The sequence below is a fragment of the Kitasatospora sp. NPDC005751 genome (genome assembly GCF_040630835.1).
Taxonomy (GTDB): domain Bacteria; phylum Actinomycetota; class Actinomycetes; order Streptomycetales; family Streptomycetaceae; genus Kitasatospora.
This window is the reverse complement of record NZ_JBEXYC010000005.1, coordinates 1-115343: the sequence shown is the minus strand read 5'-3', so window position 1 is coordinate 115343 and position 115343 is coordinate 1. Positions and strand designations below refer to the sequence as shown.

General features: G+C 74.9%; 87 protein-coding genes (1 of these 87 running past the window's edge). 43 read left to right on the top strand and 44 right to left on the bottom strand.

Annotation, left to right across the window (positions count from 1 at the left end):
• Nucleotides 1–776: the end of a molybdopterin-dependent oxidoreductase gene (locus ABZ497_RS07855; protein WP_359803942.1), read on the top strand. It extends 1405 nt beyond the left edge of the window; 776 of the gene's 2181 nt are visible here — the last part of the coding sequence; its start codon lies off the left edge, out of view; the stop codon is at nt 774–776.
• Between the two features lie 39 nt (nt 777–815).
• Here ABZ497_RS07855 and ABZ497_RS07850 read toward each other — a convergent pair whose 3' ends face one another.
• Nucleotides 816–1763 carry a helix-turn-helix domain-containing protein gene (locus ABZ497_RS07850; protein ID WP_359803941.1) on the bottom strand — a complete coding sequence of 316 codons (948 nt, stop codon included), beginning with the start codon at nt 1761–1763 and terminating at the stop codon, nt 816–818.
• Nucleotides 1764–1863: 100 nt separating this feature from the next.
• Here ABZ497_RS07850 and ABZ497_RS07845 point away from each other — a divergent pair, with 100 nt between their 5' ends.
• Nucleotides 1864–2895, top strand: coding sequence for a saccharopine dehydrogenase NADP-binding domain-containing protein (locus tag ABZ497_RS07845; RefSeq protein WP_359803940.1), 1032 nt, complete (start codon nt 1864–1866; stop codon nt 2893–2895).
• A gap of 27 nt (nt 2896–2922) precedes the next feature.
• Here the strand turns inward: ABZ497_RS07845 and ABZ497_RS07840 are convergent, their stop codons facing one another.
• The 3 genes from ABZ497_RS07840 to ABZ497_RS07830 all read right to left on the bottom strand — a co-directional run bounded on the left by ABZ497_RS07840 (nt 2923) and on the right by ABZ497_RS07830 (nt 5629).
• Nucleotides 2923–3330, bottom strand: a complete 408-nt coding sequence (locus tag ABZ497_RS07840) for a nuclear transport factor 2 family protein (RefSeq protein WP_359803939.1) — start codon at nt 3328–3330, stop codon at nt 2923–2925.
• A gap of 314 nt (nt 3331–3644) precedes the next feature.
• Nucleotides 3645–4109, bottom strand: coding sequence for a rhodanese-like domain-containing protein (locus tag ABZ497_RS07835; protein ID WP_359803938.1), 465 nt, complete (start codon nt 4107–4109; stop codon nt 3645–3647).
• Nucleotides 4110–4213: 104 nt separating this feature from the next.
• A complete protein-coding gene (locus ABZ497_RS07830) occupies nt 4214–5629 on the bottom strand; it encodes a helix-turn-helix transcriptional regulator (RefSeq protein ID WP_359803937.1) in 1416 nt (471 codons plus the stop codon).
• A gap of 308 nt (nt 5630–5937) precedes the next feature.
• On the opposite strand from ABZ497_RS07830, the gene ABZ497_RS07825 reads away from it, so the two are divergent.
• On the top strand, nt 5938–9132 hold the full coding sequence (locus tag ABZ497_RS07825; protein ID WP_359803936.1) for a M28 family peptidase: 3195 nt from the start codon (nt 5938–5940) through the stop codon (nt 9130–9132).
• Between the two features lie 314 nt (nt 9133–9446).
• Entirely contained in the window at nt 9447–10763 is a 1317-nt protein-coding gene (locus ABZ497_RS07820) for a cytochrome P450 (RefSeq protein ID WP_359803935.1), read from the top strand.
• 125 nt (nt 10764–10888) lie between these two features.
• Here ABZ497_RS07820 and ABZ497_RS07815 read toward each other — a convergent pair whose 3' ends face one another.
• Nucleotides 10889–13456, bottom strand: a complete 2568-nt coding sequence (locus ABZ497_RS07815) for a discoidin domain-containing protein (RefSeq protein WP_359803934.1) — start codon at nt 13454–13456, stop codon at nt 10889–10891.
• A 329-nt stretch (nt 13457–13785) separates the two neighbouring features.
• Nucleotides 13786–15042 carry an ROK family transcriptional regulator gene (locus ABZ497_RS07810; RefSeq protein ID WP_359803933.1) on the bottom strand — a complete coding sequence of 419 codons (1257 nt, stop codon included), beginning with the start codon at nt 15040–15042 and terminating at the stop codon, nt 13786–13788.
• 145 nt (nt 15043–15187) lie between these two features.
• Here ABZ497_RS07810 and ABZ497_RS07805 point away from each other — a divergent pair, with 145 nt between their 5' ends.
• From ABZ497_RS07805 to ABZ497_RS07790, 4 genes are read left to right on the top strand one after another with little or no spacing between them, the layout of a single operon-like run.
• Nucleotides 15188–16501, top strand: coding sequence for an extracellular solute-binding protein (locus ABZ497_RS07805; RefSeq protein ID WP_329486377.1), 1314 nt, complete (start codon nt 15188–15190; stop codon nt 16499–16501).
• 1 nt (nt 16502) lies between these two features.
• A complete protein-coding gene (locus tag ABZ497_RS07800) occupies nt 16503–17423 on the top strand; it encodes a sugar ABC transporter permease (protein WP_329486378.1) in 921 nt (306 codons plus the stop codon).
• Entirely contained in the window at nt 17420–18262 is an 843-nt protein-coding gene (locus tag ABZ497_RS07795; RefSeq protein ID WP_359803932.1) for a carbohydrate ABC transporter permease, read from the top strand. Before ABZ497_RS07800 ends, ABZ497_RS07795 begins: the two co-directional genes overlap by 4 nt.
• Before the next feature lie 35 nt (nt 18263–18297).
• The gene (locus ABZ497_RS07790) at nt 18298–19638 is read left to right on the top strand and encodes a GH1 family beta-glucosidase (protein ID WP_359804032.1); all 1341 of its coding nucleotides are present in this window, start codon (nt 18298–18300) and stop codon (nt 19636–19638) included.
• 82 nt (nt 19639–19720) lie between these two features.
• Here the strand turns inward: ABZ497_RS07790 and ABZ497_RS07785 are convergent, their stop codons facing one another.
• Nucleotides 19721–19981, bottom strand: a complete 261-nt coding sequence (locus ABZ497_RS07785) for a GlsB/YeaQ/YmgE family stress response membrane protein (RefSeq protein WP_329486380.1) — start codon at nt 19979–19981, stop codon at nt 19721–19723.
• 118 nt (nt 19982–20099) lie between these two features.
• Nucleotides 20100–21668: an APC family permease gene (locus tag ABZ497_RS07780; protein ID WP_329486381.1), complete on the bottom strand. Its 1569-nt coding sequence runs from the start codon at nt 21666–21668 to the stop codon at nt 20100–20102.
• 306 nt (nt 21669–21974) lie between these two features.
• Between ABZ497_RS07780 and ABZ497_RS07775 the strand changes: the two genes are divergently transcribed.
• Together ABZ497_RS07775 and ABZ497_RS07770 are read left to right on the top strand one after the other, a co-directional pair.
• Nucleotides 21975–22277 (top strand): muconolactone Delta-isomerase family protein, encoded by a 303-nt coding sequence (locus ABZ497_RS07775; protein WP_329486382.1) that lies wholly within the window; start codon nt 21975–21977, stop codon nt 22275–22277.
• The gene (locus tag ABZ497_RS07770; protein WP_359803931.1) at nt 22274–22633 is read left to right on the top strand and encodes an SgcJ/EcaC family oxidoreductase; all 360 of its coding nucleotides are present in this window, start codon (nt 22274–22276) and stop codon (nt 22631–22633) included. Before ABZ497_RS07775 ends, ABZ497_RS07770 begins: the two co-directional genes overlap by 4 nt.
• Nucleotides 22634–22646: 13 nt before the next feature.
• On the opposite strand, the gene ABZ497_RS07765 is transcribed toward ABZ497_RS07770, so the two are convergent.
• The 4 genes from ABZ497_RS07765 to ABZ497_RS07750 form a co-directional block, all read right to left on the bottom strand.
• The gene (locus tag ABZ497_RS07765) at nt 22647–23375 is read right to left on the bottom strand and encodes a hypothetical protein (protein WP_359803930.1); all 729 of its coding nucleotides are present in this window, start codon (nt 23373–23375) and stop codon (nt 22647–22649) included.
• Complete coding sequence (locus ABZ497_RS07760; RefSeq protein ID WP_359803929.1) at nt 23372–27592, bottom strand: NEW3 domain-containing protein; 4221 nt, start codon at nt 27590–27592, stop codon at nt 23372–23374. Before ABZ497_RS07760 ends, ABZ497_RS07765 begins: the two co-directional genes overlap by 4 nt.
• 103 nt (nt 27593–27695) lie before the next feature.
• Entirely contained in the window at nt 27696–30143 is a 2448-nt protein-coding gene (locus tag ABZ497_RS07755) for a discoidin domain-containing protein (RefSeq protein ID WP_359803928.1), read from the bottom strand.
• Nucleotides 30144–30519: 376 nt separating this feature from the next.
• Nucleotides 30520–31596, bottom strand: a complete 1077-nt coding sequence (locus ABZ497_RS07750; protein ID WP_359803927.1) for a LacI family DNA-binding transcriptional regulator — start codon at nt 31594–31596, stop codon at nt 30520–30522.
• A gap of 132 nt (nt 31597–31728) precedes the next feature.
• Here ABZ497_RS07750 and ABZ497_RS07745 point away from each other — a divergent pair, with 132 nt between their 5' ends.
• From ABZ497_RS07745 to manA, 7 genes are all read left to right on the top strand, one after another.
• The gene (locus tag ABZ497_RS07745; RefSeq protein ID WP_352295524.1) at nt 31729–33015 is read left to right on the top strand and encodes a sugar ABC transporter substrate-binding protein; all 1287 of its coding nucleotides are present in this window, start codon (nt 31729–31731) and stop codon (nt 33013–33015) included.
• Nucleotides 33016–33254: 239 nt separating this feature from the next.
• The gene (locus ABZ497_RS07740; RefSeq protein ID WP_359803926.1) at nt 33255–34127 is read left to right on the top strand and encodes a sugar ABC transporter permease; all 873 of its coding nucleotides are present in this window, start codon (nt 33255–33257) and stop codon (nt 34125–34127) included.
• A gap of 4 nt (nt 34128–34131) precedes the next feature.
• Nucleotides 34132–35073, top strand: a complete 942-nt coding sequence (locus tag ABZ497_RS07735) for a carbohydrate ABC transporter permease (protein ID WP_329486390.1) — start codon at nt 34132–34134, stop codon at nt 35071–35073.
• 67 nt (nt 35074–35140) lie between these two features.
• Complete coding sequence (locus ABZ497_RS07730; protein WP_359803925.1) at nt 35141–36454, top strand: glycosyl hydrolase; 1314 nt, start codon at nt 35141–35143, stop codon at nt 36452–36454.
• Nucleotides 36455–36535: 81 nt separating this feature from the next.
• Nucleotides 36536–39586, top strand: coding sequence for a glycoside hydrolase family 38 C-terminal domain-containing protein (locus ABZ497_RS07725; RefSeq protein ID WP_359803924.1), 3051 nt, complete (start codon nt 36536–36538; stop codon nt 39584–39586).
• A gap of 141 nt (nt 39587–39727) precedes the next feature.
• A complete protein-coding gene (locus ABZ497_RS07720) occupies nt 39728–40717 on the top strand; it encodes an ROK family protein (RefSeq protein ID WP_359803923.1) in 990 nt (329 codons plus the stop codon).
• 33 nt (nt 40718–40750) lie between these two features.
• On the top strand, nt 40751–42007 hold the full coding sequence (manA, locus tag ABZ497_RS07715; protein ID WP_359803922.1) for a mannose-6-phosphate isomerase, class I: 1257 nt from the start codon (nt 40751–40753) through the stop codon (nt 42005–42007).
• Between the two features lie 434 nt (nt 42008–42441).
• On the opposite strand, the gene ABZ497_RS07710 is transcribed toward manA, so the two are convergent.
• The 5 genes from ABZ497_RS07710 to ABZ497_RS07690 all read right to left on the bottom strand — a co-directional run bounded on the left by ABZ497_RS07710 (nt 42442) and on the right by ABZ497_RS07690 (nt 46948).
• Nucleotides 42442–42981: a thioesterase family protein gene (locus tag ABZ497_RS07710; protein WP_359803921.1), complete on the bottom strand. Its 540-nt coding sequence runs from the start codon at nt 42979–42981 to the stop codon at nt 42442–42444.
• A complete protein-coding gene (locus ABZ497_RS07705; RefSeq protein WP_329486396.1) occupies nt 42978–43301 on the bottom strand; it encodes a hypothetical protein in 324 nt (107 codons plus the stop codon). Before ABZ497_RS07705 ends, ABZ497_RS07710 begins: the two co-directional genes overlap by 4 nt.
• A gap of 231 nt (nt 43302–43532) precedes the next feature.
• On the bottom strand, nt 43533–44489 hold the full coding sequence (locus ABZ497_RS07700; RefSeq protein ID WP_359803920.1) for a DUF6528 family protein: 957 nt from the start codon (nt 44487–44489) through the stop codon (nt 43533–43535).
• 132 nt (nt 44490–44621) lie between these two features.
• The gene (locus ABZ497_RS07695) at nt 44622–46034 is read right to left on the bottom strand and encodes an FAD-binding oxidoreductase (RefSeq protein WP_359803919.1); all 1413 of its coding nucleotides are present in this window, start codon (nt 46032–46034) and stop codon (nt 44622–44624) included.
• Nucleotides 46035–46444: 410 nt separating this feature from the next.
• Nucleotides 46445–46948 carry a cysteine/serine endopeptidase inhibitor gene (locus ABZ497_RS07690; protein WP_359803918.1) on the bottom strand — a complete coding sequence of 168 codons (504 nt, stop codon included), beginning with the start codon at nt 46946–46948 and terminating at the stop codon, nt 46445–46447.
• 292 nt (nt 46949–47240) lie between these two features.
• On the opposite strand from ABZ497_RS07690, the gene ABZ497_RS07685 reads away from it, so the two are divergent.
• Nucleotides 47241–47498 carry a hypothetical protein gene (locus tag ABZ497_RS07685; RefSeq protein ID WP_359803917.1) on the top strand — a complete coding sequence of 86 codons (258 nt, stop codon included), beginning with the start codon at nt 47241–47243 and terminating at the stop codon, nt 47496–47498.
• 74 nt (nt 47499–47572) lie between these two features.
• Here the strand turns inward: ABZ497_RS07685 and ABZ497_RS07680 are convergent, their stop codons facing one another.
• On the bottom strand, nt 47573–48403 hold the full coding sequence (locus tag ABZ497_RS07680) for an SMP-30/gluconolactonase/LRE family protein (protein WP_359803916.1): 831 nt from the start codon (nt 48401–48403) through the stop codon (nt 47573–47575).
• Nucleotides 48404–48684: 281 nt separating this feature from the next.
• Here ABZ497_RS07680 and ABZ497_RS07675 point away from each other — a divergent pair, with 281 nt between their 5' ends.
• Entirely contained in the window at nt 48685–49590 is a 906-nt protein-coding gene (locus ABZ497_RS07675; RefSeq protein ID WP_359803915.1) for a hypothetical protein, read from the top strand.
• Between the two features lie 364 nt (nt 49591–49954).
• On the opposite strand, the gene ABZ497_RS07670 is transcribed toward ABZ497_RS07675, so the two are convergent.
• From ABZ497_RS07670 to ABZ497_RS07655, 4 genes are all read right to left on the bottom strand, one after another.
• Complete coding sequence (locus ABZ497_RS07670; protein WP_359803914.1) at nt 49955–50083, bottom strand: hypothetical protein; 129 nt, start codon at nt 50081–50083, stop codon at nt 49955–49957.
• Nucleotides 50084–50122: 39 nt separating this feature from the next.
• On the bottom strand, nt 50123–50983 hold the full coding sequence (locus ABZ497_RS07665) for a metallophosphoesterase (protein WP_359803913.1): 861 nt from the start codon (nt 50981–50983) through the stop codon (nt 50123–50125).
• 196 nt (nt 50984–51179) lie between these two features.
• Nucleotides 51180–52106, bottom strand: a complete 927-nt coding sequence (gene bla / locus ABZ497_RS07660) for a class A beta-lactamase (RefSeq protein ID WP_359803912.1) — start codon at nt 52104–52106, stop codon at nt 51180–51182.
• Between the two features lie 132 nt (nt 52107–52238).
• The gene (locus ABZ497_RS07655; RefSeq protein ID WP_359803911.1) at nt 52239–52805 is read right to left on the bottom strand and encodes a Uma2 family endonuclease; all 567 of its coding nucleotides are present in this window, start codon (nt 52803–52805) and stop codon (nt 52239–52241) included.
• 302 nt (nt 52806–53107) lie between these two features.
• Between ABZ497_RS07655 and ABZ497_RS07650 the strand changes: the two genes are divergently transcribed.
• The gene (locus tag ABZ497_RS07650) at nt 53108–53773 is read left to right on the top strand and encodes a 4'-phosphopantetheinyl transferase superfamily protein (protein WP_329492031.1); all 666 of its coding nucleotides are present in this window, start codon (nt 53108–53110) and stop codon (nt 53771–53773) included.
• A gap of 115 nt (nt 53774–53888) precedes the next feature.
• Here the strand turns inward: ABZ497_RS07650 and ABZ497_RS07645 are convergent, their stop codons facing one another.
• Together ABZ497_RS07645 and ABZ497_RS07640 are read right to left on the bottom strand one after the other, a co-directional pair.
• Nucleotides 53889–54116 (bottom strand): hypothetical protein, encoded by a 228-nt coding sequence (locus tag ABZ497_RS07645; protein ID WP_329486410.1) that lies wholly within the window; start codon nt 54114–54116, stop codon nt 53889–53891.
• 393 nt (nt 54117–54509) lie between these two features.
• Complete coding sequence (locus tag ABZ497_RS07640; protein ID WP_359803910.1) at nt 54510–55445, bottom strand: polysaccharide deacetylase family protein; 936 nt, start codon at nt 55443–55445, stop codon at nt 54510–54512.
• Nucleotides 55446–55706: 261 nt separating this feature from the next.
• Between ABZ497_RS07640 and ABZ497_RS07635 the strand changes: the two genes are divergently transcribed.
• Nucleotides 55707–56654: an SMP-30/gluconolactonase/LRE family protein gene (locus ABZ497_RS07635; protein WP_359803909.1), complete on the top strand. Its 948-nt coding sequence runs from the start codon at nt 55707–55709 to the stop codon at nt 56652–56654.
• A 96-nt stretch (nt 56655–56750) separates the two neighbouring features.
• Here ABZ497_RS07635 and hemC read toward each other — a convergent pair whose 3' ends face one another.
• Nucleotides 56751–57686: a hydroxymethylbilane synthase gene (hemC, locus tag ABZ497_RS07630; RefSeq protein ID WP_329486414.1), complete on the bottom strand. Its 936-nt coding sequence runs from the start codon at nt 57684–57686 to the stop codon at nt 56751–56753.
• A 312-nt stretch (nt 57687–57998) separates the two neighbouring features.
• Here hemC and ABZ497_RS07625 point away from each other — a divergent pair, with 312 nt between their 5' ends.
• Together ABZ497_RS07625 and ABZ497_RS07620 are read left to right on the top strand one after the other, a co-directional pair.
• The gene (locus ABZ497_RS07625) at nt 57999–59657 is read left to right on the top strand and encodes a CehA/McbA family metallohydrolase (protein ID WP_359803908.1); all 1659 of its coding nucleotides are present in this window, start codon (nt 57999–58001) and stop codon (nt 59655–59657) included.
• Between the two features lie 284 nt (nt 59658–59941).
• Entirely contained in the window at nt 59942–60445 is a 504-nt protein-coding gene (locus tag ABZ497_RS07620) for a hypothetical protein (RefSeq protein WP_329486417.1), read from the top strand.
• A 142-nt stretch (nt 60446–60587) separates the two neighbouring features.
• On the opposite strand, the gene ABZ497_RS07615 is transcribed toward ABZ497_RS07620, so the two are convergent.
• Nucleotides 60588–62153, bottom strand: coding sequence for a hypothetical protein (locus ABZ497_RS07615; RefSeq protein WP_359803907.1), 1566 nt, complete (start codon nt 62151–62153; stop codon nt 60588–60590).
• A gap of 615 nt (nt 62154–62768) precedes the next feature.
• Between ABZ497_RS07615 and ABZ497_RS07610 the strand changes: the two genes are divergently transcribed.
• Nucleotides 62769–63038, top strand: coding sequence for a hypothetical protein (locus ABZ497_RS07610; protein ID WP_359803906.1), 270 nt, complete (start codon nt 62769–62771; stop codon nt 63036–63038).
• Nucleotides 63039–63054: 16 nt separating this feature from the next.
• On the opposite strand, the gene ABZ497_RS07605 is transcribed toward ABZ497_RS07610, so the two are convergent.
• From ABZ497_RS07605 to ABZ497_RS07595, 3 genes are all read right to left on the bottom strand, one after another.
• Nucleotides 63055–63669 carry a sigma-70 family RNA polymerase sigma factor gene (locus ABZ497_RS07605; RefSeq protein WP_359803905.1) on the bottom strand — a complete coding sequence of 205 codons (615 nt, stop codon included), beginning with the start codon at nt 63667–63669 and terminating at the stop codon, nt 63055–63057.
• 395 nt (nt 63670–64064) lie between these two features.
• On the bottom strand, nt 64065–66455 hold the full coding sequence (locus ABZ497_RS07600; protein ID WP_359803904.1) for a helix-turn-helix domain-containing protein: 2391 nt from the start codon (nt 66453–66455) through the stop codon (nt 64065–64067).
• 619 nt (nt 66456–67074) lie between these two features.
• Nucleotides 67075–69903 (bottom strand): BTAD domain-containing putative transcriptional regulator, encoded by a 2829-nt coding sequence (locus ABZ497_RS07595; RefSeq protein WP_359803903.1) that lies wholly within the window; start codon nt 69901–69903, stop codon nt 67075–67077.
• Nucleotides 69904–70141: 238 nt separating this feature from the next.
• Between ABZ497_RS07595 and ABZ497_RS07590 the strand changes: the two genes are divergently transcribed.
• Nucleotides 70142–73060, top strand: coding sequence for a BTAD domain-containing putative transcriptional regulator (locus tag ABZ497_RS07590; protein WP_359803902.1), 2919 nt, complete (start codon nt 70142–70144; stop codon nt 73058–73060).
• A gap of 91 nt (nt 73061–73151) precedes the next feature.
• Here ABZ497_RS07590 and ABZ497_RS07585 read toward each other — a convergent pair whose 3' ends face one another.
• Entirely contained in the window at nt 73152–74615 is a 1464-nt protein-coding gene (locus ABZ497_RS07585) for a hypothetical protein (protein WP_359803901.1), read from the bottom strand.
• A 783-nt stretch (nt 74616–75398) separates the two neighbouring features.
• Between ABZ497_RS07585 and ABZ497_RS07580 the strand changes: the two genes are divergently transcribed.
• The 3 genes from ABZ497_RS07580 (at nt 75399) to ABZ497_RS07570 (ending at nt 81607) form a co-directional block, all read left to right on the top strand.
• A complete protein-coding gene (locus tag ABZ497_RS07580; protein ID WP_359803900.1) occupies nt 75399–78458 on the top strand; it encodes a hypothetical protein in 3060 nt (1019 codons plus the stop codon).
• Between the two features lie 89 nt (nt 78459–78547).
• A complete protein-coding gene (locus ABZ497_RS07575) occupies nt 78548–79525 on the top strand; it encodes a chitosanase (protein ID WP_359803899.1) in 978 nt (325 codons plus the stop codon).
• A gap of 111 nt (nt 79526–79636) precedes the next feature.
• On the top strand, nt 79637–81607 hold the full coding sequence (locus ABZ497_RS07570) for an acyl-CoA dehydrogenase (protein WP_359803898.1): 1971 nt from the start codon (nt 79637–79639) through the stop codon (nt 81605–81607).
• Between the two features lie 114 nt (nt 81608–81721).
• Here ABZ497_RS07570 and ABZ497_RS07565 read toward each other — a convergent pair whose 3' ends face one another.
• Both ABZ497_RS07565 and ABZ497_RS07560 read right to left on the bottom strand, forming a co-directional pair.
• The gene (locus ABZ497_RS07565; RefSeq protein WP_359803897.1) at nt 81722–83107 is read right to left on the bottom strand and encodes a hypothetical protein; all 1386 of its coding nucleotides are present in this window, start codon (nt 83105–83107) and stop codon (nt 81722–81724) included.
• 214 nt (nt 83108–83321) lie between these two features.
• On the bottom strand, nt 83322–84116 hold the full coding sequence (locus ABZ497_RS07560) for a hypothetical protein (RefSeq protein WP_359803896.1): 795 nt from the start codon (nt 84114–84116) through the stop codon (nt 83322–83324).
• Between the two features lie 216 nt (nt 84117–84332).
• Here ABZ497_RS07560 and ABZ497_RS07555 point away from each other — a divergent pair, with 216 nt between their 5' ends.
• Together ABZ497_RS07555 and ABZ497_RS07550 are read left to right on the top strand one after the other, a co-directional pair.
• Nucleotides 84333–85460 (top strand): MinD/ParA family protein, encoded by a 1128-nt coding sequence (locus ABZ497_RS07555; RefSeq protein ID WP_359803895.1) that lies wholly within the window; start codon nt 84333–84335, stop codon nt 85458–85460.
• Nucleotides 85461–86258: 798 nt separating this feature from the next.
• Nucleotides 86259–89273, top strand: coding sequence for an AfsR/SARP family transcriptional regulator (locus tag ABZ497_RS07550; RefSeq protein WP_359803894.1), 3015 nt, complete (start codon nt 86259–86261; stop codon nt 89271–89273).
• On the opposite strand, the gene ABZ497_RS07545 is transcribed toward ABZ497_RS07550, so the two are convergent.
• Together ABZ497_RS07545 and ABZ497_RS07540 are read right to left on the bottom strand one after the other, a co-directional pair.
• The gene (locus tag ABZ497_RS07545; RefSeq protein WP_359803893.1) at nt 89270–89668 is read right to left on the bottom strand and encodes a hypothetical protein; all 399 of its coding nucleotides are present in this window, start codon (nt 89666–89668) and stop codon (nt 89270–89272) included. The two genes, ABZ497_RS07550 and ABZ497_RS07545, sit on opposite strands and share 4 nt — an antisense overlap.
• Before the next feature lie 228 nt (nt 89669–89896).
• Nucleotides 89897–90355: a DinB family protein gene (locus ABZ497_RS07540; protein WP_329492032.1), complete on the bottom strand. Its 459-nt coding sequence runs from the start codon at nt 90353–90355 to the stop codon at nt 89897–89899.
• A 348-nt stretch (nt 90356–90703) separates the two neighbouring features.
• On the opposite strand from ABZ497_RS07540, the gene ABZ497_RS07535 reads away from it, so the two are divergent.
• A complete protein-coding gene (locus tag ABZ497_RS07535) occupies nt 90704–91513 on the top strand; it encodes a class I SAM-dependent methyltransferase (protein ID WP_359803892.1) in 810 nt (269 codons plus the stop codon).
• 176 nt (nt 91514–91689) lie between these two features.
• Nucleotides 91690–93141: a condensation domain-containing protein gene (locus ABZ497_RS07530; RefSeq protein WP_359803891.1), complete on the top strand. Its 1452-nt coding sequence runs from the start codon at nt 91690–91692 to the stop codon at nt 93139–93141.
• 66 nt (nt 93142–93207) lie between these two features.
• Here the strand turns inward: ABZ497_RS07530 and ABZ497_RS07525 are convergent, their stop codons facing one another.
• The 5 genes from ABZ497_RS07525 to ABZ497_RS07505 form a co-directional block, all read right to left on the bottom strand.
• Nucleotides 93208–94743, bottom strand: coding sequence for a M1 family metallopeptidase (locus tag ABZ497_RS07525; protein WP_359803890.1), 1536 nt, complete (start codon nt 94741–94743; stop codon nt 93208–93210).
• A gap of 163 nt (nt 94744–94906) precedes the next feature.
• Nucleotides 94907–95779 carry a sulfurtransferase gene (locus tag ABZ497_RS07520; RefSeq protein ID WP_359803889.1) on the bottom strand — a complete coding sequence of 291 codons (873 nt, stop codon included), beginning with the start codon at nt 95777–95779 and terminating at the stop codon, nt 94907–94909.
• A 76-nt stretch (nt 95780–95855) separates the two neighbouring features.
• Nucleotides 95856–96935 (bottom strand): class I SAM-dependent methyltransferase, encoded by a 1080-nt coding sequence (locus tag ABZ497_RS07515; protein WP_359803888.1) that lies wholly within the window; start codon nt 96933–96935, stop codon nt 95856–95858.
• 156 nt (nt 96936–97091) lie between these two features.
• Complete coding sequence (locus ABZ497_RS07510; RefSeq protein ID WP_359803887.1) at nt 97092–97418, bottom strand: hypothetical protein; 327 nt, start codon at nt 97416–97418, stop codon at nt 97092–97094.
• Nucleotides 97419–97580: 162 nt separating this feature from the next.
• Nucleotides 97581–98519, bottom strand: a complete 939-nt coding sequence (locus ABZ497_RS07505; protein ID WP_359803886.1) for a polysaccharide deacetylase family protein — start codon at nt 98517–98519, stop codon at nt 97581–97583.
• Between the two features lie 174 nt (nt 98520–98693).
• On the opposite strand from ABZ497_RS07505, the gene ABZ497_RS07500 reads away from it, so the two are divergent.
• Entirely contained in the window at nt 98694–99548 is an 855-nt protein-coding gene (locus ABZ497_RS07500; RefSeq protein WP_359803885.1) for an SAM-dependent methyltransferase, read from the top strand.
• A gap of 47 nt (nt 99549–99595) precedes the next feature.
• On the opposite strand, the gene ABZ497_RS07495 is transcribed toward ABZ497_RS07500, so the two are convergent.
• Nucleotides 99596–100465: a DNA-formamidopyrimidine glycosylase family protein gene (locus ABZ497_RS07495; RefSeq protein ID WP_359803884.1), complete on the bottom strand. Its 870-nt coding sequence runs from the start codon at nt 100463–100465 to the stop codon at nt 99596–99598.
• 218 nt (nt 100466–100683) lie between these two features.
• Here ABZ497_RS07495 and ABZ497_RS07490 point away from each other — a divergent pair, with 218 nt between their 5' ends.
• From ABZ497_RS07490 to ABZ497_RS07475, 4 genes are all read left to right on the top strand, one after another.
• Entirely contained in the window at nt 100684–101154 is a 471-nt protein-coding gene (locus ABZ497_RS07490; protein WP_359803883.1) for an SRPBCC family protein, read from the top strand.
• A gap of 98 nt (nt 101155–101252) precedes the next feature.
• Entirely contained in the window at nt 101253–101912 is a 660-nt protein-coding gene (locus ABZ497_RS07485; protein WP_359803882.1) for a hypothetical protein, read from the top strand.
• Nucleotides 101913–102007: 95 nt separating this feature from the next.
• Nucleotides 102008–102838 (top strand): thioredoxin domain-containing protein, encoded by an 831-nt coding sequence (locus ABZ497_RS07480; protein ID WP_359803881.1) that lies wholly within the window; start codon nt 102008–102010, stop codon nt 102836–102838.
• A complete protein-coding gene (locus tag ABZ497_RS07475; RefSeq protein ID WP_359803880.1) occupies nt 102835–103461 on the top strand; it encodes a vitamin K epoxide reductase family protein in 627 nt (208 codons plus the stop codon). The genes ABZ497_RS07480 and ABZ497_RS07475 overlap by 4 nt, the downstream gene beginning before the upstream one ends.
• 73 nt (nt 103462–103534) lie before the next feature.
• On the opposite strand, the gene ABZ497_RS07470 is transcribed toward ABZ497_RS07475, so the two are convergent.
• A complete protein-coding gene (locus ABZ497_RS07470; protein ID WP_359803879.1) occupies nt 103535–104533 on the bottom strand; it encodes an adenosine deaminase in 999 nt (332 codons plus the stop codon).
• A gap of 241 nt (nt 104534–104774) precedes the next feature.
• On the opposite strand from ABZ497_RS07470, the gene ABZ497_RS07465 reads away from it, so the two are divergent.
• Together ABZ497_RS07465 and ABZ497_RS07460 are read left to right on the top strand one after the other, a co-directional pair.
• The gene (locus ABZ497_RS07465; protein ID WP_352288819.1) at nt 104775–105059 is read left to right on the top strand and encodes a DUF6158 family protein; all 285 of its coding nucleotides are present in this window, start codon (nt 104775–104777) and stop codon (nt 105057–105059) included.
• Nucleotides 105060–105183: 124 nt separating this feature from the next.
• Complete coding sequence (locus ABZ497_RS07460; protein WP_359803878.1) at nt 105184–106572, top strand: NADP-dependent succinic semialdehyde dehydrogenase; 1389 nt, start codon at nt 105184–105186, stop codon at nt 106570–106572.
• 44 nt (nt 106573–106616) lie between these two features.
• Here ABZ497_RS07460 and ABZ497_RS07455 read toward each other — a convergent pair whose 3' ends face one another.
• On the bottom strand, nt 106617–106898 hold the full coding sequence (locus tag ABZ497_RS07455) for a hypothetical protein (RefSeq protein WP_329486470.1): 282 nt from the start codon (nt 106896–106898) through the stop codon (nt 106617–106619).
• A gap of 52 nt (nt 106899–106950) precedes the next feature.
• A complete protein-coding gene (locus tag ABZ497_RS07450) occupies nt 106951–108021 on the bottom strand; it encodes a Ku protein (RefSeq protein WP_359803877.1) in 1071 nt (356 codons plus the stop codon).
• A gap of 155 nt (nt 108022–108176) precedes the next feature.
• Here ABZ497_RS07450 and ABZ497_RS07445 point away from each other — a divergent pair, with 155 nt between their 5' ends.
• Together ABZ497_RS07445 and ABZ497_RS07440 are read left to right on the top strand one after the other, a co-directional pair.
• Nucleotides 108177–108386, top strand: a complete 210-nt coding sequence (locus tag ABZ497_RS07445; RefSeq protein WP_359803876.1) for a hypothetical protein — start codon at nt 108177–108179, stop codon at nt 108384–108386.
• Nucleotides 108387–108566: 180 nt separating this feature from the next.
• On the top strand, nt 108567–110816 hold the full coding sequence (locus ABZ497_RS07440) for an MMPL family transporter (RefSeq protein WP_359803875.1): 2250 nt from the start codon (nt 108567–108569) through the stop codon (nt 110814–110816).
• Nucleotides 110817–110859: 43 nt separating this feature from the next.
• Here the strand turns inward: ABZ497_RS07440 and ABZ497_RS07435 are convergent, their stop codons facing one another.
• Nucleotides 110860–112101, bottom strand: a complete 1242-nt coding sequence (locus ABZ497_RS07435; protein WP_359804031.1) for a metallophosphoesterase — start codon at nt 112099–112101, stop codon at nt 110860–110862.
• A 273-nt stretch (nt 112102–112374) separates the two neighbouring features.
• Between ABZ497_RS07435 and ABZ497_RS07430 the strand changes: the two genes are divergently transcribed.
• Nucleotides 112375–113832, top strand: a complete 1458-nt coding sequence (locus ABZ497_RS07430; protein WP_359803874.1) for an amino acid permease — start codon at nt 112375–112377, stop codon at nt 113830–113832.
• A 207-nt stretch (nt 113833–114039) separates the two neighbouring features.
• A complete protein-coding gene (locus ABZ497_RS07425) occupies nt 114040–114981 on the top strand; it encodes an EI24 domain-containing protein (RefSeq protein ID WP_359803873.1) in 942 nt (313 codons plus the stop codon).
• Nucleotides 114982–115343 lie beyond the last annotated feature (362 nt).

Genomic DNA, 115343 nt, shown 5'->3' with positions numbered 1-115343 from the left:
ACTACGTCGCGGCCCGCCGGGCCTTCGCCAAGGTCGGCGACACCCGCTCCGACGAGTGGATCCTCACCGAACTGGCCCACCGGCTGGGCCTGTCCGCCGACTTCTGGCCGGACGCCGCGGACTCCCTGGACACCCGGCTGGAGCCGATCGGCATGGACTGGCGGCAGCTCGCCGAACTCCACTACCGGGCGACCCCCCTGGAGTACCACAAGTACCGCAGCCGCGGCTTCGGCACCCGCAGCGGCAAGGTCGGGCTGCGCTGCGACGCCCTGCGCGCCTTCGGCTACCCGCCGCTGCCCACTCCCGGTCCGCCGGTCGGCGGGCCGGAGGACGGCCCCTACCTGCTCACCTCGGCGCACTCGGCGTTCTACTTCAACTCCGAGTTCCGCGACCTGCCCTCGCTGCGCTCCAAGGAGCCCGAGCCCCGGCTGGAGATGCACCCCGAGGCCGCCGCCCGCGAGGGCCTCGCCGACGGCGAGTGGGCGGAACTCGCCACCCGCACCGGCCGCATCCGGCTGCGCGTCCTGCTCACCGACCGGATCGCCCCCGAGGTGGTGATGGCCCCCGCCGCCTGGTGGTACCCGGAGCGCGGCGCCGACGGCGGCTGGCGGGAGGCCAACGTCAACCTGCTGACCACCAACGAGGACGAGAACGCCGAGATGGGCTCCTCCACCTTCCGCGGCCTGCGCTGCACCGTCACCCGCGCGGCGGACCAGTCCCCGGCCCCGGGCGGACCGGCCGCCGCCGCGGCGGATCCGCGGGCCCCGGGGCGGTGAGCCCGGCCGTCCGCCGGGCCGGTGGCGGGCGCCGACCGGTCAGTCGGCCCTCGCGCTGCGGAACGCCTCCCGGTAGCTGTTGGGCGGGACGCCGACGATCCGCTTGAACTGGCGCCGCAGCGTGGTGGCCGTCCCCATCCCGGTGGCGACGGCCACCGCCTCGACGCTCTCGTCGGTGGCCTCCAGCAACTCCTGGGCCCGGCGGACCCGCTGGTTCAGCAGCCACTGGAGCGGTGTCTGCCCGAGCACCGACCGGAACTGCCGGCCGAGGTTGCGCGGGCTGGTGTTCGCCCGCCGCGCCAGGTCGGTCACGGTCAGCGGCCGGTCCAGCCGCTGCTGCGCCCAGGCGAGCACCTGGGTCAGCGGGTGGTCGCCCGTCGCCTGCACCGGCGTGGCCACGAACTGGGCCTGACCGCCCGTGCGGTGCGGCGGCATGACCAGGCGACGGGCGACCGAGTTGGCGATCCCGGCGCCGTGGTCGAGGTGGATCAGGTGCAGGCAGAGGTCCACGGCCGCCGCCTTGCCCGCGGAGGTGAGCACGCTGCCGTTGTCCGTGTAGAGCACGTCCGGGTCGACCACGGCCAGCGGGTGGCGGGCGCTCAACTCAGCGGTGTGGGCCCAGTGAGTGGTGGCCCGCCGGCCGTCCAGCAGGCCCGCCGCGCCGAGCACGAACGCGCCGGTGCAGAGCGAGGCCACCCGGGCGCCGGCCCGGTGCGCGGCGCGCACCGCCTCGACCAGCTCCGGGGGCGGCGGCTCGTCGACGTCGGCCCAGGCGGGCACGATCACCGTGTCGGCGTCCACCAGGCGGTCCAGCCCGTGGTCCGGCTCGACGACGAACGGGCCGACCCGTACCGGCCCGGGCCCGCAGAGCACCACGTCGTACCAGCCGTCCACGGCCTCGCGCGGAGGATTGCCGAAGATCTCGTAGGCCACCCCCAGTTCGAAGTGCAGCAGGTTTCCGGCGGTCGGCAGCGCGACAGTGGGCATGTCCGAAAGTGTACGGGTGTTGTCGTTCCGGACCATCACACCCGGGCCCCGCCGGCGACCAGACTGAGGGTCGACAGGACGACGAGAACGGGGAACAGCGATGAGTACGACGGCTGCAGTGGTGGTCTACGGCGCGACGGGGCACACCGGTCGCTTCATGGTGGCCGAGTTGCGACGGCGTGGCTTCGCCCCCGTGCTCTCCGGCCGCAACGCGGCCCAGTTGGAGGCACTCGCGGCCGAGTGGCCCGGTACCGAGGTCCGGCCGGCCACCGTGGACGACCCGGCCTCGCTGGACCGCGCCCTCGCCGGGGCGGCGGCGGTCGTCAACTGCGCCGGACCGTTCGCGGTGACCGGCGGCCCGGTCGTCGAGGCCGCGATCCGCGCGGGGATCCCCTACGTCGACGTCGCGGCGGAGATCGAGGCGAACGCCGCGACCTTCGCCGACCACGCGGACGCCGCCCGGGAGGCCGGCACCCCGGTCGTCCCGGCGATGGCCTTCTACGGCGGCCTGGGCGACCTGCTGGTCACCGCCGCGATGGGCGAGTGGACCTCGGCGGACCTCGTGCACGTCGCGTACGGGCTGGACAGCTGGCACCCCACGCCGGGCACCCGGGAGGCCGGCCGGGTGTCCCACGAGCGCCGCGCGGGCCGCCGGGTGAGGTTCGCGGACGGCGCGCTGCGGTACCACGACGACGCGCCGTCCGAGCAGCAGTGGACGTTCCCCGCGCCGCTGGGTACCCGCGCGGTGCTCGGGGAGTTCACCATGGCCGACGTCGTCACGGTACCCAGCCACCTGGCCGTGCCGGAGGTCCGCACCTACATGACCGTCGAGGCCGCGGGTGACCTCGCCGGCCCGGACACCCCGGCCCCGGAGGCGGTCGACGACCTGGGCCGGTCGGACCAGAGCTTCGTCGTCGACGTCCTGATCGAGTCCGGCGGGGTCGGGCGCCGGGCCACCGCCCGCGGCCGGGACATCTACGCGATCACCGCCCCGCTGGCGGTGGAGGCCGTCGAGCGCCTGCTGACCGGCCGGAGCCGCACCACCGGGGTCGCCTCGGCCGGCGCGATGTTCGACGCGGCGGACTTCCTGCGGGCGCTGGGCCCGCACCTCTCGGTCGAGCTCCCGCACTGACGCCGCTCGGCCGTCCCCCGCTACCCGCTACGCCTCACCGGCGCGCAGCGGGTAGCGGGGGACGGAGCGGCGGTGGGCGATCCGCCAGCCGTCCCCGGTGCGGACGTAGACGTCGAACCAGTCCCCGTTGTGGACCGTCCCGTCGAACTGGATCGCCAGGTAGCGGCTGTGGCCCCGGACGGTGCCGTCCGGCTCGACGGTGAGCACGCTGTCCAGGGTGTGCTGGTCGGGGGACCGGCTGCCGAGGTCGCGGCTGAACACCCGGATCTTCTCCAGTCCGCTGAACACCGCTCCGGTGCGGGCGAGTTCGAGCACTCCGTCGGCGGTGAAGACCTCACCCAGCGCCCTGGTGTCGGCGTTGTCGAAGGCGTGCGGGAAGCGGGCGAGCAGCTGGCGGATCTGCTCGGCGTCGGTCGGGGACAGGTCGGCGGCCATGCGGTCTCCTCGGCAGGGAAGTCGGGGCGGGGGTCCGGCACCCGAACCTCGACCGCACCGGTGACCTGACGTCGCGTCAGCTGAGTGCACCCCGGTGACGGGGCTGCCGGCCGGGGCCCGCGGCCGACGTTCTCCGCCGCCCGATTCTAGGAACGCCGGGACGATCTCTCAACGGCCGGACCGGGGATTCGGCGGCCTCGGGGCATTCCGAAAACCGCACGTCACAGGAGCGAAACACAGCCGCCACATTGACCCGTGGAACGCCACTGCGACCCGCCTGCCGGCCGACCCGCCCGGCGCCGGGCGCACCGGCCTCAGCAGGCGCAGGAGATCCCGGAGCGCGGGGCGGTCAGGTCGTCCACCGGCCGCTGCTCGCTGCCGTGGTCGGTGTCGTAGGCGAAGCCCTCGCGGGCCCAGTACTCGAAGCCGCCGAGCATCTCCTTGACCGGGTGGCCGAGTCGGGCGAAGGCGAGGGCCGCCCGGGTGGCGCCGTTGCAGCCCGGACCCCAGCAGTAGGTGACGACCGTGGCCGAGGGGTCGATCAGCAGCGGCGCGAGTTCGGCGATCCGGGCGGTGGGGATGTGCACCGCGCCGGGGATCCGGCCCTGTGCCCAGGCCACCTCGCCGCGGGAGTCGACCACCACCACACCGGGCACGCCGGCGGTCAGGTCGGCGTGCACGTCCGAGACGTCGGCCTCGAAGGAGAGCCGGCCGAGGAAGTGCGCGGCGGCGACGCCCGGGTCGGCGGCGGGGACGGTGAGAACGGCGCTGGCGGTCATCGGGGTGCTCCTCGCACTCGTACCGGGGCCCGCCCTGTTCGGCGGTGGTCCGATCCTCGCCCGGCGGGGCCGGCGCCCACGAGCGGCGTGATCGCCCGCCTTCGTCAAGATACCGCCAGCCCGTGGGCGCCCAGCCGGATGCGCAGCCCGCGCAGTTCGTGGCGGGCGAGGGCGGGCAGCGCGGTCGCCTCGTCCAGGACCGGGGCGAGCAGCTCCACGGCAGTCCGCGGGTCATGGGCACACAGGTGGCAGTCGGCCATCCGGATGGTGAACAGCAGCCGGGTGGACGGCAGTTGGTCCGGGGCGAGCAGCCGCAGCGCGGTGTCGGCGGCGTCCACGGCGCGCAGCGCCAGCCGGTGGTCCCCGACGGCCGCGGAGGCGTCGCGCAGTGCGGCGGCGGCGGCCGACTCGACCCGCAGCCGCATCGAGGCGATGGAGAGCCAGGGCGCGTCGGTCTCGTCGTGCTCGCCGATGTGGTCGAGGTGCAGCCGGGCGCGGCCGATGTGCCGGACGGTCGCGCGGACGTCCCCCGCCAGGGCGTGCGCCCGGGCCTGGCCGATCTGGGACATCGCGCCGGCCCAGTGCCGGCCGGGCGCGGCCCGGGCGATCTCGCGGGCGTAGCCGAGCGCGGCGGCCGGGTCGCCGTCGAGCCGGGCGAGGGTGCTCATGTCGCTCAGCGCGGCGACCTGGGTGGCCGGGTCGTCGGCCAGTTCGGACCAGGTGAGCGCGCGGTCGAAGCAGGCCATCGCGGTGGCGTTGCGGCCGTGCTGCATCCGCAGTCCACCGGCCGCGTGCGCGTACTCGGCGGCGAGCCGGGCGAGCGCCCGGCGGGCCCGGGCGTCGGTGGTGCCGCCGAGCCGGCGCAGGATCGCCCGCAGGGTCTCCTCGACGGCGGCCGTGCCGGGCCCGGCGGGCGCCTCGCCGGCGCGCAGGTGGGCGGCGAGCAGGCCGGTGAGGGCGTGTGCGGTGTCGGCGTCCAGCGGCGGCGCGGTGTCCGGGGCGGCGGCGCAGAACGCGGCGTGCAGGGCGGCGAGTTCGGCGGCCTCGGGGACGGCGCAGCCGGCCGCGCCGTGCAGCGGGCAGAGCAGCCCGTAGTCGGGGAGCCGGCGGGGCGGGCCGCCGGCCGCGAGCGGCGGCAGCGGCGCGGGCGGGGCGGCGGGGCTGCCGGGCAGTGGCGGGCGGGCCCAGCCGGCCGGTCCGGGCGGGGCCGGCGGGGCGGCCGGGGCGGGCCGGTCCCACTCCCCCGCGTCCCCCTCCTCGGCCCGCAGGCAGGCGGTGCGCAGTTCGCCGCCGGCGCCGAGCAGACCGTCCAGCCGCTCGGCGATCCGCGGGGTGGTCCGGCGGGCGCCGTGTTCGAGCTTGCTGACGGCGGTGTGGTCGTAGCCGATCTCGGCGCCGAGCTGGGCCTGGGTGAGGCCGGCCCGGCGGCGCCAGTGCCGCAGCCGGGCGCCGAAGGCGCGCCAGAGCGGGTCGGCCGGCGGCGGACCGACGGACGGTACGTCGGTGTGGCTCCGGTGCACGGGGCTGCCCTCCCGAGTCGGTTCCGGTCCTTCCGATGGACAGGACGGTACTGGACCGGGCGGGCTCCGTACATGAGGTGGTCTCAACCTCTTGGTCTCAACCTCTTCACAAAACCCGCAGCTTGACAGAACTTGCCAACTGCACGGAAGCCATGCCGCAGCCGTTGACCGGGGCATGACGGCATGTGAGTGTTCCGGCACCCGAGCGCGGACGCCCGCAACGGCCGTCCCCCGATGCGGCCCCGCGGTGAGCGCCAGACAGGCACGTCGTCCGCGGTCGAGCACCCCCACGTTCGAGGAGCCTCGGAATGAAACGCAGATTACTGACGGCGGGAACCACCCTGACCGTCCTGGCCGGCATGCTGACCGCCACCGCGGTCGGACAGGCCGCCGCCCAGCCCGGGCCGGCCGTCAGCGCGCCGCCGAGCGCCCTGGCCGCCGCCGTCTCCGCCGCCGACCAGGCGGCCGCGGCGGGCCTGGACGCCCTGGCCAAGGGCCCGGGCGAGACCTACGAGCGCCAGTCCGTCACCCCGTGGCTCGGCGGCCTCTACTCCGTGGCCTACGAGCGCACCTACCAGGGCCTGCCGGTGGTCGGCGGCGACGCCGTCGTCATAGCCGACGGCCAGGGCAGGGTCCGCGGCCTCCAGTCCGCCGCCACCGGTCCGGTCGGCGGCCCGACCAAGGCCGCGATCAGCGCCGCCCAGGCGGAGAAGACCGCACGCACCCGGCTGGCCGCCGTCGACGGCGTCGACACCCGCCGCCTGGTGGTCAAGGTGCAGGACGGCACCGGGCGGCTCGCCTGGGAGACCGTGCTCACCGGCCGGACCGGCGCGGCCCCGAGCCGGCTGCACGTCTTCGTCGACGCCCGCACCGGCGAGGTGATCGACAGCTACGACGACGTCAAGGCCGGTACCGCCAACAGCAAGTGGAACGGCCCGGCCCCGGTCACCATCAACACCACCGCCTCGGGCAGCACCTACTCGCTGCGCGACCCGAGCCGGTCCGGGCTGAGCTGTGCGGACTACAGCTCCGGCCAGGTGTTCTCCAAGTCCAGCGACTCCTGGGGCACCGGCAACCCGACCAGCAAGGAGACCGGCTGCGCCGACGTGATGTTCGCGGCGCAGAAGGAGTGGGACATGCTCCGCGACTGGCTGGGCCGCAACGGCCACAACGGCAACGGCGGCAGCTGGCCGGTCAAGGTGGGCCTGAACGACGTCAACGCCTACTGGGACGGCTCCTCCGTCTCGATCGGCCACAACAACGCCAACGAGTGGATCGCCTCCATCGACGTGGTCGGCCACGAGTTCGGCCACGGCATCGACCAGTACACGCCGGGCGGCGCCAACAACGAGAACGGCCTCGGCGAGGGCACCGGCGACATCTTCGGCGCGCTGACCGAGGCGTACGCCAACGAGCCGTCCCCGTACGACAACCCGGACTACACCGTCGGCGAGATGATCAACCTGGTCGGCAGCGGGCCGATCCGCAACATGTACAACCCCTCGCTGGTGGGCAACAACCCCAACTGCTACTCGTCCTCGATCCCGAGCACCGAGGTGCACGCGGCGGCCGGCCCGCTGAACCACTGGTTCTACCTGCTCTCCGAGGGCTCCAACCCGGGCGGCGGCAAGCCCACCAGCCCGACCTGCAACAACTCCTCGGTGACCGGCGTCGGCATCAAGGACGCCGGGCGGATCTTCTACGGCGGCATGCTGCTCAAGACCAGCGGCATGACCTACAAGAAGTACCGGGTCACCACGCTGACCGCGGCCAAGAGCCTCGACCCCGGCTGCGGCCTGTTCACCCGCACCAAGGCGGCCTGGGACGCGATCAGCGTCCCCGCCCAGAGCGGTGAGCCCACCTGCACGCCGTCCGGCACCAACGACTACTCGCTGCTGGTCAACCCGACCGCCGGCTCCGTGCAGCCCGGCGCCGCCACCAGCGCCACGGTGAGCACCGCGGTCACCTCGGGCACCGCCCAGGCCGTCAACCTGGCCGTCTCCGGCGCCCCGGCCGGCGTCACCGCCTCGGTCAGCCCGTCCTCCGTGCAGGCCGGCTCCTCCGCGACGCTGAACGTCTCGGCCTCCTCCTCGGCCACCCCCGGCACCTACGTGCTCACGGTGACCGGCACCGGTTCCGCCACCCACAGCGCGCAGTACACGCTGACGGTCGGCAACGGGAACCCCAACCCCGGCGTGCCCGACATCAGCGTCGCCAACGTCCAGGCGCACCTCGCCCAGCTGAACACCATCGCCTCGCAGAACGGCGGCAACCGCCGGGCCGGCTCGGCCGGCCACAGCCAGTCGCTCGCCTACATCAAGGGCAAGCTGCAGGCCGCCGGCTACACCGTCAGCGAGCAGACCTGCACCTCCTGCACCTACAGCTCCAACAACCTGATCGCGGACTGGCCGGGCGGCCCGGCCGACCAGGTGACCATGTTCGGCGCCCACCTCGACAGCGTCGCCGCCGGCCCGGGCATCAACGACAACGGCTCCGGCTCCGCCGTCCTGCTGGAGAACGCGCTGACCCTCGCCCAGCAGAACCCCACCCTGACCCGGCACGTCCGGTTCGCCTGGTGGACGGGTGAGGAGCAGGGCCTGCAGGGCTCGCAGCACTACGTCAACCAGCTGGGCTCCACCCAGCGCAGCGCCATCAAGGGCTACTACAACTTCGACATGGTCGGCTCGCCCAACGCCGGCTACTTCATCAACAACATCGGCTCCGCCACCTCCGCCCCGATGAAGGCCTACTGGGACTCCCTGGGCATCCAGCCCGAGGAGAACGTCGAGGGCCAGGGCCGCTCCGACGACTACTCCTTCCAGCAGGGCGGCATCCCCACCTCCGGCTACGCGGCCGGCGCCAGCGCCGTCAAGACCGCGGCCCAGGCGACCAAGTGGGGCGGCACCGCCAACCGGGCGTACGACTCCTGCTACCACCAGGCGTGCGACACCACCAGCAACATCAACGCCACCGCCCTGGACCGCAGCGCCGACGGCGTCGCGTACACCCTGTGGAAGACCTCGGTCGGCACCGGGCCCATCCCGACCAACGACTTCTCGGTCGCGGTGAACCCGACCACCGGCAACGCCCTCCCGGGCGGGAACACCAGCGCCACGGTCTCCACCGCCACCACCTCCGGCTCCGCCCAGACGGTGAACCTCACCGCCTCGGGCGCGCCCAGCGGGGTCACCGTGTCGGTCAGCCCGTCCTCGGTGCAGTCCGGCTCCTCCGCGACGCTGAACGTCTCGGTCGGCTCCGGCGTCCAGGCCGGCACCTACACCATCACGGTGACCGGTACCGGCTCGGCCACCCACAGCACCACGTACTCGCTGGTGGTCGGCACCGACCCGGGCAACCCGGGCGGCACCTGGACGCCGGGCACCACCTACAGCGCGGGTGACGTGGTCACCTGGAACGGTGTCAGCTACCGCTGCATCCAGGGCCACACCGCCCAGGTCGGCTGGGAGCCCAACATCGTCCCGGCCCTCTGGCAGCAGATCTGACCTGATCCGGAGGCCGTCGGGCCGGGCCGGGCCGCGGTTCGTCGAGGGGGACGAACCGCGGCCCGGCCGTCTGTTCGGCGGGGGTCACCGGGCGCACGACGGGGTGCGGCCCCGGTCGGCACCCGATCCGGTCGGCACTGCCGTCCGGGCGGATCGGAACCCCGCCGTCGTTGCGGGCCCCGGCGGTGCGGCCGGGGCCCGCAACACCTACGCCCGGCGGCAGGGCGGCGCGCGGTGACCGTGCGCTGACGTACAGTCAGGCCGGGGCCCGTGCCCCGCCCAGCAGTCGACCGTGCCGGCAGAGGAGAAGCGCCGTGGCCACCGAAGCCCACCCCGTCCCCGTCCCGCCGCCCGCCGACGGGGCCGCCCGGCCCGTTCCCGAACTGCCGGCCGAGGCCGTCACCCGGTGGCGGGCCGAGGGGTCCGAGCTGGTCGAGCTGCTCGCGCTCGCCCACCGGGAGCTGGGCGGCGTCGCGGCGTTCCGGCTCGGACCGGCCCCCACCGTGCTGGTCACCGATCCGGAGGCGGTGCAGCACGTGCTCGGGCGGCACCCGGACCGCTACGTCAAGCGCTCCCACCGGGCCCGGATGCTGGCCGGCGAGGGCGTCCTGTCCGCCACCGGAGAGGCCTGGAAGCGCCAACGGCGGATGCTACAGTCCCAGTTCACCGGACCGGGGATGCGCCGCTACGAGCGGCGGATCGCCGAGGCCGCCCGCCGCGCCGCCGACCGCTGGGCCGGGTACGCCCGCACCGGCGAGCGCTTCGACCTCGGCGAGGAGATGCGGCACTTCGCCCTCGACACCATCTGGCGCGCCCTCACCGGCCGCCCGCTGGACGACCGGACCGACCGCGAACTCGCGTCGGTGGCGCGGGTGGTGGCCGCGCTGCCGACGCTGCCCGCGGACGGCGCCGACGCCCGGGACGCGGTCGCCGAGGACCTGGCCAGGATCGACGCCGTCGCGCACGCCGCGATCGACGCCGCCCGGCGCGACCCGGCGGGCGACGGCCTGCTCCGGGTGCTGGTCGAGGCCGCCGACGAACACCCCGAGTACACCGACCGGTTGATCCGCGACGAGCTGGTGACCCTGCTGGTCGCCGGGCACGAGACCACCGCCACCACACTGACCTGGCTCTTCCTGTTGCTCGACGGGAACCCCGGGGCCCGCGCGTGGGCGCTGGCGGCCGGCCCCGAGGGCTCGGCCGGGCGGCGCGAGGCGGTGCAGGCGCTGGTCAGCGAGACCCTGCGGCTCTACCCCTCCGCCTGGATCCTGCCCCGGCACGCGGCGGAGGCCGACACCCTGGCGGGCCACCGGATCGAGGCCGGTACGGACCTGCTGGTCTGCCCCTATCTGACCCACCGGGACGCGGAGTTGTGGCCCGACCCGGAGCGCTTCGACCCGGCCCGGTTCACCTCCCCCGGCCGCAAGCCCGCCCACCTGGGCGCCTACTACCCCTTCGGGCTCGGCGCGCGCGCCTGCCTGGGCACCCAGTTCGCCGTGCGGGAGACCACCGCCCTGGTCGAACTCCTGCTGGAGCACAGCCCGCGGCTGCTCGCCGTCCCCACCGGCTCCGCGTACGGGATCACCGTCCGGCCCGACGGGCCCGCCCCGGCCACGCTCGCGGGAGCGTGACCGGGGCGGGCCGGCCTGCGGGGCGACCGTCGGGGACGGCCGGTCGGAGACGGTCAGTGCAGGGCCGGTCAGTTCAGGGGCCGTCAGGGCGTTCAGGGCCGGGTCAGGGTCGGGTCAGGGACCGGTCAGGGGAAGGCGACCACGGTGGACGGGACGGTGGCGGTGCCGGAGGTCGCGCCACCGGTGCCGTTGACCACGTGCTCGTACTGGCCGTTGCCGCCGAGCGAGACCACCGACAGGTCGTGCAGGCGCACCCCGGGCCGGACCGGGACCTCGAAGCCGTGGTCCATCCGGATGGTCGGGTCCACGTTGAAGTAGCAGTAGCTGCCGAGGCCCCAGCCCTCGTGGGTGGTCACGCCATCGTCGACCTTGTAGGCCGCGAAGCCCTTGGTCGCGCCGTTCTGCACGGCCGCCTGGTTCGGCGCGTCGTACGCCTTCTCGTTCTGGAAGAAGACCGTCCGGCCGCGCTCGCCGGACCACTCGACGTCGTACTTCTTGAAGTGCTCCACGAACAGGCCGGTGGCGAGCACGTCGTCCCCGCGCACCAGCAGGCCGTAGTCGGAGGGGTTGGTGGTCCAGCCGACCCCGGCGCCGTGGTCGGCCCGCCAGATCCAGCTGTGGTCGACGATCACGTCGTCACTGTTGACCACGATCCCGGCGGTGGCGGAGCCGGGGCCGGCGCCGCCGACCCGGATGAACACGTCCTGGAGGGTGGTCGGGTCGGCCGCGTGGTCGGCGGCGGCGTTGTCCGGCCCGATCTGCACCAGGGAGGGCGAGTTGACCGCTCCGGCGTCGACCAGCAGACCGGCGAGCCGGACGCCGTCGACGTCGGCCACCTTGATCGCCGTCACCCCGTTGTCCGGGACGACGGTGGCCAGGCCGAGGCCGAGCACCACGGTGTCGGGCCGGTTCACCTCGATCGGCCGGTCGACGTGGTACACGCCGGGGGTGAAGAGCAGGTCGAGCCCCTGGGCCAGCGCCGCGTTGATGGTCGCCGCGGTGGCACCCGGCTTGACCACGTAGAACTGGCTGAGCGGCCGCGAACCGCCCTGCGGGGTACCGTCCCAGGAGACGCCGCGGGCGTCGGTCCGCTTGGCCGGGACGAACACCTTGTAGTCGTTGCCGTCCAGGTAGAGGAACGGCTTCTCGCGGGAGACCGGTGTGCTGTCGAGCGTGGTGTAGGGCGGGTTGGGGAAGCCCTGCGCCGGGGCGCCCTGCACGCCGGAGAACACCTGGTTCCAGACCCCGTTGGAGAAGCCGCCGACCGCGCTGTCCCGGGTGTACCACTGCTGCTGGGAGTAGTTGCCGACGGTGCCGTCGATCCGGCTGTCGGCGATGTAGCCGCCGCTGGCCCAGCCGTAGCCGTCGGGCGACAGGTTGAGGCCGCCCTTGACGTGCATCCGGCGCATCGGCGCCGCCTGGGCGACCGCCCAGCGGTCGGTGCCGTTGACCGGGTTGAGCGCGAGGTTCTCGGCGGAGCGCCAGAAGTTCTGCGTCGCGTTGCCGTTGAACCAGCCGGCGTCCACCGTGACATCGCCGTTGATGGTGGTGTCGTCCGGCTTCAGGCCGAGGCCGGCGATCGAGGTGTAGAAGCCGAGCTGCGCGTTGAGGTTGTTGTAGGTGCCCGGCTTGAACAGCAGCGCGTAGCGCTCGCTGCCGAACTGGTTGGCCTCCTGCTGGTGGAAGACCGCGTCGACCTTGGCCTGGATCCCGGGGGTGGCGGGGTCGAAGACCAGCACGTTGGGGCCGAGGTCGCCGCCGCCCTGGACCGGCGGCACGGTCGGCCCGTCGGTGGTGTTGACCCGGAAGTCCCAGAGCGAGTATCCCCAGGCGGTGCCGCGGGCCTGCCCGTTCATCCGGACGTAGCGGCCGCTGCCGGAGACGGCGAGCGTCTCGGTGCCGCCGGTACCGGTCGCGGTGGCGTACAGCGTCCGCCAGCTCGATCCGTCGTCCGAGGTCTGGAGCTGGTAGGAACGCCCGTACGCCGCCTCCCAGTTCAGGACGACCCGGCAGAGCGGGCGGACCGAGCCGAGGTCGACCTGGAGCCACTGCTGGTCGCTCGCCGCGGAGGACCAGCGGGTGCCCGGGTCGCCGTCGACGGCGTTGCCGGCCGCCGTGCCGGCGTTCTCCGCGGACGAGGCGGTGGCGGGCCGGCCCTGGGCGGCGTCGGTGCTGCCGCAGTCGGCGCCGCCGGGGGTGAAGGCGCCGTAGACCTGGAACTCCCAGAGCGAGTAGCCGTATCCGGTGCCCCGGGCCAGGCCGTTCATCCGGACGTAGCGGCCGCTGCCGGAGACGGCGAGCGTCTCGGTGCCGCCGGTACCGGTGGTGGTGCTGTAGAGCGTCCGCCAGCTCGATCCGTCGTCCGAGACCTGGATCTGGTACGCACGGCCGTACGCCGCCTCCCAGGTGAGCACCACCTTGGTGAGCGCGGCACTGGCGCCGAGGTCGACCTGGAGCCACTGCTGGTCGCTCGCCGCGGACGACCAGCGGGTGCCGGTGGATCCGTCGACGGCGTAGGCGGCCGGGGTGGCGCCGTTCTCGGTGGACGAGGCGGTGACCGCCCGGCCCTGGGAGATCAGGGCGTCGGCGGCGTGGGCGGCCGGCGCGGGCAGCGCCAGGACGGCGCCCGAGAGCAGGGCGAGGCCGGCCAGTGCGGCCGGGGCCCTGCGGGGGCGTGCTGAAGCGAGCCTCATGGGCTTCTCCTGCGGTGGGGGTGGGTGGGGTGTGGGGGCGCGCCCCGCACCCGGTGCGGCGCAGGTACCGGGCGTGGGGGAACGGCGGGGCGGCCGGGCGGTCAGCGGTCGACGGCCGGCCGGCCGGGCTCGGCAGGTGGTGGCCGGCCGGGCACGGGTGGACGGCCGCCGGAGGTCCGACGGAGCGCCACCGGCCCGTCGTCCGGGCTCGGGGAGCGCCCCCGACCGGGAGTCTCGGGGCTGCCGATCGGGGGTGTCAACCCTTCGCGCCGACTTTCCTCACACCGTGAACTTGCTGGTGTGCCAACGGATCAGCGGAAGAAGCCAGGTCAGGCGGGAGTGGCCCGCACCTCCCGGGCCCGCGGTTCGGCGCGACGCGGGAACTCCCCGCCGGAGTCCAGGAAGTCGGTCAGCGGCAGGGTCGCCGCGCCGACGGTGACCGCCTCCGGCCCGAGCATGCCGAGCACGATCGAGGTCTGCTCCCGGGGGAACCGCAGCGCGTACTCGGTGGCGGCGGCGCGGATCGCGGGCAGCAGCCGGGGGCCCAGCAGCAGCCCCGCCCAGCCGCCGATCACGATCCGCTCGGGGTTGAACAGGTTGACCAGGTCCGCGATCGCCGCGCCCAGGTACTCCGCCGCCTCGGCCAGCAGCCCGGTGGCCGCCGGCTCGCCCGCCTCGGCGGCCGCCAGCAGCGCGGCCAGCCCGGCCTTCTCGCCGCCGCCGGGCGGCGCCGCGCCCCACCGCTCGACCAGCGCCTCGGCGCCGACGTACGCCTCCAGGCAGCCGCGCGCGCCGCACCGGCAGCGCCGGCCGCCGACATGCACCTTGGTGTGGCCCCACTCGCCGGCGCTGCTGGTGGCGCCGCGGAAGCGCACGCCGTCGGCGATCACGCAGGCGCCGACCCCGGAGCCGAACAGCGCGATCACCGCGTGCCGGACCCCGCGCCCGGCGCCGAACCACATCTCGGCCTGGCCGAGCGTCTTGGCGCCGTTGTCGACGAACAGCGGCAGGTCGGTACCGGCTCTCAGCAGCCGGCCGAGCGGGACGCCCTCCCAGCCGACGGTCTGGCTGTGCACGACGATCCCGAGGCCGTCCGGAGCCGGGTCGCCCTGGTCGACGATGCCCGGGACGCCGATGCCGACGCCGAGCACGGTCGCCGGATCGGTGCCGGTGCGCTCCAGCACCTCGGCCAGTCCGGACAGGATCAGCTCCACCACGTGGTCCACGTCGTGGCCGCAGTCGGAGAGCGGCCGGTCGCTGGCGGCCAGTTCGGTCCGGGCCAGGTCGAACAGGGCGACCCTGACCTGCGTCTCCCCGACGTCCACGCCGACCAGCCGGGCCCGCCCGGCGGCGACCCGGAGCAGGATCCGGGGGCGGCCGCCGTCCGACTCCACCGAGCCGCACTCCTCGATCAGCCCGTCGGCGAGCAGCTCGCCGGTCACGTTGCTGATCGAACCGGCGCTGAGCCCGGTGATCACGCCGAGCTCCTGCCGGCTGAGCGGCCCGTCGAAGTACAGCCGCCGCAGCAGCGCCGACCGGCTGCCCCTGCGCAGGTCACGCACCGTCTTCTTGCCTCGCTCGGTCATGGCATCTCCCTCCTGATCCGAATCTATCGCTGTCCGAACCCTTGACGGAAGCTTTTCTCACACGTTAAATCACGGCCTGAAGTAAGCATTCCATCAAGGTACTTCACCCGAACCCGCCCACCCCGCCCGAGAGGGGCAATCGGTCATGCCCATCAGTCGAGTCGCCGCGGCCACCGCCCTGGTCGCCACCCTGGTCCTCACCGCCACCGCCTGCGGCGGCGGTTCCACGTCCGGCGGCGGAGACAACAGCAGCCCCGGCACGCTCACCTACTGGGCCTCCAACCAGGGCACCAGTCTGGAGAACGACCGGCAGGTCCTGGAGCCGGAACTCAGGAAGTTCGAGCAGCAGACCGGCATCAAGGTCAAGCTGGAGGTCATCCCCTGGGCCGACCTGCTCAACCGGATCCTCGCCGCCACCAGCTCCGGCCAGGGCCCCGACGTGCTGAACATCGGCAACACCTGGTCCGCCTCGCTCCAGGCCACCGGCGCGCTGCTCCCCTTCGACGCGGCCGCTCTCAGCAGGATCGGCGGCAAGGAGCGCTTCCTGCCCGCCGCGCTCGCCTCGGCCGGCGCCCCCGGCCAGGACCCGGCCGCCGTCCCGCTGTACTCGATGGCCTACGGCCTGTACTACAACAAGAAGCTCTTCGCCGAGGCCGGCCTCGACAAGCCCCCGGCCACCTGGGAGGAGCTGGTCGCCGACGGGAAGAAACTCACCACCGGCGACCGTCACGGCATCGCCCTGGAGGGCGGCAACGTCTCCGAGAACGTCCACCACGCCTTCGTCCTCGCCAAGCAGCAGGGCACCGACTTCTTCGACGCGGCCGGCAAGCCCGCCTTCGACAGCCCGGGCGCCGTCGCCGCCGTCAAACAGTACGTCGGCCTGCTCGGCACCGAGAAGATCGCCGCGCCCGGCAACGCCGAGTACGCCAACAACCAGTCCGTCACCGACTTCGCCACCGGCAAGGCCGCCATGCTGATGTGGCAGGCCGCCGGCGCCAACCTCAAGTCCCACGGCATGAACCCCGAGGACTACGGCGTCGCCCCCGTCCCCGTCCCGGCCGGCGCCACCGGCGGACGCGCCACCACCTCGATGGTCGCCGGCATCAACCTGGCCGTGTTCAAGAACACCAGGAACACCGACGGCGCGCTCTCCTTCGTCAAGTTCATGACCGGCACCGAGGAGCAGACCCAGCTCAACCGGACGTACGGCTCCATCCCGCCGGTCAAGGACGCCCAGGCCGATCCGGCCTTCGCCACCCCCGAGCTCAAGGCCCTCACCGACGTCCTCTCGACGAGCGCCCAACCGCTCCCGCAGGTCGCGGACGAGAGCCAGTTCGAGACCCTGGTCGGCACCGCCGTGAAGAACCTGCTCGCCGCGGCCGCCGGCGGCAAGGCCGTCACCGACGAGTCCGTGAAGGCCGAACTCACCAAGGCCCAGCAGCAGATGCCGGCCAAGTGAAGTGATCCGCAAGCGCCTCCTCCCCCGTCGCAGCGCGCTGCCGTACCTGCTGCTGCTCCCCGCCCTCGTGCTCGAACTGCTCATCCACCTGGTGCCGATGGTGGTCGGCATCGTGATGAGCTTCAAACAGCTCACCCAGTTCTTCCTCCGGGACTGGACCGCCGCCCCCTGGGCGGGTCTCGCCAACTACCGGATGGCGGTGGACTTCCACGCCCCCGTCGGCCGGGCCCTGCTGCACTCCTTCTGGGTCACCTGCGCCTTCACCGCCCTGGCCGTCGGCCTCTCCTGGCTGCTCGGCACCGCCGCCGCGATCATGATGCAGGACACCTTCCGCGGCCGCGGCCTGCTGCGCGCCCTGTTCCTGCTCCCGTACGCGCTGCCGGTCTACGCCGCCGTCATCACCTGGTCGTTCATGTTCCAACGGGACACCGGCCTGATCAACCATGTGCTGCACGACCAGCTCCACCTGGTCGACGACAAGCCGTTCTGGCTGCTCGGCGACAACAGCTTCACCGCCCTGGTCACCGTCTCGGTCTGGCGCAGCTGGCCGTTCGCCTTCCTCACCCTCACCGCGGGCCTGCAGAACATCCCGCGCGAGCTCTACGAGGCCGCCGCCCTGGACGGCGCCGGTGTCCGGCAGCAGATCCGCCGGATCACCCTGCCCTCGCTGCGCCCGGTCAACCTGGTGCTCGTCCTGGTGCTGTTCCTCTGGACGTTCAACGACTTCAACACGCCGTACGTGCTGTTCGGCCGGTCGGCGCCGGAGGCGGCGGACCTGATCTCGGTCCACATCTACCAGTCCTCCTTCGTCACCTGGAACTTCGGCGCGGGCTCCGCGATGTCGGTCCTGCTGCTGCTCTTCCTGCTGCTGGTGACCTCCGGCTACCTGCTGCTCACCTCGCGCCGAAGGGATGCGCAATGATCGGCCCGCCCGCGTCCTTCCGCTGGATCCGCCGGATCCTGCTGACCGCGCTAGCCCTCTTCGCGGCCGCGCCCGTCCTGGTGATGCTCAGCAGCTCGCTGAAGCCGCTGCAGGACGTCCAGGGACCGTTCCGGTGGATCCCGAGCACCGTCACCCTCCGGCCCTACCTGGACATCTGGCGCACCATCCCGCTCGGCCGGTACCTGGTGAACTCGCTGATCGTGGCGGGCGGCGCCACCGTGCTCTCGGTGCTGGTCGCGATCCTCGCCGCCTACGCGGTGAGCCGCTACCGCTTCCGCGGCCGCCGGCTGTTCACCGTCACCGTGCTCTCCACCCAGATGTTCCCGGGCATCCTCTTCCTGCTGCCGCTCTTCCTGATCTTCGTCAACGTCGGCAACGCGACCGGGGTGGCGCTCTACGGCAGCCGGGGCGGCCTGATCCTGACCTACCTCACCTTCTCGCTGCCGTTCTCGATCTGGATGCTGGTCGGCTACTTCGACTCCATCCCGCGCGACCTCGACGAGGCCGCCCTGGTCGACGGCTGCGGGCCGGTCCAGGCGCTGCTGCGGATCATCGTCCCGGCGGCCGTGCCCGGCATCGTGGCGGTCGCGGTGTACGCCTTCATGACCGCCTGGGGCGAGGTGCTGTTCGCCTCCGTGCTCACCGACGACGAGACCCGCACCCTCGCCGTCGGCCTGCGCGGCTACGCGACCCTCAGCGACGTGTACTGGAACCAGGTGATGGCCGCCTCCCTGGTGGTGAGCGTGCCCGTGGTCGCCGGCTTCCTGCTGCTCCAGCGCTACCTGGTCGCCGGGCTCACCGCCGGAGCCGTCAAGTGACCCTCCCCGACCTCCCCTTGAGCGAAAGGCTCGCCGTGAACGACCTCAGCGCCCTCCCCGACGACTTCCTCTGGGGCGCGGCCACCGCCGCCTACCAGATCGAGGGGGCGGTGGACGCCGACGGCCGCGCACCGTCCATCTGGGACACCTTCTCGCACACCCCCGGCAAGGTCGCCGGGGGCGACACCGGCGACACCGCCTGCGACCACTACCGGCGCTGGCCCGAGGACGTCGCGCTGATGAAGCGGCTCGGCCTCGACGCCTACCGGTTCTCGATCGCCTGGCCCCGGGTGGTGCCGCTCGCCGACGACGAGGTCAACACCGCCGGTCTGGACTTCTACGACCGCCTCGTGGACGCCCTGCTGGCCGCCGGCATCACGCCCTTCCCGACGCTCTACCACTGGGACCTCCCGCAGGCCCAGCAGGACCGCGGCGGCTGGCCCGTCCGGGAGACCGCCGAGCGCTTCGCCGAGTACACCGCCGCGGTGGCGGCCCGGCTCGGCGACCGGGTGACCGACTGGGCGACCCTCAACGAACCGCTCTGCTCCGCCTGGATCGGCCACCTGGACGGGGCGATGGCCCCCGGCCTGACCGACCTCACCGCGGCCGTCCGGGCCTCCTACCACCTGCACCTCGCCCACGGCCTGGCCGTCCAGGTGCTGCGCGAGAACGTCGCCGGGGCCCGGATCGGCATCGTCAACAACCTCAGCCCGGTGACCGCCGCCACCGACTCCGAGGCCGACCGGGCCGCCGCCGTCCGCGCCGACGGCCACATCAACCGCTGGTGGCTGGACCCGGTCCTCGGCCGCGGCTACCCCGAGGACATGGTGCGGGCCTACGGCGTCGACCTGCCGGTGCGCGACGGCGACCTCGACCTCATCGGGGCCCCGCTGGACTGGATCGGCCTGAACTACTACTTCCGCCAGATCGTCGCCGACGACCCGACCGGCCCCGCCCCGCACTTCCGCCAGCTGCCCGGCCCCGGCCCCGAGCGGACCGCGATGCCGTGGGAGGTGCACGCCCCCGGGCTGGAGGAGCTGCTGCTGCGCCTCACCCGCGAGTACGGCGCGCGGCGGATCTACGTCACCGAGAACGGTTCCGCCTACCGCGACACCGTCGGCCCCGACGGCAGCGTCCACGACCCGGAGCGCACCGCCTACCTGGAGCAGCACCTGGCCGCCTGCGCCCGGGCCACCGCCCAGGGTGCCCCGCTGGCCGGGTACTTCGCCTGGTCGCTGCTGGACAACTTCGAGTGGGCGTACGGCTACGACAAGCGCTTCGGCCTCGTCCACGTCGACTACGCGACCCAGCGGCGGACGGTCAAGACCAGCGGCCGGCGCTACGCCGACCTGATCACCGCCCACCGGGGGCGCTGACGCCGACACCCGAGGGGCGCGGGCCGAATCGGTCCGCGCCCCTCGGGTGCACCCCTGCCCCCGCACCGCCCCGTCGGCCGCGTCAGTGGCGCCGTCCCAGGTAGGCCGGGGTGACGGCGGAGATCAGCACGGCGGCCGCGGCCACCTGGAGCAGGTGGCGTATCCAGTCGACCCCGTCCGTGTGCCGCACGCCGACCGCCGAGGCGAGCAGATTGCCGAGCAGTGCGCCCACCAGCCCCAGCAGTACCGTCAGCCAGAGCGGAACGGGCTGACGGCCCGGCAGTACCAGCTTGGCGAGCAGACCGACGACGAGTCCGACGACGAGCGCCCAGATCAGCGTCATGGGGAACAACCTCCCTGTGGGCCGGGCTCCCGGCCGGTCGACCGGGGCGCCCTCCGCCTGCCCCGCCGGCCCCGCTTCATTCCTGGGTCGCCCGCGAGCCGGCCGCGCCCCGGGGAGGCTACGGCGCGTCGACCGGGTCGGCGGCGCTCACCGGCACGTCCGGGTGGCGGAACCAGGAGCCCTGCACGGCCCACTGGACCAGCATCAGCACACCGCCCAGCAGCAGGGCGCCGATGCCGATCACGGTCACCCCGCCGGTCTCGCCGATGAGCGGCAGATCGATCGAGGTCGCCCCGTAGTCGGCGGCCGCGTAGACGTCGAACGCGGCGTAGCAGAAGAAGTACAGCAGCACCACGCCGCCCAGCAGCGGGACGAGCCCCTTGAAGACGAAGTCCTTGACGCTCCTGGTCAGCACCCGCCGGTAGTACCAGACGCAGGCGAAGCCGGTCAGGCCGTAGTAGAAGGCGATGCCGAGCCCCACCGAGGCGATCGAGTCGGCCAGGACGTTGCCGCTGATCGCGGTCAGCAGGACGTAGAAGGCGATCGACGCCAGGCCCATGCCGACGGTCGACCAGGTCGGGGTGCGGTGGCGGGGGTGCACCCGGCCGAACGCGGCGGGCACGGCCCTGTGCGCGGCCATCGAGAAGGCGGTCCGGGCGGTGGGCAGGATGGTGGTCTGGGTGGAGGCCGCCGCCGAGGTCAGCACCATGAAGATCAGCAGCTTGCTGAGGAACCCGCCGAAGCCCGCCGTGCCGAACACCGCGTCACCGAGGCCGGACAGCACGTCCCCGGAGTTCTCCTCGTTGCCCAGTCCGATGCCCTCGGTGCCGATCCCCGCGAACGACAGCGCCGAGGTGGACACCAGGGTGTAGATCAACAGCAGCAGCACGGTGGAGATGACGGCCGCCCGCCCCGGGGTGCGCTTCGCGTCGGCGGTCTCCTCGTTGACCGAGACGGCGGTGTCCCAGCCCCAGTAGATGAACACCGCGGCGAGCATCCCGGCCGTGAAGGCACCGGCCGAGGGGATGTCCAAGGGGTTGAACCAGGAGGCGCTGACGTGGGCCGCCGTGGCGGGCGCACCGCTGCCGTAGGCCTTGACCAGGGCGGTGACCGACAGCACGACCAGCATCACCACCTCGATCGACAGCAGCCAGCGCTGCAGGGCGGCGGAGATCTCGATCCCGACGTAGCAGATCGCCGTCATCACGACGATCCAGACCACGCCGGCGATCGACGTCCAGACCGTGCTGTCGGCGAGCGAGTCCAGCCCCACCAGCCGGAACCCGTACACGCCCGCGATCTGCGCCAGGTTCGCCATCACGATGATGTCGGCGACGATGATCCCCCAGCCGCCCATCCAGCCGGTGCGCGGCCCGAACGCCCGGGCGGCCCAGGTGAAGGTGGTGCCGCAGTCCGGATCGGAGGCGTTCAGCTCCTTGTACGCGTACGCGATCATCAGCATCGGGATGAACGCCAGGATGGTGACGATCGGCGCCTGGAACCCCACCCCCACCACGATGATGCCGAGCGTCGCGGCGAGGCTGTACGCGGGCGCGGTGGAGGCCAGCCCGATGGCGACCGAGGAGACCAGACCGAGCGCACCGGTCTTCAGCCCCTTCTCGCCCGCACCCGAGCCGGTCGCCACTGGCGCCACGCCCGGGGCCGGGCCGTCGGAGGAGTGCGGCATGGGTCCCACCTCCTCCCCCTGACCCACCCGAGTGCCTCGGGCCCGGTCACGGGGTCAGACAAATCACCCTGAACCGACCATACTGCCGCCACCCCTCCCCGGCTCGCTGCGCGCCTGCGCGGCCCAGCTGGGGGCGCCCCGGCCCGCTCCGGGGCGCCGCGTCACCCCCACCGACCGGCACTCGCCGACCGCGGGCGGCCCGGCCGCCGACTCCGCGTGGCGGTGCCGGGTGCGGTCGGGGTGGTCGCCGATACTCCGAGCAGCCGAGCGACGGCGGAGGAGTGAGCGAGAGGATCCCGATTCCCGATGGAGTTCCTGGTCGACATGGTGACCACCGTCCCCGACGGGACGAGCGAGGAGGAGGTGGCGCGGATGCGGGCCCGGGAGGCCGTCCGGGCCGGGGAGCTGGCCGCGCAGGGGAGCCTGCTGCGGCTCTGGCGGCCGCCGCTCTCGGCCGGCGAGTGGCGCACCTGGGGGCTGTTCAGCGCGCCCGACGCGGAGCGGCTGGAGCGGCTCCTGGCCTCGATGCCGCTGCGGGTCTGGCGGCGCGACCGCGTCACGCCGCTGTCGCCGCACCCGAGCGACCCCGGGGCGGAGGGCGTCCGATGAGCGACACCGCCGTGCTGCGGGGCGTGCTGGACCGCTGGAAGGCGGCCGTCGACGCCCATCGGCCCGAGGCGGTCGCGGCCTGCTTCACCGAGGACGCGGTCTTCCAGGGCCTGCACCCGTACAGCGTCGGGCGGCCGGGCGTCGCCGCCTACTACGCCGCCCAGCCGCCCGGGATGACGGCCGACTACCGCGTCCTGGAGACCAGGCGGCTCACCGACGGCCTCCTGCTCGGCTACCTCGCCGTCGACTTCGCCTTCGTCGACCGGCCGACGCTGACCGTGAACCTCGGAGTCCTGCTGAGCAGGGCGGGCGACAGCTGGTCCATCGCCCACTACCAGGTCTCGCTGCTGCCCTGACGGCGGTCCCGCGTCAGTGCCGGTGGTGGTTGTCGGGCTGGGCCGGATCGCCGGGGTGTTCGAGGCCGGGCAGCAGGGTGAGCCGGGTGGCGCGGGTGCGGTCGAGCCAGCGGACGAAGGCGGCGCGGCGGGCGGCGGCCCGGACGGCGCGGGCCGGGTCGCCGCCCGCCTCCCCCGGCGGGTGGACGGCGAGCAGGGCCGCCGTCCACCCGCCCGCCGTGACCCAGGCGCCCGGCCCGGCGGCGCGGAGGGCGTCGGCGAGGGCGAGCGGGAGGGTCGCCGGGTCGGCCTCGCAGCCGCCGCCGTCGGGGAAGCCCAGCCGCCAGAGGGCGGGAGCGGGGCGGTCGGCGGTCATCGCCCGGTAGTGGGCCACCTCGTCCGCCCGGGGCCGGACGTCCGCCGTGACGGCCTCGAAGACCGCCCGGACGGCCGCGCTGCCCTCGTACGCGGCGGCCGTGATCGAACCGAGTTCGACGGCGGCCTGCTGGTCGAGCCGGGCGGGGGTGCCGGTGCCGAGCGGCAGCCCGCGCTCGGCGCACACGGTGGAGCACAGCTCCTCCGTCAGCACCACCTGGGCGACCCAGCGGGCGAGTTGGCGGTCCTCGGAGCTGCCGGGCCGCGGCAGGGCGGCGGAGCGCGGGCCGGACCGCAGGGCGGCGAGGCGGCGGTCGAGTTCGGTGCGCGGCAGCGGGCGGCCGTCGAGCAGACCGAGGGCGCCGGCCACCGGGGCCCCGGCGGTCACGGCTCCACCACCAGGGCGACGGCCGGGGAGTACTGGCAGCGGCCGAACCACATCACCTTGGCCAGCACCCAGGAGGCACCCGGCTCGGCGTCCTCGGGAGCCGCGAGCTCGAAGGCGGCGGTCTCGGTGGCGCCGGCGGCGAGGGTGAAGCCGCGGACGGGGGCGCCGACCGCCTCCCACGTCCCCCAGGGTGAGACCAGCTGGAGTTCGCCCCGGATCTCGCCGCGGGTCCGGTTGGCGAGCCGGACGGCGAGGGTGGCCCGGCCGCCGGGGGTCAGCCGCAGCCGCTCCTCGGCCACCGTCACGGTGAGACCGGTGTCGCGGCCGTCCATGGACTCGGTGCCCTGGGCGGCGGTCCAGTCCTCGGGCGTCTCCCCGGGGGCGGGCAGCAAGCCGGGGAGCTCCCCGACGGCGAGGGTGACGACGTCCTCGATCCGCTGGTCCTCGTGCGTGATCCGGACGGCGGCGAAGTACAAGCCGGGTTCGACCGCCGCCGGCGGGGTGATCGTGACCGGGAAGCGCAGGTGTCCGCCCGGCTCCAGGCGGTAGGGGCGGGCGCCGAGGCTCGCCGTCCAGCCCTCGGGGGGCAGGATCAGCGCGGCGCCCTCCACCGCGGCGTCCCGCAGCTGGGAGGAGAGGGCGACGGAGAGCTCGACCGGCTCACCCGGCCCGGCCGTCCGCAGCAGGCCGGGCGAGACGCCGACCGACACCGGGAGGTAACCGAGCGGCGCCGGGCCCCGGTTGTGCAGCCAGTAGCGGGCGTGGACCGGCTGGGCGACCTCGGCGACCGCGCCGAGCACCGGGCCGGCCGGGTCGGCGGCCACGCTCGGCCGGGCCAGCACGGTGGCGATCTGCGAACCGGCGAGGTCCAGGGCCCCGTCGACGGAGTCCAGCGGCCGTTCCAGCAGGTCGGCGCGGTGCGGGTCGGTCAGCCCGAGGGCGCCGCCGAGGGTGGCGGTGCGGCCCAGGCCGGTGGACTCGACCAGCCGGACGGTGAGGCGGCCGTCGCCCGGGGCGGCGGCCGAGCCGTGCGCGATCGGGTTGCCGGTCGGCTTGAGGGTGCCCAGCAGCACCTCCCGGGCGGGTTCGACCCGCAGCCAGGAGAGGGTGGCGGGCAGCGGCCCCCTCCGCGCGGGGGCGATCCGGGCGTACAGCGGGTGGTTGAACTCCTGCCCCTGGGCGGGCAGCGCCTGGGCCCGCCAGTCCCCCGCGCCGCCGACCAGCGCGTAGCTGAACTCATGTGTCCAGTGCTGGAGTTGGAAGGACGCGCCGTCGGGCAGGGTGCGCCGGGGCGGGTCGATCCAGACGCCGGAGGGCCAGCCGGTGCAGGAGCGCATCAGCGAGAGGTGCAGCGCGCCGGTGGCGTCGACCGCGAAACCGGGCAGGCCGAAGCTCAGCAGTCCGACGCTGTGGTCGGTGAGCCGCTCCGCCGGGTGGAGCGTTCCGGGGCAGACGGCGGTGATCCGGGCGTCGGCGAGGTCGTGGACCAGCGCGGCCGGGTCGGTCACCACCAGGGCGGGCAGCGCCCGCAGGTCGCGCAGGTCGGCGCCGGGCTGCCAGACCTCGGTCAGCGGAGTCAGCGCGGGCACCCAGACGGCGCCGTGCGTCTTGAGCACGGTGGCGTACTCCTCCCCCGCCCGCTCGATCAGCTCCCGGGCGGCGGCATTGACCTCCGGACCTCCGAGGACGATCCGGAAGTCCGGCAGGTTGGAGTCGACGTCCAGCCAGCCGTAGCGGGCCCAGTCGGCGCCGGAGGTGGTGGCGGTGACGCCGATCCGGGCGAGCGCGACCACCAGGTCGCGGGCGTCGGCGGCGGAGTCGAGGTCGGGAGTGATCACCTCGGCGACGCCGAGGGCGCGTTCGCCGAGCGGCGCGCCGGCCGGGTCGGTGAGGGCGATCCGGGCGGTGGAGCCCAGGCCGAACCAGGTGTTGGCCGGGTTGTCCAGGGTCCAGGGCGCCTCGGCGGAGTCCACGTCGGGCAGCGCGAAACCGCGCCCGACCACCGCGTCGGCGACCTCGCTGACCGGCAGCGCGCCGGGCAGGTCGACCGGGAAGCGCAGCCGCAGCAGGCGGTCGGCGCCGGAGAAGTCGACCACCCTGGTCCGGCAGTCGACCCGGTCGACGCCCCGCCAGAGCGTGACGGTCTGCTCGTACCGGACGCCGTCCACGGTGCCGGCGATCACCAGCCGCTCACCGAGCGGGCCGGTCTCGCGGCGCACGCTCGCCGGCTGCCCGCCGGAGCCGAGGACGGGCCCCTTGGGGACGAGGTGCCACGGGCCCTCGCCGAAGTCGGGGTGCTGCGGGTACTCCTCGTACACCCGCAGCTCGTTGCCGATCCGGCCGCTCTGGATCAACTCCCTCTCGTGCGACAGATCCTGAATGGACGTCAGTCCGCCGCCCCGGGCCGGGTCGGCGGTCACCCGGTAGCGGGCGTTGGCGACGGTGTGGCCCGCGGCGCGCGACCAGGCGGTGTCCTCGACCCCGTCGGCGGAGGGGACCAGCCGCCAGGTGCGCCAGCCCAGGGCGGGCACCCCGGCGGCCAGGAAGCGCAGGGTGCCCCGGTCCACGGCGCTGGGTACCACGGCGCCGGTGTCGTCCAGGACGAGGACGGCCCGGGAGCGCCCCCGCGGCAGCCGGACGGCGACCAGGTCGGTGCGGTCGAAGGAGAGGGTGTTGGTGACGAGGACGGCCGAACCGATGCCGGCGGTGTCGATCCGGGCGGTGAGCGCGTCCAGCGACCGGTCCCGGACGTCGGCGGCCAGGTCGTACGCCTCGCGCCAGCCGCCGAGCAGGTCGAGGTAGACCTGGTCGGACTCCGAGCCGGTGATCGCGTCGTGGTGGGCGCCGTAGGCGAGGTGGCGCCACACCTTGTCCAGCGCGGCCCCCGGGTAGCGGCCCAGCCCCTGCACGGTGGCCAGGGTGGCGAGCTTCTCGGCGTCGACGGCGGCGACCTCGGCGGCCCGCTGGGCCTGCTTGGTGTCGATGTAGGAGACGTCCTTGCCGGTGTAGACCGGGTTCATGTCCCGGGTCTGCGGGCTGGGCCGGCGGCCGGTGGCGGCCAGCTCGGCGCGGACGGCGTCCAGGAAGTCGCGCGGGGTGGCACAGACGAACCGCGGCCAGAGGTACTTGCGCGCCCACGAGCGGTGGATCTCGGTGACCCACTTGTTCGGCGGGGTGTAGTCGGTGCCGACGGGCAGCAGCAGGTTCTTCGTCGCGCCGACCGGCTTGAGCTTGCGGTACAGCTCGTAGACGGCCTGCTCGGCGGTGGCGAGGTCGGCGGAGGAGTCCATCCACCAGCCGGCCGAGTAGTGGTGCGGCATGTAGTGGGTGAGCACGCCGTCGCCGGAGGGCGCGATCCACTCGAACTCGCTCGGGAACTGCATCACCCGGGCGTCGTCCTTGGCCTCGCGGAAGTTCTTCTGGATCGGGCCCCACTGGTGGAACGGGCCGCGGGCCCAGGCGCTGCCGGTGAGCCCGGCGGCCGCGAGGTGACCGGGGAACTGCGGGTCGTGGCCGAACACGTCCAGCTGCCAGGCGGTCCGCGGGTCGCCGCCGAGGATGTCGCGCTGGTAGCCGATGCCGTAGACGATGTTGCGGATGGTGGTCTCAGCACCGGTGAGGTTGGTGTTGGGCTCGTTGTAGGTGCCGCCGACCAGTTCCACCTGACCGCGCTCCAGTAGCAGCCGCAGCGCCGCGCGGCGCTCCGGGTGCTGGTCGAAGTAGGGCTTCAGGTAGTCGACTTCGGCGAGTACGAACCTGTAGACCGGGTCACGCAGCGCGAGGTCCAGGTGCGCGTCGACGAGCGCGAAGCCGTTGCGCTCCCAGAGCGGCCGGGTGGTCGCGTCGGCGGAGAGCAGCTCCCAGGGCGAGGTGTAGGCGGCCTGGGTGTTCCACCAGACCGGGTCGTAGTGGAAGTGCGAGACCAGGTACATCGTCCAGCCGGGTTCGGCCGCCTCGACGACGGCCTCGGCGGTCGCGGTGACGCCGTCCGTCGCCGCGGTCACCAGGACCGGGAGCCGGGCCCCGGGCTCGGCGCCGGTGATCTCCAGGGGGACTTCGACCAGCCCCGTGCCGGCCTCCTCGCCGCGTACGCCCGGGCCGGTGACGGTGATCCGGGCGGGCGGGCCGTCGAGGGTCACGCGCAGCAGCTGGCGCGGCGCGTCCTCGGGGCCGGTGAAGAGGTCCGTGCTCTCGACGGCGGTGATGGTGACCGGCACGGGGTGGGTCCTTTCGGAAGACGGAGCGGGTCGGGAGCCGGGGCCGGGACTTGTCCGGTGATTCCCGTCGCGTCAGCGCGCGGCGGGAATCACCGGAGGAGCCCTACGCGCCCCAGGCCTCGAACTCGTAGATCCGGGCGGCGGGGTCGGTGCCCTGGGTGGGCTTGGTCACCGAGAGCCGGACGTAGCGGGCCGTGGTGCTCACCGGGTGGGTGGTGGTCCCGGCGGTGTTGCCGGTGACGGTGGCGACGGTGGTCCACGCGTCGGCCGTGGAGTCGCGCACCTGGATGGTGAAGTCCCGGGTGTTGTACGCCGGGCTCTCACCCCCGGCCGAGGCGTGCTTCACCACGAACCTGCTCAGCGGCTTGGCCGAACCGAGGTCCACCTCCAGCCACTTGGCCGACGTGGTGGTGCACCATTTGTCGCCGTTGCCACCGTTCACGCTGCCGTTGACGGCCTTGGCCGGGGTCTCGTTGCCGTTGCACTGGCCGGAGGCGGTGGCCGGGCGGTTCAGTGCCAGGTTGCCGCCGGCCGGCGGGGTGCCCGTCCAGGAGACCGTGGTGGTGGTGGCGGCGGAGCGGCCGTACTCGGTGGAGACCGCCTCCACCTCGACGGTGGTGGTGCTCTCCGTCCCGGCCCGCTCCAGCTTGTTGACGAAGTAGGCGTCGGACGGCGTCGCGCCGAGGTAGCTGCGGCTGCCGTCGGCGTTGCGCCGGTACAGCTCGTAGTGGTGCACCGAACCGCTCGCCGAGGCCGTCCAGGAGAGCCGCAGCGACTGGCTGGATCCGGCCACCACGTCACTGGCGCCGAGCACGGTGAGGCCGCTCGGCGCGGCGGGAGCGTCCACCGCGCCGTCGTAGACGGCGAGCTGACCGACCCCCAGGTCGTAGGCCGGGTTGGAGCCTTCGACCTGGAGGCCGATCTGGGCGATGGTGCGGCCGGCGTAGGCGGAGAGGTCGAGGGTGTGCCGCTCCCACCCGGTACCGGAGTTCGCGCCGACGTCGACGGTGGTGAAGGTGCCCGGTGCGTCGGTGAAGGAGATCGCGGCCTTCAGCCCGGTCGCCCCGGCGGCCGGGGTCTTGAGCACCAGCGAGAGCTTGCTGTCCGCCGCGACCGGCAGTCTGCTCTGGTAGAGGCGGACGGTGTTGGTGGCGTCCAGCTTGCCGCTGAGCCTCAGCGAGGAGCCGCCCTCGTAGGCGTCCGTGAAGTCGACGGACGGGGTCAGCTTGGTGCCGCTGGAACCGACCAGCCAGCGGTAGGTCGGCGGGACGTCCTGGAGCGAGAGGTTGTTCCAGCCGCCGGTGGCGACCCGGCCGCCACCGGCGTTGTAGAAGTCGCCCTGACCGGTGGAGAAGTTGGTGACGAAGGGCTTCGCGGTGATCGGCGAGGACTCGGCTATGTAGGTCGACAGGCCCTTCCAGCTCGACGAAGTGGCGGTGTTCGACGGGTCGTTGTTGGCGCCGACCCAGTAGCGGGAGTCCTTGGCGTAGAAGTCGGCGCGGTCGGTGGCGGACTTCCACGTCCACTCGGGCCGGTAGAGCCCGAGCGAGGTGGTGTGCGCCTTGCCGGCCGGGAAGAGCGCGTTCCAGTCGACGCCGGTGTTGTAGCCGTTGGACTCGGTGTCGATCCCGGAGTAGAGGTCGTACTCGTCGCGGCCGAGGCCGCGGGCCAGCGAGCGGGACGAATCCAGCCCGCCGGGGCTCCAGTTGAAGTTCAGGAACATCGAGTCGGAGGTCCGCTTGGCGCCGTCCTGGAGGAAGGAGTCGTTGGCGGAGGTCAGCGCGTTCTGCCAGGACACCGAGCCGGACTCGGTCATCGCGTCGTACCACATGTACTCGGTGCCGGTCTGCGCCTTGGTGTACTGCATGAGGTTGCGCACCTCGCCGGCCAGCGCCGAATCCCCGCCGCCGGTCTCCTGGTTGATGAACCAGCCGTCGAAGCCGTAGTACTGGGCGGCCTGGGTGAGCTTGTCGGCCACCGGGTAGCGGGAGCCGGACTTCTGGACGAAGTCGCGGACCCACTGGAGCTGGCCGCCGTAGGCGGCGGGCGGGAAGAAGACGGTGCCGTAGACCTTGACGCCGTTGCGGTGCGCGGCGTCGATGACGGTCGGGTTGGGGGCGAGGATCAGGCCCTCTCCGGCCGAGCCGCCCCAGAACACCAGCTTGTCGACGTACTGCCAGTACCCGAAGGCGTAGTAGTTCGGGTCGGCCGAGCCCTGGGAGGGGTTGTTGGAGGTCGGGCCGAAGGAGACCAGCGAGGCCACCTTGCCCTCGCCGGCCCGGGCGTTGGGGTTGGCCTTGAGCGCCGGGTCGCTGGTGCGCGGCCGGAGCGGGACGCGGGACCGGTTGAAGCGGGCGTCCGGGTCGGTGGCCGGGTCCCAGTTCAGGATGGTGTTCGGGTACCAGTAGGAGGCGTAGGGCTGGGTGCCGGCGGCCGCGGCGGCGGCCGGGGTGGCCGGTGCCGGAGCGGGAACCGCGTGGGCGGTGGGCGCGGCGCCGAGGACGGCGGCCCCGAGGGCGGCGCTCAGCAGGAGGGGGAGACGTCGTGACATGCGGTGGCTCCGATCGAGCGGAGGAGGGTGGGGGCGGAGCCGCCCGCGAGGGGCGGTCCGGGTGCATGTGCGAGGAACGTGCGGTGGTGCGGGTGGGCGTGGTGGTGCGGGTGCGGTGGCGCCGATCGCGGGGAGTCCCCGCCCGGCGGGCCCCGGCCCACTCGGTGCCGGACGGCCGAGGGGCCGACGGTGCGAGGCACAGCGGAACGGGGAACGGCGGTACGAGGAAGGCAGAACGGCCGCGCACCGGCTCCCGCCCAGGGGGCACACGGGGCAGCACGGGCACGACGCCCCCGCCGCCCCGGCCCGGGGCCGGGAGCCGCCCGACTCCCCGCCCACCGTGGCGCGCCGAGCGGACCGGCTCGGCGCTGCGAGGCTAAACCGGTTCAGACCGACTGTCAACGGCCCCGGCAACAGCCACCCCTGAGGGTGATTCGGGGGCCGGCGGTGAGGTGGACTCGCGGACCGTGAGGCGCGGCGTGGGCATCTGCAGGTCCCGGCCGGGGCCGGTCCCGTCGATCACCGCGAGCAGGCTGCTCGCGACCTGCTCGCCGAGCGCGAAGGTGTCCCGGCTGAGCGCGGTCAGCGGCGGGTGGACGATCCGGGCGAGCACCGAGTCGTCGAAGGAGACGATCGACAGCTCCCCGGGCACCGCCACGCCCATCTCGCCGGCCACCCCCAGGCCGGCCACCGCCATGACGTCGCTGTCGTAGACGATCGCGGTGGGCCGCCGGGGCCGGGAGAGCAGGGCCCGGGTGGCGGCCGCGCCCTCGGCGTCGCTGAAGTCGGTCGGCACCGAGACCGCCTCCTCCAGGTCCAGCCGCCGGGAGGCGTCGCGCAGGGCGCGGATCCGGCGCTGGGTGTGCTGGAAGTGCGGCAGGCCGGCCAGGTGGGCGATCCGGCGGTGCCCGATCGCGGCCAGGTAGTCGACGATCGAGAGCATCGCCTCCCGGTCGTCGGCCCAGATCCGCAGCGGCCCGCCGCCCTTGCCGGGGCCGCCCAGCACCACGGCGGGCAGGGCGAGTTCCTCCAGCGCCTCCAGCCGCGGGTCGCGCACCTGGAGGTCGACCACGATGAAGCCGTCGACCCGGTGCTCGGAGGCCCAGCGCCGGTAGACGCCGATCTCGGCGGCGGTGTCCTCGACCACCATCAGGTGCAGCGCGACCGCGTGGGCGGAGAGCACCGCCTGGAGGCCGGAGAGCAGTTGGCTGAAGAACGGCTCGACCCCGATGGTGCGGGCGGGGCGGGCGATCACCAGCCCGACCGCGTCGGCCCGGGCGCCGCCCAGGGCGCGGGCGGCGCTGTGCGGCCGCCAGTTCATCTCCTCGGCGACCCGGAGGATCCGGGCCCTGGTCGCCTCGCTCACCCCGGGGCGCCCGTTGAGCGCGAAGGACACCGCGCCCTTCGAGACCCCGGCCTGGCGCGCGATGTCGGCGATGGTCGGTCTGCCCACAGAATCCGACTCCTCTCTTGACATCCAAGTTTAGGCGGGAGCATAGTCCCTGCAACAGCTAGACCGGTTTAGTAAGTCAGGTTCTGTACGTCAGCACAATCCCCCACCCACCCCCTGGACCGGGAGACCCTCATGCGAAGAATCTGGGCGGCACTGACGATGGCGGCGGTCACCACCGCCACGCTCACCGGCTGCGGACTCGGCTCCGACACCAAGAGCGACGACACCGCGGCGAGTGCGGCCGCCACCGGTGACGTCAAGGGCAAGGTCTCGCTCCAGACCTGGGCACTCAAGCCGAAGTTCACCGATTACATGCAGAGCGTGATCGACGGCTTCAAGCAGAAGTACCCGGGCGTCGAGGTCGACTGGCTCGACCAGCCCGGCGACGGCTACTCGGACAAGGTGCTCAGCCAGGCCGCGGCCGGCGGCCTCCCCGACGTGGTCAACCTCCCGCCGGACTTCGCCCTCCCGCTGGCCAGGCAGAACCAGCTGCTGGACATCGCCAAGGCCGACCCGAAGCTCGCCGACGAGTACGTCGCGGGCGGCGTCGACGCCTACCGCTTCCGCGGCATGGACGGCACCTACGGCTACCCCTGGTACCTCAACACCGATGTGAACTACTGGAATTCCGAGCTGCTGACGAAGAACGGCCTGGACCCCAAGGCCCTTCCCGGCACCCTGGACGAACTGATCGCCCAGGCCCGGGTGTTCAAGGAGAAGTCGGACGGTTCGACCTACCTGATGAGCCGCAAGCCCGGCCTCGGCGACCTGGTCAACGCCGGCGTCAAGGTGATGTCGGACGACGGCAAGTCCTTCACCTTCAACACCCCCGAGGCCGCCGCGCTGCTCGACAAGTACCGCGCGGCGTTCAAGGAGGGCCTGCTGCCCAAGGACGTCCTGACCGACACCTACGCCGGCAACTCCAAGCTCTTCAACGCCGGCACCGCGGGCTGGACCACCGGTGGCGCCAACTTCATCACCAGCGTCGCGACCGACAACCCGACCCTCGCCCCGAAGATCGTCTCCTCCCCCGCGACGGGCACGCCGCCGCTCTACGTCCAGGGCCTGTCCGTCCCGAGGAACAGCAAGAACCCGGCCGCCGCGGTGGCCCTCGCCCGCTGGGTCACCAGCGCCGAGAACCAGGCCAAGTTCGCCCACCTGACCAGCATCTTCCCGTCCACCAAGGCATCCGCCGGCGACCCCTTCTTCAGCAAGAGCGACGGCACCAACGCCGGTGACGCCAAGGTCGTCGCGTTCACCTCGCTGGCCAAGGCGAAGATCCTCCAGCCGGTCGAGGTCGACGACGCGATGGGCACCGTCATCAAGCAGCAGATCGCCCTGGCGATCAGCGGCGACGCGACCTCGAAGCAGGCCCTGGACACCGCCGTCGAGCGCTGCAACCAGCTGCTCAAGGGCTGATCCGGTCCCCGGACCGGCCCCCGGCAGTACCCCGTACCGGTGGCGCGGCGGCGTCCTCCCCCAGGAGCCGCCGCCCGCCGGGGCCGCCCGCACCGGCCGCCGGCACCGCCCCCGGCCCGCCGGGACCCGGCCGCGAAACCCCGGCCGCAGCCCCCGCCGCGGCTCCCCGGCCCGACGGCCCCGGCCCGCACCGCACCACCCCCGGGGACCCACCCTCCCCGCCCCAGGAAGGCATCGGTATGACCCACCGGCGTTGGTTCACCCCCTGGCTGCTCGCCGGGCCCGCGATCATCTGGCTGGTCGTCTTCAACCTCTGGCCGACGATCAACACGGTGATCCTCTCGTTCACCAACGCCAAGCCCCTGGGCGGTGGCCGGTTCACCGGCCTCGCCAACTACGAACGCATCTTCAGCGACGAGCAGTTGGCCGACGCCCTGCTCAACAGCATCGTCTACCTGCTGATCTGCCTCCCGCTGCTGACCGTCCTGCCGCTGCTGCTCGCCCTGCTGGTGCAGCGCAAGCTGCCCGGCATCACCTTCTTCCGCACCGCCTTCTACACCCCGGTGATCGCCTCCGCCGTCGTGGTGGCGCTGATCTGGGGCTGGGTGCTCGACGACCGCGGGCTGGTCAACGGCCTGCTCCAGCAGACCGGGCTGGCCGACTCCCCGGTCGCGTTCCTGACCGACCGCTGGCTGCTGCTGCTCAGCTCGATCGCCCTGACCACCTGGAAGGGCCTCGGCTACTACATGGTGATCTACCTGTCGGCGCTGGCCAACGTCGGCCGCGAACTGCACGAGGCCGCCGCGGTCGACGGCGCGAGCGCCTTCCGCCGGTTCTGGCACGTCACCCTGCCCGGGGTGCGCCCCACCATGATGCTGATCTCGGTCCTGATCTCGGTCTCCTCACTGCGCGTCTTCTCCGAGCTGTACGTGCTCTCCAACGGCACCGGCGGCCCCGGCGGCCGGGACATGTCGGTGGTGATGCTGATCCAGATGTACAGCCGCGGCTTCACCGGCCACCTGGGCTACGCCTCGGCGCTCAGCCTGCTGCTGTTCGTCATCACCCTCGGCCCGATGCTGCTCCTGACGCGCCTGAACCGGAAGGCGGACTGACCCCGTGACCCGACCCGCCACCCCCACCGGGCCCGCCCAGGCACCCGCCACGGCCCCGGTCCCCGCTCCCCGCGAGCCCGCGGACCGCCCCGCCGCCGCCCGGCGCGCCCGGAGCTTCAACTCCCCCTCCCCCGCCCAGACCGCGCTGCGCTACCTGCTCCTGCTGGTCGTCCTGCTGCTGGTGATCGGCCCGTTCCTCTGGCAGCTCTCCACTTCGCTCAAGGGGCCGGGCGAGGACGTCTACACCAAGCACCCGAGCTTCTTCCCGCAGGACCTCACCTTCGCCAACTACGGCAAGGTCGCCGACACCATCCCGGTCTGGACGTACGCGGCCAACTCGCTGGTCGTGGCCGCGATCGCGATCTTCGGCAACGTGGTCGGCACCACCCTGGCCGGCTACGCCCTGGCCAAACTGCGCTTCCGCGGCGCCCGGCTGGTCTTCGGCCTCTTCCTCGCCACGCTGGTCCTGCCCGGCGAGGTCACCATCGTCTCCCAGTACGTGACGGTCCGCAGCCTCGGCCTGGCCGACTCGCTGACCGGCGTCGCCCTGCCCGGCGCGATCGCCATGCTCAACGTGCTGCTGATGAGGACGGCCTTCGCGGCCGTCCCGCCCGAACTCGACCAGGCCGCCCTGGTGGACGGCGCCTCCGTCTGGCAGCGCCTGTGGCACATCGGCCTGCCGAACGTGCGCGGCATGCTCAGCGTGATCGTCATCTTCACCTTCATCGGCGCCTGGGACGACTTCCTCTGGCCGCTGATCGTGCTCAACGACCCGCAGAAGTACACGCTCACCGTCGGGCTCCAGTACCTCAACGGCACGTTCAGCGCCAACCCCCGGCTGATCGCGGCCGGCACCATGATCGCCTTCCTGCCGATCGTCGTGGTGTTCGGCGTCTGCCAGCGCTTCTTCTTCAAGGGCGTCGAGGAGGGGGCCGTCAAGGGGTAGCCGCGCCATCCGCCCGACCCGTCGCCGTACCCGCGACGGCCGCACCCACCGAGGAAGCCCACCGCGCATGACCGCCGCTCAGGACCGCCCGCAGGACCGCGCCCAGGACCGGGCCGGGGACCGCACCCAGGCCACCGCCGCCCCGCGCTTCGGCGTCAACTACACGCCCAGCGCCGGCTGGTTCCACCACTGGCTCGACTTCGACCTCGACGCCGTCCGCGCCGACCTCGACTCGATCGCCGCGCTCGGCCTGGACCACGTCCGGGTCTTCCCGCTCTGGCCCGTCTTCCAGCCGAACCGGACACTGATCCGCCCGCGCGCCGTCGAGCAGCTGACCGAGCTGGTGGACGCGGCCGGCGAGCGCGGCCTGGACGTCGCGGTGGACGGCCTCCAGGGCCACCTGTCGAGCTTCGACTTCCAGCCCTCGTGGACGCAGACCTGGCACCGCCGCAACCTCTTCACCGACCCGGACGTGATCGACGGCCAGGCCGCCTACCTGCGCACCCTGGCCGCGGCCCTGCACGAGCGGCCCAACTTCCTCGGCATGACGGTCGGCAACGAGGTCAACCAGTTCTCCGGCGACCCGCACCCCGACCCGGACCGGGCCACCCCCGGGCAGGTCGACGCCTGGCTGCGCCGGATGCTCGCCGCCTGCGAGCAGGGCGCACCCGGCCGGCTCCACCTGCACGCCTCCTACGACGCCGCCTGGTACCTGGACGAGCACCCGTTCACCCCCTGGCACTCGGCCCGGCTCGGCGCCGCCACCGCCGTGCACTCCTGGGTGTTCAACGGCACCGCCCAGCGCTACGGGGCGCACTCCACCGCCACCGCCCAGCACGCCGCCTACCTGGTCGAGCTCTCCAAGGCCTGGGCGGACGACCCGCACCGCCCGGTCTGGCTGCAGGAGGTCGGCGCGCCGGCCCCGCACATCACCGCCAAGGACGCCGCCCGGTTCACCGGCGACACGGTGGCGGCCGTGCTGGACTGCCCGGACCTCTGGGGCGTCACCTGGTGGTGCTCGCACGACGTCGACCGCTCGCTGGCCGACTTCCCCGAGCTGGAGTACAGCCTCGGCCTGCTCACCACCGACCGCCGGGTCAAACCGGCCGGCGCCCGGCTCGCCGCCGCCGTCGCGGACCTGCGCACCGACCGGCGGCCGCCCCGGCCGCGCACCACCGCCGTGGTGGTCGCCACCGGCGACGACGTCACCTCGCCCAAGCGCTCGGTCTGCGGCCCGGGCGGCACCGTCTTCGAGGCGTTCATGCGCCTCGCCGAGGCCGGCGCCCGGCCGACCGCGGTGCTCGCCGAGCGCGCCGAGGACCGCGCCCACCTGGCCGCCCGGGGCATCACCGAGGTCGTCCACCCGGACGACGTACGCTGACGAACCACCGCCCGGACCTCGCGAAAGCCGCACCCCGACTCCCCGTCACCACCCCTCAGTCACGCAACGGAGCCTGCTGACATGCACGATGACCGCAGCCTGGTCGAGTCCCGCCTCAAGCGCGTCCTGGAGGAGCGCATCCGACCGGCGCTCTACCCGGAGTCCGTCCCGCTGGAGGTCACGGTCTGGACCGCGCCCGGCGAGCCCGTCCCGGTCGCCGAGGGCCTCGCCGCGCCGCGCACCCCGATCGCCGTCGGCGACGCCTGGGGCGCCCCGTGGAGCACCAGCTGGATCACCGTCGCGGGTACCGTGCCCGAGGCGTGGGCCGGGCGGACCGTCGAGGCGCTGATCGACCTCGGCTTCGACGCCAACATGCCCGGCTTCCAGTGCGAGGGCCTGGTCTACCGCCCGGACGGCAGCCCGGTGAAGGGCCTCAACCCGCAGAACCAGTGGGTGCGGATCGCCGCCCCCGCGGCCGGTGGCGAGCAGGTGCTGCTGCACGTCGAGGCCGCCGCCAACCCGGTGATCCTCGACTACCACCCCTTCCTGCCGACCGAGCTCGGCGACAAGGACACCGCCGGCGACCGGCCGCAGTACAAGCTGGCCCGGATGGACCTCGCGGTCTTCGACGAGACGGTCTGGCAGCTCGTCATGGACCTGGAGGTGCTGGGCGAGCTGATGGAGGAGCTGCCGGTCGACGGCGCCCGCCGCTGGGACGTGCTGCGCGCCGTCGAGCGGTCCCTGGACGCGATCGACCTCCAGGACGTCAACGGCACCGCGGCCGCCGCCCGGGAGCAGCTGGCCGGCGTGCTGGCCTCGCCGGCCGTGCCCTCCGCGCACCGGATCAGCGCGGTCGGCCACGCGCACATCGACTCGGCCTGGCTCTGGCCGCTGCGCGAGACCGTCCGCAAGGTCGCCCGCACCACCGCCAACATGACGGCGCTGCTGGAGGACGAGCCGGACTTCGTCTACACCATGTCGCAGGCGCAGCAGTACGCCTGGATCAAGGAGCACCGGCCCGAGGTCTACGCACGGGTCAAGAAGGCCGTCGCCGAGGGCCGGTTCGTGCCGGCCGGCGGCATGTGGGTGGAGTCCGACACCAACATGCCCGGTTCGGAGGCGATGGCGCGGCAGTTCGTCCACGGCAAGCGGTTCTTCCTGGAGGAGTTCGGGGTCGAGAACCAGGAGGCGTGGCTGCCGGACACCTTCGGCTTCACCGGCGGGCTGCCGCAGATCATCCGCAACGCGGGCTCCAAGTGGCTGCTGACCCAGAAGATCTCGTGGAGCCAGGTCAACAAGTTCCCGCACCACACGTTCCTCTGGGAGGGCATCGACGGGACGCGGATCTTCACCCACTTCCCGCCCGTGGACACCTACAACTGCTCCATGAAGGGCAAGGAGATCGCGCACGCCGCGCGGAACTTCAAGGACAAGGGCGTGGCCCGGCACTCGATCGCCCCGACCGGCTGGGGCGACGGCGGCGGCGGCACCACCCGCGAGATGATCGCCAAGGCGGCCCGGCTGCGGGACCTGGAGGGTTCGGCCACGGTCCGCTGGGAGCGGCCGGCCGAGTTCTTCGAGAAGGCCGAGGCCGAGTACCCGAACCCGCCGGTCTGGGTCGGCGAGCTGTACCTGGAGCTGCACCGGGCCACCCTGACCAGCCAGGCCAAGACCAAGCAGGGCAACCGCCGCAGCGAGAACCTGCTGCGCGAGGCCGAGCTGTGGTGCGCCACCGCCGCGCTGCGCACCGGGCTGGCGTACCCGTACGAGGAGCTGGACCGGATCTGGAAGACGGTGCTGCTGCACCAGTTCCACGACATCCTGCCCGGCTCGTCGATCGCCTGGGTCCACCGGGAGGCCGAGGCGACGTACGCGGCGCTCGGCGAGGAGCTGGAGGCGCTGATCGAGCGGGCCCAGCAGGCCCTGGCCGGGGACCGGGCGGGCGGGCGCGAGCTGGTGTTCAACGGCGCCCCGCACACCCGCTCGGCGGCGCCCGCCGGCGGCGCGGCGCCGGCCTCGGCGGCACCCGCGGACGGCTGCGCGGTCACCGCGCGGGCGGGCGGCGGGTTCGTGCTGGAGAACGGCCTGCTGTCCGTCACGGTGGACGGCGAGGGCCTGGTCGTCTCGGCGGTGGACCTCGCCACCGGGCGCGAGACGGTGGCCCCCGGCGAACGCGCCAACCTGCTCCAGCTGCACCCGGACTTCCCGAACATGTGGGACGCCTGGGACGTGGACCAGTTCTACCGCAACTCCGTCACCGACCTGACCGGGGTGGACGCGCTCACCGTGTCGCTCGCCGCACCGGACGCGGTCGCCGTCCGGGTGGCCCGCTCCTTCGGCTCCTCCACGGTGGTCCAGACGCTGACCCTGCGCGCGGGCGCCCGGCGGCTGGACATCGACACCGAGGTGGACTGGCACGAGACGGAGAAGTTCCTCAAGGCGGCCTTCCCGCTGGACGTGCACACCGAGCGGTACGCCGCCGAGACCCAGTTCGGCCACCTCTACCGGCCCACCCACACCAACACCAGCTGGGAGGCGGCCAAGTTCGAGGCCTGCAACCACCGCTTCGTCCACCTGGACGAGCCGGGCTGGGGCGTCGCGCTGGTCACCGCCTCCACCTACGGCCACGACGTCACCCGCACGGTCCGCGCGGCGGACGGCGGCACCACGACCACGGTGCGGTTCTCGCTGCTGCGCGCCCCGCGCTTCCCCGACCCGCAGACCGACCAGGGCCTGCACCGGTTCCGGCACGCCCTGGTGCCGGGCGCCGGGATCGCCGACGCCGTCCGCGAGGGCTACCTGATCAGCCTGCCCGAGCGGCGGGTGACCGGCACCGCCGACGCCGTCCGGCCGCTGGTGGAATTGGACGAGGACGCCCTGGTGGTCAGCGCCGTCAAGCTGGCCGACGACGGCAGCGGGGACGTGGTCGTCCGCGTCTACGAGGCCAACGGCGGACGCGCCCGGGGCCGGCTCACGACCTCCTTCCCGCTGGCCGGGGCGGTGCCCTGCGACCTGCTGGAGCGGCCGTGGGACGGCACCCGCGGCTCGGTGACGGTGAGCGGCGACGGCGTCGAGCTGGCCCTGCGGCCGTTCGAGCTGGTCACGCTGCGCCTGACGGCCGCCGCGGGCTGACGCCCCGGTCCGGCCCGGCGGGTGCCCGCCCGACGCCGTCCGTCCGGGCGTCCCGCGGGCCCGCCCGGGCCGGACCTACCCTGCCCCTGTGCCCCCGCCCGCCCGGGCGGGGGCCCCGTCCCCTGTTCTGGAGCCCCTGCGATGACCGCCGCCCCGCCCGTCCGCCCGCTGTTCGCCGCCCTCGACATCGGCGGGACGAAGATCGCCGGGGCGCTCGTCGACGAACGCGGGGAGCTCTCCCACCGGCTCCAACTGCCCACTCCCGCCGCGCGGTCCGGCGCGGCCGTGCTGGCCGTGGTGCACCAGGTGCTCGACCGGCTCGCCACCGCGCCCGGCTGGGCCGCGGTGACAGCCGTCGGCATCGGCAGCGCCGGGCCGGTGGACCTCCGGCACGGCACCGTCAGCCCGGTCAACATCCCCGGCTGGCGGGCGTTCCCGCTGGTCGCCGAAGTCGCCGCGCACCCCGCCGTGGCCGGGGCCGCCGTCCCGGTGGCGCTGGCCGGGGACGGCGTCGCGATGGCGGCCGCCGAGCAGTGGCGCGGCGCCGCGCGCGACGCCGCCAACGCGCTCTGCCTGGTGGTCTCCACCGGGGTCGGCGCCGGGCTGGTCCTGGACGGCGCGGTGCGGCCCGGCCCCAGCGGCAACGCGGGCCACCTCGGTCACATCAGCGTCGACCTGGACGGCGACCCGTGCCCCTGCGGCTCGCGCGGCTGCCTGGAGGGGATCGCCTCCGGTCCGGCGATCGCCCGGCGGGCCGTGGCCCGGGGCTGGCGGCCGTCGGACGGGGGCGAGGACCGCTCGGCGCGCGCCGTGGCCGCCGACGCGCTGGCCGGCGATCCGGTCGCGCTCGCCTCCTTCGACCGGGCCGCCCAGGCGCTGGCCGCCGGGATCGCCGCCACCGCCGCCCTGGTCGACCTCGACCGGGTGGTGATCGGCGGCGGGGTCGCCGCCGCCGGCGCCCCGCTGTTCGACCCGCTCGCCCGCCACCTCGACCGGTACGCCGCGCTGCCCTACGTCCGGGGCCTCGACGTCCGCCGCGCCGAACTCGGCACCGACGCGGGCCTGATCGGCGCGGCGGCGCTCTGCCGACCGGCGCCGGCGGGGTGTCAGGCACTCCCGGGCCCGCTGTAGCCGCCCCGTCGGCCCCCTCAGGAGAGGCCCCGCATGCCCACACCCACCCGTCCCCCGTTCGCCCCGCTCCTCAACCCCGTCCGCGGCTACGCGTGGGGGTCCGTCACCGCCATCCCCGCGCTCACCGGCGCCCCGCCCACCGGCGAACCGCAGGCCGAGCTCTGGATGGGTGCCCACCCGTCCGCGCCCTCGCTGCGGGACGACGGCGCGGACGCGGGCCCCCGCCCGCTGGACCGGCTGATCGCCGAGGACCCGGACGGCGAGCTCGGGCCGGACACCGTGAAGCGGTTCGGGCCGCGACTCCCCTTCCTGTTCAAGGTGCTGGCCGCCGACCGGGCGCTCTCGCTCCAGGTGCACCCGACCCGGGCGCAGGCCGAGGCCGGCTTCGCCGCCGAGGAGGCCCGCGGCATCCCCCGGGACGCCCCGCGGCGGATCTTCCGGGACCGCGGTCACAAGCCCGAACTGATCTGCGCCCTCGGCGACTTCGAGGCACTCTGCGGATTCCGACCGGCGCCCGCCACGGCCGGGCTGCTGGACGCGCTGGCCGTCCCGCTGCTCACCCCCTGGGTCACCGCGCTGCGCCACCGGCCGGCCGAGGAGGTGCTGCCCGCGATGCTGCGGCACGTCCTGGAGGACGTCCGCCCCGGGCCGGCCGAGCTCGCCGCCGTGGGCGCGGCACTGCGGCGAGTCGCCGCCGGCGGCGGACCGTACGCCGCCGCCTGCGCCGCCTACGCGCGGGCGGCCCGGGACTACCCCGGTGACCCGGGCCTGGTCGCCGCGCTGCTGCTGAACCACGTCCGGCTCGGGGCGGGCCAGGCCCTGGCGCTGGACGCCGGGGTGCCGCATGCCTATCTGCACGGTCTGGGAGTCGAGTTGATGGCCAACTCGGACAATGTGCTGCGCTGCGGCCTCACCGCCAAGCACATCGACGTGGACGGGCTGCTGGCGGTGACCTCGTTCCGGACCGGTGAGCCCCCCGTGCTCACCGCCTCCCCTGCCGCCGGGCCCCCCGCGGACGGCTCGGGGGCCGGTCGGGGGATCGAGGAGGTCTTCCCGTCACCGGCCGAGGAGTTCCGGCTCTCCCGGCTGCGGCCCACCGCCACCCCCACCGGGATCGACCTGACCGCGCCGCAGATCCTGCTCTGTACGGCCGGGCGGGCCCGGCTGCGGAGCGCCGCGGGCCACACCCTCGACCTGCGGCCGGGCGGATCGGCCTACCTGCGGCCGACCGGCGACCCGGTCCTCCTGACGGGCGCCGGCGCGGAGCTGTTCCGTGCCACGACCGGCTGAGCGGCGCGGGCGACCCACCGGACGGTCCACGGGAGACCCACCGGGTGAGCACCGGGCGGCTCCCACGGCCGCTTCCGGCCGCCGCCTCGTCGGGTTGTCGGGAGCGCGGCAGCCGGTCGGCGCCCCGGTCGGGTGCTCCGCAGTCGGCGGCGCCATTGCCGCCGCTGCCCACCCCACCGCCGCCGTCCTCGCCGCGGCCGCCCCCGTACCCGCCGCCCTCCCGTCGGCCACGACGATCGCGGCCCGGCCGGGCGCCCGGCGGTGTCCGCGGGCTCGGCCGCCGCGGCCTCGCCCCCGGTCCTGCCCGCGCTGCGGGTCATGCTCGTCCTACGGCCCAGTGGGCCCTGTCCCGGACGCGTCCGTGGACCCGGACGCCCCGGATGTGCTGGATGTGCTGGATGCCGGCAGCGTCATCGGTGCCGGCATCGCCGCCGTCAGCGCGCCGAGGCGCGACAGCGTCGGCGGGCGCGGAGCGCCGAGCTGGGCAGCGGGCTGCGCGATGCCGACACCGGCACCCGCTGTGACGGCGCCGAGGCCGTCGCCTCGACCGCCTCGCCCGGGACGAACGCCGAGAGAAATCGGCGCTCGGACTGGCTGAGTTTACGGGAACGGCCCGATTCGCGGTCCCGGGCGACCACCACGGTGCGCGCCCGCATATAGGTGAGCGGATCGCGGCAGACATTCACCACCACATGCGCGGAACTCCGGCCCAGCCGCTCCACGGTCAGCCGTACCAGCAATGGCTCCGGCTGGTGGTGCAACTGTTCCAGGTAATCGATCTCGTGCCGTGCGATCAGGAATCCGGACGGAAAGAGGGATTCCCGGACGGCGACCTTGTGGTGGCAGAAGAGGTCGTAAATCCCCTCCTGGACGTAGGAGACCAGCCGGGCGTTGTTGATGTGCCCGTTCTCGTCCACGTCGCTCCACCGAGTGGGGCAGGTCAGGACGTGCGCGTTGGAGTGCGGCGCGCTCACGGCTTCTTCAGCCCGGCATCGCCCTGGCCGCCCGCTCCGGCGGGCAGCAGCGCCCGCCGCAACCGGGCGTAGTAAACGGCGTGTTCGGACGCCATCCGGGCCGCCGTCCACCCCTCCTCGGCGGCCTCGGCGGCAGCCTGGACGACCAGGCTGTCCAGCACCCCGTCGACGGCCCGGCAGAGGTCGGCGACCGCCGCCAGGCGCTCGGGGACGTCGGAGCCGCCGGCCCCGCCCCGGGCCGGGAAGGCCGCGAGGGAGTCCACGGCGAGCCGCAGCTCGTCCACGGCGACCGGCCGGATTTCCGAAATGCTATTACCCATGAGTTTCTCCCGAATTAGCTGAGGCATTCGTCGGATGCGTTCGAACGGACCGGTGCGGCACACACGCAAGCGAGGTACCCCCCGGTGCACTGGACGCTATCCCAGGCTGGGCACCGCATACGAGGTTTGGGCGGCCGCAGGGGAAACTGCCCACCATTGGAGTAGTTTGCCGGGGCATAAAATCTGCCGCATCAGCCGAATGCCACCCCGGGCCGTCACCCTGAGCGACCGTCACCCGCTCCAACTGGCCCACCAGCGCGCCTTGTACACCTGCGTACCGCGCAGGGTCCGGGCACCGTCCGGACCGTGGAGTGCCAGGACGGAGGTGCACCAGGAGCAGGCCCCCGCGTGGTCGGGGGCGGCGGTGAGCAGCCGCCCGGTGCCGGGTTCGTCGCCGACGCTCTTGATGTCACGCTCCGCGGCCTCGTCGGCGAACCGCACCCGGGTGAAGCGCCCGCCGGCCGGGTCGAACTGCCACAGGTGCTCGGCGGTGCTCACCCAGAACCGGCCCGGCGCGGCGAGCACCGGCGCGAGGTCGTGCCCGCCCGGCTCCGGCAGCGGGATGCTCCGGGCGGCCGTGAGCACCGGCGCGGCCGGTGTGCCGCCCACCCGGAGCGCGGTGAGTTCGTCGTCCCCCACCGCCCAGAGCAGCCGGGTGCGCCCGTCCCACTGGACGCCGTGCGCGCCCTTGAGCGGGTACACCGCGTGGACGGTGCTGCGCGGCCCCCGCGAGGCGGCGTAGAGCCGGACCCACCCGCCCGTGCTGGCCGCGACGGCGACGTTGCCGTCCGGCAGCAGCTCCACGCTGTGCGGGTTGGCGCCGCCGGTGTCGGCGGCCCAGTAGGTGCCGCCGGTCGCGGTGTCGACCACCGCCACCAGCCCGCCGCTGGCGGTGGTCAGCAGGTAGCGGCGGCCGCCGCGCACCCGGCTCTTCGCCTCGTCCGGCATCGACCAGCCGTGCGCCGGGGTGAGATCGGCGAGGTCCGCCGCGCGGTCCGCGCTCCAGGACCACACCACCGGCAGCCGGCCAGGTCCCCGATAGGCCATCAGCTCCTCGGCGCTCTGCAGCAGGAGCACGCTGCGCGATCCCTGATCCACCACCACGACCGCCCAGCCCGGCCGCACCGGCAGGGCCGAGGCCGTCGGCGCACCGAGCCCCAGTGACACGGCCAGCCCCACCAGTCCCACTCGCCACCTGCGCACCCGCACCGTCCCTCCGCCGCCTCGACCCCGGGACCACCGTGCGTCGTGGCGACCGCCGCTGCCACCGCGGCACGCCCGAACGGCCGCCGGGGGCACGGCCGCTCGGGCGCCCCTCGGTCAGTGCCGTCCGGAGATGGCGTCCGCCAGCCGGGCGAGCGGTGAGCCGGTGGCCCGGCCGGTGGACTCCTGGCGGTCGGCGGCGTGGTACGCGGCGTAGAGGGCGTGCACACCGAGCCAGCGCAGCGGCTCCGGCTCCCAGCGGCGCACCCGGTGGCCGACCCAGGGCAGCCGGGTGAGCTCGGTGTCACGGCCGAGGACGAGGTCGCGCAGGGTGCGGCCGGCCAGGTTGGCGGTGGTGACCCCGCTGCCCACGTACCCGCCGGCCCAGCCGAGCCCGGAGGCGCGGTCGAGGTCCACGGTGGCGCACCAGTCGCGGGGGACGCCGAGCACCCCGGCCCAGGCGTGGTCGATCCGGGCACCGGCGGCCGCCGGGAAGAAGCTGTCGAGGATCTCGCGCAGCTGCCGGACGGTGGCCGGCTGGGTGGTCCCGTCCGCGTCGGTGCGCGAGCCGTACCGGTAGGGGACGCCGCGCCCGCCGAGCGCGATCCGGTCGTCCGCGGTGCGCTGCGCGTACATGTAGGCATGGGCGAAGTCGCCGAGGACTTCGCGGCCGGTCCAGCCGGTCCGGGCCCAGAAGGACTCCGGCAGCGGTTCGGTGGCGATCATCGCGGAGTTCATCGGCAGCCAGGTCCGCCGCTCGCCCCGGAGCCCGGCGGTGAACCCCTCGGTGGCGCGCAGCACGTGGTCGGCGGTGACGGTGCCGTGCGGGGTGACGGCGCGGGCCCGGCGGCCGGCGCCGCCCGGCTCGACGGCGGTGACCGGCGTCCGCTCGTGGACGCGGACGCCCAGACCCGCCACCACCTCGGCGAGCCCGCGGGCCAGCTTGGCGGGCTGGACGCGCGCGCCGTAGGGCGTCCAGGTGCCGCCGAGGGTGCCGGCGATCCGGATGCGCTCACCGGTCTCGGCCGCGGTCAGCAGCCGGACGCGGTCCGCGCCGAAGGAGCGCTCGGCCGTCGCGAAGGCCCGCAACCGGGCCAGCTGGGCCGGGGTCCGGGCGACCTCCAGGACGCCGCCCCGGACGAGGTCCGCCTCGATGCGCTCGGCGGCGACGGTGTCGGCCACCTCGCCGACCGCCTCGTCCATCACCCGCTGCATGGCGGCGGCCGGCCCGGCCCCGTACCGGCGGGCGAAGGCCGACCGGCCGGCGAATCCGTTGTAGAGCCACCCGCCGTTGCGCCCCGAGGCGCCGTAGCCGCAGAACCGGCGCTCCAGCACGGTGATCCGCAGCCCGGGGTCGGCCTTCTTGAGGTAGTAGGCGGTCCAGAGCCCGGTGTACCCGCCACCGACGATGCACACGTCCGCGTCGGCGTCGCCCGGCAGCGCGGGCCGGGGCTCGGGCAGTCCGGTCTGCGCGTACCAGAAGGAGACGCGGCCGTTGACGGCCGGGGATTCGTCGCCGGTGCGGTCCACGGGAACCTGCCTTCGCTCGGTGCTCTCCCCGGACGCTATGCCGCGGTGGTGCGCCGCGACCACCGACACGGTGGCAGGATCCGCGCACCCCGCCCTGCACACTGTCAGAGCCTCCGACGCCGGCCCGGTCGACAACTCTGGTTACCTCTTGGCATTTCGGTAACTATAGTTACCGCCATGTCGACACCCGAGATCACCGCCCCGGAGCGGGCGGCACTCGCACGGATCCTCCGGGGCGCCCTCGGCCCGCCGGCCCCGGCCGCGCACACCGGGCGCCACCGATGGGCAGTGGACGCCGTCGAGGTGGCCCTGGCCGTCCTCGGCAGCCACAGCGGAGCGTCGCCGCGAAGTGACGGCCCCCCGCACCCGGACCGGCCGGCAGGGCGCCGACCGGTCCGGCCCGCGGTGGGTCAGTGCGAAGCGCCCGCTCCCGCGCCGATCGTCGAGCCCTCGATGGGCGCCGACAGCGGGATCGTCTCCCCGGCGAAACCGGCCTTGACGAACTGCCAGGTGAGCCCGTTGATCACGCCCTGGCCCAGTGGCGCGAACCTGGCGAAGGCCGGCTGGCTCAGGTCGAGGTGCGTGGAGTCGCAGGACGGACACTTGTCCCGGACCGGAACGGTGACCGACTTGCCCTGATAGGTCACCTTGACCGAGATGCCCTTGCACAGCGGGTCGTTGTTCGGATTCGCCGAAGTCCACCAGGTGTGCGAGACCGCCACCAGCATCTGGTTGGACGCGTTGATCTGGGTGCCGCAGGCGCCGTAGCCGGCGTCGTTGTAGTAGGTCGCCTTGCCGGTCATCGGCTTGTTGATCGGGATCGCGGCACTGGCCGAACCCGCGGTCAGGGCGATCAGTGCGGCGGCGGCGAGCGGAGCGCCGGCCAGGATCCTGAGGTTCTTGACGACTCGCATGGTTCCCTCCGATTGTCGGTGCGGACGGCATGACCGAGTACGGGCGGGCCGGCGGACCTGCGGAAGCTCCCGAGCAGGCCGAATCGGCTTGCGGTGCAGTGGAGTTCGGGCACGTCCGAGCTACCCAGGGAAGGACCGTATGCCGGACGTCGAAGGGAGGTCCATACCTTTGACGTGTTGTCATGAACACAAAGCAGGAAGCTTTACGAAAGCGGCCGAAGGCGGGACGATACGTGACCGCAGAGCGGACGACGCGTTGTCAGTTCACGCGTCCCACTCTCCGGAGGCCCCCTTGCGCATCCCGTCCCGCACGCCGTCCCGCACCCCGCTCCGCCCCGCGTTCCGCGTTCCGCTCCGCAGCGCCGCCCTCGGCGCCGCCCTGCTGGGCGCGGCCGTCCTGACCGGCGCCACCGCGACTCCGGCGGCGGCCGTGCCCCGGGAGGTGAACCAGGGCTACGTCATCCCGGTCGGCGGCATCACCGACCTCGGCGCGCTGCCCGTCCTCGGCAGCCTCGGGATGGACTTCGCCCGCCTGCTCGGGCAGTCCTGAGCCACCCGCTCAGCACCGGGCGGCCGGCCCCGGCACCGGCCGCCCGACACTCCCGCGCTCCCGCCCCCGCGCCCTCAGGCCCGGCCGCGCACCCCCGGGACGGCCAGCTCGAACAGCCGCCCGGAGAGCGGGTGTTCCTCGCTCCGGGCGGTGGTGACGAACAGCGTGTCCAGCCCCGGCCCACCGAAGGCACAGCTGGTCGTCCGCGGCGCCGGGACCTCCACGGTGTCCAGCAGCCGGCCCTCCGGCGAGAGGCAGTGCACCGCCCCGCCGTCCCAGAACGCCACCCAGAGGTTCCCGGCCTCGTCCAGGGTCATGCCGTCGGGCATCCCCGGCAGGTGGGAGACGTCCAGCGAACGGATCCGGCGGCCGACCGGGCCGTGCTCGGGGTACTCGTAGAACCCGATCCGCCGGGTCGGGGTGTCGATGTGCCAGAGCCGGTCCGGCTCGGGCCAGGCCAGGCCGTTGGGGATGGCCAGGCCGTCCAGGATCGGCCGCACCGAGCCGTCGGACTCCAGCCGGTACAGCGGCCCCGGCTGCTGCGGCCCGGTGCGCTGCATGGTGCCCGCGACCGGCCGGCCGTAAGGGTCCCGCTTCCCGTCGTTCATCCGGCGGTCCGGCCGGTCGGCCTCGACGGCGGCGAGCAGCTCCGTCCGGCCGGTCGCGGTGTCCAGCGACTCGAACCCGCGCTCGGTCGCGAGGACCGGGCTGCCCTCCGTGGCCGGCATCAACGTGCCCGGGGTGACGTCCAGTTCGAGCACCGTGAGCCGGCCGCTCGGGCGGTGGAGGGTGAGGACCTCGCGGTCCGGGATGCCGATCCAGTGGATCGACTGGGCGGCCGCATCCCAGACCGGGCCTTCACCCAGGGTGAGGCAGGGGGTGTCGGCGACGGGTTCGGCACGCATGGGCATCTCCTCGGACTGGACGGCGGGCTCGACGCGACGGACTTCCGGAAGCATCGCACCCGCCGGCCGGATCGGCGGGTGCCGGGGCGGGACGGATTCACCGGACGAGCCGCACACCGCGGTCGAACAGTGTGACGATCCGATTCCGGACAGTGACGATCGGGTTTGGGTCAGCCCCCGGCGATCACCTCCCCGGCGCCGCCGCGCACCGCCACCCTGGTCCCGGCACTCTCGCGTGCCGCACCTACAGGGGAGGGCAGTTGAGGGGCACCGCCGGCCGAGTGGACCTACTCCGCACCGAGGTCGAGAACGGCTTCACCGAACTGCGCGGCACTGGTGACGCCCTGCGCACCGAACTGCTCAACGCCATCGTCGACGGCCTGCGCGACCACCGCGACGAGATCGTCACCGCGCTCACCAGGGAGCGGCATTCCGCCGAACAGGCCGACCGCGACACCCGGCGGTTGCAGCGCCGGCTCACCGAGGCGCGCGAGGAACTGCACCGCCTCCAGCTCCGGGCCGCCGAGGCCGCCCAGCCCCGACCCGAACCCGTCGACCCGCCGGATCCCACCTACCTCCCCGTGAAGGAGACGCCCGTGCCCGAGACCGCCCACGCCGAGGAGAGCAGCAGCCCGGCCCCCGGCATCACCGCCGAACAGGCGCAGCAGCTCATCGACCTGCTCGCGCGGCTCACCCCCGCCGAGGCGGCCGCGCCTGCCCCGGACCGGCCCGCCGCCGACGCGCCGCCCGTCGAGTCGGGCGGCGTCGCCGACCTCATCCCCGCCACCCTCGCCTGGCCCGCCCACGTGGCCACCCTGCTGAAGGCCGCCGCCGTCAACACCGTGGCGATCGCCTGCAACCCGCACACCTGGGAGTTCCTCGGCACGCGGGTGGAGGGCGCCGAACACTTCGACCAGCAGGAGGCCGCCCAGCGCCCCCGCGGCGCCTTCCAGGAGGACGAGGCCGACACCGTCCTCTCCGGGCGCAGCGTCATCGCCCTCCTCAACGCCCTGCGCACCACCGTCCACACGGGCACCGGCCAGGACGTCGAGACCTGGGCCCTCGCCGTCACCTGCTACGAGCGCATCGCCGAAGTCGTCAACTCCACCCGCCCGGCCCGCGACGAACACGAGTCCACCCGCCCCCGCATCGTCCTGGACGACCTCACCGCGAAGACCCCCGCCTGACCCCGCCCCCACCGGGCGGCGGCACCAGGCACGGCGTGGTGACGCTGAGCGCCAGTCGGGCGTCCCCGGTGCTGAACACCGTGGCGACGTACCGGCTCTCGGGGTGGCGGGCCGTAACGGTGGAGTTCGGCGGCGCGGTCGACGTCTCGCCATAGCCGGAGACCGTCAGCTCTCCCCCCGGAGTCAACGTCAGATGAGTGGGGGCCGCCGATTGGCGGGCGAGCCACGCATGCGCTACGTGTCGGTAAGAATACTCATTCGATACGCTCGTCACGCCTCGTTCGGCCGATCCGCTGGATTCCGGCGCCGGAGTGGGACGTCGGACCGGCCGGCTTCGCACTCCTCCGGTGGTCCGTGTCGGGGGCTACATCGGGGTGGCGAGGGGGACGGTGATCTGCTTCAGCCAGGTGTGGGTGGCGAAGTCGCGGGCCTTGAGGACGACGCGGTCGTTGTGGACCTCCACCTGGAGGCCCTGGTTGAAGGTGCCGGGCACGGCCGACTCGCCGCCCTGGCCGTTGTCGGTGTAACCGGTCTACACGGCGCCGGTGTTGACCACCGAGAAGCCGTCGAGGTTGGCGGTGCCCGGAACGACGCGGCGGACGTACCAGTCGGAGAGGCCGAGGTCCCAGTGGGTGTGGCCGCAGAAGACGAAGACGTCGCGGTGGCGGCCGAGCAGGCCGAGCAGGCGGTCCGCCTGGAGGTAGTCGTGCAGGTAGAGGTTGTTCCGGCTGCCGGAGACGGTGTTCGGCAGCGGGTGATGGGTGATCACCATGACCGGCCGGCGGCGCTGCGCCCAGTGGGTGAGCCGCTGTTCGAGCCAGGTGAACTGGGTGTCGCTGAGCCACACCTCGTCCCAGAGCTTCGGGTCGTGGAAGTGCATGTAGCGCTCGGTGCCCAGGGTCAGCACCGGGATGCCGCCGAAGACGTGCTCGGAGAAGACGGTGCTGCGGCCGGCGAAGGTGTAGAAGCTGCGGAACAGCGAGTCCTCGGTGGTGCCGTTGGGCCAGGCGGCCTGGTCCAGGGTGGCCGGGTCGCGCCACTTCGGCACGTAGAACTCGTGGTTGCCGATCGCCCAGGCGACCGTCGCCGGGTGGCTCGTCCTGGCGAACTCGGCCCGGACGGCGGCGTACTCGGCGTCGTAGCCGCGCGGGGTGATGTCACCGGCGACGGCGAGGCCGGAGGAGTCGGGGTTGGTGGACCTCATGTCACGCAGCGCCACACCGAGGTCGCCGAGGTCGCCCTGGATGTCGCTGATGACGTTGAAGGTGGTGACGGGGCCACCGGCGGAGGGCCGCGCGGCGGCCGGGGTCGCGGTGACCGCGGTGGCGGTCACGGCGGTCACGGCGGTCACGGCTCCGGCGGCGGCGGTGCTGAGCAGGGTCCTGCGGTCCACGGGTACGTCCTTCCGGGGGGGAGGGCGGCGCCGTGCCGGACGGACCGGCGCGGCGCCGCCTGTGGGGATCAGACCCGTTATCTCTAAGTGATCACGCTGAACGGACCGGCGGAGACGGTGTGTACACCGCGTGAACGGCTCCCCAAGCGCCGCAACCCCGGCGTGGGTCCGGGCCCGGGCCCGGACCCACGGGGTGTCAGCCCAGGGCTGCCGCCAGGAGAGCGGCCGCCTTGGCGACCAGCGGCTCGTCCGCCGCCGCGTCGGCGTCGCGCTGGGTGGACAGGACGGCCAGGACGACGGGCGTGCGGTCCGGTGTCCAGGCGATGCCGACGTCGTTGGTGGTGCCGTACTCGCCGGTGCCGGTCTTGTCCGCGAGGGTCCAGTCCTTGGGGAGTCCGGCGCGGAAGCGGGCGGTGCTGGTGGTGTTGGCGAGCAGCCAGTCGGTCAACTGCCGCCGGTCCCGCGGCGCCAGCGCGTCCCCGAGGACCAGCTTCTGGTTGGTCCGGCCGATGGCGGCCGGGGTGGTGGTGTCCGTCGTGCGCTCCGGTTCGGCGGAGTTCAGCGCGGGCTCCCACCGGTCGAGCCGCGTCACCCGGTCGCCGATGGACCGGCAGAAGCGGGTGATCGACGTCGGACCGCCGAGCTCACGGAGCAGCAGGTTGTCGGCGGCGTTGTCGCTGTAGTCGATGGCCGCGGCGCACAGCTCGGCCACGGTCATGCCGTTGGCGAGGTGCTCGGGCGTGCCCGTGATCGGGGCGTAGCCCGAGTTCTTGACGTCCTGCTCGGTGTACCGGATCCGCTTGGCGAGGTACTCGCCGCCCCGGTCGAGGTCCCGCAGGACGGCCGCGGCGGTGATCGTCTTGTGCGCGGAACAGATGGGGAAGCGCTCGTCGGCGCGGTACGTCACGGTCCGGCCCGTGACGGTGTTGCGCCCGAACACCCCGAGCCGGGCGCCGTGCTCCCGTTCCAGGTCGGCCAGGGCCCGGCCCACCGCGTCCCCACCCGCCGGAGCGAGGCCCGCCGCATGGGCCGACCCGCCAGCCGACACACCGGCGGCGAGTACCGCCCCGGCGCCGAAGGCCAGCACCGCGCGACGCCCGGGGCGCCCTGCGAAGGTCTCCACGATCGCATTCTCCTCTTGTTCGGCAACGATCCTTCGGAACTCAGGACGCCCCGGCAGCCCCACCGGTTCACCCGCTTCCCAACGGATCGTCCGACGAACGGCCCCGGCCCGCCTTCACGGGGCCCGCCGGACTCAGAAGCCGGTCGTGTCCAGTACCAGCCCCAACGGGGCGGGCAGGTGCGGCGAGGTACCGAACGGATGGGGCCCTTCCACCCGGGTGCAGCCGAGCCGGCCCGGCTGCGAGAACAGCGCGCAGATGCGTTCCTGACGGTCGACCAGGAGGTGGACCGGGGCCCCGAACTGCGAGTAACGACGCCGCTTGGCGGTCCGGTCGGTCTCACCGTTCGACGGCGATGTCACTTCGACGACCAGCACGGTCTGATCCGGCAGGAGCGCGCCCTCCGTCTTCGCCAGTTCGGCGGGTACGACCGCGAGGTCCGGTACGTAGAAGTTCTGCGTCCCGGGCAGGTCGAGGTTCCCGGAACCGGCGCGGAGGCCGAGTTCGCGCATCCGGGGCCCGATCTGCTCGCGGATCAGGTCGACGGCGGTCTCGTGCGCCCAGGACGGTGACGCAGGGGTGATGACTCCCTCGACGATCTCGACACGCTCACCCGCGATGTGCTGGATCGCGTACTTCAGGGCCTGCTCCGGATTCGGCACCCGGCTGTAGTCACCCGGACCGGCATGCGCGCTGCTCACGTCCTGCTCTCCTGTTCGGATCTCAATCCCCTACGGAACAGTGACAGTTAGTCGCTTCCTCGATGGCCAGGCCGACACGGCCGAAGCACTGAGCGAGCCCCGGCCCGCAGAGACGCAGGAGGGGCCGAGGCACCCAGTGACGTTACTGGGAGACACCGCCCGGCGTCGGCGGCGCTCCCGGGACCGGACGGCCCCCAGGGCCCGGAGGCGGTGTTCGACCGTGGTCGGGCGGCCCTCCTCCCGGGCGGGTCGGCCGGGTTAAGCTCACCGTCGTACGCATGCCACACATTCAGGGGGGACCTGTGATCGGCGAACTGCTTCCCGCGGCGGTCGTGGTGGAGACGGCCTACGACGACCCGCCGCAGGCGCGGCTGGAGCCGGCGGAGGAGGCGGTCGTCGCCCGGGCCGTCGAGACCCGGCGGCGGGAGTTCACCACCGTCCGGTACTGCGCCCGCCTCGCGCTCGGGCGGCTCGGCGTCCCGTACCGGCCGCTGGTACCCGGCCTGCGTGGCGCGCCGAGCTGGCCCGACGGGGTGGTCGGGAGCCTCACGCACTGCGCCGGTTTCCGGGGCGCGGCCGTCGCCCGGGCGGGCGAGGTCGTCTCGATCGGTATCGACGCCGAGCCGGCCGAGGCCCTGCCGGAGGGGGTGCTGGACGCCATCGCGCTGCCCGGCGAGCAGGAGCGGAACGGCAAGCTGCTCGCGGACCACCCGGGGCTGCCCTGGGACCGGCTGCTGTTCAGCGCCAAGGAGGCCGTCTACAAGGCGTGGTTCCCGCTGACCGGCGTCTTCCTGGAGTTCTCGGAGGCCGACATCACGCTGCGTCCGGACGGCACCTTCCACGCCGTCCTGCTGGTTCCGGGCCCGGTGGTGGACGGACACCGCCTCGGGGGCTTCGACGGGCGGTGGGTCGTCCGGGACGGGCTGCTCGCCACCGCGATCACCGTCCTGCCGGGGGCACGCGGCTGACCGGGGCACGCGGGTCGTACGTGGCGGCCCGGGCCGTCGGGGCCTGGGCCGTTCCGGGACTACTCGGACGGGTGGGGCCGGATCGGCCGCCTGACCTGCCGGCGGCCGGCCCGGCTCAGAGTTTGAACAGCTTGTCGTAGGGCTGCACGACTCGCACCTGGTGCGAGCCGAAGTCGACCAGGACCGCGCCCTGGCCGGCGGTCTCGGTGCTGATGATGCGGCCCAGACCGTACTGGTCGTGGGTCACGCGGTCACCGGCCTCGAACTGCTTGAGGGGCGGTGGGACCTCGCTTCGGAAGGGACTGGTGGGCAGGTGGCGTCTCGGCGCAGGTGATTTCGTCATCCCTGGAAGTATGCGCCCAGTTCGCCGTCCCCGGCCGCACCGGGGCGCCGAATTCCGGGATCCGCCCGGGCCGCCGACCGTCCGGCACCGGCCCGCCGCGAGGGTGGCCGAGCGAGCGCGGCGGCCCGCCGGGGCACCCCGTTCCGGTGCCGTTCCCCCGCGTTCCGGCCTCGTTCCTGCGCTGTTCCCGGTTGCCCCCGGCCGCCGGGCGGCTCCGGGCCGGGCACCGCCGGCGGTGGCCGCCACGCCCCGTGAGGCTTCCCGTACGGGGTGGGAGAGTTCGGACGGTCGCTTGACAAAGCCGGATCCAGCCGCGGCAGCACGGGACTGGGCGCCCGGGCGAGTCGCCCCCGGTGGCTGGGAACGCGGGCGCGCCCCGGACCGGGGCGCGGCTCAGGCCAGGGCGTCGCTGAGGCGGACGAAGGTGCGCCCCTGCGCCACCAGCGCCGGCAGGGCCGCCGCGAAGCCCGGCGCCGTCCCGCCTCCCGGGTGGTTCATATGGGCGATCACGATCGCCCCGGGCGGCGCGGCCGCCACCTCGCTGCGGACCTGGGCGGCGCTGAAGGTGGCGCCGCCGTCGCCGTTGACGGTGAAGCCGGCCACGCGTTCGCCCAGCCCGGTGACGATCCGGGTGGCGACGTCGTCGTAGTGGGCGGTGCCGGAGCGGAAGAACCGCGGCGGCCGGCCGAGCAGGGCGGTCAGCTTCGCCGCGTTGCCCGCGATCTCGTCGTACGCCTCGCCCACGTCCCGGGTGCCCGCGATCCCGTACGCGGAGCGGCCCGCGACCGAGAGCGGCCGGTGCGCCGTCCCGTGGTTGGCGATCTCGAACAGCGGGTCACCGGCCAGGGCCTCGAACTCGGCGGGGTTGGCGTCGATCCAGCGGGCGTTGAGGAAGAGCGTCGCGGGGACGCCGTTGGCCCGGAGGAGGTCGATCAGGTCCGCGTCGTAGCCGGAGCCGCCGGGGCCTCCGCAGGCGTCGAAGGTGAGCGCGGTGGTCCGTGCCCCGTCCGGCAGCCCGGTGATCACCCCGGACACCTCCAGGCCCCACTCCTCGGGCACGGCGTCCCCGTAGCGGGCCACCACCTCGGCGCGCCCGACGGCGGGCGGCCCGGCGGCGGGGGCCGGGGCTTCGGCGGGGGAGGAGGCGGTGGCCGAGGCACTGGGCGAGACAGTGGGCGAGGTGATGGCCGGTGCGGCCGGCGCGGCGGAGGCGGTGGCCGCCGCCACGGGCTGCGCCGCCGGTCCGCCCACCGCCCCGGCGAGGGGCCGGCAACCCGCCAGCGCGCCGCCCGCCGCCAGCACCAGGACCGTCCGACGACTCAGCCCCATGCGCCCATTCCTCCACACTCCGTCATAACGTCAGATGAACCGCCTGTCTGTTTCTATGAATACCGATCGGCTGACACCCGCAACTCCACGCCCAGGTCGGCCCGCCGCTCCCCCGGCCGCGCGCGAACCCCCGCAGCAGATCCGGACGCGGGGGCGGACGCGGCTCAGGAGCAGGAAGTCGGCCGGTCCGACGTCCTACTCCGGACAGCCCAGCAGCGCCCGGCCGACGGTCCGGCCGGGCCCGCCGACCGAGGAGCCCCCGTGCCCGAACCCCACCCCACCGACCCCCGGCCCGGTGATCCACGCCCCACCGGCCCGCACCCCACCGGCCCGCACCCCGCAGATCCGCACCCCGCAGATCCACACCCCGCCGAGGCCGTCCGGACCGTCCTGTCCGGGCTCGCCCTCGGGGAGTCGCCCCGCTGGCACGACGGCCGGCTCTGGCTCTGCGACTGGGGCGCCCAGGAGCTGATCACGGTCGGGCCCGACGGCCGGGCCGCCGTCGCCGCCACCGTGCCCTCGTTCCCGTTCTGCATCGCCTGGCTGCCCGGGCCGGACGGCCGCCTGCTGGTCGTCGACGGCGGTGACGGGCGCCTGCTGCGCCAGGAGGCGGACGGCGCCCTGGCCCCCTGCGCGGACCTGCGCCCGCTCTCCGACCGGCCGTGGAACGAGGTGGCCGTGGACGGGCGCGGCAACGCCTACGTCAACGGCATCGGGTTCGACCTGATGGGCGGCGAGGCGCCCGCGCCGGGCCTGATCGCCCTGGTGGCCCCGGACGGCGGGGTCCGCCGGGTGGCCGACGGCCTGGCGTTCCCCAACGGCATGGCCGTCACCCCCGACGGCTCGACGCTCCTCGTCGCCGAGTCCTACGCCGCCCGGCTGACCGCCTTCACCATCGGGCCCGGCGGCGACCTGACCGACCGCCGGGTCTGGGCCGAGGTGCCGGGCTCGGCACCGGACGGGATCTGCCTGGACGCCGAGGGCGCGGTCTGGTTCGCCGACGTCCCCGGCCGCTGCTGCGTCCGGGTCCGCGAGGGCGGCGAGGTGCTCCGGCGAATCGAGCTCGACCGCGGCTGCTTCTCCTGCGCCCTCGGCGGCCCGGACGGCCGGACCCTCTTCCTGACCGCCGCCGAGTGGCCGCCCCCGCCGGGCGCCCGCACCGGCCGGCTCCTGGCCGTCGACGTGGACGTCCCGGCCCACCGTCGGTGAGCCGTCCCGGCCCGGGCCGCCGTGCCGCGGCCCCCGACGGCGGTGCCCGGTCCACCGGGCGCGCGTCTGACGTGCGCGCGTCCGACGGCTCGCCGGTCAGGCCGGGACGGCGGGCCGGATTCCGTCGAGGATGGTCCGCGCGCCCCGGTCCACCAGGTCTCCGGCCAGGTCCGCGCCCAGCCGCTCGGGCTCGCTCGCGGGCCCGGTGACCGATCCGGTGACCTGGCGCCGCCCGTCGAGCGAGGTGACCTGGGCGAACAGGTGCAGCGTCCCGTCGGGCCGGGTCGTGGCGCAGGCGCCCACCGGCACGCTGCACCCGCCGTGCAGCTGCGCCAGCAGGGACCGCTCCGCGCGGACCTCACGGTCGACGGCGCGGTCCCCGACGGTCGACAGCACGTCCCGCACCGCCCGGTCGTCCACCCGGACCTGGATGCCCAGCGCGCCCTGGCCCGGGCTCGGGGGGAAGAGGTCGAGGGGCAGCGGTTCGCCGATCGCGTCCTGCCGGCCGAGCCGGTTCAGACCGGCGACGGCGAGGACCACGGCATCCAGCCTCATGGACCGCAGCTTCTCCAGCCGGGTCGGCACGTTGCCCCGGATCGGCACCGGGACGATGTCGGGGCGCACGGCGAGGAGCTGGGCGATGCGACGGGCCGCGCCCGTGCCCACCCGGGCCCCGTGCGGGAGCCCGGCCAGCGTCGATCCGCACAGCGCGTCGCGGACGTCCTCCCGGCCCGGCGGGGGCAGCAGCATCAGGCCCTCGGGATTCGCGGTCGGCAGGTCCTTCAGCGAGTGGACCACCACGTCCACGTCCCCGCGCAGGAGGGCGGCCTCCTGCTCGGTGCTGAACGCCGACCCGCCGCTGACGGCCGAGACGTTCGCCAGCAGCGACGTCCGGTCCCGGTCGCCGCCTTCGAGGATCACCCGCTGGGTGAAGGCGATCTCCGGGAACCGGCCGCGCAGCGGGGCCAGGAAGTCGCGCACCTGCGTCCGGGCCAGGGCGCTTGCACGGGAGCCGACCAGGTACGTGGGCACGGGAACCAACTCCTACGGTTGACTGCCTGTCAGTTCCATCGTAGGCGGGGCGGCCCGCTGCCTTTACAGACAGCGCGTCGGAAACGAGCCGTACCCGGCGGGCCGGTCGCCCCGGCGGGCCCCGTTGCCCCGGCGGGCCGGTCGCCCCGGCATACCGGCGTGCCCGCCGGCCGGCCTCCCGGGCACCTTCACCGAGCCGACCTGCTGCGGCCCGGCCCGGCTCACCGGCGGTTCACCGGCCGGGGTAGGGGGCCGGGCGTGCCGGCCGGGTGTCCGCCCGCCGCCGGTGTCCGCCCCAGACCGGAGGCTCCGATGACCGACCCCGACGCCGACACCCCCACCGAGCCCGCCCGATCCGGCTCGCCCCGGGCCGGCTTACCGCAGACCGACCCGGTCCCGGCCGGGGCACGGACCGAGCGCCCCGGGCCCGACCGGCGCGGCCTGCTCCGCACCGGGCTGGCCACCGGCGCCGTCACCGCCCTCGGCCTGGCCGCCGCCGCACCCGCCGGGGCAGCCCCCGCGCTGCCCGACCGGACGATCACCCTGGCCGGCCATCTCCCCACCGGCGCCCCCGACTTCGTCCTCCTGCCGTTCGACGTCCCGGACGGCGTCCGGGAGATCGCCGTCTCCTACAGCTACGACCGGCCGACCGTCCCCGCCGGGACCCCCGGCAACTCCTGCGACATCGGCCTCTTCGACGAGGGCGGCACCGAACTCGGCGGGCGCGGCTTCCGCGGCTGGTCGGGCGGGTTCCGCACCGAGTTCACCGTCGCCCGCGACCGGGCGACGCCCGGCTACCTGCCCGGTCCGATCCGCCCCGGCCGCTGGAACATCGTGCTCGGCCCCTACCAGGTGGCACCCCAGGGGCTCGACTACCGCGTCCAGGTGACGCTGCGGTTCGGCCCGCCCGGGCCGGAGTTCACCCCGTCCTACCCGCCGGAGCGGGCCCGTGGCCGGGGCCGCGCCTGGTACCGGGGCGACTCCCACCTGCACACCGTGCACTCCGACGGACGCCGGCTCCCGGCGGAGGTGGCGGCGGGTGCCCGGGAGGCCGGGCTGGACTTCATCGTCTCCACCGACCACAACACCACCTCCGCGCACGGCGTCTGGGGGCCGCTGGCCGGCCCGGACCTGTTGATCGTGCTCGGCGAGGAGGTCACCACCCGCAACGGCCACTGGCTGGCGCTGGGCCTGGAGCCGGGCCGGTTCGTCGACTGGCGCTACCGGGCGCGCGACGGGGAGTTCCCGCGCTTCGCCCGGCAGGTCCGCCGCCAGGGCGGCCTGGTGGTGCCCGCGCACCCGTACTGCCCGTACGTCGCCTGCCAGTGGAAGTTCGGCTACCAGGACGCGGACGCGGTCGAGGTCTGGAACGGACCGTGGACGTACGACGACGAGTCGGCGGTGGACACCTGGGACGCACAGCTCGCGGTCGCGCTGCGCGAGGGGCGGCCCTGGCTGCCGGCCGTCGGCAACAGCGACGCGCACAGCGCCCCGCAGGTCATCGGCTCCCCGCACACCGTCGTCCGGGCCGAGGACCTCACCCGGGCGGCGATCCTCGACGGGCTCCGGGCCGGCCGCAGCTGGCTGGCCGAATCGGCCGCCGTCGAGCTCGACCTCACCGCCACCGGGCAGGGCCGCCAGGCGGGCATCGGCGAACAGCTGACCGTTCCGGCGGACGCGCCGGTGGACGTCCGGCTCGCGGTCTCCGGGGTGCCGGGCGGCACCGTCCGCCTCCTGACCGACGAGGGCCAGTTGCACCAGGAGTCGCTGCCCGCCGACGGCGCCGGCACGGTGGTCTGGCGCACCACCGCCTCGCTCGCCGCGTACGTCCGGGCGGAGGTGCGCCGGCCGAGGGCGGACGGGACGCCCGGCCGGGGCAACGCGATGGGGCCGGACCTCCCGTGGGGGCCGATGGCGGCGCTGACCAACCCGATCGTGCTGCGGACGCCGAAGCGGTCCGGGGACCGTTAGCGTCAGTCCGGCGATTCCCGGGACGATCGGTGGGAGGAGTCGTGGAGGTGCGGTGGGGGCGGCGGTCCGAGGACCGACGGGGGGAGGACTCGGAGCACCGGCGTGGACTAGGTTGATCTCCGACAGCAGTCGGTCGTGGGGACGAGGCGGCCGGCTGTCCGTAGCCGGGTCCGGCCGCCGTGCCAGGGCCCGGCCGCCGGTTCGTCTCCGGTCGGCCCGGTGCACCGGCCGCCACCCCTCCCCCGGTTACCCCGTCCCCCCGGCCCGCGAAGGGATCAGCAGCTGTGAACCGTACGACCGTAGGTGGGCCGAAGCTCGGGGGCGGTCGGGGCGCCGGCGGCGTCGTCGTCCTCGCCGACCCGGCCGGGGCCGGCAGCGGCGCGGTCGCACCCCTGCTGGCCAACTCCCTGCACCCGAGCGTGCTCCTGCGGGCGGACGACTTCCGGCGGGCGATCCGGCAGGGGTTCGTCCCGTCGCACCTGCCGCAGGCGCACCGGCAGAACGAGACGGCCCTGGCGGCCGCGATCCAGGCCGCCTTCGCCTTCGCCACCGGCGGCTACCAGGTGGTGCTGGAGGCCACGGTCGCGCCGCCGGCGCTGGACGTGCTGCGCCGGGAGAGCCGGACGACCGGGGCGCCCCTGCACTACGTGGTCCTGCGGCCGTCCGGCGGCCCCGGGGAGTCGGACCCGCCGGACCGGCACGACGTCGACGTCGCGGCGGAGCCCAAGGCGACGGCCGGGACGGTGCTCGCCGGCCTGGGCCGGGGGGCCTTCCTGCTCGGCTGGTGAATCCGACGGAGGCCGCCCCCGGCACCCCGGTGGACGCGGCCCCCGGCCGAACCTGACGACACGCGGCCCTCGGCACCCCGATCCACCGGGTACCGAGGGCCGCGCGTCGTCACCTGCCGTCGGTGGGAGCGGGCCCGCACGATCAGCCGGCGGCCGGCTCCGGGTCGCGGCGGCGGGTGGAGACCAGCCCGAGCGCACCGCCGAGGAAGAGCAGGGCCCCGGTGGTGGTGAGCAGGATGTCGGTGCCGTCCGCACCGGTGGAGGCGAGCGAGCCGCCGCCCGGCGCGGCGGGCGCGGGAGCACCGCCGGCGGCCTGGGTCGGCGAGGGCGACCCCTCGGTGGCCGCGGTGGCCGGGCCGGACGCGGTGGTGGCCGTACCCGTTGGGGTCACGGGCGGCTTCGAGGTGGTGGTGGTCGCACCCGGGGTGGTGGGGGCGGTCGAGGCCGGCGTCGTGGGTACGCCCGTCGGCGCCGGTGTGACCGGGGCCGGACTCGGCGGGACGCAGGCCGTACGGGCGGGCGTCGGGGTGCCGTCGGACGGGCGGGCGGACGGCGAGGCCGACGGGCCGTCGGCCGGCGGGACCGCGTCGGCCGGGCGGGCGACGGTCGGGGTCGGCAGCGGCCAGGTGGTCCGGCCGGGGCCCGGGGGCAGCGTGGTGACGACCGACGGGCTCGGGCAGGGGCCGTCCCCACCGGGCACCGAGTCCACGTGGTAGCCGGCCACGATCCGGGTGAAGTCGTACGCGGTCTGCTGGACGCCGCTGCACGTCGCGGTGGTGAAGGTGCCGCTCGCGCACGGGCGGTCGCGGTTGACCGCCCAGAAGCCGAACCGGGCCAGGTGGTGGGTGGCGGCGAAGTCGCGGACGGAGCGGAAGTCGGCCGGGGTGAGCTGCTCGCCCTGCTGGTCGGTGCGGCCGTTCATGGAGGAGAGGCCGGAGTGGCGCCAGGCCTTGTCGTCGTCCCAGCCGTAGGCGGCGGCGACGGCCCGCTGGAGGCCGCTGACGGCGGTGACGGTCGCGGCGGCCATGGTGCCGTCATGGCTCGTGAAGTCGAACGGCATGGCCGTCCAACCGTCCACCACCAGAGCGGCCTTGGCGGCGGTCCTGATCAGGTCGGCGCCGTCGGCGTCCGGGCCGGCCGGGTCGACCGGGAAGCTGACGTAGACGAGCAGTCCGGGGTTCTTGGCCTTCAGCGTCTTCAGCGCGTCGACGACCCGCTGCCGCACCGCGGGGGTGCTCAGCTCGGTCGACTCCAGGTCGATGTCCACGGCCTGGAGGCCGTACGCGTCGACCACCTTCTGGTAGGCGGCGGCCAGTTCGGCGGCGGTGGCGCAGCGTTCGCCGAGCTTGGCACCGTCCCAGCCGCCGAAGGAGGCGAGGATTTCGCCGCCGGCGGCCCGGATCCGCTTGATCACCTTCTCGTCGGCGCCGCCGGTGAGGGCGCGGCTGCCGTCCCACTTCGGGTCGCAGCCGCCGCCGGAGAGGACGAAGGAGAGGGCGAACTGCCGCAGCCCGGTGGCCTTCATGACGGCGACCGGGTCGGGGGCGTCGCCCCAACCGAGGTACTCGGAGACGGCGTTGAGGCCGACCGGGTCCGGGGCCTCGGCGGCGGGAGCCTGGTGCTGCATGAGGATGAGCGCGGCGCCGGCGACGAGGGCGGTGGAGGCCGCCGCCATCCGTCGTCGTCGGGTGAGCCGGTGTTTGGGCATCGGGACTCTCCTGGGCTGGGAGCGGACGGGCGGGCCGGCCCGGCGTCCGCCACGCGGCGCGCCCCGGCGGTAGCCCTCCCACAAGGGCACCGCCGGGGCGCCAGGGACCCGGATCCCGCCGGGGCGCGGGAGCCGGGAGTTCCATGGCCGGAGCCGGACGCTGAACCTGGGCCGGTGGGCCCGGGACACGCCGCGCGCCGTACACGGGGCGCGGCTCTCAGCAGTAGCTACGGACGGGCCACGCCTCCCGGTTCACGCTCTCCACACCGGATTGACCGTCAGAGACGCCGCACCGGGCCGGAGTTGACACCCGCCGGAGGGCGGGTGAACCGGCGCCCGCACGGGGGGACGAGCGCCGGTGGCGATACCGCCACCCTGGAGAACGGCCCGGACCCCCGGAGTGGTTCACCGCCGCGGAGAACTTCCTGAGCCCTGAGCCCTGAGCCCTAAGCCCTAAGCCTTGGGCTCGGGCCTGGGCGTGGGGGACCGCCCCGTGAGCACGTCCACGTACTGGACGGCGCCCGGGCCGCCGCCCTCACCGCCCGACGGCCGGTTCCGCACCCTCACCCCCGCCGCCGAGGTGCGCCCACCGGCCCCGACGACCAGAGTGAGGTGGTGAGCATCCTGGTACTCCTCGAACCCGAACTCGTCCGCACCTCGACAGCGAGCGGCGGCACCGACTACGTCGAGGTCGTGCGCGCCGTCCACGCGGCCCGGGCCACCCCGGCGCCGGCCGGTCGGCCCGAGGAACTGACCCTCTGCGGCATGGGAACCGACCGGATGCGCCGCGACCCGTACCGGGCGCCCGACCCCGACGCGCCGTGGTACCCGCCGAAGTGGAGCGGCCAGGTGTGCCCGTACTGCGACCGCGTGGTCCGCACCTGAGTGCGGACCGGGGCGGCTACCCCGCGGCGACCATGCCGCGGGCTTCGAGGATCGGGCGCAGCGCGCGGACCGCGTAGAAGCTGCGGGACTTCACGGTGCCGACCGGGACGCCGAGGACGGCGGCGGCCTCGGCCATCGAGCGGCCGTGCATGTGCAGCTCGACCAGGACGTCGCGGTGGTGCGGCTGCAGCTCGGCGAGCGCGATCGCCATGTCCTGGGCGGCGAGCACCTCGTCGTAGGGGTCGTGGGTGCCGGCGTGCTCCTCGGGAGCGTCGTCGGCGACCTCCTGGGCGCGGGCGGCCTGCATCCGGAAGTGGTCGATGGCGATCCGGCGGGCCACCGTGAACAGCCACGGACGGCTGTACTCGGGGCCCCGGCGGATGGCGGCCGGGTTCTGCCAGGCGCGCAGCAGGGTCTCCTGCACGATGTCCTCGGCCTTGCCCCGGTCGCCGCTGGTGACGCGCAGCATCGCGCGCAGCAGGTAGCCGCCGTGCAGGCGGTACAGCTCGGCCAGGGTCTGCTGGTCGAGGGTGGGCCGGTCCGCACGGCTGACGGGAGCGCCCGGGGCCTCCCCGGCCTCCCCGGCTGCCCGATGGGTGTCCTCGGCGTGAACGGTAGCGTCGATGGCCACGGCGGTTGAGTCCCTCGCAACGGTTGGTCGATATGTCGGGACGAGCCGGTGCGGCTGTCCCTCCCCCCTTGCTGGGACACATTTCCAGCCACGGCCAAGACCGGACCAACGCTGCGCCAACGAACCTCACGCCAGGGCGTTGGCGGCGGGAGGGGCGTGCGCCGCTCCCCGTACCGCGACCGCAGGGCGGCCGATGTCACGCCCCGTCGACGGAAGCACCCGGTCGGCCGGGGCCCGCGGCCGCTTCCACTCCCTACCCACGGCCGGACCCGGCCGCGCGGTTCACCGGCCACACGGTTCACCGGTGGCCGATCACCGGCGGGCGGTGGGCACCCCGGGCCGACCGGGCCGCCGCCCCGGGCCGACCGGCACGGCCGGGGCGGAGCGGCGCCGCGTCAGCCGGTGCGCCGGTGGTTCCCGCGGGCGCCCTCGGCGGTGAGGTCGGTCAGTGCCGTGGTCAGCAGCTCGCGGGCCTCGTCCGCACGGTCCAGCTCGATCAGGGCGGTGCCCAGCTCGGTGAGGGTCTGGGTCATGCTGTCAGGCTGCCCGGCCCCCTCGAAGTGGCCGAGGGCCTGGCGGTAGGCGGCCTCCGCCTCGGACCACTCCAGCAGTGCGGAGTGGTCGAGGCCGACCTCGTGGGCGGCGAACCCGGCCAACAGGTGGACGATGTGCGGGGAGGAGCCGTCCAGCCACCCGAGGATCTCGGCGACGAGCAGCCGGTGGCTCTCCAGCGCCTCCCGGGGCCGGCCGGACTCCCGCAGGCAGGAGCCGACGCAGCGCAGCGCCACGATCCGCCCCACCTCGGCGGACCGGCCCTCCAGCGAGGTGAACACCTCGGCGGCCTGGCGGTAGGAGTCCATCGCCTCCTCCGGCCGGTGCAGCCGGCGCAGGGCGGTGGCGCAGTAGGCGAGGGCCCAGGCCTCCTGCTGGGCGTCGCCGATCCGGCGGGCCAGGTCCAGGGCCTGCGAGGCGACCGCGAGCCCCGACCGGTAGCGGTGCAGGCAGGTGATGTGGGACCAGGCCAGGTAGTTCAGGTGGACGGCCTCGGCGAGCCGGTCGCCGACGGCGCGGGCGGAGTCCGCCGAGAGCCGGAAGACCTCGGCCCAGACGTCCCAGTGCAGCAGGCTGTCGGAGAACCAGTGCATGGCCTCGGCGGTGTCCACCACCTGCCGGTGCCGGCCGGTGGCGTTCGCGTGCTGCAGGGCGGCCAGCCACTCGGGGTGCTCCTCCTCCAGCCAGCGCCGGGCGTCGGCGAGGGTGACCGGGGCGGTGGCCGGATCCGGGTCGGCCGATTCGGCGCCGGCGTGCTCGGCGCCCTCCACGTCGAACCGCAGACCGGCGGCGGCGGCCCGGCGCAGCAACCGGTCGCCGGCCTGCTCGCGGGCGGCCTCCAGGGCCTGCGGGCCGTCGTCGGCGGCGAGCCGCTCGCCCGCGTAGAGGCGGACCAGGTCGTGCAGGCGGTAGCGCTCGGGGGTCGCGGCGGGCTGCAGCAGTCCGGCGTCGGCGAGTTCCTCCAGCCGGCGGTCGGTCTGCTGGACGGGAAGGCCCGCGTAGGCGGCGACGGTGGCGGCGGTGAAGTCCTTTCCCGCGGACAGCGAGCAGCGGCGCAGGACCAGCGCGGTGGCGGCGGGGAGCTTGCGGTAGGAGAGCGCGAAGGCCGCGCGCACCCGCAGGTCACCGGCCTCCAGCACGTCCAACCGGTACTCCTCGGCGGCGAGTTGGCGGACCAGGTGACTGACGGGCTGCTGCGGGCGGGCCACCAGCCGCTGTCCGGCGATCCGCAGGGCGAGCGGCAGGTGGCCGCAGAGCCGGGCAAGTTCGGCGGCGGCGTCGGGCTCGGCCGCGAGCCGCTCGGGGCCGGCGATCCGGGCCAGCAGGGCGGCCGACTCGCCGGGGGCGAGGACGTCCAGCGGCAGGCGGTGCACCGATTCCAGGCCGGGCAGCACGTGCCGGCTGGTGATGATCGTCAGGGCCGGGCCGGAGCCCGGCAGGAGCAGGCGGACCTGTGCCTCGTCGGCGGCGTTGTCCAGGATCAGGACGAGGCGCCGCTCCCGGACCAGGGTGCGGAACAGGCTGGCGCGCTCCTCGGTGTCGGCGGGCACCGAGCGGTCGGCGACGCCGAGGGCGCGGAGGATCTGGCCGAGGGCGTCGCGCGGTGCGAGCGGCGTCGGAGCCATCCCGCGCAGGTCGAGGGAGAGCTGGCCGTCGGGGAACTGCGGGGCCAGGGTGTGGGCGGCGTGCAGGGCGAAGGCGGTCTTGCCCAGGCCGGGCTGACCGTAGGCGAGCACGATCCGGGGGTGTGCCGGATCGGCGTCCCGGACCAGCCGGTGCAGCCGGGCCAGGGCGTCCTCCCGGGCGGTGAAGTCGGCGATGTCCCGGGGCAGCGCGAGTGCGGAGAACACCGCCTCGGCCGGGCTGTCGCTCCCGGCATCGGCCGCGGTCGCGTTCGCGGGCACGGTCGCGGGCACGGTCTCGGTCTCGGTCGCGGGGGCGTCCACGGCGGCGGGCGTCTCGGGGGCGGCGGGCGCGGCGGTCCCGGGGGCCGGGCGCGGGGCCCTCGCGCGGGTGGGGGTGCGCCGGGGACGCCCGTCGCGGGCGGCCCGGTCGAGCGCGGCGGTCCGGTCCGGGTCGAGGCGCAGCGCGACGGCCAGGGCCTGCACGGTGCGCTGCTGCGGTCCCCGGGTGCGGCCGCGCTCCATGTCGCCGAGCGCGCGCAGGCTGATCCCGGCCGCCCGGGCCAGCTCGGCCTGCGTCAGACCGGCCAGTACCCGGAAGCGTGCCAGCAACAGGCAGAACTCCTCCGCCGCGGCGGAACTGCCTGTCGCTATGCCCTGCGGGCTGCCTGCGGGGTTGCCTGTCGCACCCATCGCCACCCCTGTCACTCACGGTGTCGGCCTCTTCACCGAACACGTCAGGTCAGACAGTATGCACTGGTCAAAGTCGTGATCTTGCACCGGATCGGCCCGCGCCCGGCCACTCGGTGGCGCCCCGGCCGGAGCCGGGCCGCCGGTCCGCCCGCTCGGGAACGGGATGGGCGGAACACGATGCGCCGCCACCTGCGGGGCGGTGGCTCCGCCGCTACTTCCGCCTGTGGTTCTGCCCATCCCCGCACACGAAGGTGCCCAGAACCGCCCGCCGTCCGCACGGGCGGGCACGCGGCGGTCAGCGGTGGCGGCTCCCGACCGCACGGCCCGACGCGCGCAGGAGCGTGACCACCGGCGCAGGCGAACGCTCCTCGTGCGACCGAGACGGGTCCGCCCGCACACGAGGCCCCCCGACACCGCCCTCGGCGGCGGCGGCTCCCCGGCCGCACGGCCCGGCCCACCCGGGACCAGGGCCGCCGGCGCGGGCCGGCAGGCCTCGTGCGACCGAGACCACCTGAATCCGCCCGAGACGGACCCGCCGTCAGCGGGCAGCGGTGGCGGCGGCCCGGCGCTCCTCCGCCGCGGCCTCGGCCGTACGGCCGAGCGCCCGCAGGACCGTGGCCATCAGCGTGTGCGAGCGGGCCTCGACACCCGGATCCGCCTGGGTGCGGCCGAGCACCAGGGCCAGCCGGGCCGTGGTCAGGGCGTCGCCGTGGCGGCCGAGCGCGTGGAGGGCCTCGGCCCGGGTGTGAGTGGCCCGGACGGTCTCGGCCGCGTCCGGGTGGGCGGCGAGGATGCGCACGGCCTCGTCCGCGTGGGCGAGAGCCGCTTCGAGGGCGCCGCCGGCCACCTGGGCTCCGGCCAGGTCGTCGAGCGCCCGGGCGAGCAGCCGGTCGTCGGCCAGCGAGCGGGCGCGGGCCACGATGTCCGCCATCAGCGGCACGGCGCGGTCCGGCCTCCCGGCGCCGGCCAGGCCGGCCGCGATCCGGACCCGGCAGTGGTGGCGTTCGACCGGGTCGCCGACCTGGTCGGCGGAGGTGAGCGCCCGGTCCAGGTGGTCGAGGGCGGCCCTGACGTCCCGCCGGTCGACCAGGACCGCGGCGAGGTCGGTGGTCAGCCGGGCCACGGCGGCCGGATCGGCGCAGGCGCGGGCGGCCCGCAGACCGGACTCGACGGTGGTCCACCACCCGGCGCGGCGGTGCCCGGACCCGGCGTAGAGGGCGCCGGCCCGGTGGGCGAGCCGCCAGGCCTCGGCGAACCGGCCGTGCCGTTCGGCGCGCAGCACCAGGCCGCGGACGGCGGGCTCCTCGCGGTCGAACCAGTCGGCGGCCCGGCGGGCGCTCGGCGGCAGGGGGCGGTCCCCGGCGGACGGGCCCACGACCGACGGAGCGACAGCGGACGGGCCGACGGCGGACGGCGGACCGTCGCCCGGCCGGCCGACCCAGGCGGCGGTGGCGTTCAGGTAGTGCTCGATCAGCCGGTCCAGGGCCGCCGCGCGCTGGTCGGCCGGGAGTTCGGCGGCCAGCCGGGCGCTGTGCCGGCGGACCAGCTCCCGCCGGGCGAACAGGCCGGGCGCGCCCTCCTCCACCAGGTGGACGGCGTCGAGCTGGACCAGCAGGCCGCGGGCCGCGGCCGGCGGCACCTCGGCGAGGGCGGCGGCGGCGAGCGGCTCGATGACCGCGCCGGGGTGCAGGCCGAGCAGGGCGAACAGGCGCGCCGCGGCCGGCGCCAGGGTGCGGCAGGTCAGGTCGAGGGCCGCGCCGAAGCCGGGCGGACCGAGGTCGGCGCGGGCCGGGTCGGCGAGCCCCGACGGCTCCTCGGCGAACTCCGCCACCAGGTCCTCCAGGGCCCAGTCCGGGCGGGCGCCCAGCCGGGCCGCGGCGAGGCGCAGGGCGAGCGGCAGGTGGTCGCACCGTTCGGCGAGTTCGGCGGCGGCGAGCGGCTCGGCGGTCACCCGGGCCGGGTCCAGCGCCCGGGCCAGCAGCTCCTGGGACTCGGCCGGGGTCAGGGCGTCGAGCGGGAACGGGGTGGCGCCCTCGTGCACGAGCAGGTCCCGCAGCCGGCTGCGGCTGGTGATGACGGTGACGGGTCCGACCCAGGCCCGGCCGGTCTCGGGTCCGGCCTCGGGCGGCGGATCGGGCAGCAGCGGGGCGAGTTGCTCGTAGGAGCGCGCGTTGTCCAGCACGATCAGCAGCCGGCGGCCCGTCACCAGCTCGCGGAAGCGGCGGGCGCGGCCGTCGAGCGAGGCGGGCAGCGCGCTCCCGGTGACGCCCAGCGCGGTCAGGAAACCGGCCAGCACCTCGGCCGGGTCGCGGGGGCCGCTCTCGTCGAAGCCGCGCAGATCGGCGTGGAGCCGGCCGTCGGGAAAGCGGTCGGTGGCCCGGTGGGCCCAGCTCTGGACCAGGCTGCTCTTCCCGACCCCGGCCGGTCCGGTGACCAGGACGGGGCCGGCCTCCCGGCCGGCGGCGACGGCTGCGTCCAGGCGGTCGAGCTCGGCCGCCCGGCCGACGAACCGCCGGTTGGCGCGGGGCAGTTGTGAGGGGACGAGGTGCGGCGGGCGGGCCGTGGCGACGGGCGGCCGGGGCTCGGCGCGGGGCGTGGCGAGGACGGCCGGCCGGCCCGCGACGCGCTCGCCGGCCAGCCGCAGTTCGGGCCCCGGCGCCGTCGGCAGCTGCGCCGTGACCCGCTCGTACCAGGCCCGCGCCTCGGCCCGGCGCCCGGCCTGGTCCAGGCAGTCGATCAGCCGGACGGCCAGCCGCTGGTGGGTGGGGTGGGCCGCGGCGGTCTCGACCAGCTCGGCGACCAGTTCGGCGCCGCGGTCCAGCCGGCAGAGCCCCTCGGCCAGCCGGTCCAGGGCGCGCAGCCGCAGGTCGGTCAGCCGGGGGGCGGCCTGCTCGCGCAGCAGGGCGGAGCCGCAGTCGGTCAGGGCCGGACCGCGCCAGAGGTCCAGCGCCGCCCGCAGCAGTGGCAGCACCGGGTCGTCCGCCCCGGTGGCGCGGTCCGCCGGGGCGGCGGCGGGGTCCGGCCGGCCGGGGAGCAGCACCCCGGCCCGGTCGCAGAGGCGTTCGAAGCGCAGGGCGTCCACCTGCTCGGGATCCCCGCTCAGGACGTAGCCGGCGCCCCGGGTGGCCAGCTCCAGTCCACCGTCCAGCAGCCGGCGCAGTCCGGCGACGTGCCCCTGCAGCGCGGCACGCGCGGTCGCGGGCGGGTTCCCGTCCCAGACCAGCTCGATCAGCCGGTCGGTGGGCACCACCCGGTCGAGTTCCACGGCCAGCGCGGCGAGCAGTGCACGGCGCTTCGGCGCCGAGGGCGTGGCCGCCGTGCTGCAGTCGTAGCGGACGGTCACGGCACCGAGCAGGTCGATCCGCATACGGCCTCCTCGTCATATGTCAGTGATCGGCATATTGACGGATCCGACCGGGAAATGCCCAATCACGGACCACGGTGTGCCCGAAAGGGCAGGAGCCGGCACCCCGCTCCGGCGTCCACGGCGCGGACGAAATGCCAACCCGGACAAACGGCACGGATACACTGCAGCCCGATATCAGGCTGGACCGCCGTGGGGGGCGACTGTGGGCGACCGCGTGGGCATCCGACTGCTCGGCCCCGTGGAGCTGCGAACCGGGTCCGACGGGTACGTCGCGCTACCCGGACCGCAACGGCGCGCCGTCCTGGCCCTGCTGGCCCTGCGGCTCGGTCGGGTCGTCGCGGTGGAGCGCTTCTTCGAGCTGCTCTGGGGCGAGGATCCACCGGCCCGCGCCAGGGCGGCCCTGCAGGGGCACGTCGCCGCGCTGCGCAAGGTCCTCGCCGCCACCCCCTTCGAGCTGTCCACCCGGGCGCCCGGCTATCTGCTCACCGGCCCGGCCGAGCAGGTCGACGCGCTGCGCTTCGAAGCGCTGTCCGCCCGCGCCGGGGAGCACGCCGACCGGGCCGACCGCGGCGCGGACGCCGAGGCGATCGGGCTGCTGGAACGGGCCATGGGCCTGTGGACCGGCGCCGCCCTGGCCGACCTGCCCGACACCGAACTGCGACAGGCCCTGGCCGGCCGGCTGGAGGAGGCCGGGACGAGGGCGCTGATCGGCTGGGCCCGGCTGCGGCTGCGCCAGGGCTCCGGCGCCGCCGCCGTGGAGGCCCTGGAACAGCGGGTGCGGGCCGACGGGCTGCGCGAGGAGGTGGTGGCCCTGCTGGTCCGCTGCCTCCACCAGGCCGGGCGGCCCGCCGACGCGCTGGCGGTGTACCACCAGGCCCGGGAGCTGCTCGCCCGCGAGCTGGGCATGGTGCCCGGCGCGGAGCTGCAGGCCGCACTGGCCCGGGTGCTGGCCGAGGAGCCGGCCGCCGGGACGGTGCCCGGCCCCGGGCCGGCGGCGCCGCGCGCCCCTGCGAGCACGCGACCGCCGGTGGCCCCTGAGCCGCCCGCGGCCGCCGACCCGCCGGTGGTCCCCGCCCCACCCGTGGCCGGTCCGGCCCCCGCGGCCGCACCCTCCCCGGTCGAGCCCTCGAAGCCCCGTCAGCTCCCCCGCCGGCCCATCGGCTTCGTCGGGCGCGGCCCGGAGTCGCACTGGCTCGACCGCGAGTGCGGTCCGGACCGCACCGGTGACGGACTGGCCGTGGTGGTCGGCCCGGCCGGTGTCGGGAAGAGCGCCACCGTCATCCGCTGGGCGCACCGGACGGCCGCCGGCTTCCCGGACGGCCAGCTCTTCGTCGACCTGCGCGGCTTCGATCCGGCCGGACCGGCCGACCCGGCCGAGGTGCTCGGCCAGTTCCTGCTGGCCCTGGGCGTCCCGGAGGCGGCCATCCCCGAGGACCGGGCGAGCCGCGCCGGCCTCTACCGCGCCCGGACCGGCGACCTCCGCCTGCTCGTCCTGCTGGACAACGCGCACAGCGCCGCCCACGTCGCCGACCTGCTGCCGGCCGGGCCCGACTGCGCCGCCGTGGTCACCAGCCGCACCTCCCTGGAGGACCTGGTGGTCACCGAGGGCGCCGCCATCCTGCGGCTGGAGGCGCTGCCCGAGGGCGACGCGCTGCGGCTGCTCGAACGGAGCCTGGCCCCCGAGCGGGTCCTCGCCGAGGCCGCCGCCGCCGAGCGACTGATCGAACTCTGCGACCACCTGCCGCTCGCCCTGCGGATCGCGAGCTCCCGGCTGGCCGCCCGACCGGACTGGACGATCACCGACCTGGTCGCCGAGCTCTCCGACGAGCGCACCCGGCTGCTCGCCCTGGAGACCGACGGCGCGGTGAGCATCCGCACCACCCTGATGCTCACCCACCGCCACCTCTCCGACCGGGCCGCCACCCTGCTCACCCTGCTGGCCGCGCACCCCGGCCGGGAGGTGGACACCGCCGCCACCGCCGCGCTGCTGGGTACCGACCCGGCCACCGCCCGCGACGCGCTGGGCGAACTGGCCGCCCACCACCTGCTCGGCGAGAGCGCGCCGGGCCGGTACAGCCGCCACGACCTGATCCGGCTGTTCAGCGTCGAACTCCTCGCCGAGCAGCCCCCCGAGCTCCGTCGGCTCGCCGTCGAACGGCTGCTGGACTACTACGTCACGGCCGTCCAGCACTGCGGCGAACACCTCGAACCCGGGCAGGACGGCTACGGCGAACGCGCGCACCCGCCCGCCGCGCTGCCCGCCGCGAGCGACACCCGCGCCGCGCTCGACTGGTTCCGCGCGGAGCAGTCGACGATCCGCGCGCTGGTCGACACCGCCGGCGCGGTCGACCCCGAACGGGCCTGGCGCCTGGCCATGTCGTCGAGCGCGCTGTACTACGGCTCCAGCCGGCTGGCCGACTGGCTGAGCTGCCTGCGGGCGGGCGAGCGCGCCGCCGAACAGTGCGGCGACCGGGTCGCCACCGCGCTGCTGCGGGGCGCCTCGGCGAACGCGCTGCTGGGGCTGGAACGCCGTGAGGAGGGGGCCGAGGCGGCCCGGCGGGCCGTCGCCGACACCACGCCCGCGGACGGCTTCGCGCACATCCGCGCCCTGGCCACCGCGTCGCTCGGCACCGCCCTGCTCGGGGACCCGGTCCGGGCCACCGCACTGGCGGCGGCCGCGGTGGCCCTCGCCGAGGAGTCCGGCTCCGCGCACCGGACCTCCTACGCCCTCGGCTACGCCGCGTCGGCCGCCCTGATGGCGGGCGACCACGACGGCGCGCTGCGCCGGGCCCGCGAGACCAGGGCCCTGCTGCCCGACCACCCGGCCGCGACGATCCACGCCTGGTCGATGCTGACCGAGGCGCACGCCCTGCAGGCCCTCGGCCTCGCCGAGGCCTCCGAACTGGCCTGGGCCCGGCTCCTGGTCACCTGCGAGCAGGCCGGTTTCCTGCACCTGCAGGCCGTCTCGGAGGAGTGCTACGCCGCCTTCCTGCGGACCCAGGGCCGCGAGGAGGAGGCGACCGAGCACCTGAAGGCGGCCGTCGGACTGTACCGGCTGCACCGACATCAGGCCGGCTCCCCGAGCGGCGTGCCCGCCGCGATCGAACGCTCACTGCGGCCCCCGCCGGCCGGGGCGGCGCCTGCCGGCCGGCTCTGAGGCTCCCACGGGCCGCCCCGAACGGCGCCGGCGCCGAGGCCGGCCGGTCCGGTACCGGGACGGCCGGGTGCGGTGATGATCCGAACGCCCGTCAGCCGGTGCAGTCGGCACGGACGGCGCCGGCCGCGTGGTGGGCCTTGTCGGCATCGCCGCCCCAGTCGATGCCCCGGTCGTGGAGCATCACCGCGATCCGGCCGCCGGTCAGCGGGAAGGTACCGGCGCTGGCCCAAGTGCCCCGGGCCGCGGTCTGGTCGACCTTGAACTCGCCGACGGTGCCGCTGCCGGGCGTCGAGCTGTTCTGCACGGTGTAGACGGTGGGCTTGCCACCCACCATCTTGCGGTCGCTGCTGTTCGGGACGTAGACGGAGATCTTGCAACTGCCGGTGGTGACCGGGGCGGTGGTGAAGGTCCACACCACCGAGTTGCCCTTGTCCTTGCCGTCGCCGCTCATCGGCACCGAGTCGTACTTGCCGTTGCAACCCGACCCGGAGTACCCCCCGGCCGAGTTGACCGTCCAGCCGGTGCTGCCGTTCGTCCACTGGCCGTACTGGGCGTAGCCGGTGCCGGAGTTGCCGCAGCCGGTGCCGGCGACGGCGGTGAAGGTGGGCGCGGCGGGCTTCGGCGGGACGGGCGGCTGGGGCACCGGCGGCTGCGGCTTGGGCTGCTGGGGGACCGGCGGCTGCGGTGCGGTACCGCCGCTCCCACCGGTACCCCCGGTGCCGCCGGTGCTCCCGCCGGTGCCCCCGCTGCCACCGGTGCTGCCGCCCGTACCACCGGTACCGCCGCTGCCCGTGCTGCCGGTGGCGCCGCTGCCACCGGTACCGCCGCTGCCGCCCGTCGTCGGCGGCTTGGCACCGGGGGCGGGCCCGGTGGCGGGCCGGGAGAGCAGGTTGGTGCCGGGGGGCGGCGCGGTGTTCGGCGCGGCCCCGTTGCCCGGAGTGGTGCCGGGCACGCCCCCGGGGGCGCCGTCCGCCCCGGGCGTGGTCGGGGCGCCCGCGGCCGGGTCCGGGGGGAGGGTCGGATCGGTGGGCGCGGCCGGGGCGCCGGAGGCGTTCGGATCGGTGGGTGCGTCGATCGGTGCGGGATCGCCGAACTCCGGCCCCTCGGGAAGGGGCAGGTCCGCCTGGCTCAGGCCGACGTTGTCGGCCGTCCCGTCCCTCCCGCTCCGACTCCCGTCGGTGATCAGGAACGGCAGGCCCATCAGCACCACACCGGCGGTGGCGGCGGCGACCATCACCGGCCGCTTCAGCCGGGCCCGGCCGAAGCGGTCCGGGCGCGCGGCCGGCGCGAGGGCGGTCGGCCCCGGCTCAGGGTCGGGCACCGGCGCGAGCACCGGTCCGGGCACGACGGGGGTCGGCGGCAGCGGGGGCTCCGCGGCCGCGACCGGGCCGGTCGACACGGCGGCGACCTGCCCGTACTCGGGCACGACCGGCGGCGGAGCCACGGGCAGCACGGCGGCCGGCGGTACGGCCGCGGCTGCCGGGTCGGGTGCCCCCGCTCCACCGGCCTCCTCGTCCATCTCCCAGGCCACCGAGGGCAGCTGAATGCTCGCCACCCCGCTCTGAGCCCCGTTTCCACTCGTGCTCGTGCCCACCACAGCTCCTCGGCTCCGCATGCCGTCCCTGTCGGCGGAACCGCCCGGCCGACAGGGCCACCGACGCTTCCACTCGGTACCTACGGCCCGGCCGGGCCGTGCGGTTCACCGGTCGTCGGTGGACCGCACGGCCCGGCCGGGCCGTTGAGCGCCGTGCGGCTGTCGTCAGCGATGGTGTCCGACAGGTCCGCACCGCGTCCGGGCCTGACCGGACCAGGCCCCGGTTACCCCCTCGGTGGTGCGGTGGGCGTGCTCCCGCGCGGCACCGCCAGGCGAAGGCGGTCCCACTGCCGGGTGCCGCCGGTGACGACGTCCTCGCCTCCCGGCGACTCCTTCACCGTTGGCACCTACCCGCCTGTGGGCGGCGTAGGTACGCGCACGCAGTCGGAGCTCGGCGGCGAACCGGCTCGTCCCGTCGACCGGGTCGGGCTCGGTCGTGCTGTCCTGCCGTACCAGGGTCGTCTTCCCGACCTTCGCCAAGGCCGTGACCACGCTGCCGTCCGCGCCGTGCGGCTTCGGTTCCAGCGGCTCGCCCCCGGGCATCGCGCGGTGCGCCCGGATGGCGGGTTCGGCCGTCCGGGCGCGTGCGCAGCCGCGTTCCAGCCGCTCGGGGACTTTTCGCTGCGCCCCCTCCACGGCCTGTCGCGCCTGGGCAGTGCCCACGAGGTCCCACGGGCCGACGGTCTCGCCCGGTCCGGGCCGGTCACTGAACCGGTGGCCGGGCGGCGCCCGTATTCCCCGACGATGAGTCTCTCCCGCCTCGGCCTGCCCTCCGGTGACCCGGCCGCGCCCCGCCGCCGGTTCGGCCGCCGGCGTGGCGGGGCCGCCGCGCTGCCCGCCGGGCCGGGCGGCCCGGTAACCGTCTCCCCGGTGCCGGCGGTGGCCGCCGCTCCGGCCGGGGCCGCGCTCGCCCTCCGGTCCGAGCTGCGCCCCGTCGGCCCACACTTCGTCATCGCCCCCTCCACCGCCGGGGACGACGAACTGTCGGCGGCGGTCGCCACCCTGCGCCCGGTGCCCGACAGCATCGTCGTGGTCGCCGCCGCACCCGACTCGGCCGCCGTCCTGCGGGACCGGATGGCCGACCTCGGCGTGATCGCCCGCTCGCGCGGCGCCGCCACGCTGGTACTGGCCGCCTCCGGCCTCGCCGCGCTCGCCCCCAACGGCCGCCGCCCGGCCGAGGTGGTCGCCGACCGGGCCGGCCTGCCGGTGATCGCGCCGGACGGCCTGGTGGAAATCACCCCGGCCGGCAACCTCAAGGTCACCGCGCCCGACGGCGCCGGCGAGGCCGCCTCCTGGTGGCACTGCGCACCCGGCAGCGCACCGCGCCGGGTCCGGGAGACGATCGGCGCCACCGCGCCGGTCGAGCCGCCCTCCACCGCCGTCGCGGTCGTTCCCGCCGGCCCGGCCGGGCACCTGCCGGTCGAGAGCGCCACCGCCGCCCGCCGCCCCCCGGCCGTGCACGTGCTGCGGCTGCCCGCCGGTTTCTGGCTCACCCACCCGTCCGCCCCGCCCCCCGGCCCGATGCCCGGCCTCGGGCTGGCCGCCGCGCCGCCCGGCACCGTGGTGCTGGTCGTCGGCACCCCGGCACGGCCCGTCCTGCTGCCCGAGGACTTCGCGGAGGCCGTGGTCGGCCTGCCGGTGGACACCTCGCGGCTGCTGGTCAGCGCGCCCTGGGCGGCCCCGGACGAACTCGCCGCCCTGACCGGGGCGCTGTCGGCCCGGCTGGCCCGCCCCGTCAGCGCCGCGATCGGCCTCCCGGTGCTCGGCCCGGGCGGCCCCACCTCGCGCATCCTCGACGCCCACGGCCGGGCCCGCTGGGAGCCGTACCTGCTGCGGCTCGCCGCCGCGCCCGGCCAGGGCACCGCCCCCGCCGCCTGGCGCAACGGGGGCGCCTCCTGGCGGACCGACGGGCCTGGTGTCTTCGAGGCGTTCCCCTACTGGGCGTTGGAGGCCGTCCCGGCCGGCCTCTGGCTCCGGCCGGAGCCTCCGCACGTCCTCACCCCGCGCTTCCGCCGGCCCGAGGCGGCCCGCCCGCTGCTGATCGTCGGCGAGCGTGACCGGCCCGTCGAGGCCGACGTCTTCGAGGAGCTGGGCAGCCTGCTCGACCGCCTGCCGTCCTCCGGCTCGGACGGGTTCGGGCTGCTGGTGCACGGGCTGCTGGAGCCGTCCACCGAACGGATCGCCCGGTTCATCGCCCGGATGCACGACCTGGACTGGCTCGGACCGGAGCAGCCCGCCGGTTCCGTGCCGGGCGTGGCGGCGGTGTCGTACGGGATCGGCGGCCTCCCTGCGGCCCGCCCGACGGCCGTGGAGGCCGCGCCACAGTCCGCGCCGGCCGCCGTGGAGGCCGCGCCACGCCCCGTACCTGCCGCCGCGGAGGCCGCGCCACAGCCCGTCCCGGCCGCCGTGGCGCCGCCCCGGGCCGCGGCGCTGTCCGGTCCGCCGGCCGGGCCCTCGGCGTTCGCCGTACCGACCACCACCAGTGGTGGCCCCGGCCTCCCCCCGCCGGTGGCCGCGGCGCCGCGCGGGACCGACCCCCTCGGCACCGCCCGGGCCACCGCCGGCGGGCCTTCGGCGGCGGCGCCGACCGAGGAGCGGAACCCTGCGGAGAGCGCTCCCCTGACCGCCCCGGCCACCGACCCCGTCACCGCCCCGGTCACCGCCTCGTACGCCCACCGGGTGGACACCGTCTCCGAACCCCCGTACGAGCGAACGGACTTCGCCCGGCTGAACGCGGCCGACGTCGACCCGCAGGGCGAGCCCACCACCGCGGACCCGCACGGCGAGCCGGACGAACCGCCGGACAGGCGCCCTTTGGAGCCGGTCGGTCCGGAGTCACTCGACCCGGAGCCGGTCGAAGACCCCCGAGAGCTCACCGACGAGCTCACCGGACTGGAACCGGACGGCGGCCCGGCACGGGCATCGGCCCCGCCGCGCGCCCGTCACCTCCGCCCGGAGGACTTCCCCGTCCCCGTTGCGGTCAGCGGCACCGACGACCGGGACGCCGTCCGGACGCTGCTCGGCGAGCACTACCACCGCTGCTCCGGCCGGATCGACCAGGTCACCACCCGGTTGCCGAGGCTGCGGTCGACCTCCAAGGACGACATCAAGCCCGATCTCGCCGCCGTCCTGCTGCACCACGGCGACACCGGAATCCCGGCGGAACGGGCGGAGTTGATCGCGGCCGCCCGCTCCCGCGACCCGATCCTCGCGCCCTTCCTCCGCTGCCTCGGATCCGGGCTGCGCCGCTTCCCGAGCCACCACGGCGCCGTGCTGCTCTGTGCCCCGCCCGGCCCGGATCCGGCGGCTCTGCTCGCCCACTACGCGGTCGGGCAGGTGGTGACGGAGCCCGCCCCGGTCACCGGCCTGACCGCCAGCGCCGTCGAAATCCCCGGCGCGGCGGTCGAGTTCGTCATCTGGTCGGCCACCGGGCGGCGCACCTCGGCCTTCGGCTCGGGCACCGAGGAGCTGCGGGTGACCTTCGCCCCGGGCACGTCCTTCACCGTGGTGGCCGTCCTGCCCTCCGATGACACCGAGAACGCGGAGGACAACGAGCACGCCGAGGACCCCGGGTACGCCGCCGAACCGTCCGGCCGCCGCCCCGCCCGCGTCCTGCTGCGCGAGTACACCGGAGCCGCCGGCACCGACCCGGACGAACGGGACCGCAGCGCCCTGACCCGCCTCCAGTCGTGGCTGGACCGCAGGGACCGGCTGGGCCCGGCCGAGCGCCGGCGGATCGAGGACCCCGAGCGCTTCCACCTCACCCCGGGGGTCGAGCTTCTGCCTGGTCCCGAAGGTGCGTGAACCCGCCGTCGGACGGCGGCCGTTCACCAAGCGAACCCGCTCGCCCGCCGTTCCCGCGGCCGATCCGGCCGCCCGACCCCGGAGCCTCCATGCCGATCCGGCCCACCCCGCTGCCCCTCGCCCTGACCGCCCTCCTGTTGGCCGGCGCCCTCCCCGTGCTCCCGGCCGCCGCGGCGTCCCCGAGCCCCACCCCGAGCGGCTCGCCCACCACGGCGGTCGCCGACCCCGCCCCGGCGAACCACGGCCGCCCCCACCGCACCACCCTGCCCACAGCCAAGTCACCGACCACGCCGAGTGGTTCGCCATCCGGCTCCGCCTCCGGCTCGCCGTCCGGCAAGCCCACCACGACCGGGGCCGGCGACCTCACCGACCCGCATCTCAAGGACATCGCCCAGCAGTTCGTCTCCAGCGCCGAGAACTCCTCCCTCGACTGGAAGGCGCAGTTCGCCTACATCGAGGACATCAAGGACGGCCGCGGCTACACCGCGGGCATCGTCGGCTTCTGCTCCGGCACCGGCGACATGGTCGAACTGGTGCGTCACTACCGCGAGTTGAAGGCGGACAACGCCCTGGCCAAGTACCTCCCCGCACTGGAGAAGCTGGACGGCTCCGCCTCGCACAGCGGCCTCGACCCCGACTTCGCCTCGGACTGGAAGAAGGCGGCCCAGGACCCGGTCTTCCGCAAGGCCCAGGAGGACGAGCGCGACCGCGTCTACTTCACCCCGGCCGTCACCCAGGCCAAGTCCGACGGACTGCACGCGCTCGGCCAACTCGCCTACTACGACGCCATCGTGATGCACGGCCCCGGCAACAGCGCGGACAGCTTCGGCGGGATCCGCGCGGCGGCTCTCAAGAAGGCCAAGCCCCCGGCGCAGGGCGGCGACGAGAAGGCCTACCTCTCCGCGTTCCTGGACGCCCGCGCCGCCGCCATGCGCACCGAGGCGGCCCACTCCGACACCTCCCGCGTCGACACCGCCCAGCGCCTCTTCCTCCAGGCCGGGAACCTCGACCTGCACACCCCGCTGAGCTGGAAGGTCTACGGCGAGTCCTTCCACATCGACAAGTAGCCCACCGGGCGACGGACGAGCGGCGGGCCGCCCGCGGAGGCGGGCCGCCGCTTTCGGTGATCCTGATCACAAAGCCGTTTCCCCGGACCCTGTTCGCCCATTCATCACCGCATGACAACCATTCCCGGCAGTCGCACCGTCACCACGGACGACCGAAGCGCCACCCGGGCACCGGACTACCCTGCACCGGCCGCCGTCGCCGCTTCCACCGCCGTCGCCGTTACCACCAGCGTCACCGTTACCACCGCCACCGCCACCACTGCCACTGCCACCACCGCCGAGCTCACCCGGCTGCTCTACGGCCCCGACCACGAGCGGGTCCACGGCCCGTGGCGGCGGTTGCTCGCCGACCCCCGGATGCGGACCGACCCCGGCGCCGCCACCGGGGACCGGATCGCCGCCAGCTACCGGCGGTTACGGCAGGTCAACCGGATGACCGATGCCACCGCACTGGCCACCGACCCGCGCGCGCTGGCCGCCCTGCACGAGTGGCTGGGCCCGCTGGACGGCGCGCTGGTCGTCGTCGCCGGCATCCACTACAACCTCTTCCTCGGCAGCCTGCTCGACCACGACCCGCACGAGAAGCGGCCGTTGGACCCGTACCTCGCGATGGAACGGATCGGCACCTTCCTCTGCACCGAGCTCGGCCACGGCAACGACGCCACCGCGCTGCGGACCACCGCCGTCTACGACCGCACCGACCGCACCTTCACCCTGCACACGCCCGACGCGGGCGCGCAGAAGTTCATGCCGAACACCGGCCCGGCCGGCGGGCCGAAGTCCGCCGTGGTCGCCGCCCGCCTCCTGGTCGACGGCCGGGACCACGGGATCTTCCTCTTCCTCACCCCGCTCACCGACGAGGTCGGCCCGCTGCCCGGCGTCACCGTCCGCCCGCTGCCCCAGCGCCCCGGCAACCCGGTCGACCACTGCCTGACCTCCTTCGACGAGGTCGTCCTGCCCCACGAGGCGCTGCTGACCGGCGAACACGGCCGACTCGGGCCCGACGCCGGGTTCACCAGCTCCCTCGGCAGCAGGCGGAAACGGTTCCTCACCAGCATCGGCCGGGTCACCGCCGGCAAGCTCTGCATGAGCGCGGCGGCGGTCGGCTGTGCCCGCGCGGTGCTGACCGTGGCCGTCCGCTACGCCCACCACCGCGAGGTGACCGGGGCCCGCGCGGACCGCCGCATCCCGGTCTGGGCCCACCGCAGCCACCACGGCCCGCTGCTGGAGGCGGCCGCCACCACCTACGCGATGACCGCCCTGCACCGGGCCGCGGTCGAGCGCTGGACCGGCCGGGACGACACCGACCCGGGCGAGGTCGCCGCTGCCGAGCGGCTGGCCGCCGTCACCAAGGGCTGGACCACCTGGCAGGCCCGCAACCTGATCATCGAGTGCCGCGAACGCTGTGGCGCCCAGGGACTGCTCCCGGTCAACGGGATCTCCCCGCTCGCCATGGACATCGAGGGCACCATCACCGCCGAGGGCGACAATCTCGCGCTCTGGGCCAAGGCCGGCGCCGAGCTCCTGCTGGCCGAGTCCGCGCCGCCCGGGGCCGTCCCCGAAGGCGGCCCCGACGACCCGGCCGTGCTCCAGTCCCTGCTGCACTCGGCGGAGCACCTGCACCTGAGCCGGGCCCGCGTCCTGCTGCGGCAGGCGCCGTCCGGGGACGGCCTGCGCCGCTGGAACACCGCCTCACCCGCCGCGCTGGCCGCCGTCACCGCCCACGCCGAACGCTCCGCCGGCGCCGCCCTGCTGGCCCTCGCCGAGCAGGCCGCCGAGCCGCGGGCCCGCAGCCTGCTGCTCGACCTGTACCGGCTCTTCGCGCTGCGCCGGGTCAGCACGGAGAGTGGACCTCTGCTGAGCGAGGGGTTTCTGACGGATCATCACGTGCGGCTGCTCCCCGACCTGATCGAACAGGTCATCGGCCGACTGGCGGACCGGGGCCGACAGTTGGTGGACGCCTTCGACCTGCCGGAGGAGTTCCTCGCCGGCCTCCCGATCGCCGGCCCCGACTACCAGCGCGCCTTCGACCACCCTGAGGCACATTGGAACGCCACCGAGCCTGCTGTTCGACCGATCTGACCGGCCGACAGGCCTCCGGGGTTCCCCCGCACCGGGGCCCGCCGGTCCGCCCCCACGGCGGACCGGCGGGACCGTCCACGGTCACTCCGGGTCGTGCTCAGCCGCGTGCGGAGTTCACCACGGCCGGGGCGGCCGCGGCCGCCCGGTGCCGGCCTCACCGACGACCGCCTCCTGCCCGGAGACCTCGGCAGCCCGCTCGGCGTGCACGCCGTGGTCGGCCGGGCCGGCCTGCGTCGTCCACCGGGGGGTGGTGGCCGCCCCGCCCCGGCTCCCGGTCGGTACGCCCCGCACGGCCTCGTGCCCGAGCGGCACCGCCGGGGAGGCCTGCTGGGCCGCCGGCCGGCCCGTGTCACCGCGCCACACCGCTCCCCGGGCGGCCTCGTACCCGGCGGGCATCCCCGGCCGAACCGGTTCCGCCACCTCGGCGTCCCACACCGCGGGCGCCTCCCACTCCGCCGACGACTCCCACACCGCCGGCACCGCCCGCTCCACCGGAACCGCCCGCTCGGCAGGCACCGCCCGCTCGGCGGGCTGCCCCGGCCTCAGGTTGCGCATCGCCTTCTGCGGACCGGTCGCCCCGCTGACGGGCTCGCGCCCCGCCAACACCTCCTGGAGGGCGACCGGTTCGACCGACGCCTTCTCGTCCGCCCGCCAACGGGCCGGCACGGCCCGGGTCGCCGCCTGTCCCAGCACGTGCCCCAGCACCTGCCCCTGACCGCTCTTCCGGCGGATCGCGGGGACCTCCCCGGGACCGAGCTCGGACAGCGGAACCGGGACGCGCTCCCAGCCTTCCGGCACGGGCGGGAGCGACTGCCACGGGTCGTACGCCACGGCGGGCTCCCCGCCGGCAGCCGCCTGAGCCGCGACCCGCCCGGAAGGAGCCGCCGGACCTCGCCCCCACCCGGCCGACGCCGTGCCGACGCCCTCCTGCCCGGCGCCGTGCCCGGCGCCGTGCCCGGCGCCGTGCCCACGGCCCTGCTCGACCCCGTGCCCGCCACCCCGCTCGCTGCCCTGCCCGCTGCCGCGCCCGTCCTCACTCGCGGTCCGGTACCCCACCCGGTCGGTCCCCGCGAGCGTGGGCGTGCCCGGATAGGGGTCCGCGGAGGTGCGGACCACCGGGGTCGCCGCCGGGATCGGCGCCGAAGCCGGCTCCTCCTGCGGCGCCGCCGCGTCCAGGCAGACCAGCCGCAGCGTGAAGTTGCGCTCGGTCGGGTCGCCGTCGACCCAGTCCACGTCCTTGCTCCGCACCACCCGGGACCGCCGGCCGCCGTCCGACGCCTGCAACGGCCCGGGCAGCACCCGGACGTTGGGCCGCCACCCGAGGCCGGGGGCGTAGTGCTCCAGGTGCAGCTCCCACTCCTGCGCCGGGACCTCCAGCGACGCCCCCACCCGGCCCGGCAGCACCACCGCGCCGTACGGGGTGCGCACCACCGCCCGCTGGTCGAAGGCGGCGTCCTTGCCGATCACCGTGATCCGCCATGCTCCGTCCATCCGCAGCACGGGTGTCCTCCCCAGGTCGGTGGGTGCGGGACCGGCCGACCCCGCACCTCGCTCGACGGCTCGCCGGACGCCGGTGGTTCACCGCACGAGGCCGGGCCCCCGCACGTCCACCGGACGACGCCGGGGGCCCACCGGACAGCGCCGGGCGTCCGCGGCTTCACCGGGGCGCGACTGCGACGCCCGGGGGTTCAGGGCCGCCGCGGCCGACCGGCCCTCAGGCGGTGCGTCGGCGGTGCTGGAGCCGGGCCGCGACCAGGACGCCGCCGCCGAGCAGCAGGGCGCCGCCGCCGACGCCCGCGATCAGCGCCGAACCGCCACCGCCACCGGTGTGCGCGAGGTCCGTACCGACGGGCACCGCCGTGACGGACGGCGAGGCCGAGGGGCTCGGGGAGGCGGCGGGCGAGGACGACTGGGACGCCGTGGGCGTCGGACGGTCGGACGGCTTGGTACTGGGCGGCGGCGTGACCGGCCGGCTCGGCGTCCCGCTGGGCGTCGGGCTCGCCAACCCGCTGGGCGTCCGGCTCGGGGTCGGCGTCACCGAGCCCGTCGGCGTGGGCGTGGCCGTGCGGCTCGGGGTCGTGCTGGGAGCCGGGGTGGTCGGCGCGGGGGTGGTGGGCGTGGCCGTCGGCGTGGGCGTGGTGGTCGGCGTCGGCGTCGGCGTCGGCGTGACGCAGAGCGGCACGTCCGCGATCCGCTTCTCCACCTGGGTGTCGGCCAGGCGGTAGCGCCAGGTGTCCCCCTGACCGGTGTAGCCGACGGTGACCTTCACCGACCCGTGGGCGGCCACCGTGCCGTGGTACTTCTCGTCGCTGCCGACCCGGGTCAGCGTGTACTCGCCGGCGGCGCGGTAGTTGTTGCCCAGGACCAGCTCGACGTGGGCCGCGTCGGTGCGGCAACCGACGCTCAGCGAGGCGTCGGCCGGCTGCCAGGCCATCGCCGTCCCCGAACCCGCGGCGGCGAGGGCCGCGACGGCGCTTCCGGTCACCAGGGCCGCTCGAACGTGCTTCATCACTGCTCTCCTTCGGGTCCCGCAGGACCTGTCGCCCTGGGCCGGCGGCCGCACGGCCCCCTGTCGTCTACGGCGGCACGGCGGGCTCCGGTTCACCGCCCTGAGGTGGATCCGGGAGCCGCCGGGAAGCCCGGACAGGCCGCTGAACTGCGGCGCGTCGGCGATCCGTAGAGCGGAGTGGACCGTGTGACCGCAGCCCGCGCCAGGAGGAGAACAATGACCGCCGGCCCCGACACCGCGTACCGCCCCGCACCGGCGGCGGCGCTCGACGCCTTCGGCACCGTCCTGCTGCCGCGGCTCGCCCCCGCCCCCTGCCCCGCCACCGCGTCGCCGGCCCCGCTGCCCGTCGCACACCCCGCGCCGCGGCCCACGCTCCCGCCGCCCGCAGCGCGGTTCGCTCCCCCGCGACCCACGGTGCCCCCGCCCGTGCCGCAGTTCGCTCCCCCGCAGCCCAGCCTGCCCCCGCCCGCCCCGCGCCCCCTTCCGGAGCAGCGCCGCAGCGTGCTGGCCGTGCTGCGCACCGGGGAGCGCCGTGGCCGCGAGCAGCTGCGGCTCATCCGCTCGCCGCTGCACGGCAGTTGCCGGATCGCCGTGATCAGCGCCACCGGCAACGTCGGCAAGACCTCGCTGGTGCGCGCCCTGGGAGCGATGCTCGCCACCGAACGCGGCGAGCCGGTGGCCGCGGTCGACGCGGGGGCGCCGTACCCGAACTCGCCGGTCCGGCCGGCCGGTCCGCCGGCCCGGGTGGGCATCACCGAGCTCGCGGCGGCGCTGCGCGGCGGCGGCCCGGCGGCCGTCGACCCACGGCCGTACCTCTCCCCGACCCCGAGCGGGCTGGCCGTCCTGGCCGGCCCGGTGTACCCCGCGGTGGGCCGACCGCTCGACGAGGGCGACTACCGCGCCGTCCTGGCGGCGCTCGCCGAGCGGTACCCGCTCACGCTGACCGACGCGGGCGCGGGGCTGCTCGACGGCCCGATGCGCGGCGTGCTCGACCTGGCCGACCAGCTGGTCCTCGTCACCACGCCGAGCGTGGACGGCGCGGGCCGTGCCACCGCGACCCTCGACCTGCTGCACGCCCACGGGTACGGGGAGCTGGCCGAACGCTCCGTCACCGCGATCTCGGCGGTCCCCGGCGCCGGGCGTCCGGTCCACCCGGCGGATCTGCGGGCGTACTTCGGCACCCGCTGCCGGGGCGTGGTGGAGGTGCCGTTCGACGAGCACCTCGCCGCTGCCGCGGAGTCCGAGCCGGGTCGGCTCGGCCACCGTACCCGCCGGGCGGTCCGCGAGCTGGCCGCGCTGATCGGCGACGAGCTGTGGCGGGCGGGCCGACCCACGGGCTGGTGAGCCCACCGGCGGCCGATCCACACCTCGCCGCCCCGGCCCGCCGACCGACACACCACGCCGCCTCCGGTCGCTCACCGGCCGACCCGACAGCGGCCGCCACCCCCGCCTGCCCCCGAACGCCCGCTCCCCCCACCTGCCCCCGGCCGCCGCTCCCACCTGCCCCCGAACGCCCGCTCCCCCCACCTGCCCCCGGCCGCCGCTCCCACCTGCCCCCGAACGCCCGCTCCCCCCACCTGCCCCCGGCTGCCCCTCCCACCTGCCCCCGAACGCCCGCTCCCCCGCCGGAGCTGCCCGAAAGACCCGCCCGATCGGGCAGAAGACCGTGCCCCGACGTGCATACCTGGTATGCCCGGCCACTCCCCTGCCGGACGCCTGCCGACCGGCGGCCGGCCCGGGCGGCACCCCGCCACCAGCGGCCTGACCGCCCGCTCGGGCCGCCGTACCCGGCCCCGACCAGCCGCGACGCCCGGAGCCTGCGGACCCCGCCGACGCCCGACGGCCCGCCCCACCGGCCGTGGACATGGCACGAGCGCGTCAGGTAGACCTGTCCACCCGGCCTCCCCGGAGGCCGCCGGCGCCCGCAACCACCTGATCGCCCGTCGGTGAACTCCTCACGAACGGCGGTCGTACGCCGGGCGCCGGAGCGCCGTTCGCGCCGCCGGTGGCGGCCGGAGCCGGGATGCTTCGCCGACGTACCCCCGTCCGCCGGGCGGCCCGGACCGCTCGTCGGGCGTGGCTAGACTGCGGCCGAGATGTGGACGGAAAGCTGAGACGATCCGCTTCTACCTGGGGGGATCCGTGTTCATTCGACTGCTGGGGCCGGTGGAACTGCGGGCCGCCGACGGTCGCGCCGTCGAACCGGCCGGCCCCAAGCGGTGCGCCGTCCTGGCCCTGCTGGCGCTCGAACTCGGCCGCACCGTCCCGGTCGAGCGGCTCTTCGAGCTGCTCTGGGGCGAGGCCCCGCCCGCCCGGGCCCGGGCCGCCGTACAGGGGCACATCGCCGCGCTGCGCAAGCAGATCGCCGACTCCCCCTTCACCCTGCTGACCCGCGCACCCGGCTACCGCCTCGACGGCCCGGCCGAGCTGGTGGACGCGCTGCTCTTCGAGCGGCTCACCGCGCTGGCCGCCGGGGAGTGCGCCCCCGGGGGCGACGAGGCCGCCGTCAAGCTGCTGCGCGAGGCCCTGGACCTCTGGCACGGCGGCACGGCCCTGGCCAACCTGCCCGAGACCGGTCTGCGGCACGCCGTCGCCGACCGGCTCGACCGGCGCCGCACCCGCGCGCTGGAGTGCTGGGCCGAGCGCCTGCTGCGGCTCGGCCGGGGCGCCGACGCCGTCACCGACCTCGACCGCGCCGCCGAGGCCGACGGCCTCCACGAGCCGCTGGCCGCCCTGCTGGTCCGCTGCCTCCACCAGGCGGGCCGCTTCGCCGACGCGCTCACCGCCTACCACCGCACCCGGCGCCGGCTCGCCGAGGAGCTGGGCCTCGCGCCGGGCCGCGCCCTGCAGTCGGCCGTGGACGACATGCTCACCGCCGACCCGGAGCCGACCCCTGCCGCACCCGCTGCCCCCACCTCGCCGCCCGTGCCGGTCGACCCGGTCGACCCGCCGGCCCCCCGCCCGACCGTGAACCAGCTCCCCCGCGCGGCAGCACGGTTCGTCGGTCGCGCGGCCGAACAGCGCTGGCTGGACGCCGAGTGCGCCGGACCGCACGGCGGCGGCAGCCTCGCCGTCGTGACCGGCCCGGCCGGCGCGGGCAAGACCGCGACCGTGGTCCAGTGGGCGCACGCCGCGGCCGGCGCCTTCCCCGACGGCCTGCTCTTCGCCGACCTGAACGGCTTCGGCCCGGGCCACCGCACCGGTCCGGTCGAGGTGCTGGGCAGGTTCCTCCGCGCTCTCGGCGTCGAGGAGCGCGAGCTGCCGGAGGACCGCTACGCCCGGGCCGCGCTCTACCGGGCGCTGACCGGCCGGCGCCGGCTGCTGGTCGTCCTGGACAACGCCGGTGACGCCGAGGACCTCGCGGACCTGCTGCCGGCCGGGCCCGACTGCGCCACCGTGATCACCAGCCGCAGCTCCCTGGAGGACGTGGTGGTCACCGAGGGGGCCGCCCTGCTGCGGCTCGGCGCGCTGCCGGCCGAGGACGCGCTGGGCCTGCTGGAGCACCTGCTGACCCCGGCCCGGGTCCGGGCCGAGCCGGAGGCCTCGGCCAAGGTCGCCGAGCTCTGCGACCGCCTGCCGCTCGCGCTGCGGATCGCCGCGGCCCGGCTGGCCGCCCAGCCGGGCTGGGCGATCGCCGACCTCGTGCCCGAACTCGCCGACGAGCGCACCCGCCTGCAGACCCTGGACACCCAGGGCGCGATCAGCGTGCGCAGCGCGCTGGGCCTGACGGTCCGCCGGCTCTCGGCCACCGCCGTCCACCTGCTCGCCCTGCTGGCCGCGCACCCGGGCCCGGAGACCGACGCCCACGCGGCCGCCGCCCTGCTGGCCACCGACACCGCCGAGGCCCGGCGGGCACTCGGCTCGCTGGCCGCCCACCACCTGCTCACCGAGGACACCCCGGGCCGCTACCGCCGGCACGACCTGATCCGCCTCTACGGCGCCGAACTCCTCGACGAGCGGCCGGCGTCGGAGCGCGCCGGCGCCACCCTGGCACTGGTGGACCACTTCCTGGCGGCCGCCGCGCACGGCGCGGGGCTGCTCCAGCCCGGCCTCGACCCGTTCGGTCCGCCGCCGCTGCCCGGTCCGGCCCGGCCGCGGCTGCCCGACGTGCGCGCCGCGCTGGACTGGTTCCGCGCCGAGGAACCCACCATCCGCGGCCTGGTCACCTCGGCGGCCGACCTCGGCGACCACCGGCGCGCCTGGCGGCTGGCCTACCTGGCCAACTGCCTCTACTACGGCGCCGGCCGCCGGACGGACCGGCTGGCCTGCCTGCGCGCGGGGCTGGAGTCGGCCGTGCTGACCGGCGATCCGGCCGCCGTCGCCTCGATGGAGGCCTCGACGGCCCGCGCGCTGAGCGGCCTCGGGCGGGCCGAGGAGGCCCACCGGCTGGCCCTGCGAGCGGTCACCCGCACCGCGGACGCCGGGGGCGACGTCCATGTGCACGCCCTCACCGTGCTGGCGGTGGCCAGCGCGGCCCGCGGCGAGCACGCCGAGGCCGTCCGGCTGGGCGAGCGGGCGATCGCCCTGGCCGGCGCGCACGGCCTCGCGGAGCACGCGCCCTTCGCGTTCAGCAACACCGCCGCCCTGCACGGCTTCGCCGGGGACGCCGGGCAGGCCCTGCGCCGGGCCCGGGAGGCCCGGGCGCTGCTCGCGGAGCACCCGCAGGCGACGTACCACCTGTCCGCCATGGTCAACGAGGCGCACGCGCTCCAGCAGCTCCGCCGCCCGGCCGAGGCCGGACGGGCCTGGCGGGAGACCATGGAACGCTGTCGCGCCGCCGGCGCCGTCCATCTGGAGGCGGTGGCGGAGCGCCACTACGCCGACTTCCTGCTGGACGCCGACCGTCCGGTGGAGGCCGCCTCGCACCTGCGGTCCGCGCACTGCCTGTACGAGCGGCTCGGGGACGCCGGCGTCGCCCGGCAGCTGGAGCGCCGGCTGGCCACGCTGGCCGGCGCGGTCACCGTGGCGCCGTCCGCCCGGCGGGCGTTACCGGCCGCGTCCGGCGCCTGCCGGAGCCGGCCACCCGACCGCGGCAGCCCGTGCGGGGAGGTCCCGCGCCACCCGGAGACCGGGGTGCGCCGGAGCACGGTGACGGTCCGGCGGGCCTGCCGGTCCGGCGACCACCACCGGGCCGCCGCCCGGCCGGGCCGGCTCTAGGACGGCCCGGTCGAGGACGGCCCGGCGTCCCCGGCCAGCTCGGCGATCAGCTCCTGCACGCCGTCCTCGCCGAACCGGTGCAGCAGCATCGCCACCCACTCCACCACCTCGGCCCGCTCCAGCGGCGCCCACCCGGGCGCGGACGGGTGCTCGTCGACCACCAGCGCCTCGGCGACCAGGCGCAGCCCGTCCGGCACCGGCAGCAGCCGTGAGCCGTCCAGTCCGCGCAGGGCGAGCCGCCGGGCCGCCGCCGCGACCTCCGCGCCGCCGGCCGGCGGCGCCGGTAGTCCGTGGCCGCACCCCGCTTCGCCCGTCGGCGCCTCCTCCCGGGGCTCCGCGGCCAACCAGGAGGCGATCAGCTCCCGGATCTCCGGCTCGTCCGCCATCTCCACCATGCCAGCAAGCATGCCAGCGCCTCGCTCGGTCATCATCACCGTCATGTGAACGAGAACGGCTGCCACCCCGTGCAGCGTTCAACTACGTCCGCGACCTGCGCCGGGACCACCTCGCCCGCCCCCGGCGCCGTGGCGGACCGACCGTCGGCCACCCGGCCCGGGCGGCAGTGCTCCGTACACACCCCGTCACCCGCCCGGGTCGTTCCGCGCGCCCCGGCGGGAGCGCCACTACGCGCCGACCGTTCCGTCGATCGCCTCGCGCAGGAAGTCGGCGTGCCCGTTGTGCCGGGCGTACTCGTGGATCAGGTGCAGCATCACCAGCCGCAGCGACACGTCCGCGCCCCACTTCGGCATGTAGCCCGTGACGTCCAGCGACTCCGCCTCCCGCTCGATCCGCCGGGCGTGCTCGACCTCCGCCGTCCAGGCCGCGAACGCCTCGCCGCGGTCGGCGGCGGCCGCGTCGTACGCCACCTGGAAGTCGCCCTCCGGGGACCAGACGAGCGGGACGTCCTCCCGGCCGATCACCCGGCGGAACCACGTCCGCTCCACCTCGGCCATGTGCCGCACCAGCCCGAGCAGGCTCAGCGTGGACGGCGGGCTCGACAGCTGCTTCAACTGCTCCTCGGTCAGCCCCTCGCACTTCATCGCCAGGGTCGCCCGGTGGTAGTCCAGGAACGCGCGCAGCATCTCGCGCTCGCCCCCGGTCAGCGGCGGAGCGACCCGTGCGTCGGTCGTCCCGGTGGTCGTGGTCGTCGTGGTCGTCTCGGTCGTCTCGGTCATCTCGGTCTCCCGGTCGGGTGGGTGCGGGCACCCCGGCCGGGCACCGCTCCCATCCCAGGCCCATCCCGGCCCCGCTGTCCACCCGATATTCCCGTCCGCCCCGCACCGCGGGCCCGGCCCCGTCAACACGCCGTCACTCGCCGTACCTCCCAGGCCTCATTCGTCACGGTCCGCGTTCGGACGCCGACCGGTTTGGGTACGTACCTCGGCGCGCCCGAGGTCCGGGCGCCCGCCTCACGAGGAAGCCGAGCAGCGATGGACCACAACCGCATTCCCGCGACCGTCCGACGGACGTACGGCGTCGACGACCTGAGTCAGGCCCCCAGCTTCGCGGGCGGATTCATCAACTTCGGCGACTGGAGCGGCATCGACACCGACGCGCCCACCCCGGAGGACCGCATCCGCAGTCAGGAGGAGCTGTACCGCCGGGTGCTGCGCGCGTTCCCGGCCCCCACCGAGCGGCTGCGGCTGGCCGAGGTGGGCTGCGGCCGGGGCCTCGGCGCGGCCCTCGCGCTCTGCGAGTTCCGCTTCGCCGCGGTGACGGGCGTCGACATCCACCCGGACCAGGTCGAGCGCGCCCGCGCGGTCAACGCCCGCGCGCTGGCGACGTTCCCGGACCGCCTCGCCTACAGCCTGGGCGCGGCGGACGACCTGCCCTTCCCGGACGCCGCCCTGGACGGCCTCTACTCCGTGGAGGCGGCCCAGCACTTCCGTGAACTGACCGGCTTCGCCCGCGAGTCGGCCCGGGTGCTGCGCCCCGGCGGCCGGCTGGCCGTGACGACCTTCTTCAGCTCCGGCCCGGAGGTCGCCGAGCGGCTCAGCATCCTGCTCGGCAGCTTCGCCGAGGGCCTGGACGTCGCCCACCCGCTCGCCGCCTTCACCGACGACCTCACCGCCGCCGGCTTCAGCGAGGTCACCGCCGAGTCGATCGGCACCGCCGTCTGGCCCGGTCTGGACCGCTACCTGAAGGACACCGTGCCGCCCGGCCACTGGGCCCGCAACTTCCTCGCCGCCTGGCAGAGCGGCCTGCTCGACTACCACCTCGTCACCGCCACCCGCGTCTGACCGCACCGCACCGGGCGGCGCCCCCGGCCGACATCCGAGGCTCGACGTGACCATGGCGGTGCGCCACACTCTTCCCTTGGCAACACACGCGCTCCCACCGCACCGACCGCCCCATGCCGAGGAGGCGACGCAGCCGCACCGCGCCGCTTCCACCACCGCACATCGGAGAGCACACGGTGACCACGAGTCAGCAACTGGAGATCGACTTCTCGTCCGGCAGATCCGGCACGGGACCGGCCACCTGGGGCCAGCAGGCCATCTGGGACGCCGTGGGCCGGCTGGCTCCGGCCGACGCGCCGCGCTACAACATCACGGCCTCCGCCCCGCTGGACCCGGGCCTGCCGGTGGCGGTCGTGCTGGGCGCCCTGGAGGGCCTGCTCCAGCTGCACGACTCGCTGCGCACCCGGCTCGTCGAGGACGACCGGGGGCGACTGCGGCAGATCGTCGACCCGGCCGGCCGGCTGATCGTGCACACCCGCCGGTGCGACGGCGACGCGGCCGACCTCGCCGCGGTCGGCGCCGCCCTGCACGAGGAGTTGGCGGCGCTGCCCTTCGACTGCACCGCGCAGTGGCCGATACGCGTCGGCCTGGTCGAGACGGCCGGGCTGGTCCGGCACATGGCGCTCGTCCTCTCCCACACGGCCCTGGACGGCGCGGGCATGGGCCTGCTGGTGCTGGACCTCAGCGAGCTGGCGCAGGGTGCCTCGGTGGAAGCCATCAGCACCCTCCGCGGCGCCCAGCAACCGCTCGAAGAGGCGGAGTTCCAGACCTCCGCGCGCGGTCTGCGGCGCGATGTGAACGCCCGCGCCCATGTGGTGCGCAAGCTACGGCTGGGGCCGCCGCGGCTCTTCCCGCCCGCCGCGACCCACGCGCCGGAGCCCTTCCCGAACGCCGTGCTCAGTTCCCCGGCGCTGCTCCGGGCGGTCGACACGGTCGCGGCCGGCCACCGGGCGAGCACTTCCTCGGTGCTGCTCGCCGCGGTGGCGGTGATGACCGCGCGGCTCTCCGGCTCTCCGGACGCGGTGCTCCAGGTGATCGTCAACAACCGGTTCCTGCCCGGGCTGGCCTCCGCGGTGAGCCCGGTGGCCGGCGACGGCCTGTTCCATCTGCCGGACGCGGACGGCGAGTTCGGTGACGCCGTCCGCCGCACCCATGCCGCCTCGATCGCCACCTACCGGCACGCCTACTACAACAAGCGCCTGCTGGACGAGGAGATCGCCCGGCTGACCGCCGAGCACGGTCCGCTCGCCGACCGCTCCTGCGTCTTCAACGACACCCGCGACCTGCTCCCGTCGATGCTCGCCGCGCCCGACACCGAGTCCGATCCCGGCTCCGACCCCGGGCCCGGCTCCGACCCCGGGTCCGGGTCCGACCACGACCCCGGAGCCGGAGCAGGGGCGGCCGACGCCGGCACCACCCTCACCTGGCCGGTCGAGTTCCCGCCGCGCCCCGGCCTCTCCTACGCCCTGGACGCGCTCCAGACCCCGGACGCGCTCCAGCTCGCGATGACGGCGGACAGCTCGGTGCTCCCCCGCCCCGCGATGGAGCGGTTCCTCTACGGCGTCGAGGCCCTGATCCTCAGCGAGGCCCGGGCGCTGGCCCCGGCCCTGGCCGTGCCCGCCTCCTGACCACCCGCGCCGCCGCCCCGCACGGGGGCCCGGCCGACCACTCCACCGGTCGGCCGGGCCGGTGCGTCAGTGCCCCTGCTCGTGGACCGAGTTGGTCTCCTGGATCTTCTTCCACGACTTCGGCTCCGGCAGCTGCGCCTTGGCCGTCGGCGCCAGGGCCGGCGCGCCGGCCGCGCCGGGCGCCGACGCCGCCGGGACGCCCGCCGAGGAGAGGGCCGGCTTCGAGTCGGTGAACAGCCAGGTGTTGAAGAGCTCCCCGAGCGGCTTGCCGGAGATCCGCTCGGCGAAGGCCTGGAACTGCGGGATGGTGGCGTTGCCGTAGCGGCGCTCGGTCGGCCACCCCTTCAGGATCTTGAAGAACTTCTCGTCACCGACGGCGTTGCGCAGCGCCTGGATGGCCACCGCGCCCCGGTCGTAGACGGCTCCGGCGAACTGGTGGTCCGGCCCCGGGTCGCCCGGCCTGACCGTCCAGAAGGCGTCGCCGGCCGGGTAGAAGGAGTAGACGTAGTCGGCGAGCTCCTGTGCGGTGCCCTCGTTCTCGTGCTCGGACCAGAGCCACTGCGCGTAGCGGGCGAAGCCCTCGTTGAGCCAGATGTCGCTCCAGCGCTGGACGGAGACGCTGTCGCCGTACCACTGGTGGGCCAGCTCGTGCACGACGACGGCGGTGTTGGCGCCGCGCGAGAACTGGGCGGGGCTGTAGAACACCTGGGTCTGGGTCTCCAGGGCGTAGCCGGTCCTCACGTTGGGGACGTAGCCGCCGACCGAGTCGAACGGGTACGCGCCGAAGTAGCCGCTCAGCCAGTCCACCACCTCGCCGGTCCGCTCGACGCTGGCCCGCGCCGCGCCGTCGTTGTCGCCGAGGTCCTTGCTGTAGGCGGTGGTGACCGGCAGCCCACCGGGCGTGGTGTCGGTCCTGATGTCGAACTTGCCGATCGCCAGGGTGGCCAGATAGGTCGCCTGCGGCTTGGCCTCGCGCCAGTTGTAGCGCGTCCAGCCGGCCTTGGAACTCTGGCCGGTCAGCAGGCCGTTGCTGATCGCCTGGGTGCCGTCGGGCACCAGGACGGAGACGTCGAAGGTGGCCTTGTCGGTCGGGTGGTCGTTGCTCGGGAACCACCAGGGCGCGCTCTCCGGCTCGTTGGCCGCGACGCCGCCGTCGGGGGTGCGCAGCCAGGCGGAGAAGCCGTCGCGCTTCACCTCGCCGGGCTTGTCCGCGTAGCGGACCACCACGGTCACCGGGCTGCCCTTGGCGAGCGGCCGGGCCGGGGTGATCTCCAGCTCCGACTCGCCGGTGGCGGCGAACGCGGCCGGGCGGCCGTTGACCAGGATCTCCTTGACGCCGAGCACGAAGTCCAGGTTGAACCGGGTGAGGTCCTGAGTCGTGGTGGCGAGGATGGTGGTGGTGCCTTCCAGTTCGTCGGTCACGGGCTGGTATTTGAGTCGGATGTCGTAGTGCGAGACGTTGTACCCGCCGTTGCCGGCGTTGGGGTAGTAGGTGTCGCCGATGCCCGCGGCGCCCGGGCCGCCCTGGGCGGCGGAGGCGGGGACGGTCAGCAGCAGGGCGAGCGCGCCGGCGGCGGCGGGGACGAGCATTCTCTTGCGCAAGGCGGTCTCCGGGGTCACTGGGACAGTGGGTCGGATCGATCCCTGTCCCGGCGGGCCCCGGCCCACTCCTCCGGGATGAAATGTTCATGAGAAGAAATGAGCCGACATGGCGCCGCCGCGCGCCCGTCACCCCCGACCGCTCGCGACCCGGACCGACCCGGCCTCACGCCCCCAGCGCCACCGGCGCCCGCACCAGCGAGCCGTACTCCGTCCACGAGCCGTCGTAGTTCTTGACGTCCGGGTACCCGAGCAGCTCGGTGAGCGCGAACCAGGTGTGCGCCGAGCGCTCCCCGATCCGGCAGTACGCGATCACCTCGCGGTCCCGGGAGACCCCCTGCCCGCCGTACAGCGCGCGCAGCTCCTCGGCGGACCGGAAGGTGCCGTCGTCGTTGGCCGCCTGCGACCAGGGGATGTTCACCGCGCCGGGGATGTGTCCGGGCACCTGAGCCTGCTCCCGCGGCAGGTGCGGCGGGGCCAGTGCCTCGCCCCGGTACTCGGCCGGCGAGCGGACGTCGACCAGGACGGCGTCGGTGCCGGGCTTGGCGAACACCTCGGCCGTGGCCAGCACCTCGTCGCGCAGCGCCCGCACCTCGGGGTGTTCGGGCCCGCTCAGCCGGAGGGCGCTGTGCTGGTAGTCCATCACCTCCTGGCTGAGCTCCCGCTCCTCCAGCTCCCACTTCTTGCGTCCGCCGTCGAGCAGCCGCACCGGTCCGAAGCCGCGCAGCCGCAGCAGCCAGTAGGCGTAGGCGGCGAACCAGTTGTCGTTGCCGCCGTACAGCACCACGGTGGTGTCGTCCTCCACGTCGGCCGCGCGCAGCAGCTGCTGCACGCCCTCGCGGTCGGCGTAGTCGCGGCCCACCCGGCTGTGCAGGTCGGTGGTCCAGTTCCAGCCCACCGCTCCGGGGATGTGCCCCTGCCCGTACGCCGCGGTGTCCTCGTCCACCTCGACGATGCGGACGGTGCCGTCGTCGAGGTGCCGGGCGAGCCACTCGGTGGGGACCAGCGCCTCGGGGTGTGCGTAGCCGTTGCCGGTCATCGCTGCCCTCCTTCACTCGGACTCTTCGAACCTACGTCCGACCGCAGAGCCCGGCCACCCCCGCCCGCCGTGTCCGCTACCCCTCGGCCCCGGCCGGCCGCACCACGTAGTACAGGTTGAGCACGTCGCCCTCGACCCGCTTCGTCTCCACCGCACCGAACCCGGCCTCGGCGAGCATCCGGCGGGCCGTCTGCTCACCCCAGACCGTGCCCAGCCCCGCACCGCCCTCACCGAGCGAGACCGTCATGCAGTAGAAGGTCGACAGCGCGTACAGCGCCGGGGCGAGCGGGTGGTCGATGTTCTCCTCCAGCCGGCTGCTGGCGGCGATGTCGCCCATCAGGAAGACGCCGTCCGGCCGCAGCGCACCGGCGACGGCGGCCAGCGTCCGGGCCGGGCGGGCCAGGTCGTGGATCACGTCGAAGGCGGTGACCAGGTCGTAGGAGCCGGAGAGCGCGGCGGAGTCGGCGACCTCGAAGCGGGCGTTGGCCAGGCCCAGCTCGGCGGCCTCGGCCCGCGCCGCTTCGATGCCGGCCTCCGAGATGTCGACCCCGGTGCAGCGGCTCTCGGGGAAGGCCCGGGCGATCAGGTTGACGGCGTGCCCCTGCCCGGTGCCGATGTCGAGGGTGTCGATCCCGGCCCGCAGCCGCTCGGTCAGCCCGGGCACGAGCGGGAGGATGGCCTCCACCAGGGCCACGTCGTACACCCGCCGCGACTCCTCGCCCTGCAGGGCCTGGAACCGCGGGTACGCCGAGTAGGGCACCCCGCCGCCCTTCCGGAAGGCCTCCACCACCTGCTGCTCGACCTCGCCCATCAGCGCCAGGTACTGCATCAGCCCGGCCATGTTGTCCGGGCCGGCCGCCCTGGTCAGGGAGGCCGCGTGCTCGGGCGGCAGCGCGTAGGTGGACCGCTGCGGGTCGTAGTCAACGATCCCGCCGACCACCATGGCGCCCAGCCACTCCCGGACGTAGCGCTCGTTCAGCCCGCCGGCGCGGGCGATCTCCTCACTGGTCGAGGGGGCGAGCCCGGCCATGGTGTCGAAGAGCTCGGTCTGATGGCCGATGCTGGCCATGAATCCCAGGCAGGCGTCGTTCAGCAGGTGCAGGGTGCGCCCCGCGAACTCCTCTTGCCGGACCGGATCGAGTGCCGAAGCGGACATCATTCCTCCTCCGCCGTCGGAGCCGACGCGAACCCCTCCCCCAGCCACGCTACGCCGCCCGCCCGGCCGGGGCCGGTCGGCGGCGGCCCCACGGATCGGCGTGGGCGGCCCGGCGATGACGACCGGGCCGCCCCGCGCCCACCGGGGTCGGCCGGCTCAGGAGAAGACGACGGACCGCAGGTGGAGCCGGTTGCCGTACTTCTTGCCCGGGAGCATCACGAAGAAGACGTCGCCCGCGCAGTCGAAGTCGAGGTAGGCCGTGGCCGTCGAGCGGGTGTGGTTCTCGGGCGCGAAGACCGGAACGCCGGTGGTGGCACCCGGGAGGTCGACGCACTCGCCGCGCACCGGGTCGGCCAGACCGGTCTGCGCCCCGCGGCCGACCTTGTAGAGGAAGTCACCGGTGGCCGCACCGGCGGAGGCGGGTACCGCGAGGACGAGGGCGATGGCGCTGGCGGCGGCGAGCGTGGCGTTGCGGAGACGCATGGGGGAGGGGCCTTTCAGGGCGGTACCCACGGGTACCGGGGTAACTGATGCGAGAACACCCTAGAAGCCCAAAAAGCGCAGAAACGGTTCTTCCAATCCACTCTTTCGAGTGGTTTAGACGGAAATGCCGCTACCTGGCACCACTCCCCCGCACATGCGTCCTCACCCCGGCGGTGCGGTGAAGTAGTACCCGGAGTCAATCAGCACCGGCAGGTACGCCTTCAGCGCGGCCACCGTCTGCGAACGGTCGCCGCCGCCGTCGTGGTTGAGCACGATCGCGCCCGGCCGGACGTCCTTCAGGATCCGCTCGGTGATCACCGAGGTACCCGGCCTGGCCCAGTCGCGCGGATCCACCGACCACCCCATCGACCGCATCCCGAGCGAGGCGCTGACCTTGAGCGCGGCCGTGGACCAGTCCCCGCCGGGCGCGCGGAACCAGGTCGGCGGCTTCCCGGTGGTCCGGTTCAGCAGGTCGGAGGTGCGCTCCAGTTCGTCGCGCACCTTGCCCTCCGAGAGGCTCCGCAGATCCGGGTGGGTCCAGGTGTGGTTGGCGATGTGGTGGCCGCGCGCCGCGATCTCCCGGACCAGCCCGGGGTGCTCGACGGCGTTCTCGCCGATCAGGAAGAAGGTGGCCCTGATCCGGTACTGCTCCAGCAGGGCCAGCACGGTCGGGGTGTGGCGCGGGTCCGGGCCGTCGTCGATGGTGAGGGCCACCACCCGGCGTTCGGCGTCGAGTTCGTACACCGGCTTGCTCTCGGCGGCCGTCAGCACCCGGGGCGCGGCGACCGGCGCGACCGAGGCGGCGGGTGCGGAGGAGGCGGGGGCGGCGGGCGCCGAGGCGGGGCCGGCCGCGGAGGCAGAGGCGGAGGGGGCGGGCGAGGGAGCGGCGGAGGGCGGGGCCGAGGCGGCCGAAGCCGTCGCGGCGGCGGCGGGCACGGCGGCGGGCCCGTCCGAGGCCGCACCGGCGGCCTCGGCACCCGGCGCGGCGGCGGCCGCGCCGTCCACCCCCTCCGACCCCCGGCAACCGGCGACCCCGAGCAGCGACATCCCGGCCGCGACCAGTAGCAATCTACGCGAAGTAATCTGACGATCAGACAGCATGATCGATGCTTCCCCCGCGAACCGTCACGCCTCCCACCGGCAACTCCGACGGCCCCCAGCATCACTCCGACGGCCCAGCCCCACCGCACCCCGGCGGACCGGGTGACCACCGCCCCGACCGGACCGCTACGCTGACCTCCCCAGTGTGATGATCTGTCTTCAGAGGACGTGGCCATGACGACAAGTCAGGACTTCTCCGACCAGGCCCAGGACGACGCCGTCGAGCTGAGCGAGTGGCAGCGCTTCGGCGTCGACACCAGCGCTCCGCACTCCGCACGCGTGTACGACTACTGGCTGGGCGGGAAGACCAACTTTCCGCCGGACCGCGCCATGGGACAGGCCATCGAGCAGGCCGTCCCCAGCGTGAAGGCGATGGCCAAGGAGAACCGGGCGTTCCAGGGCCGCGCCGTCCGCTACCTGGCCCGGGAGCAGGGCATCCGGCAGTTCCTCGACCTCGGCACCGGCATCCCCACCTCGCCCAACACCCACGAGATCGCCGAGGCGGTCAGCCCCGGCACCCGGGTGGTCTACGTCGACAACGACCCGATCGTGCTCGCCCACGCCCGGGCACTGATGGTCTCCACGCCCGCCAGCCGCACCACCTACATCCACGCCGACCTGGGCAAGCCCGCCGAACTGCTCGGCGACCCGGCGCTCACCTCCACGCTGGACCTCGACCGGCCGGTCGGCCTGCTGATGATCGCCGTCCTGATGCTGGTCGCCGACGAGGACGACCCGTGGGCCAAGGTCGCCGCGCTGCGCGACGCGCTGCCCAGCGGGAGCTGTCTGGCGCTCACCCACCCCACCCAGGACTTCGACCCGGCGAGCGTCGCCAAGGTCGCGGAGGCGGCCCGGGCCGGCGGGATGACCCTCGTCCCGCGCACCCGTGACGAGGTCGCCGCGTTCTTCGACGGCTGGGAGCTGATCGAGCCCGGGGTCGCCCCGGTGATGGGCTGGCGCCCGGACGGCGAGCCGCCGGCCGACCCGACCGCCGCCTACTACTGGGGCGGCGTCGCCCGGAAGCCGTAGGCGCGCCCGTCGGCACCCCCCGGGGCGGACCGGCCCCGGGGGCCCCGCTATTTCAGCAGCCTCGACAGCCGCCGGTCCGCGAGCGGTTTGCCGCCGGTCTGGCAGGTGGGGCAGTACTGCAGCGAGGAATCGGCGAACGACACCTCGCGCACGGTGTCCCCGCAGACCGGGCACGGCTGCCCGGTCCGGCCGTGCACCCGCAGGCCGAGCTTCTTCTCCGCCTTGAGGTCCCCCGCCGCCAGCCCGCGGGAGCGCTCCACCGCGTCGCGCAGGGTGGCGCCGAGCGCCTCGAACAGCCGGGCCCTCTCGTCCTCCGTCAGGCTCGACGCCAGCTTGTACGGCGACATCCGGGCCGCGTGCAGCACCTCGTCCGAGTAGGCGTTGCCGACCCCGGCCAGCACGCCCTGGTCCCGCAGCACGCCCTTCAGCCGGCGGCGCTCGCCGCTCAGCAGGGCGGTGAAGTCCGCCAGGGTGAAGCCCGGGTCCAGCGGGTCCGGGCCGAGCCGGGCGACACCGGGGACGGCGGCCGGGTCCGTCACCACGTACACCGCGAGCCCCTTCTTGGTGCCCACCTCGGTGAGGTCGAAGCCGTCCCCGTCGGGCCCCTCCAGCCGCACCCGCAGGGCCAGCGGGTTCTTCCCGCCCGGGCGCGGGGGCTCGGCCGGCAGGCTGTCCTTCCACCGGAGCCAGCCGGCCCGGGCCAGGTGGACGACCAGGTGCAGGCCGCCGGCCTCGATGTCGAGGAACTTCCCGTGCCGGGTGACGGGGCCGACCGTCCGCCCCTCCAGCGCCGTCACCGGCGGGTCGTAGGTCTTCAGGGCGCTGATGGCCACCGGCTGCACCCGGGCGATCACCCGCCCGGTCAACCGCTCGGACAGGAAGGCGCTGAGGGCCTCGACCTCGGGCAGCTCCGGCATGCGCCCAGTCTCGCGCAGACCTCCGGCCCCCGCCCGCCGGTCGCCTCCCGGTCGTCCGGTCCTCCTGGTCGTCCGGTCCTCCCGGCCGTCCCGGTCGTCCCGGCCGTCCCGGTTGTCCGGTTACCGCCGCTCTCGTTGCCCCGCGGCGGCCGGTGGGCGCAGGCTGGAGGTGCCCCGCACCACCGCAGCGCCCGAGCCCGGGAAGGTCCGGCCCCCTCATGAGCACGCTCGAAGAGCAGATCGACATCGATGCCCCGGTGCTGGCGGCCTGGGAGCAGCTGCACCGGGTCCACGACTACCCGCGGTTCGTGGGCGGGGTGCGCAGCGCCTACCCGCACGGCACCAGCCTCGCGCACCTCGGGGTGGAGATCGGCGGGACCGAGCGCGACGTCGAGACCGAGATCACCGACCGGGGCCGGGGCCGGGTGATGGCCTGGCGGACGCTGAACGGCCCGCGGCTGCACGGCGCGTTCGCGCTGCTCCCGCTCGACCGGAGCCACACCCGGCTGCAGATCCGCGTCGAGTACGACCCGGAGGCGGTGCAGCAGGTGTTCGGCGGGCCTCGCGGCTTCGCCCAGGCCGGTGCGATCGAGCGGGTGGTCCGTGCCGACCTCGAGCTGTTCCGGGAGATCGTCGAGGCCCGGACGGCCGCCGCCCACCCCGGGCCGGCTGCCGAGAGCCCTCGATAAGGATCGAATAAGCCCAGCTCAGAGCCGGTGGTGAGGATCTTCACAGGAGCCCGTCGGCCAGGTCGTCCACCGTTCAACCTGTGGCAGACTCGGATGCCATGAGTACCGGCCCGGCCACCAGGACGCTTCGCGCGGCGATCTTCGCCGCGCTGGTCGTGCTGCTCGCCGGGCTCGGCCAGGTGCTGGTCACCGGACGCCCGCTGCCGCTCGGCACGCTGGCCGTGGCCGGCGGCGCCGTCTTCGCGGTGGCGTTCGCCCTGGCCGGATCCGAGCGCGGCTTCCCGGCGATCGCGGCGGTCTTCCTGCCGCTGGAGCTGGGTCTGAGCGCGCTGTTCGACTTCGCCCAGAACACCTGTCCCTCGCTCCCGCCCGGCTCCGCGCGCGGCTTCGAGCCGCTGCTGTGCGGCGGCGGCTCGCTCGGCGGGATCCTGCTGGGCCACGGTGTCTCCCGGTCCGCCGGCCTGCTGGTGCTGCTGGCACTGCACGGCGCGATCGCCCTGGCCGCCGCCTTCTGGCTGCGCCGCGCGGACGCCGCGCTGAGCGCGTTCGCCGCCTCCGCCCGGGTGCTGGGCGACTTCGCCCGGCGCTTCCCGGCCGCCGCCGGCCACTGGCTGCTGCTGCTCGCGGCGCCCGTCCCGGCCCGGCCGCTGGTGCGGATGCCGTTCCCGCGCGCCAGCCGCGTGCGCGTCCCCGTCGAGGACGTGCTGCTCAGCCCCGCCGTCCGTCGTGGGCCTCCGGTGCCCGTCCCGGCCTGCTGAGAGCACTCTCCCGAGCGTTTCCCGGCCGGTCGTTCTCGCCGCGCGCCCGTGCGCGCCCGCCCGTCACCGACCGAGAGCACAGGACGACACCCGCCATGAGCAAGAAGCCCCAGCCGATCAACGCCAGGACGACGAACACCCGGGCCGCCAGGAGCGAGGCCCGGCGCGCCGCCACCGAGCGGATGCGCGAGGAGCGCGAGCGCACCGAGCGGTCGGCGAGGATCCGCCGCCGGACGATCGTCGGCGCCGCCTCCGCCGCCGTGCTGGCGCTGGCCGCCGGTGTGGCCTTCGCGGTCGGCGGCTCCTCCGGCCCGGCCGACACCGCCGCCGCCGGGCCGCTGGTCGTCCCCGCCAACGCGGGCGGCGCCGACGGCACCGTGATCACCTACGGCAGGGCCGACGCCCCGCACACCCTGGAGATCTACGAGGACTTCCGCTGCCCGTACTGCGAGCAGCTGGAGACCACCAACGGCAAGACCGTCCAGCAGCTCGCCGACGACGGCACCTACAAGATCGAGTACCACCTGGCGACGTTCCTGGACCAGGGCCTGGGCGGCAAGGGCTCTCGCACCGCGCTGGCCGCCGCCGGGGCGGCCCTCAACGAGGGCGTCGACAAGTTCAAGCAGTTCCACGACGTGCTGTACGCCAACCAGCCCGACGAGCGCAACGACGGCTTCGCCGACGCGAACCGGCTGCTGGAGCTCGCCGAACAGGTCCCGGGGCTGAAGACGGACGCCTTCGTGAAGGCCGTCCAGGACGGCACCTACGCCCCGTGGGCCAACCAGGTGAACAAGGCCTTCGACAAGAGCGGGGTCACCGGCACCCCCACGGTGAAGCTGGACGGTACCAAGCTCGACGTCTTCACGAACGGCGCGCCCGTCACTCCCGAGCGCTTCACCGCGATGGTCAAGCAGGTGACCGGGTGACGCCCGCCGGTACGGTCGCCGCACCCGCGCGCGGCCACGGCGTGAGCCGGCCGTTCGCGCTCCTGCTGCTGATCGGCGGCGCGATCGGGATCTTCGCCTCGGCCGTCCTCACACTGGACAAGATCCGGCTGCTGGAGGACCCGTCGTACGTCCCCAACTGCAACATCAACCCGATCATCAGCTGCGGCTCGATCATGCGCAGCGACCAGGCCGAGGCCTTCGGCTTCCCCAACTCGCTGCTGGGCCTGGTCGGCTTCGCCGTGGTGATCGCGATCGGCGCCGGCCTGCTGGCCGGGGCGACGTACCGGCGCTGGTTCTGGCTCGGCCTCCAGGCCGGGACGGTGTTCGGGATCGGTTTCGTGACCTGGCTGATGTACCAGGCGCTGTACCGGATCGGCGCGCTCTGCCCGTACTGCATGGTGGTCTGGGCCACGATGATCCCGCTGTTCTGGTACACCACCCTGCACAATCTGCGCACCGGCGTGATCCCGACCCCGCGCGCCCTGCGCCCGGTGGTGCGGGAGGCCGCCCGCTACCACTGGGTGGTGCCGGCGCTCTGGTACGCGGTGATCGTGCTGCTGATCCTCGACCGGTTCTGGTACTACTGGCGCACGCTGGTCTGAGCCTCCCGCCGGCTCCGGGCCCGTCGCGGCCCGGAGCCGGTGCCTCTGGAATCGATGCCCCCGGAGTCGGGGCTCAGACGCCGGCCGGCTCGAACGCGTAGGCCGCCACCTCGGCCAGCAGCGCCGCCCGGCGGTCCTCGTCCAGGAACGAGGCGCGGAAGGAGTTGGCGGCGAGCAGGCGCAGCGTCTCGGGCGCGAGCGCGAGGGCCCCGGCCACCGCACGGAAGTTGTCGTCGACGTAGCCGCCGAAGTACGCCGGGTCGTCGGAGTTGACGGTCACCAGCAGGCCGGCCGCGAGCATGGCGGGCAGCGGGTGGTCGGCCAGCGTGTCGACGCAGCGCAGGCGCACGTTGGAGAGCGGGCAGAGGGTGAGCGGGATCTGCTCGCGGACCAGGCGGTCGACCAGCGCCGGGTCCTCCAGGCAGCGCAGACCGTGGTCGATCCGCTCGACCCCGAGGATGTCCAGGGCCTCGGTGACGTACGAGGCCGGGCCCTCCTCCCCCGCGTGGGCGACCCGGTGCAGCCCGGCCTCGGCGGCGCGCCGGTAGACCTCGCGGAACTTGGCCGGCGGGTTGCCGACCTCCGCCGAGTCGAGTCCGATCCCGGTGATCCGGCCGAAGTGCGGCCGGGCGGCCTCGAAGGTCTCCAGCGCGGACTCGGCGGACTCGTCCCGCAGGAAGCACATGATCAGCCGGGTGCTGACGCCGTACCGCTCCTCGCTGCGGTCCAGGGCCCGCCCGAGGCCCTCCACCACCACGTCCAGCGGCACCCCGCGGGCGGTGTGCGCCTGCGGGTCGAAGAAGATCTCGGCGTGCCGCACCCCCTGCCCGGCGGCCCGGGCCAGGTACGCGTCGGCGAGGTCGGCGAAGTCCGCCTCGGTGCGCAGCACCGTCATCAGCGCGTAGTAGAGGTCCAGGAAGGACTGCAGGTCGCTGAAGGAGTAGGCCCGGCGGAGTTCCTCGGTGTCGGCGTACGGGAGCGTGACGCCGTTGCGCGCGGCGAGCGCGAAGGCGAGTTCCGGCTCCAGGGTGCCTTCGATGTGCAGGTGGAGTTCGGCCTTGGGCAGCGGCATGGGTGATCGTTCCGGATTCTGAGAGGGAAAGGAAGGGACGTCGGGATAGTCATCGTACGATCCGGTCACCCGATCACCACCTCGCCGGGCCCCCGTGGGCGGCGGCCGGGCCGCACGCCTCGCGAAAGCCCCCGGGGGCGACGACACTGCCGGTACGGGAGTCCCCTCGGCACGCCGGTGTACCGGCCGCGGTCGGGGGCACCCGGGTACGGGGGGATTCGCGCCGAGGAGGTAGTGGACCATGCGGCACCCGGACGACGCTCCGCACACCAGGCCCGCGGGGATCTCCCCGCACGCCCTGGGCAACGACACCCTGCTGCACGAGCTGGAGCAGCTGCACCGGACCAGGCACGAGACCTTCCTGTACGGGTCGGAGGAGGCCCTGAAGCGGCACACCCTGCGGACCGGGCAGCTGGAGGCGGAGTACCTGCACCGGTTCCCGAACCGGCTGGTCACGGCCGGCCGGACCAGGGCGGGCGCCCGCGCCCGGGAGGCCGCGGCGCGGGTGGAGTCGCTGCCGGAGTGAGGCCGCGGCGGCCGGCGTCCGGCGGGACACGCCGGGCGGCGGTGGTGCGCTCGGGGCGGGGTGTCGGCCAGGGTGGAGCAACGACTCCGGAGCAATCCCCCACGGACACCTGGGAGCCCACCGCATGGCCATCGCAAGCGTCAACCCCGCGACCGGCGAGACCCTGGAGACCTTCGAAGCGCTGGACGCCGCCGGCATCGAGCAGCGGCTGGCCCGCGCCGAGGCGGCGTTCCAGTCCTACCGCACCACCTCCTTCGCGTACCGCGCCGAGCTGCTGCGCCGCGCCGCCGACCTGCTGGACGCGGACCTGGAGTCCGTCGCCCGCACGATGACCGAGGAGATGGGCAAGCCGCTGGCGGCCGCCCGCGCCGAGGCCGCCAAGTGCGCGAAGGCGATGCGCTGGTACGCCGAGAACGCCGAGGGGCTGCTCGCCGACGAGCACCCCGCCCCGGCCGACGTCGCCGACTCCGGGGCCGCCCGGGCCTACGTCCGCTACCGCCCGATCGGGGCGGTGCTGGCCGTGATGCCGTGGAACTTCCCGTTCTGGCAGGTGATCCGGTTCGCCGCGCCGGCTCTGATGGCGGGCAACGTCGGCCTGCTGAAGCACGCGTCCAACGTCCCCCGGACGGCGGTGGCCCTGGAGGAGCTGTTCCGCCGGGCCGGGTTCCCGGAGGGCTGCTTCCAGACCCTGCTGATCGGCTCGGGCGCGGTGGAGGGCGTGATCCGCGACCGCCGGGTGGCGGCGGTGACACTGACCGGCAGCGAGCCCGCCGGGCGGGCGGTGGCGGCGACGGCCGCGGACGAGGTGAAGAAGGCCGTGCTGGAGCTGGGCGGCAGCGACCCGTTCGTGGTCCTGCCGAGCGCCGACCTGGACGCCGCCGTGGCCACCGCCGTCCGGGCCCGGGTGCAGAACAACGGGCAGTCCTGCATCGCCGCCAAGCGCTTCATCGTGCACACCGCCGTGTACCGGCCGTTCACCGAGGCGTTCACCGCGGCCATGCGGGCGCTGACCGTCGGCGATCCGATGGAGGAGGCGACCGAGGTCGGCCCGATGGCCAGCAGCCAGGGGCGGGACGACCTGGAGGAGCTGGTCGAGGACGCCCGGGCGCACGGGGCCGGCGTGGAGTGCGGCGGCCGCCGCCCGGCGGGCCGGGAGGCCGGCTGGTTCTACGAGCCGACGGTGCTGACCGGCATCACCCCGGCGATGCGGATCCACCTGGAGGAGACCTTCGGCCCGGTCGCCACCGTCTACGAGGCCGCCGACCTGGACGAGGCGGTGGCGCTGGCCAACGACACGCCCTTCGGGCTCAGCTCCAACGTCTGGACCACCGACCCGGCCGAGCAGGAGCGCTTCGTCCGGGACATCCAGGCCGGCGGGGTGTTCTTCAACGGCATGACGGCCTCGCACCCGGCCCTGCCGTTCGGCGGCGTCAAGCGCTCGGGCTTCGGGCGCGAGCTGAGCGGCCACGGGATCCGGGAGTTCTGCAACATCACCACCGTCTGGGTGGCCTGACGGCGGCCGGGGCGGGGCCGTCCGGGCCCCGCCCCGGCCCCGGGTCAGGCGGCCATCCGGTGCCTGCCCTGGCCGGGCGTCATCCACCGGGCGACCATGCCGCACAGCGCGATCAGCGTGACGCCCCACACGATGCTGAAGACGATCAGCCAGGGCAGCGAGGTCACCTGGGATCCGACGGCGCCGAGGCCGAGCGAGAGCGCGAGCATCAGCACCACGGCCGTCGGACCGAGGCTGAGCAGGCCGTGCCAGGCCCGGTGCGCCAGGCTCGGGTGCCGCGGCGCGTCGGGGCCGGTGTCGAGCGCCTTGTAGGTCAGTAGGTCCATCTGGGATCGCCTCCGGACGTCGGGGACTGCCGGTGATCAGCTCACCAAGGCCTCACGAGACCTTGCGGGGAGCTGCGGACTTCCTGCTGGTGGTCTTCTTCGCGGCCGCGGCCGGCTTCGCGGTGCCGGCCGCGGCCCTGGTGGTGGCCCTGGTGGCGGCCCGGTCCGCGGTGGCCCGGCCGGTGGCCGTCCCGGGAGCCGTCGCCTTCTTGGCCGCCGCCTTCCCGGCGGGCGCCTTCCCGGCGGGCGCGCGCTTGCGGGGTGCCGGGGCCTCCACCGGGGGCAGCTCCTCCACCGCCGGGCCGGCCTCCGGCTCGGCGCCCGGCCCGGCCCGGCGGCCGCGATGGGCGCCCTTGGCCTCCTTGAGACTGCTGCGCAGCGCCGCCATCAGATCGATGACGTTGTCCGGAGCCTCGCCGGGCTCCTCCTCGTGCGGCACCTCGACGCCCTGGATCCGGGCCTCGATGACCTGCTGCAGCGCCTGCTGGTAGTCGTCGTGGAGCTGGGAGAGGTCGAAGTCCTCGGAGAGCGTGTCCATCAGCGAGCGGGCCATCTTCAGCTCCTGCGGCCGCACGGTCACCTGCTCGTCGGGCGCGATCCCGGCCGCCGGGCGGACCTCGTCGGGCCAGATGCAGGTCTGCAGCACCAGCGTCCCGTCGTGCACCCGCAGCACGGCCGGCGACTCCCTGGTCCGCAGCGCGATCTTGGTGACCGCGATCCGGCCGGACTCGGTGAGCGCGTCGCGCAGCAGCGCGTACGGCTTGGCGGCGGCCTTGTCGGCGACACCGACGTAGTAGGCCTTGGAGAACATCAGCGGGTCGATCTCGGCCGCGTCCACGAACGCCAGCACGTCGATGACCTTCTTGCTGGGCAGCGGCAGCTCGGCGAGGTCCTCGTCGGTGAGGGTGACGGTCCGCCCGTCGGGTGACTCGTAGCCCTTGGCGATCTCCGCGTAGGGGACTTCCTTCCCCTCCTGCTCGCAGTACCGCTTCATCCGCACCCGGCCGCCGTCCTTCGCGTGCACCTGGTGCAGCGGGACGTCGTGCTCCTGGGTCGCGGAGTACAGGTGGACGGGGATGCTGACCAGCCCGAAGCTGATCGTCCCCTTCCAGGTGGTCTGCATGGGGTGTCGCCCCTTCCCGGACGGTCCCCCTCCCGGAGATTTCCACTGTGCCCGGATTCACCCCGATCGGCCACACGGTCCCGGTCCGGGCCGACGCGGCGGGCCGGACCGGGCCGGACCGGCGGACAATGGGCGGGAGCCGAGGAGGTGGCGCCATGCCGGGGACGCGCCCGCCCCCGCCGCCGGAGCGGACCACGTACGTCGTGTCGTACGCCGTGGCCGGGGAGCCCGGGGTCCGGCGGGCGGAGGTCACGGTGGTGCCCGGGTACTCGCAGGAGAGCGACATCCCGCGGATCCTCGCCGCCCGCCTCACCGGGCGGCCGGAGGGCGCGCGGATCGTCCTGCTGGAGCTGCGCCCGGCCTGAGGTTCCGGCCGGGCGCGGGGGCGGGCCGACGGGCCCGGGCTGGACCCGCCGAACGGAGGCACCGGGGCGTGTCAGCGGGTGATCGCCCCGGATCGCCCGGCACCGCTCCCTAGCATCGGGACTCCGTGGTCCCGCCCGACCAGGCGTGACGGAACGTCACCCCCGGCCCCAGGAGCGTTCATGCCCTCGTCCTCGGGCGGCCCCGCCCGCGTCCCCGGCCCGGCCCGCCCCCCGCAACCGCCCCGGCGCGGCGCCCTGCGGCGACTGGGCGAGTGGTGCGCGCGCCACTCGGTCCTGGTGATCGTGCTCTGGCTGGTCGCCCTGGCCGGCGTCCAGGTGATCGACCGGGCGGTCGGCGGGACGTTCTCGGACGACTTCTCGCTCTCGGACACCCAGGCGCAGGAGGGCCGCAACGTCCTCCAGGCGCACGAACCGGCGGCCGGCGGCACCAGCTCCCAGGTGGTGCTCCACGACAGCCAGTCACTGACCGGGTTCCAGAGCCAGATCGACCAGGTGGTCGGCTCGCTGAGCGCGCTGCCGCACGTGCAGTCCGCGCAGAGTCCGCTGCCGCCGGCCGGCCAGCCCTCCCCGCCCGGCGGACCGCTCGCCGCGGACGGCCTCACCGGCTACCTCACCGTCCGCTTCGACGTGAACCCCACGACCCTCGGCGACGACTACCTCGACGGCGTCGACACCGCCGTCGCCCCGTTGCGGGCGGCCGGGGTGGAGGTCGAGTACGGCGGGCCGCTGGGCGAACTGGCGCGCCCGGTGGCCGACGACCGGGTCAGCGAGCTGATCGGCTTCGGGGTCGCGATCGTCGTTCTGCTGATCGGCTTCGGCAGCGTGATCGCGGCCGGCCTGCCGCTGGTCACCGCCCTGATCGGGGCCGTCGTCGGCCTCGGGGTGCTCGGCCTGCTGGCCGCCGCCACCACCTTCGCCACGGTCGCCCCCACCCTGGCGACCATGATCGGCATCGGCGTCGGCATCGACTACGCGCTCTTCCTGCTCACCCGGCACCGACAGGGCCTGATGGACGGCAAGGACCCGGTGGCCTCCGCCGGGCACGCCGTGGCGACCAGCGGCCGGGCGGTGCTGGTCTCCGGCTGCACCGTGGTGATCGCGCTGGCCGGTCTGGTCGTCTCCCGGGTCAACTTCATCGCCAAGCTCGGCGCCGCCGCGGGGGTGACGGTGATCTCCGCCGTCCTCGCCGCCCTCACCCTGCTCCCGGCCCTGATGGGCCTGATCGGCCGCCGGATGGACCGCTGGACGGTGCATTCGCCGGTCGCCGAGACCGGCGTCGCGCCCGGCGAGGAGATCACCGGGACGTGGCACCGCTACGCCCAGCGGGTGGAGCGCCGCCCGTGGTGGTTCCTGGCCGCCGGGGTGGTCGTCGTCGGCGTCCTCGCCATCCCGCTCTTCTCCATCCAGCTCGGCCACATCGACGACGGGGCCGACCCGACCACCTTCACCGACCGGCGCGCCTTCGACCTGATGTCCGACGCCTTCGGCCCCGGCTCCAACGGCCCGATCACCGTGGTCGTCGACCAGAGCGCCGTCGCGGCCGACGCCCGGCCGGCGCTGCTGAGCTCCGTCCAGCAGGCGCTGGCCGGCACGCCCGACACCTCCGGCGTCACCCCGCTCCAGACCAGCTCCGACGGCGACGTGCTGTTCGACACCGTCACCCCCGCCCAGCGGCCGCAGGACGAGCAGACCACCCAGTTGGTCGGGCACCTCTCCGGCACCGTCCTGCCGCAGGCCGTGGCGGGGAGCGGCGCCAAGACCTATGTGACCGGCACGACGGCCGCCCAGGTGGAGTTCGCCGACATCGTGGCCGCCCGGCTGCTGCCGATCATCGCGGTGGTGGTCGGCCTGGCCTTCCTGATCATCCTGGCCGTCTTCCGGGGCCTGCTGATCGCGGTGAAGGCGGCCGTGCTCAACCTGATCTCCATCGCCGCCTCCTACGGCGTCCTGGTGGCGGTCTTCCAGTGGGGCTGGGGCGGGCCCGCACTGGGGGTCGCCGGAACGGTCCCGATCGAGAGCTACGTCCCGATGATGATGTTCGCCATCGTCTTCGGCCTCAGCATGGACTACGAGATCTTCCTGCTCTCCCGGGTGCACGAGGCCTGGCTGAGCACCGGGGACAGCCGGGGCAGCGTGGCCCACGCCCTGGAGATCACCGCCCGGGTGATCACCTGCGCGGCGCTGATCATGGTCAGCGTGTTCGCCGCCTTCATCGTGAGCGACAACATCGTGATCAAGATGATGGGCCTCGGGCTGGCCGTCAGCGTGCTGATCGACGCCACCGTGGTCCGGCTGCTCCTGGTCCCGGCCGTGATGACCCTGCTGGGCCCCGCCGCCTGGTGGACGCCCCGCTTCCTGGACCGGGTGCTCCCGCACCTCGACACCGAGGGCGAGGGCGAGCGGGCCTGAGGGTAGCGGGGCGGCGCTGGCCGGGCGGGCCGGGCTGCCGGGCTCAGGCCTGGAGCGAGGCCAGCGTGACGATGGTGATGTCGGACGGCGCGCCGACCCGGACCGGCGGGCCCCATGCCCCGGCCCCGCGGGTCACGTACAGCTGGGTGTCGCCGTACCGTTCCAGGCCGGCGACGGTGGGGTTGGCCAGTTCGGCCAGGTAGTTGCCCGGCCAGAGCTGGCCGCCGTGGGTGTGGCCGGAGAGCTGGAGGTCGACGCCGTGCCGGACGGCGTCGTGGATGGTGACCGGCTGGTGCGAGAGCAGCACCGAGGTGCGCGCCCGGTCGCGGTCGCCGAGCGCCTTGTCGAAGTCCGGGCCGTCGCCCTCGGTGCGCCCGGCGATGTCGTTGACCCCGGCCAGGTCGAACCCGGCGAGCTCCACCCGGGCGTTCTGCAGCGGGTGGACGCCCAGCTCGCGGACGAAGTCCACCCACGGGGCCGCGCCGGAGAAGTACTCGTGGTTGCCGGTGACGAAGTACGCGCCGTCCCGCGCCCGCAGCTGCGCCAGCGGCTCCGCCGCACGCCCGAGTTCGGCGACCGAGCCGTCCACCAGGTCACCGACGATCGCGATCAGGTCGGGCTGCGCGCCGTTGATCGTGTCGACGATCCGCCGGGTGTGCTCACGCCCGAGGATCGGGCCCAGGTGGATGTCGCTGACCACGGCGATCCGGTAGCCGTGCGCCCGCGCGGGCAGCTTCGCCAGCGGCACGGTGACCTGCTTCAGGCGCGGCCCGCGCAGCACCCCGTAGGTGCCGGTGCCGACCACGGCGGCCGCCGCGCCGGAGGCGCCGATCGCGAGCGTCCGGGCGACGAAGAGCCGGCGCCCGGGCGAGGGCGCGGTGGTCGGCACCGGCTCGGCGGCCGCCGGCTCGGCTCCGTCGCCGTCCGCCGCCGCGGGGGCGGCCACCGGCTCCGGCGGGGTCACCGCCCGCGGCCGCGGCAGCCGCAGCAGCAGCGGGCGGAGGGCCTCGCCGACCGCCACCGCCATCAGCAGGTAGAGCAGCACCGCCAGCCAGAGGTAGCCCGGCCAGGCCAGCCAGCGCTCGACGGACATCGGCAACCCCCGCCCGCCGACCAGCGCGCCCAGCGAGAGCAGCGGCAGCACGACGGCCAGCACGGTGCCCGCCCGGCGCCACCGACTGCCGGGAGCGGAGACGTCGCGCACCAGGCGCCGCCAGAGGTACCAGTGCGCGAGGGCCAGCACGGCCAGGACGGCGAGGACGCCGATCACCACGAGGACGATCATCACGCCGCCAGTATGAACGCCCGCCCGGCCGGCGCCGACGACGGCCCCCGAGGCCGCCGGACCGGCTGGCGCTGTGTCAGATTTGAGCTTTCCACCACCCCGGTCCACCCGCTCTGACCTGGCGCTTTGTGTCCGCTGAGCGAACATTTCCGAAGGCCTTGTTCCGATACTCGTAGGTAGAAGTTAAGTTGCACCGCAATGCGCGGGTCCGTCCCCCACCCTCCGGCGTTCGAGCCGAGGGGCAGCCGCGCGGGAAAGGCACAGGCACCCTCGATGAGTGCGGAAACCACCACCTCGGCCGGCTCGCCGCCGGCCGATGCCGCTCCGCAGCAGCAGAAGCAGCTCCAGCACGGTCAGGGCGCCGACGGGCACCTGAAGGCCGGGCTCAAGAACCGCCACCTGTCGATGATCGCGATCGGCGGCGTGATCGGCGCCGGCCTGTTCGTGGGCTCCGGCGCGGGCATCGCGGCCACCGGCCCCGGCATCCTGCTCTCCTACGCCCTCGCCGGCGTGCTGGTCGTCCTGGTCATGCGGATGCTCGGTGAGATGGCGGCGGCCGACCCGCAGAGCGGATCGTTCTCGGCCTACGCCGACCGGGCGCTCGGCCGCTGGGCCGGCTTCTCGATCGGCTGGCTGTACTGGTTCTTCTGGGTCGTGGTGCTGGCCGTCGAGGCCACCGCCGGGGCGAAGATCCTCAACAACTGGATGCCCGGCGTGCCGCAGTGGGCGTTCGCACTGATCGTGATGGCGGTGCTGACCGCCACCAACCTCTTCTCGGTGGCCTCCTACGGCGAGTTCGAGTTCTGGTTCGCCGGCATCAAGGTGGTGGCGATCGCCGCCTTCCTGGTGATCGGCACGCTCGCCGCGTTCGGGCTGCTGCCCGGCACCCACGCGGTCGGCACGGAGAACCTGACCGGCCACGGCGGCTTCCTCCCGCACGGTGTGGGCGCGGTCTTCACCGGCATGCTCACCGTGGTCTTCGCCTTCATGGGCAGCGAGATCGTCACCCTGGCCGCCGGCGAGTCGGAGGACCCGGAGAAGGCGGTCAGCAAGGCCACCAACAGTGTGATCTGGCGCATCGGCATCTTCTACCTGGGTTCGATCCTGCTGGTCGTGACCCTGCTCCCGTGGGACTCGGCGGCCGTCAAGGGCAGCCCCTACGTCGCCGTGCTGGAGCACGTCGGCATCCCGGGCGCCGGCCAGGTGATGGACGTGATCGTGCTGACCGCCGTGCTCTCCTGCCTCAACTCGGGGATGTACACCGCCTCCCGGATGGCCTTCTCGCTGGGCCAGCGCGGCGACGCCCCCAAGGCCTTCGCCTCGGTGACCAGCCGCGGCGTGCCGCGGATCGCGATCCTCGTCTCGGTGGTCTTCGGCTTCGTGGCGGTGTTCTTCAACTACACCTCCCCCGACACCGTCTTCTCCTTCCTGCTCAACTCCTCCGGCGCGGTGGCGCTCTTCGTCTGGCTCGTGATCTGCTTCTCCCAGTTGAGGATGCGCAAGATCATCGAGCGCGAGACGCCCGAGCGCCTGACCGTCCGGATGTGGCTGTACCCCTACCTCACCTGGACCGCGATCGGCATGATCGGCTTCGTGATGGCGTACATGTTCACCGACGCCGACGGGCGGAAGCAGATGTACCTGTCGCTGGTCGCCGCAGCCATCGTGCTGACGGCATCGGCCGTGGTGGGCCGCAGGCGACGGGCTGCGGCAGTGACGCCGGCTGCCTGAGCCGTCGCGCCGCCCGCACGCCGGGCCCGGGAGCCGTTGCGGAGGCTCCCGGGCCCGGTGGCGTTTCCCGGCCCGGCGCCCGGGGGCCGGGCCCGTCTCCGGCGCGTGGTGCGATGTCCGGCCCGGTGCCCGGCGGGCCCGCCCCCGGTACCGGATCAGGACGGGACGGAGATGACCCGCCGACGCCCAGCCCCTACCCTTCCCCCTATGCGAGATCTTGCAGCGGGGTTGGGGTACCTGGCCAAGGGCCAGAAGTGGGTGGGCCGGCACGGCCGCTGGTGGGGTTTCGGGATGCTGCCCGCGCTGATCACCCTGGTCGGGTACGTGGTGGCGCTGGTGTTCCTCGGCGGCTGGTCGGAGGAGCTCGCCGAGTGGGCCACCCCGTTCGCCGACGGCTGGGGCTCGCCCTGGCAGGGCCTGCTGCGCACCGCCCTCGCCGCGATCGTCTTCGGCGGCGGGCTGCTGATCTCCGTCATCACCTTCACCGCCGTCACGCTGCTGGTCGGCCAGCCGTTCTACGAGTCGCTCTGCGAGAAGGTCGACGAGACCGAGGGCGGCGCGCCCACCCCGCCGGACGTGCCGCTCTGGCGCGAGCTGGCCGTCTCGGCGCGGGACAGCCTCTACGTGCTGGTCCGGGTGGCCGGGTTCGGCGTCCTGCTGTTCGCCTGCGGGTTCATCCCGGTGGTCGGGCAGACGCTGGTGCCGGTGGCCGGGTTCCTGGTGTCCGGCTTCTTCCTCACCGTCGAGCTGACGGCGGTGGCCCTGCAGCGGCGCGGCGTGCCGCAGCGCGAGCGGATCCGGCTGCTGCGCTCCCGGCTCGGGCTGGCCTTCGGCTTCGGCGTGCCGCTGATCCTGGGCTTCCTCGTCCCGTTGGTGACCGTCCTCGCGATGCCCGGCGCGGTGGCCGGTGCCACCCTGCTGGCGCGCGACCTGGTGCCGGTGGAGGACGCCGAGGACGAGCCGAACGAGCAGGACCGGCAGGACCAGCAGGAGCAGCAGGACCAGGCGGACGACGCGGGCGGGGCACCCGGGGTGCCCGGGTACGGGCCCGGGTACGGCGAGCAGCGGCCGGTGCCGGGGAACCCGTACGCGACGGGCCCGGAGCCGGTCCGGCCGTACGGGGGGCCGGACCCGTACTCCTCCCACTGAGGGCCGGGGGCGCGGAGCGGTGACCGTCCGGTCACCGCGCGTCGCACCGGGGCCGCCTCGCTGTGAAGCCGCCCACACGGCTCCGGGCTGCTACTGCCCTCGATAGTTGTCGCCGGGCCGTGGTCCGCCCACGCAGCCGCGGAGCGGCGCCGCCCGGCCGTGCCGGCCCAGTGGCCGGCCCCGGAGCGGACGGCGAAGAACGCAGGCCACCGCGCCGATTCACCCCCTGCTCCGTCGGACCGGCGGTCGACCGGCCGTCGGTCGACGGGATCGGACCCGCGGCGCGCTCGGGGCCGACCACACGCGGCAGCGCGGTCACCGGACACCGCCGAGCAGCTCGTCGAGGAGCGGGGCGAGGTACC

What these genes read in the sequence shown, in the direction of transcription:
- ABZ497_RS07850 (WP_359803941.1), bottom strand. Translation starts at nt 1,763, where the DNA reads ATGCCCACTGTCGCGCTGCCGACCGCCGGAAACCTGCTGCACTTCGAA.
- ABZ497_RS07845 (WP_359803940.1), top strand. Translation starts at nt 1,864, where the DNA reads ATGAGTACGACGGCTGCAGTGGTGGTCTACGGCGCGACGGGGCACACC.
- ABZ497_RS07840 (WP_359803939.1), bottom strand. Translation starts at nt 3,330, where the DNA reads ATGGCCGCCGACCTGTCCCCGACCGACGCCGAGCAGATCCGCCAGCTG.
- ABZ497_RS07835 (WP_359803938.1), bottom strand. Translation starts at nt 4,109, where the DNA reads ATGACCGCCAGCGCCGTTCTCACCGTCCCCGCCGCCGACCCGGGCGTC.
- ABZ497_RS07825 (WP_359803936.1), top strand. Translation starts at nt 5,938, where the DNA reads ATGAAACGCAGATTACTGACGGCGGGAACCACCCTGACCGTCCTGGCC.
- ABZ497_RS07815 (WP_359803934.1), bottom strand. Translation starts at nt 13,456, where the DNA reads ATGAGGCTCGCTTCAGCACGCCCCCGCAGGGCCCCGGCCGCACTGGCC.
- ABZ497_RS07810 (WP_359803933.1), bottom strand. Translation starts at nt 15,042, where the DNA reads ATGACCGAGCGAGGCAAGAAGACGGTGCGTGACCTGCGCAGGGGCAGC.
- ABZ497_RS07805 (WP_329486377.1), top strand. Translation starts at nt 15,188, where the DNA reads ATGCCCATCAGTCGAGTCGCCGCGGCCACCGCCCTGGTCGCCACCCTG.
- ABZ497_RS07795 (WP_359803932.1), top strand. Translation starts at nt 17,420, where the DNA reads ATGATCGGCCCGCCCGCGTCCTTCCGCTGGATCCGCCGGATCCTGCTG.
- ABZ497_RS07785 (WP_329486380.1), bottom strand. Translation starts at nt 19,981, where the DNA reads ATGACGCTGATCTGGGCGCTCGTCGTCGGACTCGTCGTCGGTCTGCTC.
- ABZ497_RS07780 (WP_329486381.1), bottom strand. Translation starts at nt 21,668, where the DNA reads ATGCCGCACTCCTCCGACGGCCCGGCCCCGGGCGTGGCGCCAGTGGCG.
- ABZ497_RS07775 (WP_329486382.1), top strand. Translation starts at nt 21,975, where the DNA reads ATGGAGTTCCTGGTCGACATGGTGACCACCGTCCCCGACGGGACGAGC.
- ABZ497_RS07770 (WP_359803931.1), top strand. Translation starts at nt 22,274, where the DNA reads ATGAGCGACACCGCCGTGCTGCGGGGCGTGCTGGACCGCTGGAAGGCG.
- ABZ497_RS07755 (WP_359803928.1), bottom strand. Translation starts at nt 30,143, where the DNA reads ATGTCACGACGTCTCCCCCTCCTGCTGAGCGCCGCCCTCGGGGCCGCC.
- ABZ497_RS07745 (WP_352295524.1), top strand. Translation starts at nt 31,729, where the DNA reads ATGCGAAGAATCTGGGCGGCACTGACGATGGCGGCGGTCACCACCGCC.
- ABZ497_RS07740 (WP_359803926.1), top strand. Translation starts at nt 33,255, where the DNA reads ATGACCCACCGGCGTTGGTTCACCCCCTGGCTGCTCGCCGGGCCCGCG.
- ABZ497_RS07730 (WP_359803925.1), top strand. Translation starts at nt 35,141, where the DNA reads ATGACCGCCGCTCAGGACCGCCCGCAGGACCGCGCCCAGGACCGGGCC.
- ABZ497_RS07725 (WP_359803924.1), top strand. Translation starts at nt 36,536, where the DNA reads ATGCACGATGACCGCAGCCTGGTCGAGTCCCGCCTCAAGCGCGTCCTG.
- ABZ497_RS07720 (WP_359803923.1), top strand. Translation starts at nt 39,728, where the DNA reads ATGACCGCCGCCCCGCCCGTCCGCCCGCTGTTCGCCGCCCTCGACATC.
- manA (WP_359803922.1), top strand. Translation starts at nt 40,751, where the DNA reads ATGCCCACACCCACCCGTCCCCCGTTCGCCCCGCTCCTCAACCCCGTC.
- ABZ497_RS07705 (WP_329486396.1), bottom strand. Translation starts at nt 43,301, where the DNA reads ATGGGTAATAGCATTTCGGAAATCCGGCCGGTCGCCGTGGACGAGCTG.
- ABZ497_RS07690 (WP_359803918.1), bottom strand. Translation starts at nt 46,948, where the DNA reads ATGCGAGTCGTCAAGAACCTCAGGATCCTGGCCGGCGCTCCGCTCGCC.
- ABZ497_RS07680 (WP_359803916.1), bottom strand. Translation starts at nt 48,403, where the DNA reads ATGCGTGCCGAACCCGTCGCCGACACCCCCTGCCTCACCCTGGGTGAA.
- ABZ497_RS07645 (WP_329486410.1), bottom strand. Translation starts at nt 54,116, where the DNA reads ATGACGAAATCACCTGCGCCGAGACGCCACCTGCCCACCAGTCCCTTC.
- ABZ497_RS07640 (WP_359803910.1), bottom strand. Translation starts at nt 55,445, where the DNA reads ATGGGGCTGAGTCGTCGGACGGTCCTGGTGCTGGCGGCGGGCGGCGCG.
- ABZ497_RS07625 (WP_359803908.1), top strand. Translation starts at nt 57,999, where the DNA reads ATGACCGACCCCGACGCCGACACCCCCACCGAGCCCGCCCGATCCGGC.
- ABZ497_RS07615 (WP_359803907.1), bottom strand. Translation starts at nt 62,153, where the DNA reads ATGCCCAAACACCGGCTCACCCGACGACGACGGATGGCGGCGGCCTCC.
- ABZ497_RS07595 (WP_359803903.1), bottom strand. Translation starts at nt 69,903, where the DNA reads ATGCGGATCGACCTGCTCGGTGCCGTGACCGTCCGCTACGACTGCAGC.
- ABZ497_RS07580 (WP_359803900.1), top strand. Translation starts at nt 75,399, where the DNA reads ATGAGTCTCTCCCGCCTCGGCCTGCCCTCCGGTGACCCGGCCGCGCCC.
- ABZ497_RS07575 (WP_359803899.1), top strand. Translation starts at nt 78,548, where the DNA reads ATGCCGATCCGGCCCACCCCGCTGCCCCTCGCCCTGACCGCCCTCCTG.
- ABZ497_RS07570 (WP_359803898.1), top strand. Translation starts at nt 79,637, where the DNA reads ATGACAACCATTCCCGGCAGTCGCACCGTCACCACGGACGACCGAAGC.
- ABZ497_RS07560 (WP_359803896.1), bottom strand. Translation starts at nt 84,116, where the DNA reads ATGAAGCACGTTCGAGCGGCCCTGGTGACCGGAAGCGCCGTCGCGGCC.
- ABZ497_RS07555 (WP_359803895.1), top strand. Translation starts at nt 84,333, where the DNA reads ATGACCGCCGGCCCCGACACCGCGTACCGCCCCGCACCGGCGGCGGCG.
- ABZ497_RS07545 (WP_359803893.1), bottom strand. Translation starts at nt 89,668, where the DNA reads ATGGTGGAGATGGCGGACGAGCCGGAGATCCGGGAGCTGATCGCCTCC.
- ABZ497_RS07540 (WP_329492032.1), bottom strand. Translation starts at nt 90,355, where the DNA reads ATGCTGCGCGCGTTCCTGGACTACCACCGGGCGACCCTGGCGATGAAG.
- ABZ497_RS07535 (WP_359803892.1), top strand. Translation starts at nt 90,704, where the DNA reads ATGGACCACAACCGCATTCCCGCGACCGTCCGACGGACGTACGGCGTC.
- ABZ497_RS07520 (WP_359803889.1), bottom strand. Translation starts at nt 95,779, where the DNA reads ATGACCGGCAACGGCTACGCACACCCCGAGGCGCTGGTCCCCACCGAG.
- ABZ497_RS07515 (WP_359803888.1), bottom strand. Translation starts at nt 96,935, where the DNA reads ATGTCCGCTTCGGCACTCGATCCGGTCCGGCAAGAGGAGTTCGCGGGG.
- ABZ497_RS07510 (WP_359803887.1), bottom strand. Translation starts at nt 97,418, where the DNA reads ATGCGTCTCCGCAACGCCACGCTCGCCGCCGCCAGCGCCATCGCCCTC.
- ABZ497_RS07505 (WP_359803886.1), bottom strand. Translation starts at nt 98,519, where the DNA reads ATGCTGTCTGATCGTCAGATTACTTCGCGTAGATTGCTACTGGTCGCG.
- ABZ497_RS07500 (WP_359803885.1), top strand. Translation starts at nt 98,694, where the DNA reads ATGACGACAAGTCAGGACTTCTCCGACCAGGCCCAGGACGACGCCGTC.
- ABZ497_RS07495 (WP_359803884.1), bottom strand. Translation starts at nt 100,465, where the DNA reads ATGCCGGAGCTGCCCGAGGTCGAGGCCCTCAGCGCCTTCCTGTCCGAG.
- ABZ497_RS07490 (WP_359803883.1), top strand. Translation starts at nt 100,684, where the DNA reads ATGAGCACGCTCGAAGAGCAGATCGACATCGATGCCCCGGTGCTGGCG.
- ABZ497_RS07485 (WP_359803882.1), top strand. Translation starts at nt 101,253, where the DNA reads ATGAGTACCGGCCCGGCCACCAGGACGCTTCGCGCGGCGATCTTCGCC.
- ABZ497_RS07480 (WP_359803881.1), top strand. Translation starts at nt 102,008, where the DNA reads ATGAGCAAGAAGCCCCAGCCGATCAACGCCAGGACGACGAACACCCGG.
- ABZ497_RS07470 (WP_359803879.1), bottom strand. Translation starts at nt 104,533, where the DNA reads ATGCCGCTGCCCAAGGCCGAACTCCACCTGCACATCGAAGGCACCCTG.
- ABZ497_RS07465 (WP_352288819.1), top strand. Translation starts at nt 104,775, where the DNA reads ATGCGGCACCCGGACGACGCTCCGCACACCAGGCCCGCGGGGATCTCC.
- ABZ497_RS07460 (WP_359803878.1), top strand. Translation starts at nt 105,184, where the DNA reads ATGGCCATCGCAAGCGTCAACCCCGCGACCGGCGAGACCCTGGAGACC.
- ABZ497_RS07455 (WP_329486470.1), bottom strand. Translation starts at nt 106,898, where the DNA reads ATGGACCTACTGACCTACAAGGCGCTCGACACCGGCCCCGACGCGCCG.
- ABZ497_RS07450 (WP_359803877.1), bottom strand. Translation starts at nt 108,021, where the DNA reads ATGCAGACCACCTGGAAGGGGACGATCAGCTTCGGGCTGGTCAGCATC.
- ABZ497_RS07445 (WP_359803876.1), top strand. Translation starts at nt 108,177, where the DNA reads ATGCCGGGGACGCGCCCGCCCCCGCCGCCGGAGCGGACCACGTACGTC.
- ABZ497_RS07440 (WP_359803875.1), top strand. Translation starts at nt 108,567, where the DNA reads ATGCCCTCGTCCTCGGGCGGCCCCGCCCGCGTCCCCGGCCCGGCCCGC.
- ABZ497_RS07435 (WP_359804031.1), bottom strand. Translation starts at nt 112,101, where the DNA reads ATGATCGTCCTCGTGGTGATCGGCGTCCTCGCCGTCCTGGCCGTGCTG.
- ABZ497_RS07430 (WP_359803874.1), top strand. Translation starts at nt 112,375, where the DNA reads ATGAGTGCGGAAACCACCACCTCGGCCGGCTCGCCGCCGGCCGATGCC.
- ABZ497_RS07425 (WP_359803873.1), top strand. Translation starts at nt 114,040, where the DNA reads ATGCGAGATCTTGCAGCGGGGTTGGGGTACCTGGCCAAGGGCCAGAAG.